Origin of the sequence: Brevundimonas sp. NIBR10 (assembly GCF_027912515.1) — a bacterium.
Taxonomy (GTDB): Bacteria; Pseudomonadota; Alphaproteobacteria; order Caulobacterales; family Caulobacteraceae; genus Brevundimonas.
The window spans coordinates 3,694,984-3,808,299 of the sequence record NZ_CP115464.1 but is presented as its reverse complement, the minus strand read 5'-3'; the positions used below and the strand labels follow the sequence as shown (position 1 = coordinate 3,808,299).

Here is a 113,316-nt window from a genome sequence, read left to right as displayed (position 1 = left end):
TGTCGGTGATGAGCGCCTTCAACGACCTGAACGGCGTGCCGACCTCGGGCAACCGGCGGATGCTGACCGACGTCCTGCGCGGCGAATGGGACTTCAAGGGGTTCGTCGTGTCCGACTACACCTCAGAGCGCGAACTGATCGCCCACGGTTTCGCCGAGGACGGCCGCGACGCCGCCCGCATCGCCCTGCTGGCCGGGGTCGACATGAGCATGGTGTCGGGCCTGTACCTGGAACACATCCCGGGGCTGGTCGCATCGGGCGACGTGCCGATGGCCCGCGTCGACGAGGCCGTGCGGCGGGTGCTCGCCACCAAGGCGGCGCTCGGCCTGTTCGACGACCCCTATCGCGGCATGGACCCGGAGCGCGAGCGCGTCGTGCGGGGCGCGGCCGCACACTACGCCCTGGCGCGCGAGGCGGGGGCCAAGTCGATCGTCCTGCTGAAGAACGAGGGCCGCGTCCTGCCACTGCGCCGCGAGGGCCAGAAGATCGCCCTGATCGGACCGTTCGCCAGCGACGTGGATAACGTCTTCGGCCCCTGGACCATCTGGGGCGACGAGGGCCACCGCGTTTCTCTGGAAGCCGGGTTCCGCGCGGCCATGCGCCGTCCTGAGGACCTGGTCGTGGCCCAGGGTTGCGAGGTCGAGGCTGCCCTGTCCGGTGGCATATCGGCGGCCGTGGTGGCGGCGGCCCAGTCCGATGTCGTGGTGCTCGCGCTCGGCGAAAGCGCCCGGTTTTCTGGCGAGGCCCAGTCCCGGGTCGAGATCACCCTTCCGCCCGCGCAACAGGCCCTGGCTCAAGCTGTCGCCGAGATCGGCAAGCCCATGGTCGTCCTGCTGCGCAACGGCCGGGCGCTGGAACTGTCGGGGGCGGTGAAGGACGCGGCCGGGATCGTCGTCACCTGGTTCCTGGGGTCCGAGATGGGCAACAGCGTCGCCGACGTCGTCTTCGGCACCCATTCGCCGTCCGGTCGCCTGCCGGTCAGCTTCCCGCACCGCTCGGGCCAGCAGCCTTTCTCCTACGACCACAAGACCACGGGCCGCCCTGCCAACCCGGCCCTGGCGTCCGAGGAATATACCGCCCGCTATCGCGAGACGACCAACACGGCCCTGTACCCGTTCGGCCACGGACTGACCTATGGCGAGGTCCGCTATTCGGCCGCCGTCCTGTCGTCGGACACCCTGACCTGGAACGGCGAGATCGAGGCGTCGGTGGCCATCCAGAACGCCGGGACCGTGCCGGTCGTGGAAACGGTGCAGCTCTATATCCACGATCGCGTCGCCAGTCTGACACAGCCGGGCCAGCGCCTGCGCAACTATCGCAAGGTCGCGATCGCGCCCGGTGCCACGACCACCGTCACCTTCCGCCTGCGCCGCGCCGTGCTGGAGTTTGTCGGCGAGACTGGCGCGATGACCGTCGAGCCCGGCACCTTCGACCTGTGGCTGGCACCGTCGGCCCAGGTCGGGACCCCGACGCGTTTCACCCTGGTCCGTTGATCCCGGCCCGGTTCAGCGTCCTTCCAGTCGGCGGGCCCAGGCCTGAAGGCGGGGGCGGAGCCGCAGGAACCGCAGATAGACGCGCTCGAACAGGGCAAGGATACCACGATGCCGCGCCAGCAGGCCGAACGGACGCAGCAGGGGGATGGCCCTCCACATCGCCGCAAAGGCCGCCGCGCCCGACAGAATCCGGCCGTCCTCGCGAGCGTGAAATCGGGCCAGAAGCTCTGCCCGGTCAATCGGACAGACGCCGGTTCCATCCGCCACATCGACGAACCGGATGGCACCCCGCCGGTCCAGCCGGCGCATCAGGGACATCTCGCGCCGACACAGGGGGCAGTCGCCGTCGAACCAGACGATCAGGTCTTTCATCGGGGCATCATAGCGTGAAGCGAGGCTGGACAAGGCTGACGAAAGGTCGCGATCGGGCCTTGCTTCCGTCGTCTTCCCCGTGCCGACTGAGCCGATGAGCTCGGCCCTGCTTCGCGACGTCTACATCACCGGCTGCGGCACCTTCCTGCCGGGCGGGCGGGTCGGGGTGGAGGCGATGGAGGACCATATCGGCCGTATCGGCGGGCGGTCCTCGGCGGTCGGCCGTCGCGCCCTGCGCTGGAACGGGGTCGAGACGCGCCACTATGCGATGGCGCCGGACGGAACGGTGCTGCAATCTAATGCCTCGATGGCGGCCGAGGCCGCGCGGGCGGCGCTGGACAACGCGGGTCTGTCGGTCGGCGACCTGAACCACCTGGCCACCGCGACGACCCAGGGCGACTATCTCGTCCCCGGTCACGCCAGCGCGGTCCACGCCGAGCTCGCCGCCCTCTGTCCCGGAATGGGCCCCATCGAAATCGCCAGCTACCAGTCCGTCTGCGCCTCCGCCCTGATGGCCATGAAGGGTGCCTGGCTCCAGGTCCGGGCCGGAGAAGCCGAGGTCGCCGTCACCACGGGCAGCGAGTTCTCGTCGCGCTGGTTCCGGCCCGAGTTCTATGAGGGCACCGCCCTGGTTGATGGCAAGGGGCGGGCGCGGATGGAGGCGGACTTCCTGCGCTTCACCCTGTCGGACGGTGCTGGTGCCGTGGTGCTGGAGCCCCGGCCAAAGCCCGACGGGTTGTCGCTGAAGGTCGAGTGGATCGACCTGACGTCGCTGGCCCATGCCTTCGATCCCTGCATGTGGGCCGGCTCGACCTTCGCAGACCGTGCCGACATGAAATCCGCCTGGAGCCACGTCGGGCCGACGGCCTCCCACGTCTCCGGGTCTGTCGCCCTGCTTCAGGACTTCGACCTGCTCAAGATCGTCATCCGTGCCTGGATCGGGGTCTGGATGAAGAAGGTCGACGACGGCCGGATCGTGCCGGACGATGTCGATCACCTGCTGTGCCACTATTCGGCGAAGTCGTTGCGCGATGAGATCGTCTCCATCCTGAGATCGACCAGGGCCATGATCCCGGAGGAGAAATGGTTCTCCAACCTGGCGACGGTGGGCAATGTCGGCTCAGCGTCGATCTGGGTCATGCTGGACGAGTTCATGAAGAGCGGGCGGGTGAAACGCGGTGAGAAAGTGCTGCTGATCGTGCCCGAAAGCGGGCGCGCCATGGTGGGGTTCATGATGCTGGAGGTGGTGTGATGGCCGATGGACCGATCCATGACGACGCGGTCGCCGACACCCTGCGCAAGCTCGCCGTGGTCTTCGCCGAGTTCGAGCAGCGGCTGGAAGCCACCCCCCTGATCCGCAAGCTGACGCGCGGCCGGTTCGAGATCGCCGACTATCACGCCTTCCTCATCAACCTGCGCCAGCAGGTGAAGGACGGGGCGTTGTGGATGAGCCGGGCCGCCTCCAACGTCGGCGAGTCCCATCTGGAACTGCGCTCGACCCTGATGCGCCACGCCGTGACCGAACACCGCGACTTCCGTCTGCTGGAAGCCGATTTCGTGGCCTCGGGCGGCGTGCTGGAGACCATTCGCGGCGCGCCCAAGAACGTCGGCTCCGAAGCCATCTCGGCCTGGATGTTCCACGAGGCGTCCAGGCCCGACCCGTTCGGCCTGCTGGGGGCCATGTTCGTCATCGAGGGCCTGGGCTCGATCAAGGCCCGGCCCTGGGGACTGAAGGTGCAGGAGCGGCTGGGCCTGCCCGACGAGGCGGTGCGGTTCCTGCTGTATCACGGCGAAAACGACGTCGGGCACATGCAGGAGTTCGAGGCGATGCTGCGGATGGTCCTGCCCGACGCCGCTGTCGCCGAACGCATCGTCACCTGCGCCCGTGTCACCGCCCGCCTCTATGCCCTCCAGATCGAGGAGATCATGGCATGAGCCTGTCGGACGGTGGCGCTCACGGCGATTCAGGCCCACGCGAGCGGGCCGATCCGTTCGACGCCCGCGCCTATGATCCCGCCGATCCCGATCCCTGGCTAGCGCTCTATCTCGATCACAGTCTGCCGATCGATCCCCAGGCCAAGCGAGCCCTGCTGCTGGGCGCCCGGTCGTGGTCGCGGCGCTGGCTGTTCCCGGTCAGCCGCCCGCTGGTCTTCCTGTTCTTCTGCGTGGTGAAGGTGCTGCGCGCGATCTCGCCGCGTCATCCGAACCTGAACGGCCTGCTGCACAAGTCCATCCGCTGGGGATTGCAGATCTTCGGTTCGCCCGAGGCCAACACCCTGATCCTGCGCCACTTCCACATCGGCACCGAACTGCTGGCCTTCATGAAGGCCAACTGCGGCGTCGATCCCGGCTCGATCAAGACCATCCCGCTCAAACCCCTGGCGCTGAAGGATCTGGAGGACAACGTCTTCCTCCAGCACGACCTGAACATCTTCAACTTCATCATCGAGATGAACATCGGATTGCAGGCGCAAGGCAGAGAACTGACCCCGCCGGCGGTGGTCGATTTCTCCATGATCTCCGACGTCGAACCGGCGTTCCAGACCTTCCCGACCGGCCCCCTGAACCGGATCGACATCCAGACGGCGGTAGAGTTTTACACGCCTCTGTACGCCCTGATGCTGCCCCGCGCCGACTTCATGCGGGCCTCCCACAGCCTGCAGCTGGACGAGACAGTTGCCATCTACATCGCCCGAATCCTGGGCACCGACTACCACATGAATTTCGTCAAGAACGGCCACCCTCTGGTGACCCTGTCGACCTTGCAGGCGGGCTACCGGCTGATGATGCACGGCCTGGACTGCGAGGGCATGCACGGCTGGCTGCGGGTTCTGAAGGCGCGTCAGGCGGCGGGTTTGTCGCTGGATCCCAGAAACCCGACCGGGGGTGAAACGGCGCTGGCCTGATCCTTCTCCCCTTGCGGGAGAAGGTGGCCCGCAGGGCCGGATGAGGGGTCACACCAATCGCTACGCATCGCGTTGGGAAACCCTCACAGACAAACCGAATGACCCTCATCCGTCAGCCTTCGGCTGCCACCTTCTCCCGCAAGGGGAGAAGGACGATCACGCCGCCGTCCCCTCCGCCAGCTTCTTCCTGTTCCGCCCGCGACCCAGCCGATAGACTCCGAACGCGATCAATCCACCGACCGCCAGGATGGCGATCGAGAGCAGGGGCCGGAACGCGAACCAGGCCAGGGCGATGGTCACCGTGCCGATGCTAAAGCCCAGGACGAAGGCCACAAGACCCGTCCCCATCCGCACGATCGTCCCCACCAGCGGCAGGACGTCGGCCAGCACCCCCAGCGGCGCCAGGATCAGGCCGAACCCGACGATCAGCAGCACCATGCCCAGCACCCGCAAGATCCAGGTGATGACCTTGTTCGCATCCTGGGCCCCCTGGAACATGTCGGCGGCCGGAACCGCGCCGTCCGAAACCAGCAGGAACTCCTCGCCGTTCCTGGCGCGATAGTTGGTGAACCCGTCTCCGTTCTGTTTGCCGACGATCGAGATCACGCCGGCAGGGGTCAGGTCGTAGGAAATCCGGATGTCGCCGATCGTCGGACTGCCCTGAATCACGGAGGTCTCGGACACGGGCGCGGCGTCGTCGGCGTCGTCCACATCGCTGCTGCGCGGCCGGTTGGCCGACAGCAGGATCTTGCCCTGTGAGATCGACACATACTGATCGACGTCGCCGACAGCCGCCTGGACCGCTTCGAGGTTGTCCTGGGTCAGGCGGAGAGGGGCCTCGCCGCCGATCTGGCCGACCACGGCATCGTCGAGCCGGAAGTCGCCGAGCGTCGCATCCTGGGCCAGGATGTCGGTCCCCTCGACGGCGAACTCGGGATTCTCGTGGCCGTTCGGTTCGGCGAAGGCGCTGGAGTCCTCGGCCGAGCCGGACCAGACCTTGGCATAGGTATAGGTGGTCACCGTCTCCTCGCCGCCGCCCAGCTTGGTGCGGGTCTCGGACTTGGAGCTTTCGCGCCATTGGTACATCTCGACCTGGCGCGACAGATGCACGCCCGTCGCGGTCACGCCGAAATCGGGGTCTTCCAGCGGTGCCGTCACGGCGACCGGGCCGGAGACGTGGACCAGCTTCTGGTCATTGGCGGCGTCGATCGGGCTGGCCTGAATGTCGACGACGAGGGACGCGCCTTCCTTCAGGCCGCGCTCGGTCTTGACCGCCCGACCCTCGTTCCAGGCCAGGCCGGCGATGCAGACGAAGATCAGCACGACGCCGACGAGGACCCCGGCGAAGGCCGAGCCGACGCGCGAAAACCATGAGGTGTTCGTCGTCCTGGTGACGCTGTCAGGCATTGTGATTTCCCCCCGGAAACTCTGATCGCCCCGTCCGACCCCCTGTCGGATAAGGAAGCTTTGCCGTGGACACTATGCCGGTGCGGCGCGGCTCGCAACACCGGCGCCATGCGGGTGGGGTCGCGGGACTTGTCTCTGAGGGCGAGGGCCGGTCTAACGGGGCATGACGACACGCCCGGATACCCCCGCCGAACCGAGCGCGCCCGGCTGGCGCTTCTGGATCGACCGGGGCGGCACCTTCACCGACGTGGTCGGCCGGGCACCCGACGGCACCGTCCGCACCGCCAAGCTGCTAAGCGAGAACCCCGAACACTATGCCGATGCGGCGGTCGAAGGGATGCGGCGGATGCTGGGGATCGGGCCCGGCCCCCTTCCACTGGGCCGGGTCGAGACCGTGCGGATGGGCACGACCGTGGCCACCAACGCCCTGCTGGAACGCAAAGGTGCCTCGACGGTCCTGGCCATCACGCGCGGCTTCGGCGACGCCCTGACCATCGGCTGGCAGAGCCGTCCCGACATCTTCGCGCGCCATATCGTCCTCAACCCGCCCCTGCATGACCGGCTGGTGGAGGTCGACGAACGGGTCGGGGTCGACGGCCGGGTGCTGATCCCGCTGGACGAAGACCGCGCCCGGACCGATCTGGCGGCAGCGCGGGCGCAGGGCGCGGAGGCGGTCGCGATCGTCCTGGTCCACGGCTGGCGCTGGACGGCGCATGAGGCCCGGCTGGCCGAGATCGCCACCGAGGTCGGGTTCACCCAGATTTCGGTCAGCCATGAGGTCGGTGCCCTGATCAAGCTGATCGGACGCGGCGATACGACGGTCGCGGACGCCTATCTGTCGCCCGTTCTGCGCCGCTATGTGGATCGGGTGCGCGGCGAACTGGGCCCGGCGACACCCCTGATGTTCATGCAGTCGAACGGCGGCCTGACCGACGCCGACGCCTTTCGGGGCAAGGACGCCATCCTGTCCGGCCCGGCGGGCGGCGTGGTCGGGATGGCGGCGACGGCGCGGGAGGCCGGCTTCGACCACGTCATCGGCTTCGACATGGGCGGCACCTCCACCGACGTCAGCCACTATGCCGGTGAGTACGAGCGGACTAGCGACAGCGTCGTCGCCGGCGTGCGTCTGCGGGCCCCCATGCTGTCGATCGAGACCGTGGCGGCGGGCGGCGGTTCGATATGCCGCTTCGACGGCGCGCGCCTGAGGGTCGGGCCCGAAAGCGCCGGCGCCGTGCCGGGCCCGGCCGCCTATCGCCGTGGCGGCCCTCTGACCATCACCGACTGCAACGTCCTGCTCGGCAAGCTCCAGCCCGAGCATTTTCCCGCAGTGTTCGGTCACGGCGGTGACGAACCGCTCGATGCCGAGGTAGTACACGCGAAGTTCGAGGCCCTGTCCGCAGAGGTCTCTGCCGCGACCGGCCGCCCCGCCCCGCCGACCGACCTGGCCGAGGGCTTCATCGCCATCGCCGTCGACCACATGGCCCGAGCCATCAAGACCATCTCGATCCAGCGCGGCCACGACGTCTCGCGCCACGTCCTGAACTGCTTCGGCGGAGCAGGGGGGCAGCATGCCTGTCTGGTCGCTGACGCCCTGGGGATGACGACGGTGATGCTGCATCCCCATGCCGGCGTATTGTCCGCCTACGGAATGGGGTTGGCCGAGGTCCGGACGATCCGTCAGGAGACGGTGGCGGAGGCGCTCGATGGGTCGCGCGACGGCGTGCTGGCCGGTCGTGTCGCGGCCCTCGCCGAGACCGCGCGGGCGGGACTGTCGGGGGGAGCCGTCGGGGATGTCATCACGATCCTTTCCCGCGCCGAGGTCAAATACGCCGGCACCGACACCCCCCTTACCGTGCCGTTCGGTTTGGCCGAGACGATGCTCGAGGCCTTCGACGCGGCGCACCGCCAGCGGTTCGGCTTCGTCGCGGAACGGGGCCTGATCGTCGAAACCCTGCAGGTCGAGGCGGTGTCGTCTCCCTCCCCCTCGGGGGAGGGCAGGTCGCGAAGCGACCGGGTGGGGGCGGCAAGGCAAAGCAGCGCCGTATCGCCTCGCCCTTCCCACCCGGTCTACGCTACGCTTCGACCACCCTCCCCCGGGGGGGAGGGAGAATTTGTCGCTGCTCTCCACCACCGCGACGACCTCCCCCCCGGCGCGACCATCCCCGGCCCCGCCATCATCCTGGAATCCACCGGCACAACCGTCGTCGAGCCCGGCTGGTCCGCGACCGTCGATGCCCGGCTCAACCTGATCCTGACCCGCACCGAACCCCTCGCACCCCGCGCGGCCGTCGGAACGGACGTCGATCCGATCCTGCTGGAGTTGTTCAACTCCCGCTTCATGGCCTGTGCCGAACAGATGGGCGAGGCGCTGCGGGCCACAGCCTATTCGGTCAACATCAAGGAGCGGCTCGACTTCTCCTGCGCCCTGTTCGACGGGGCCGGGGCCCTGATCGCCAATGCGCCGCACATCCCGGTCCACCTGGGTTCGATGGGCGAGAGCATCGCGGCCGTGATCCGGGCGCGGGGGGATGCGCGAGACGGGCGCGGCCTGAAACGCGGCGACGTCTATATGCTGAACGCGCCCTACAACGGCGGGACGCATCTGCCCGACATCACCGTCATCCTGCCCGTCTTCCTCGACGACGATGACGCCCCCGCCTTCTTCGTCGCCGCCCGAGGCCACCATTCGGACGTCGGCGGCATCACCCCCGGCTCCATGCCGCCCAACAGCCGCTCGGTCGAGGAGGAGGGCGTCCTGATCGACGACGTCCTGCTGGTCGACCAAGGCGTGCTGAGAGAGGCCGAGACCCGCGCCCTGTTCGCCTCGGGCTCCTACCCGTCGCGCAACGTCGACATGAACCTGGCCGACCTGAAATCCCAGGTCGCGGCCTGCGCGCGCGGGGCCGACGAACTGATCCGCATGGTCGCCGAGTTCGGCCGCGCCACCGTCGAAGCCTACATGACCCACGTTCAGGCCAATGCCGAGGAGGCCGTGCGTCGCATCCTCTCGGTGCTCAAGCCGGGATCGTTCGCGCTGGAGATGGACGACGGTGCCGTCATCCGCGTCGCCATTTCGATCGACCCGGAGGCCCGCCGCGCCACCGTCGACTTCACCGGCACCAGCGACCAGCGCCCGACCAATTTCAACGCCCCCCTGTCGATCGCGCGGGCGGCGACCCTGTACGTCTTCCGCACCCTGGTCGACGACGCCATCCCGCTGAACGAAGGCTGTCTGAAGCCCATCGACCTGATCGTGCCGGAGGGGTCCATGCTCAACCCCCGCTATCCGGCGGCGGTGGTGGCCGGCAATGTCGAGACCAGCCAGGCGGTGGTGGACGCCCTCTACGGTGCGCTCGGCGTCCTGGCCGCCAGTCAGGGCACGATGAACAACTTCACCTTCGGCGACGACACGCGCCAGTATTACGAGACCATCGCCGGAGGGTCGGGCGCCGGGCCCGGATTCGACGGGGCTTCTGCGGTGCAGACCCACATGACCAACTCCCGCCTGACCGATCCCGAGGTGCTGGAGACGCGGTTTCCGGTGCTGTTGGAGCGCTTCTCGATCCGGAGTGGTTCGGGCGGGGAGGGGGCGAACCGGGGCGGCGACGGCGTGGTCCGGCGGGTCCGTTTCCTCGAACCCATGACGGCCGCCATCCTGTCCAACCGTCGGCGCGTGCCCCCGTTCGGCGCTGCGGGCGGCGAGGCGGGCGTGGTCGGGATCAACAGCGTCGAGCGCGTGGACGGTACGGTCGAGGTTCTGGGCTCCACCGCCGAGGTGGCGATGGCCGTCGGGGACGTCTTCGTTGTCGAGACTCCGGGCGGGGGTGGTTATGGGAATGCATTGCCAGAACCCGGCAAGACGCTAGCGTAGCTCCATGCTCGTCCTTCTCGGCATTGCCGTTCTCGTCGCCGGCTTCCTGCTGCGGTTCAACCCGTTGCCGGTGATCCTGACGGCCGCCCTGGTCACAGGCATTGCGGGCGGCCTGACCCTGACCGAGACGCTGGCCGCCTTCGGCAAGGCGTTCAACGACAACCGCTATATCTCCATCGTCTGGCTGGTCCTGCCGGTCATCGGCCTGCTGGAAAGGTCGGGCCTTCAGGAACAGGCGCGGGCCCTGATCGCGAAGATGGCGCGGGTCACGGCCGGTCGCCTGCTGCTGGCCTATTTCGTGGCGCGTCAGGTCACCGCCGCCCTGGGTCAGACCAAGCTGGGCGGCCACCCCCAGATGGTCCGGCCCCTGGTCGCCCCCATGGCCGAGGCGGCGGCCGAGACCCACCACGGCGACCTTCCCGACGCCACCCGCTTCCGCATCCGCGCCCATGCAGCGGCGGCGGACAACATCGCCCTCTTTTTCGGCGAGGACATCTTCATCGCCATCGCCTCGATCCTGCTCATCAAGGGCTTCCTCGAACAGAACGGCATCATTCTCCAGCCGCTGGAGCTGTCCGTCTGGGCCATTCCGACGGCGGTGGTGGCTCTGCTGGTGCACGGGACTCGCCTCCTGCTGCTTGACCGCCGCATCGCGCGCGAGGTCCGGATCGACGAAGGGCCCGGCGGCATCGTCGAGGTGACGGAGCCCTGGTCATGATCACCCTGACCTGGGTCTATATCCTGGCGGGCCTGATCTTCATGGCCTTCGCCTGGATGAGCGTGACCGATCGTGAAAATCCGACACGCCTGCGCAACGCCGCCTTCTGGGGCCTGATGGCCGTCAGCTTCCTGTTCGGCAGTTATCTCGGCGATCTCGGTAACGGGGTGCTGCTGGTCGGGCTGGTGCTGATCGGCGGCATCGGCGGGCTGGGCCAGGGGCGGCCCGCCACCACCTCGCCCGAGGAGCGCCGGACCCTCGCCGCCCGGTTCGGCAACAGGCTGTTCATTCCCGCCCTGATCATCCCGGCGACGGCCCTGCTGGGCACGCTGGTGCTCGCCAAGATCGACATCGGCGGCCGCCCCCTGTTCGACGCCAAGGACCCTACCCTGATCGCGCTCGGCCTCGGCGTCCTGCTGGCCCTGGTCGTCGGGGTCGCGATGTTCCGGCCGCCCGCCACCGCCCCGCTCCAGGAAGGTCGTCGCCTGATGGATGCGGTCGGCTGGGCCGCCATCCTGCCCCAGATGCTGGCCGCGCTCGGCGCGGTCTTCGCCCTGGCGGGCGTGGGCCAGGTGGTCGGAGGCCTGGTCGCCGACGTCATCCCCATGAACGGGCCGCTGATCGCGGTGATCGCCTATTGTCTGGGGATGGCCCTGTTCACCTTCATCATGGGCAATGCGTTCGCGGCCTTTCCGGTCATGACGGCGGCGATCGGCCTGCCGTTCGTGATCCTGCAGTTCGACGGCGACCCGGCCATCGTCTGCGCCATCGGGATGCTGTCGGGCTTCTGCGGCACATTACTGACTCCGATGGCGGCCAACTTCAACGTGGTGCCGGCCAATCTACTGGAGCTGCCCGACCGCAACGCCGCCTTCAACGGCGTGATCCGGGCCCAGGCCCCGACCGCCCTCGCTATGCTGGGGGCCAATATCATCCTGATGTACGCCCTGGCGTTCCGCTTCTGATGACCGCCCTGACACCCGAGATCGCCGCCCTGTATGCCGCCACGGCGCTGGGCCACGTCACCCGCGAGTACCCGAACAAGCTGGATCACGTTATCGCCGGGCCGGAGGACGCTCAGGGCCCGCGCGCCCTGCATCCGGTCTTCTTCGGCAGTTTCGACTGGCACAGTTGCGTCCACGGCTGGTGGACCCTGTTCACCCTCTATCGCCTGCATCCCGACATGGCCGAGGCCCCGCGCATCGCCGCCCTGGCCGACGCGCTGTTCACCCCCGCCAACATTGCCGCCGAGGTCGCCTATCTGGCCCGCCCTGAAAGCCGGGGGTTCGAGCGGCCCTACGGCTGGGCCTGGCTGTTGATGCTCCAGGCTGAGCTCGACCGCCACTCGACGGCCGAGGGCCGCCGCTGGGCCGGGACGCTGAAGCCCCTGGCCGATGCGTTTGCGCGCAGACTTAAAGCCTACCTTCTGGTCGCCACCTATCCGGTGCGGGTCGGCACCCACTACAACTCGGGCTTCGCGCTCCGGCTCGCCATCGAATACGCCGATGCGATCGGGGATCGCCCGCTCGCCGCCCAGTGCCGGCGAAAGGCCGTCGAATGGCATTCGGCCGACCGCGACTGCCAGGCCTGGGAGCCGTCGCAGGACGAGTTCCTGTCGCCCGCCCTGATGGAGGCCGAGCTGATGCGGGTCGTGCTGGGCGACGGGTTCGCCGCATGGTTCGAGGCCTTCCTGCCCCGCGTCGCGTCGCGAGACCCCGCCACCCTGTTCCGTCCGGCCTCGGTCAGCGACCGGTCGGACGGCAAGATCGCCCATCTGGACGGGCTGAACCTGAGCCGGGCATGGTGCTGGCGCGGGATCGCGGGGGCCTTGCCCGCCGGCCATGCCGCGCGCGCCGTCGCGCTGGACGCCGCCGACACCCACCTGACCGCCGCCCTGCCTCAGGTCACCGGCGACTATATGGGCGAGCACTGGCTGGCCAGTTTCGCCCTGCTGGCCCTGCTGGCCTAACATGACGAAACCGTAACCTCGCCAATCCGGCGAACTTGCCGCTAGATGCCGCCCTGTCCGGATTTCGAGGGTTCCTGCGATGAAGCGCGTGTTGTTGACGACGGTGGCGGTGCTGGCCATGGCGGCCCAGGTGCCGATGGGAGCCCTGGCCCAGACGCAGAATCCTCCGGCTCCTACGCCCGCTCCGGCTCCCGATCCCGCCCCCCCGTCCCCGACGCCCGAGAACCCCACGCCTGCCCCGGTGCTGGAAACCGGCGAGACCGCCGGCACCCCGCCGCTGCCCAAGCCTGACGACAAGCCCAAATGGGACGTCAACAATCCCCCCGGGCCGACCCGCACCGTCAACCTGGACGTCACCGAGGGCACCTGGATGTCGCTGGACGTCAGCCCGGACGGCCAGACCATCGTCTTCGACATGCTGGGCGACCTCTATGTCATGCCGATCACGGGCGGAGAGGCGCGGGCCATCTCGTCCGGCGTCGCCTGGGACATGCAGCCGAAATGGTCGCCGGACGGCCGCCAGATCGCCTTCACCTCCGACCGCGCGGGCGGCGACAATATCTGGGTCATGGACGCCGACGGATCCAACGCGACCCAGGTGTCCAAGGAGAGCTTCCGCCTGGTCAACCAGCCCGACTGGAGCCCCGACGGCCAGTTCATCGTCGGCCGCAAACATTTCACCTCGTCGCGCTCGCTGGGGGCCGGCGAGATGTGGATGTGGCACCGGTCGGGCGGTGGCGGCGTGCAGCTGACCACCCGCCGCACCCAGCAGAAGGACACCGGCGAACCCGCCTTCTCACCCGACGGCCGCTATCTGTATTTCTCCGACGACGCGACGCCGGGGGCGACCTTCGAATACTCCAAGGACGTCAACACCCAGATCTATGTGATCAACCGACTGGACCGCGAGACCGGCGAGACCGAGGAGTTCCTGTCCGGCCCCGGCGGTTCGATCCGCCCCACGCCTTCGCCGGACGGCAAGTCGCTCGCCTTCATCCGGCGCGTTCGCTACCAGTCGACCCTCTATGTGATGGACATCGAGAGCGGCCGCGAGACGCCGATCTATTCCGGGCTCGACCGCGACCTTCAGGAAACCTGGGCCATCCACGGCGTCTATCCGGCGATCAGCTGGACGCCGGACAACTCGGCCATCGTCTTCTGGGCCGGGGGCAAGATTCGCCGCATCGACGTGGCCTCCAAGGAGGTCGCCGACATCCCCTTCCGCATCACCGACACCCGTCGTGTCGAGCCCGCCGTGCGCCACACGGTCGACGTCGCGCCGGACCAGTTCGACGTGAAGATGCTGCGTTGGGTCCATCCCTCGCCGGACGGCACCAAGGTGGTGTTCGAGGCGCTCGGGAATCTCTGGATCCGCGACCTGCCCACAGGCACGGCGCGGCGCCTGACCAGCCAGTCGGATCATTTCGAGCTCTATCCCAACTGGTCGCGGGACGGCCGGTCGATCGTCTACACCACCTGGTCGGACACCGATTTCGGCACGGTGCGAGTGATCCCGGCCTCGGGCGGGACCGGCCGCGTGGTCACACAGAACCCCGGCCACTTTATCGAGCCGGCCTTCTCCCCGGACGGCAAGACCATCGTCTACCGCGCCGTCACCGACGGCTTCCTGAGCAGCGGCCTGTGGAGCCGCAATCCCGGTATCTATCGCGTGCCGACGGCGGGTGGTGCCCCGACCTTCATCACCGACGACGGCGGCGCGCCCCAGTTCGGCGCCTCCAACGACCGCATCTTCTTCGCCGGGCGGGTGGAGACCTCGAGCGCGCTCAAGTCCGTCGACCTGAACGGCAATGAACCGCGTACCCATTTGACGTCGGAATGGGCCTCGGATTTCGAGGTGTCGCCGGATGAGCGTTGGGTCGCCTGGACCGAGCGGTTCAACGCCTATGTCGCGCCCTTCGTGGCGACCGGCCGCCCGGTCGTGGTCGGGGCCAAGGGCGAGGCCCTGCCGCAATCGCGGTTCACCCGCGACGCCGGCGACTGGCTGCAATGGTCGGGGGATTCTTCGCGACTGACCTGGGCGCTGGGGCCTGAGTATTTCTCGCGCAGCGTCGCGGACGCCTTCAAGTTCGTGGAGGGCGCGCCCGAGACCCTGCCCAAGCCGCCCGAGACCGGCATCCAGATCGGCTTCATCGCCATGGCTGACAAGCCGACCGGCCGTCTGGCCCTGACCGGGGCCCGGATCATCACCATGAACGGGGAGCAGGTGATCGAGGACGGCGTCATCGTCGTCAACGAGAACCGCATCGAGGCGATCGGACCCCGCGGCTCGGTCACCGTGCCCGCGGACGCCCTGGTCATGGACATGGCGGGCAAGACCATCATGCCGGGCCTGGTCGATGCCCACTGGCACGGCTCCATGGCCAATGATGAGATCATCCCGCAGCAGAGCCGCGTGGACTATGCGTCCCTGGCCTTCGGGGTGACGACGATTCACGATCCGTCCAACGATACGTCGGAGATCTTCGCCCACTCCGAACTGGCCCGGACCGGCCGGATCGTGGCTCCGCGCATCTTCTCGACCGGGACCATCCTGTACGGGGCCGCGACACCGTTCACGGCCCAGGTCGAGAGCCTGGACGACGCCCTGTCCACCCTGCGGCGGATGAAGGCGGTCGGGGCATGGAGCGTCAAGAGCTACAACCAGCCGCGCCGCGACCAGCGCCAGCAGATCATCGAGGCGGCGCGCCAGCTGAACATGAGTGTCGTGCCGGAGGGGGGCTCTCTCTACCAGCACAACATGACCATGGTCGTCGACGGCCACACCACGATCGAGCATTCGATCCCGTTGGCCCATCTGTATGACGACGTCCGTCAACTGTGGAGCCAGACCGACGTGGCCTACAACCCGACGCTGGTGGTGGCCTATGGCGGGTCCTACGGCGAGAACTACTGGTACCAGGAGAGCGAGGTCTGGAACGATCCGATCCTGACTCAGTATGTGCCGCGCCGCATCCTCGACGCCCGCGCCCGGCGGCCGGTGACCCTGCCCGATAACGAGTGGAACCACATCGCCATCGCCAGCCAGGCCAAGGCTCTGGGGGACCTCGGGGTCATGGTTGCGATCGGGGCCCATGGCCAGCGCGAGGGCCTGGGGTCCCACTGGGAGCTGTGGAACCTGTCGCAGGGCGGCATGACCCCGCTCCAGGCGATCCGCGCGGGCACGATCGGCGGGGCCAGGGCCCTGGGCCTCGACAAGGACGTCGGCTCGCTCGAGGTCGGCAAGCTGGCCGACATGGTGGTGCTGAACGCCAACCCCCTGGAGAACATCAGGAACACCACATCGATCGCGTACACCGTCGCCAACGGCCGGGTCTACGACAGCCGCATGGATGAGGTCGGCCGTCGCAACCGCCCCCGTCAGCCCTTCTGGTTCGCCGATGCAGCGGGCGAGGCGGTTCCGGCGGCGGCGGATGCGGACGCCGCCGGTCACGGGCACGGCGGGGACTGAGCCCATCTTCCTTCTCCCGCAAGGGGAGGAGGGATGCAGGCTTAGACTACCCGAAAAGAATGGGCCGCCCGGCTTGCGTCGGGCGGCCCTGACTCCGTCCGGCCCGAGCCCCGCGGGGGTCGGCGGCGGGTCGCGGGGACCAGCCGGGCGGAGTGTCTCTGTGGCTCCCCGACAAACGCGAGGAACGCTGCCTTAGCCCTCCAGGTCCTGGCCTTCGTCCGGCTCAGGAACACCCAGCAGTTCATCGGCGATCTTGTTCTGGGACTTCCTGACCTTGTCCTCGATGGCGTCGGCCATGTCGGGGTTGGCCTTCAGGAAGGCGCGGACGTTCTCGCGGCCCTGGCCGATGCGGGTGGAGTCGTAAGAGAACCAGCTGCCCGACTTCTCAATGATCCCTGCCTTGACGCCCAGGTCGATGATCTCGCCCAGCTTGGAGATGCCTTCGCCGTACATGATGTCGAAGATGACCTCGCGGAACGGCGGGGCGACCTTGTTCTTGACCACCTTGACGCGGGTGGTGTTGCCCACGACCTCGTCGCGGTCCTTGATCGCGCCGGTGCGGCGGATGTCGAGACGGACCGAGGCATAGAATTTCAGCGCATTGCCACCGGTCGTCGTTTCCGGCGAGCCGTACATGACGCCGATCTTGTGCCGGATCTGGTTGATGAACAGCACGATGCACTGCGACTTGTTGATCGAAGCGGTCAGCTTGCGCAGGGCCTGCGACATCAGACGCGCCTGAAGACCCGGCAGGCTGTCGCCCATCTCGCCCTCGATCTCGGCGCGGGGCGTCAGGGCGGCGACCGAGTCGACCACCACGATATCCACGGCACCGGAACGCACCAGGGTGTCGACGATCTCCAGCGCCTGTTCGCCCGTGTCGGGTTGGGACACCAGCAGGTCGTCCAGATTGACGCCCAGCTTCTGGGCATAGCCGGGGTCCAGCGCGTGTTCGGCGTCGACGAAGGCCGCCACACCGCCCGCCTTCTGGATCTCCGCCACGGTGTGCAGAGCCAGGGTCGTCTTGCCCGAGCTTTCCGGCCCGAACACCTCGATCACCCGCCCGCGCGGCAGTCCGCCGATGCCCAGGGCAATGTCGAGCCCCAGCGACCCGGTCGAGACCGAGGGGATCGCCTGGGTCACGCCGTTCTTGCCCAGCTTCATGACCGAGCCCTTGCCGAAGGCGCGATCGATCTGTGCGATCGCGGCCTCCAGGGCGCGCTGCTTGTCGCCGTCTTCCTTGCCAACCAATTTCAATGCCGCCTGCGAAGCCATCTTACCCGTCTCCCTTGCCATGATTCCCATCGATGCTTGGGAGAGACCCGCCACGGACCCGCTCCCTGTGAACAGATGTAGAACACGGCTCGCGGAAGTTGCCAAGACGTTCTGGAGAATAAAAGCGGAACATTTGGTTCGGTACGACCGATTTTGACGTGGGTGGTCCACGCCGTCAGGTTCTGTAACTCCCGGCTCGGTGGTGTTTGCGCAACGGTGTGTGGCGAGATCCATGGAGCCGATCATGACCCTGACCCGCCGTCATCTGGGACTCGGTGCGCTGGCCCTGAGCGCCGCCGCCGCCCTGCCGCCCGCCGCCCAGGCCGAAGCCTTCGCCATCCGGATGGCGGGACAGCATCGCGGCGTCCTGCGCGGCGCGGGTTTCGCCATCCCGACCTATCACGTCAATTTCGTCACCTCCCAGCAGGCGACATCGGTGGCCAGCATTTCGGCGCGGACGCGGCTGGCCGTGGTCATGGTCGGGCCGGATCAGGCGCTGATGCGGCGGCTGACCAACGAGGCCTATGCCGACCTGCGCAGCCAGATGACGGCGGCGAACCTGGCTCTGGTCTCGATCGAGGAGACCCGCGCCATGACCCGCGCCTCGGGGCTGGCCGAACTGCCCGGAAATGTCGAGATCGCCGGCATCGGCCCGGGCATCACGATCGGCTCCAGTCTGAGGAAGGGCTGGGCCACCTTTGGGCCGGATGCGGCGCCGGCCTTGAGCCCGTTGTTGAGCATGCGTGGCGCGGGCCAGACCGGTTTCGCGGCCATGGGCGCCATTGCCGCGATGAACGCCCTGGGGCCAGTCGCGCGCCAGCCCCAGATGGTCGACAAGGTGGCCTTCGCCCCTTCGCTGGTGCTGGATTTCGCGCGACTGGAGGCGCGACGTCCCGGCCTGTTCGGCGGAGTGGCCTCGGCGGGTGGAAACATCGCCTTCGGGGTGCTGGCGGCGTCGAAGGTGACTGCGCACAAGCCCGCGCCGCGCGGCCCGGGTACGCCGGGCGGTTTCGCCCCGCGCGAGGACGTCTTTTCCCCGACCCCCTTCGCCGAGGTGGTCGAGGGCGGGGCGGCGGTGCGCGGCGGGCCCAGCTTTTCCGACACGGTCGATGAGAACTATCAGGCGATCCAGCGCGCGCGCGGCGATGCCGTCGTAATCAACATCCCGATCTGGGAAGGTCTCGTTCGCGACGCCTTCCGCAGCTACAACGCCGCCATCGTCGAGGCCATCCGGTCGATGCAGGCCTGACCTCAGCCCTGGGCGGCTGGCGGCTCGGGCTCCATCGGCTCGGCGAACCGGGCCGTCAGCGAGACCCCGCAGGCCAGGATCACACAGGCCGCCGCCGCTCCCGCCAGTCTGCGCGCCCCCTCCTGGGGGGCCAGGGGCCGGGCGAACATCAGCACCAGCAGGGTCAGGGGTGCCAGTACGCCCGGCAGGTCCATGCCGATGCCGAGGAAGACCGGGTGGGCCAGATAGACGATCCATGCCCCGCCCAGGGCCGTGACGACGGCCGGGGCAACCAGCGAAGCCATGCTCTTCAACCGCGCTCCGACCAGCGCCGACACCGCGGCGGCGCAGGCGGCCAGCAGGCCGGGCCAGATCAGCAGGAAGGCAGCGGTCGGGGCCACGATCTGCACCACGACGCCCAGAACCAGCACCAGGGCGATCAGCCCCAGCCACCCGCCCCAGGGCGACCTGGTCGTGCCCGGCCCCCACAGGCTGAGCCCGATGGCGACCACCGCCGCGCCCAGCACCACGGGATTGACCCCGCCCAGCAGGGTCGCGGCGAAGGCGGCCAATAGCACGGCACCTGCGAGCACCCGTCGCCCGACCCGGTCGCGCCCCGCGAGCACGCTCAGGCCCATCGCCAGCACCGTCAGCCCGATCCCGGCCTCGATCCACGGCAGCCGGGCCAGCAAGACGTAGTAGGCGTCTGCCGACCCCGCCCGGCTCGACATCGGCCCGGCCAGCAGCCGCACCGCATGGGTCAGGACCAGCCCGGTCGCGATCACCCAGACCCCGCCCAGCATCCCGCGCCCGACCTCCACGACCGTCACCCCCGTCGCGTGCCGGCCGCCCCAGAAGGCGAACAGGCCGAGCGCACTTGCCAGCGCCAGCAGCACCCATCCGGTCGCGGGCGCATGGGCGACGATCGTGTGCCCCAGAATGTCGGCATAGACGCGGGGCTCGGTCGCACGGGGCAGGGCGGACGACCTCAGGAAGGCGTCGGTGGCCTCCAGAGCCTGGGACCCGATATGCTGGACGCTGCCCTGGTCCAGGGCAGCGGGCGTCGAGGTCGGCGAATGGTACTGGGCCGGCCGGCCGATGAAGGCCAGGTTGATCCCGGCGATGCCGCGCTCCCTCGACACGGTAAAGTCCGTGCCGTTGGGCATCAGCTCATAGACCAGCACCGCCAGGGAGTTCGAGGTCGCGCCGCCGTCGGCACGGGCGGAGGTGCGCGCGAACAGGTCGATGGTCTGGCGATTGCCGGGCCCGGTCTCGAACATCATCGCCCGCCCGCCGCCGCCGCGCGCCTCCAGATTGACCACGACGCCGACATGGGCCGGCAGGGAAGAGGCCTTGAAGAAGCTGACCGCCCCGTCCAGCCCCAGTTCCTCGGCGTCGGTCAGCAGCACGATCAGGTCGCGCTCGGCCGGCCCACGGGCCTTGATTGCCCGCACGCTTTCCAGGATGGCGGCGACACCCGACGCATCGTCGGCGGCCCCGGGCGAGTCGGCGACACTGTCGTAGTGGGCCATGACCAGCACGGCGGGGGCGTCCGGATTGCGGCCGGGCAGGATGCCGACGATGTTGACGGGCAGGGCGGTGGGATCGAGGCCCCAGCGGGTCAGCCGCCGCTGGCCCTGAGCCGACATCTCCCCGACCTGCAACGCGGGCGTCAGGCCCAGAGCGGTCATCCTCTGCACCAGATACGCCTGGACCCGCGCATGATCCGGCGACGACACCGGATGCGGCCTCTGCGCCATCTCGCGCACATCGACCATGGCCCGTGCGGCGGAGAAGGTCGTCGGCGATGCGGTCGCCGGCCGTGGCTCGGGCGTCTGCAGACTGACGACGCCCAGGATCAGCGCCAGGACCAGTGAACCGATAAGCAGGCCAAGCCGCATGATGAATCCCCCCGATCCGGCGATGCTAGGCGAGAGAGGTGATCGCGTCGATCCGGGTTTATCGCGGAACTGGATCGATCGGCATACCGTCTGACGCTTCGCGTGGGCTTGCGGGATCAGGCCGCGACGCGATGGTGTTCGGGGGCGTAGTCGGGGTCCTGTCCGGCGACCTGGATCCGCTCTCCGGCATACAGGCGATCGATGTCCTCGGCGGGCACAGGCCGGCTGGCGAGATAGCCCTGGAACTCGTTGCAGCCGACGGCAGCCAGGCGCAGCCACTGATCGGAGGTTTCGACCCCCTCGGCAATGACCCGCATGTTCAATGACCGGCCCAGCTGGACGATGGACTTGACCAGGACGTCGGCGGACCGGGACTGACCCATGTCGATGACGAAAGAGCGATCGATCTTGATCTTCCCGATCGGGAAACGGCTCAGGTAGGACAGGCTGGAATAACCGGTGCCGAAGTCGTCGATGGCGATCGAGAATCCCGCCTCGCGCAGGGCGTCCAGCCGCGCCGAAGCCCCCTGACCGCGGTCCACGAGAACCCCTTCGGTCAGTTCCAGTTCGATGCCCGTGGGGCTGACTCCGGTCTCGCCGGCCAAAGTGAGAAGCCGGTCGGCGAACGCGGGGTCCTTCAGTTGCAGGGCGGAGATGTTCACCGCCATCTTCAGGCCGGGCCAGCGCAGACTGTCCTTGAAAGATTGGCTCAGGGTGAAGGCGCTCAGGCTTTCGATCAGGCCGGACTCCTCGGCCAGGGGCACGAAGACAGCGGGAGAAACCGGGCCGAACTCCGTCGAGGTCCAGCGGACCAGTGCCTCGACCCCGATCATTGAGCGGTTCCGGTCGACCTGGGGCTGATAGACCATGCTGAGGGCACCCGCCTGAATGTCGCGGCGCAGCGCCTCGACCAGTCCCCGGCGCCGGCGCAGGTCCTCGTCCATGGCCGGCTCGTACAGGGCGAATCGGCCACGGCCGTCGCGCTTGGCCGCAAACAGTGCAAGATCGGCCTTGCGCAGCGCCTCTCCGGAGTCGGTATCCGCAGCGTGAGCGAAAGCGACGCCGATGGTCGCAGTCAACTGGAACCGACCGATGCTGAGGGCGTAGGGTCGGGCAAGTATCTTCAGGGTTCGTTCGGCCCTGTGGCCGATCTGGTTCGGGTCCGTTTCGAACTGAATCAGGGCGAACTCGTCACCGGCCATGCGGTAACACAGGCCCTGCTGACCGGCGACGCGCCGCAACCGGCGCGCCACGTTCTTGAGCAATTCGTCGCCGACCGCGTGGCCGCTGATGTCGTTGAGTTCCTTGAAGTTGTCCAGATCGATCGAATACAGCGCATAGCCCGGTCCACCGGTCGCCACAGCCGTGAACGCCTCGGACAGTCGCCCATCCATCGCGCGGCGATTACCCAGGCCGGTGAGAGCGTCATGGTAGGCGATATGCAGGGCTCGTGCCTCGCTGGCGACCACCGCCTTGGTCGCCGCGTGGTTCTTGCGGTAGGCGACCAGGGCCACCGCCAGAAGGCCGGCCATGATGGCCAGCACGATCGGCAGGAACTTGCCCAGAAGGCGGCTGCCCGGCTGCTGCGGCGTCCAGTCCAGGGTAGCGACGGTGCGGTCGGCGGAGTTTGTAATGCCTGCGTGGGCCTGGTCGGGCTCCAGGCGGGTGTCATCGTGGTGCAGATGCGCGTCGGCCAGCATATACCGCTGGCCAAAGGACTCCACGAAAGCGGGATCGACGACCCGTCCTGTCAGGATGATGGGCGCACGCCCTGCCTTGATCCTCGCTGATCCGAAATCCGGCTGCACAAGTGTGGCGGACAGGATGACAAGGTCGTTGCCGATGAGGTCGTAGGTATTGGCGACGATCGCGGCCTCGGGTTCGGCACCCGGATTGGCGCGGTGTGCTGACCGGTCTGCCTCCTTGCGACGGACCTCGGAGACGATCCGCGCTGCGGGTCCGGCCAGTCGGTCGTAATCCCCCAGGGCGGCGTCCGCGCCGTCTGACATGCCGTAGATGGGCATGTCGCGGGCATCGAGCACCCAGGAGAATGCAAAGCCGTTGGTGACGTGCAGATAGGTCCCCACATTGTCGTGGGCCCAGGCACGGTCGAACCGGTTGTCCAGATTGACGACGGCGTCGTCCCAGACGGCCTGGGGAACGACCTGTTGTCCGACCTCGGCCGCGCGAGACTGCATGCCGTTGTTGACGACGGTCTGTTCGCGATCGAGAGCCAGCCGGTCGTAATCCGCCGCCATCAGGTGCAGCGTTGCGGTCAGGGCAGCGATCGCGGCTCCGCCCCCTGCGGCCACGGCCCAGAACTGATTTCTCGCTTTCGCGCGCTGCGGCACGGCGTGTCCCCACTTCGAGGACATACTGTAGAGCTCACAGCCTAACCGAGTTCTTCCAGGAATGGTTACCAGGAGAACTGGCCGAGTCGCCCGGAGCGATCACTGCGCGCCTGGCGTTCGACGACAGCATCCTGAACCCTGGCTGGGAGGTCGTGGACGCCCCCAACTGGTCGGCCCTCTGGCCATATTGGGCGGCGAGTGTCGTGTTGCGGTCGAGCGTCCCTGACGCCTGACGGTCAGGCCTGGACGAAATCCGCGGGCGTCAGGGTCCGCCGCCCGCCAGCCGGCAGGTGGATCGCCAGCACCCGGTCGCCGAGACGGATCACGCAGGGTTCGCTCAGGTCGCTGGTCAGTTCGGCCTCGACCAGCGCGCCATTGTCCCAGCGCAGCGACAGCCCGAACCCGCCCCGGCAGCGCAGGCCCGTGATCGACCCGGACGGCCAGGCGGCGGGCAGGGCGGGCAGCAGGGCGATCTCGCCGGAATGGTCCTGCATCAGCATCTCGGTCATGCCGGACACGCCGCCGAAATTGCCGTCGATCTGGAACGGCGGATGGGCGTCGAACAGGTTCGGATAGGTCCGGTCGGGGCTCAGCAGATGCGTCAGGATACGGTGTGCCCGGTCCCCGTCACCCAGCCGGGCCCACAGGTTCAGCCGCCAGGCGATGGCCCAGCCGGTCGAGATGTCGCCCCGCACCGCCAGGCTGGCCTTGGACGCCTCGGCCAGGGCCGGCGTGCCGCGTGTCGTGATCTGGTCTGACGGATAGACGCCGTACAGGTGGCTGACGTGACGATGGTTTTGTTCCGGTGCCGTGGCGTCCCAGTCCTCGCGCCATTCCTTGAGCAGGCCGGTCGGTCCGACCTCGTTGGGTGCCAGCCGAGCCTGGGCCGCCGCGATCTCGGCGCGCAGGCCGGGGTCGAGCTCCAGCCGCTCGGCCGCCCTGATCGTATTGCCGAACAGATCGCGCAGGATCTGCTGGTCCATGGTCGGCCCGGCGCACAGGGAGGTGCCGCCGGGATGAATGTTCTCGGGCGAGATCGACGGCGAGACGATCAGAAAGTTGGTGCCCCTTTCGACCTGCAACGTGTCGAGGAAGAACAGACACGCCCCCTTCAGCACCGGATAGACAGCGGCCAGATAGGCGTCGTCGCGGCCATAGTCCCACCGGTCCCAAAGGTGTTTGCACAGCCAGGCCCCGCCCGTCGGCCAGACGCCATACTGCGACCCGTCGATCGGCGCTGTCGCACGCCACAGGTCGGTGTTGTGATGACAGACCCAGCCCCGCGCGCCGTACATCACCTGCGCGGTCCGGGCGCCTGTGATGGCCAGGTCCTTGACCATGGCCACGAGCGGCTCGACGCATTCGCTCAATCCCGTCGGCTCGGCGGGCCAGTAGTTCATCTCGGTGTTGATGTTGATGGTGTATTTCCCGCCCCACGGCGGAGAGTTGTTCTCGTTCCAGACGCCTTGCAGATTGGCGGGCTGGGTGCCGACGCGCGAACTCGAGATCAGCAGGTAGCGACCATACTGGAAATAGAGCGAGGCCAGCGCTGGGTCGTCCGAGGTCTGGGACGTGGCGACGCGCTCGTCGGTCGGACGGTCGGCGGCGGGGGTAGTTCCGACGTCGAAGGCGACCTTGCGGAACAGCCGCCGGTGCTCGCGCTGATGGTCGGCCAACAGGGCGTCCCAACCCTTGGCGGCAGCATCGACGACGGCCTTGCGTGTTCGGGCCGCCGGATCGCCCGAGACGTCGCGGAAGCTGCGATAGCTGGTCGCCGCGGCGATCAGCAGGACCACACTGTCGGCCCCGCTGACCGTCAATCGCCCATCCTGCACCGCCGTCCGTCCGCCGGTCGGTATGATCTTCAGGCGTGTCTCGTAACGCAGGGCACCCGCCACGCCGTGCTGCGAGATGTTGCGGCCGGCGAAGACCAGGGTGTCCGCGCCCTCGGTGCGCGCAACCGCCGTGGCTCCCGGCGGGTTCTCGAAGCCTGCGGAAAAGGATACGCCGCCTGTGCCCGCCGTCAGCCGCACCGCGATGACCTGGTCGATGGCCGAGACGAAGGCCTGGCGACCGTGGGTCGCGCCCCCGGCCTCGAACCGCACCGACGACAACGCGCCGTCGAGGTCCAGTTTGCGCCGATAGGCTGACGCGCCGTCGGTCCCCTCGAAGTCCAGATAGAGGTCGCCGAGGGCGTTGTACGACATCTGGCGGATCGGCGTGGCCATGATGGACGCGGTGGAAAAGTCCCTCGCCTCGACCCAGCGCTCTTCCTCGATCAGGGCGCGGACGCGAGGAATGCCCTCGCGCGCCTTCGGGTTGGCCGGGTCGTAGGGACCGCCGCCCCACAGGGTGTCCTCGTTGAGTTGCAAGCGCTCGCGCGCCACGCCGCCGAAGACCATGGCTGCCAGCCGGCCGTTGCCGATGGGCAGGGCCTCGGTCCACGCCGCCGCAGGCTGTCGGTACCAGAGGGTCAGAGGATTTGCCGAGGTCGCGGCCGACGCGGGAATCGGCTCCAGCCCCGTCAGGCCCGCCGCCGCGCCGACCGCCATGGCTCCACGCCGTGTGAACATGTTGGGCCTGCCAATCCAGTCGCTGCTGAATTGTCGTACTAATCTGGCCCTGGCCGTCCGCCTAGCGCGAAATGCGAGCGATCAGGCCGCGCGGCTGAGCGCCGAGGGGGCCTTCACGAACAGGCCACGACGCCCCGACACCGGCCGGAACGCTACCGTTTCACCGTCCAGCCGCTCGTCGACGCCCAGGAACAGGCAGCCGTCGTCGACCAGTTTACGCTCCAGCGCCTCGATCACCCCGCCGCGCCGGGCCGGCTCCATGTCGCTGAGGACATGGCGGCAGAAGATGACGTCGAAACGCGGCCCCGCCGCGGGTTCGTCCAGCAGGTTGGCGCGGCTGAAAGCCACCCGGTCGCGCAGCTCCGGCTTGACCGCCCATTGCTCGTCGGCCGGTTCGAACCAGCGCAGCATGGTGTGGGCCGACAGGCCGCGCTGGATCTCGAAGGTGGTGTAGGCCCCGGCCTGGGCCCGCTCGATCGCGCGCTGCGACAGGTCGGTGGCGCAAATTTCGACGTTGGCCCCGGCGTCACCGGCGGCCATAGCCAGGGACCAGGCCTCCTGGCCCGAACCGCAACCGGCCGACCAGACCCGCACACGCCCACCCTCACGCACCCGGCCGATGGCGGGCAACAATTCACGCGCAAAGGTATCGAACGGTGCCCGGTCGCGCCGGAACCAGGTCTCGGGGTTCAACAGGGTCTCGATGATCGCCCAGCCCAGCGAAGCGACCGGCCGGGCCCACAGCGAGGCCAGCATGGCGTCCACACTGTCGAACCCCTCGCGCCGGGCGACGGGGCCGAGGCGGTGGGTCGCCAGATGAATCCGGTCGCGGGTCAGCCGAAAGCCGGCCCGGGAGGCCATGAGCTGCTGAAGGCGGTCGAAATCCTCTTCGGTCATGCGGATGTTTGGCGGCTCAGACGGCCCCCACCTCCGCCAGTTTGGAATGAAGGATCTCGCCGTCGAACGGCTTCATCACATAGTCGTCGGCGCCGGCGGCCAGCCCTTCGGCGATCCGCTCGGGCCGGGTCTCGATGGTGCAGAACAGGACCTTGGGCGTGTCGCCGCCCGCCTGCGAACGCAGCCGCCGCAGAAACGTCAGCCCGTCCATGACCGGCATGTTCCAGTCCAGCAGGATGACGTCGGGCATGACCGAGGCGCAATAGGCCAGGGCCTCTGCGCCGTCCGCCGCCTCGTCGACCTCGAACCCGAGGCCTTCCACGATGCGGCGCGCGACCTTCCGGATGATCCGGCTGTCGTCGACGATGAGGCAGGTCCTGGCGTCCAAAACGGTCTCCGGCACGGCGAATCCAGCGCGCGCGTGGCCCCATCATCGCGTCCGCGCGGTTAACGAGGGGTTGGGAAAGGGAAAATTCCCAACCTCAGATCGGCATTCGCGCCTCGATGGCCACACGGCCCTCTTCGGTGGCGACGGCCAGCCTCCCGCCCGCCTCCTGTACGGTCAGCCACAGCCAGTAGGGCTGGATCCACTGGCCCGTCAGCCCCTCGCTGAGCCGTTGTCCCGCCAGCCCCGTCGCCGCCTCGGGCTTCAGCCGCGCGCGGGCCCCCTCGGCCAGGCCGGTCAGGATCAGCCGATCGCCCTCGCGTCGGCTCGCCACCACAGCCTGACCCCCGGTCGGCAGGGCGGCGGTGGTCAGATAGGCCAGGTTGACCAGGGCCCGCGCCGCCGGCTTGTCGAAGGTCGTCTCGGTGATCCGCCAGTCCAGGGTCGCCCGGCCGCCCTTGATCATGCCGTCGACCAGCCCCTGCAACTCCTCGCCGGTGAACCGCTCGCTGGTCGTCGCCGCCCCGAAGGCCACGCGACAGAACTGCACCAGGGCCACCAGCTTGGTCGCGCTGTCGGTGATCAGGCCCAGCGCATCGTCGCGCATGTCCTGGGCCGCCGGGTCGTTCAGCAGGTCCAGCCCCGACATGATCGCCCCGGCCGGGCTGATGAAGTCGTGGCACAGCTTGGCCGCCAGATAGGTCGCCAGCTCGGCGCTGCTCGCCTCTGCGGGCACCGGGGCGGTCGGGGACATGTCGGTCATCGGGTCTCTTGGGGATCGTTGGGGCGCGGTCTGCACGCTGGGCTGATTTGTCGGTTCGCGAAACCGCGCGGATCGTCTATCCACCGCCGGATGCCTCCCCGTACCTCAAAAGACCCCGTCGCCCGCGACCTCGCCTCCGGTGCCCTGCATGACGCCATCGCCGAGATCGCCGAGGACGCCGCCCGTCTGATCCTGCCCTACTGGCGTTCCGGCGCGGCCGTCCAGGTCAAGTCCGACGACAGCCCCGTCACCCTGGCGGACCAGCAGGCCGAGGCCCTGATCCTGTCGCGTCTGGCGGACCTCTATCCCGGCGTCCAGACGGTGGCCGAGGAACAGGCGGCGGCCGATGGCGTGCCCGATGCGGCCGAGGGTCGTTTCTGGCTGATCGACCCCCTGGACGGCACCAAGGGCTTCATCGCCGGCAAGGAAAGCTTCACCGTCAACATCGCCCTGATCCAGGACGGCGTCGGCGTCGCCGCCGTCGTCTCGGCCCCTGCGACCGAGACCACCTGGTCCACCGGCCCCGACGGCGCGAGGAAGCGCCGCTTCGGCGAGCCTTGGCGCCCCATCAAGGTCCGCGACCGCCCCGACCGGCCCGCAGCCCTGCTCAGCTACACGATGACCGACGACGAGGCCGAACGCCTGTCGGCCCGCCACGGCTGCACGGCCTGGCAGGGCATGGATTCCTCGATCAAATTCTGCCTGATCGCCGAGGGCTCCTTCGACGTCTACCCCCGCACCGGCCAGACCTCCGAATGGGACACGGCAGCGGGCCAGACGGTGCTTGAGGCCGCCGGCGGCCGCGTCGTCGTCGATGACGGCTCACCCCTGATGTACGGCAAGCCCGGCTTCAAGAACGGGGCCTTCGTGGCGATGGGGGGTAGGGGTTCAGGGTCGCAGCGTCAGGACCGAAGGCACGTCACAACGCCATGTCGACAGCATCATCGTAATGGCGAACGCCTCGAGCTGAGACAGGACGCCGATGGCCAGAACCGTCCAGATCGCCGACCGCATGACGTCGAGATTTTCTCCGTGAAGAAACGCCAGACTGCACAGACACCAAAGAGCCAGGCCGAACAGCTTGGAAAGATAATGATGCGGGGACGCTTCACGGCGGAACTTGGCGAAGCTGACCAGATGGTTGCCGACCTCCATCGCGACGATGACGAGCGCCGGTAGCCAGAGGAGATCGAAAAGGCTCGGTCTCGCCAAAATGACGGCACCCAAGACGCAGACCCAGAAAATGACATCCGCACGGCTGTCCCAGACCCTTAGTTTGGCGGTGGCGACGTTCAGGCGTCGTGCGATGATCCCGTCGAAGATGTCTGACAGCACACCGAGCGCCAGCAGGATGGCGCAAAAGCTGCGTCGCTCGGCGATCGCCAGCGTGACAACCACTGGCCCGGCGGCCAGTCGGAACAGGACGAGGCTCCATGGCAACTGATTGAGGTTCAGGCTCGGCATCGAGCCGTCAGCTTCCTTTCGCCGTCTTCGTCGATCCATTCAGTGCCACCGCAGCCCGGATCAGCGCCTTGAACGCCTCGGCGTCAACGGTCCCACCCTCGGGCACATCGATGGCGCGGCGCGTGCCGCCGTCCAGGCCGGCGTTGAACAGGCCGGTTGGGTCGGGCAGGGACGCGCCCTTGGCGAAGGTGAACTTGACGGCGGTCTTGTAGGTCTCGCCGGTACACAGGATGCCGGCGTGTTCCCAAACCGGGACCCCGCGCCATTTCCAGGTCTCGACCACCTCGGGGTCGGCATCATGGATCAGGGCGCGAACGCGGGCCAGGGTCTCGCCGCGCCAGTCGCCCAGCGCCCGGATGCGTTCGTCGATCCGTTCGGAGGCGGTCGCGTCCGCACCGGCCTCGACCTCTCCCGCGGGAATCTTGATCATCGTCGGCTCCCTCCGCTGGTACGAAAGGTCGCCGACATCGGGTCGCCCGGCAAGGGTTTCCGGCAGAGTTCTCCTGGGTTCAGGCCCGGACCGACCGCGCCTTCATCATCGCATCGGCCCGTACCGCCAGGGCGGGCAGTCCCCGCTCACGCGCCACCTCGGCGGCCTCGACAAGGGCCAGGCCCGTCAGGCTGGCGTCGCCGCCGGTCAGCAGGGCGCGGGCCTGGGCGATTCGGGCCATGGCGATCTGGTCGACCGCCCAGTCCAGATCGGACGCAGGCGTATCCGACAGGCGACGCCGTACCGCGCCCTCGGCGGTTGTCAGGCGCGGCAGGTCGCCGATCGAGCTGGCCGCCGCGACCTCGCCCTCGATCAGCATGTCGCGGGCCATGGCACCGAGCACCAACCCCTGACCGGCGGTCAGGGCATCGGCCTGACGCAGGGCGGCCAGCGACACGGCGCCGGTCTGCCCGCCGCGCACGATCTGGATCGTGGCCCAGTCGAGCGGGCTGTGGTCGGGGGTGAACTGGTCGGCGGCGGCCTCGAACATGATCCGGCCCTGTTCGCGCGCAGCCTCGTTCCCCGCCATGGCCGCCAGTGCCGACAGGCCTGCACCACACAGGGTCAGGGCGCGGGCCCGGGTCAGGGGCCGGTAATCGGGCGAGGCACCCTCCACCAGCCGCAGCAGTTCTCGCCCCGCCTGGTCCAGCAGATGCGGGTCGCGCCGCGTCACCCCGGCCTCGAGCGCCAGGGCGGCCCGGTCCATGCGGATGTCGTCGGTAGCACCGGCGCGAGTCCGCTCCATCTGGTGGATGGCGGCGTCCAGCAGGGCGGCGGCCTGCATCAAGGCACCCGCGTCGCTGTCGAACCGGGCCAGTCGTGACCGAATCCGCGCGTGGACGGCCGAGATCAGCGCCGCCGTCGCCGGCTTGACCGCAGAGGCTCCGGGCACGGCCTCGGCCGCCTGGTCCAGCACGTCGCGCCCGCCCGACAGGTCGAAACGCAGCAACAGGATACTGGCCCGCTCCACCCCGGCGCGGGCGATCTCGTCGATCGATTTGGCGGCCCGGGCCGCGTCGATCGCGGCACCCATGGCGCGCGTGACGCTGTCCGCCGCGCCGCTGCGTCTTGCATGTTCGCGCCATAGGGCCGACGCCCGCAGCCAGGCCAGATGCGGTTTGGCGCAGGATACCCGGCCGGCATCGGTCGACTGCCCGCGTGCCTCGGACGCCAGCAGATCGACGCCGATCAGCTCCAGCCAGCTCAGGTCCTCGCTCTCGCGCGCCTGGGCGAACAGTTTTCTCAAGTCGCGGCTGAATTCGAACATGCGTCTCGCCAAGCTCGTCCCGGTTCGGGACCGCGATCGCGATCCCGAACCCTTCCACGCAAACGCAGGGCCGGAAGAAAGGTTGAAGGCAGACGTTATCCCCGCGCCTCGCCGTCCGGCGGGCCGCGAGGTATCGGGCGATGTCGGCTCAGCCGAGATCGGGGGTCCTCGCGCGGCAGCGTTCCAGCTCGGCCCGTGCCTGGGCGTTCGCGGCGTTCAGCTGCTGGACCGCCAGAATACGGGCCCGGGTCTGGTCGGCGTCGGCCGCCTGAGCCGGCTTTCCGGCCGCCGAGGCTGCCTGGGTGGCGGCCAGCGACCAGTACAGGGCCGCATCGAACAGGGCCTTGCCGTCCGTGCTCTCGCCGCCTTCGAGTTCCGACGCAGCCTGGGCCAGACCGGCGCAACGCACCGTCTCCTCATAGGAAATCAGCGCCGGACGGGGCGCGTCCTGGCCGGCGAAGGCGACGGTGGTGGCCAACAGTATGGCGAACATTCAGCCTCCACGACGCCCTCTGCGTCGCAAGTCGTCAGACAATCACGTCGCGGCGGCGGAAGGAAGACACGCCGTCGCGAGCTGTGCGATCAGGTCCGGGGCGTGAACCGGGCCGTCGATGGCACGGTCTCGGGCCGGCAGAAATGCCAGACGTCGGACTCGGTGCTACCGTCGATGTCCAGCACCGTGTCCCGCTTGAGGGTGTCGGTCCCGACGATCTCGTAGGTGACCGTATAGGACCCGGCGTCATTGCCGAGCTCGGTCAGGCATTTCTGCTCCTCGCGCCAGATATTGGGGCCCGTCAGCTGGAACTCCCCCGGCTCGCAGCCGCCGAAATCGAGGGTGAAGGCCGTCGGGGTGAACCAGGCGATCTGTCCCTGACCGGCGACCACCTGACCGCAGTCCAGGTCGCCCTTCACATAATAGCCCAGGGACATGGAGATCGGCGGCGGCGCGGTCTCGCCGGGGGCCAGGGTCACACCGTTTTCGGCGGCCAGGATTTCGGGTTCGGAGGCCGCAGGCCGCCGGCTCGGGCTCGCCGTTGCGGGTCGGGTGTTCGCATTCGCTCGCGTCTGCGCTGTCGTGCCGGCGGACGAAGACGCAGCAGGCGCGCGCGGCGGGGTCGCCGCCGGAGCCTGCGCCCGGGCCTGCGGCGGTGCGGGGCGGGCCGGGGTCGGGGTCTGGGCCGCCGGCGTGCGCGGCGAGGCCGCTGTCGAGGCCGGCGGCGTGCGCACCGTCGCCTGGCTCATCGGCGGCGTAACCGGACGCACCGGCCGGGGCAGTTCCTGGTCCGACAGCGGCGGCTGGGCATTGACGCGCGGCCTCAAGGTACTCTCCGCCGGCCCCCCGTTCAGCGCCGACGTCGCCGCGCGAGCCCGGATCTGGGCCTCGGTCTGGGGTGTCGTCTGGGCCAGGGCCGAGGACACGCCGGCCAGGCTCGTCGTCAGCACCAGGGCCGCGATCCACGCGCGGGAAGACGGCATGATCATGTCGTTGGGCAGGGTCATGAGGGCCAGCGAAACAGGGTTATGGGTCAGAAGAATGTCAGGATGTGCATGTGCGTTCCCGGCATACACGCCTTCAGCCCCAATTTCTGTTGCACCGCAGCAAGGTTGCCGCCTTCTCTGCTACGCTTCAGTCCCGGACATACCGGCGCAGGCGCGACTGGGCGCTATAGACCCGCTGGTCCGTGGGATCCGCCGCCAGCGCCCGGGCGATGAAGTCGCGCGCCAGGTCCCATTGCCGCGTCTGCTCTGCATCATCGATCGCGTCGGCTCCACGCTCAGTGGTCAGGTCCGCCATTAGCACGAGGGCCTCGACGTTGTCGGACTGGAGATCCAGTGCGCGGGTCAGGACCGCTTCGGCGGCGGTCGCGTCTCCCCAGCGCCTTTCCGCCCGGCCCAGGGCGACCAGGGCCAGAGGATCGTCGGGGAATCGGGCGGCTGCCGTCCGCAGAGTTGCCAGCAGCGCGGGGCCATCGACCCCGGCCGGATTGCGCGACCGGGCGTTGATTGCCGGCAGAATAACCGCATCGGCCGCGGGCGACAGGGTCGTCACCGTGATGACCGGGCGGATCGGGGGAATGTCGAGCTTGGCGTAGGTCAGGCGACCCCGCACATGGGTGCGAAGCTCGGCAGTCAGTTGATCGATCGTCATGCCGAAAACCGCCTGCCAGGCCTCGACAGGATCCTGGCCACCGTTAGCCGCCCTGACGTAGGCCGACAGGTTCCGTATCCGGGCAGCGTCGGCCAGCAGCCAGTGGGTCAGGGCCCAGGATTGGGCATAATACATCCCACGCCCCGTCTGGCTGTCGATCCCCAGCGACCCGTCGGACCGCAGCACGACATCCATGGGCAGCCAGCGCTCCGTCTGCAGCGCGCGCAGACGGCCCGGGTTCGGCAGGCCGAACGACGCCGAGCCTCCTTCGGTCACCGTCGCCGTAGCGAAATACTCGGCGAAGCCTTCTCTGAACCACCCGGGATATCGCATGTCCCCGGCCCGGGCCATGACGTGGTGGCTGTACTCGTGGAGCAGCAGGTCGTCGCTTTCGCCCCGCACCAGGACGGCAAAGACGTCCAGATCGCTGCTGGAATAGAAGCCCGCGATTCCAGGGGGAAGGCCAGGCACGGCCACCCGCAACGCCCGCCCGTCCGCCACCAGATAGACCGGCAGCCTTCGAGCCTCCGTGCGCGCGCCACCGAAGCGGGAGGTCAACAGCGCGTCAAAGCGTTCCAGCTTGGCCGTATAGTCGCGCAGCGACCGCTCCGAACCGTCGCTATAGACGACGAAATGCTCGCTCTGGGCGCGTCGCCATTCGGCGAGAGCGGATGCTGGCGTCAGCGCGATCAGCGCCAAGCCGATCAGAAGACGTTGGACAGCTGAAGACAAGATGACCTCCCCGAGAGGCCTCATTCTAGATCGGTTTTGCTGCGAGCGGTCCACTCTTCGTTGTCGGACCTGGACCGTTCGCGTGCGCTATCCCCGTTCCTTCGTCTTGGTGAAGGCCACCTTGGGGAACCGCTCCATGACGTATCCGGTCTCCCAGCTCGACTTGGCCAGAAACACCGGGGCCTGATCCAGGTCGCGGGCGATCTGGGGGCGGTATTTGGACATGAAGTCCTCGACGTCTGCGGTCGCTCCGTCGATCCAGCGCGCCTCCGCATAGGGGCTGTGCTCGAAGATGACCTCCAGCCCGTATTCCTCGCCCAGCCGGTCGGCCATGACCTCGAACTGCAGCTGGCCCACCGCTCCCACGATGAAGTCCGCGCCCAGTTCCGGCCGGAACAGCTGGGTCACGCCTTCCTCGGCCAGACCGTCCAGCGCCTTCTTCAGATGCTTGGCCTTGAGCGGATCCTTGACCCGGACGCGCTGCAGGATTTCCGGCGCGAAGTTCGGCAGGCCCGCGAAACGGATCATGCCGCTCTCCGACAGGCTGTCGCCGACCCTCAGGACACCGTGGTTGGGAATGCCGATCACGTCCCCGGCGAACGCGTCCTCGGCCAGTTCGCGGTCCGAGGCGAAGAACATGATCGGCGCATTGACCGAAAGCGACTTGCCCGTGTTCTGGACCTTCAGCTTCATGCCCCGCTTGAACGACCCGCTCGCCATGCGGAACATGGCGATCCGGTCGCGGTGGTTGGGGTCCATGTTGGCCTGGACCTTGAAGACAAAGCCGGTGACCTCGGCCGCGCCCGGCTCGACGGTCAATTCGACCGGTTCGGGGGCGTTGCGGGTCTCGGGCGGGGCGGCCTTCATGGCCTTCATGGTCTTGGGCGGCGGGGCCCAGTCGCCGATCGCCTTGAGCAGTTCGTCGATGCCGAAGTGGCGCAGCGCCGATCCCCACAGCACCGGCGTCATATGGCCTTCCAGGAACGACTGCCGGTCGAACGCCGGATACCCCCCCTCGACCAGTTCGGCGGCGTCGCGCATCTCCTGCAGTTCGCCCGCCTCGAAATACTGCGACGCGGCGTCCAGATGCAGCGCCTGCGGATGCCCCGCGTCCTCGACCGCGCCCGGAACCTTGCGCGCATAGGGCTGGAAGGTACCGGTCCCGACCTCGACCATGCCGCGCAACCGGTTGCCGCTCTGGGCGGGCCACCAGATCGGGGCGGGATCGAGCTGAAGCTGGGACGCGATCTGGTCCAGCAGCTCCATCGCGTCCAGCGCCTCGCGGTCCAGCTTGTTGATGAAGGTGATGATCGGGATGTCCCGCAGGCGGCAGACCTCGAACAGCTTCAGCGTCTGCGGCTCGATCCCCTTGGCGGCGTCCAGCACCATGATGGCGCAGTCGGCGGCCGTCAGGGTGCGATAGGTGTCTTCGGAAAAGTCCTCGTGCCCCGGCGTGTCGAGCAGGTTGAACATCTTGCCGTCGTGCTCGAACGTCATCACCGAGGCGGAGACGGAGATGCCCCGTTCCTTCTCGATCTTCATCCAGTCGGATTGGGTCCGCCGGTTCTCGCCCCGCGCCCGCACGGCACCCGCCGCCCGGATCGCCCCGCCGGACAGCAGGATATGCTCGGTCAAGGTCGTCTTGCCGGCGTCGGGGTGCGCGATGATGGCGAAGGTCCTGCGGCGCAGGGCCTCCTGTTCGAGAGTGAGTTTCGACATGGGGCTGCCGGTTAGCCCGCATCGGGCTCCGGGGCAACGGGCGCGGCCCCGTCCTCGCCCGTCTCGGTCGGGACGACCTCGGGTTCGTCCGGCGCTTCCGCGTCGGGACGCAGGGCCTGGATGGTCGCCCGCGCCCGGGCCGCCATGGCCCCGCCGTGCGGGTCGTTGGCCAGGGGCAGCAACAGGGCGATCGCCGTGTCGATCTGGCCGGCCCGGGCGAAGACGTCCGAAGCCTCGCCCCGGATGGTCGACACCTGGGGGGCCAGTTCGATGGCCCTGGCCCAGATGTTGAGGTCGTTCCCGGTCGGATAGTCGGGCGCGGTTCGCCGGCTGCGGCCCAGCGCCAGATACAGCCGGAAATCATCCGGATCGGCCGTCAGGGCCCGGCTCAGGAAGGCGCGGGCCTGACGGTTCAGCGTATCCGCCTGCTCGCGGCCGCCCCCCTCGGTCCTCACAGCCTGGGCCGCCGTCATCCGCAGTCGTGCCATCCAGCGCAGGGCCTCGACATCGGCGGGATCGGCGGCCAGCACCGCGTTGAGCGCCGCCTCTGCCGCCTCGGTCGTACCCCAGGCCACCTCGGCCTTGGCCAGGGTCATGCGGGCCAGCCGGTCGTCGGGCCACCGCTCGGCGGCCGCCCGCACCCGCGCCAGGACCGGCGGCCCATCCGTGCCGCGCTGCGCATAGTTCAGCCGGATCGACAGCGCAAACAGGGCATCGGCCGAGGGCGGCAGGGTCTCGATCCGGATATCGACCGCATCCGTCGCCGGCGTGGGATAGACCGCATAGGGCATGGTGCCGGACCGGTAGCGACGCAGGGCCTGTTCCAGCTCGACCGGCGTCATGCCGAACGCCGGCTGCACCGCCTCCATCGGCGGCACTCCTTCCGACACCGCCTTCAGATAGGCGACCAACCCCTGACGCCGCACGGGGTCGCTCAACAGATAGTGGGTCAGCAGCCAGGACTGGCCATAGAAGGCCGCGATCTGTTGCTGCGTGCCGCTCAGTGCCCGCCGGCTAAGCAGCCGATCCATCGGAATCCACGGCAGATAGGCCAGGACCGCCGCCCGCCCTTCGTCGCGATAACCGACCCGCGTCTCCCGATCGTCGATCCGGGCGGTCGCATAGAACATGGCCACCCCTTCGGTGAACCAGGCCGGGGTCGCGGCCGGAAAGTTCTGGAGCGTCAGGTGGTGGACGTATTCATGCAGCAGGGAGTTGCCCTGGGACCTTCGGTTCAGGGCCGCATAGACCCCGTGCTGGGTCGCCGAATACCAGCCCCCGATATTCTCCGGCACGTCCGGATAGATCGCCTCCATCCCGTCCCGGCCGGACAGCATGAAGACCGTCAGGGGCCGCACCGGGGGCGCGTCGCTGAGCCCGAACGGTGCGCGCACCAGCCGGTCGAACCGGTGCAGCAGGATGACCCGCTCACGCAGATCCGCCTCCGAACCCTCGCTGTAGACGATGAATCGATCGGTCTGGGCCCGCCGCCATTCGGCCTGGGCGGGCAGGGCGATCGCGACCAGGGCCAGGACCAGAACGAGGCGAAGGCGGCGGATCAGGAACAGCATGAAGACCTTGAAAACGCTGAGGTACGAACGACGCGGCACCGACGCCGGTCCCACCGTTAGCGGCACAATCGGACATTGTCATGAAGGCGCTCGGGAGCCGCCCGGGTTCCACACTCGAAGGACCGTCGGGAAAGCCTGAAATAACCGCTCGCCAAACAGGGCTTTTGGAGTCATCGTCTGCCTTGCGAGATGTCCCGGCCACGCAGCCAGGCACCGCAAGGGGAGACAAGGAGACGCCCATGGCCATGCTTCATCCGAACGACCGTAACCCGACCGAGCACCGGTCCGACCATCACGAGCGCACCACCAAGCCGCGCCTGTGCCTCCTGGCCGGCCTCACCTTCCTGGTCGCCACGGCATTCGCGTTCCACTTCGCCTTCAACGCCCTGTTCTAGGCGTCAGTCGCCCTGGGGTTCGGCCTCGCCCTCGCTGGCGTCGTCCTGTTCGGTGGTGATGCCCTTGACCTCGTTGATCATGGCGCGCGCCGCCGAGGCACCGCCGCCGCCGTGCGGGCTGTTGGCCAGGGGCTCCAGCAACCCCACCGCCCGATCCTGCTGGCCCGTCTCGATCAGGGCCGAGGCCAGGTTCAGCACCGTATCCGGCAACTGCGGAGCCAGAGCATGGGCGAACTCCAGCGTCGCCAGATCGTTATCGTTCGGATAGCCGGACTGACCTGATCTCAGCCGCGCCAGCAGCATGAAGGTCAGATAGTTCTCGCCGTCGACCTGAAACGCGCGACCGAGATGGCGCTGGGCCCGCACCATCAGCCGGGTGCGCTCGTCGTTGTCGTCACTGGCATAGGCGGCCTCGATGTCGTGTTCCGCCAGAAGCTGCATCGCCTCGACATTGTCGGGGTCGCGCTCCAGCACGGCGTTCGCCGCCTGCTCACCGGCCGCCGCATCGCCGACCGTCAGCTCCGCCCGCGCCAGGATCAGTCCGGCCAGGGCGTCGCCGGGGAACCGCGCCGCCTGACGCTGCACCTCGGCCAGGACGGTCGCCGCATCCTCGTCGTCCTTGTCCAGCAGCTTGACCCGCTGGCCCAGCAGCAACATCGCGTCGGCCGAGGGCGGCAGGACGGTCACCGTCATCGGCACCTCGGGGATGTCCATGATCACCGCCTGATAGGGGATGCTCCCGTTCATGTAGCGCCGCAGCTCGCGGCGCAGCCGGGTGATGTCCATTCCGGTAACCCGCTGCATGGCTTCGACCGGATCGCCGCCCGCGCCCACGTCGCGCAGATAGGCGTCCAGCTGTCGCTGTCGCTCGACATTGCCCCAGAACCAGTGGGTCAGCAGCCAGGCCAGCGGATAATAGGTGTTGCTGCCCCGCGCCCGCTTGCCCGGCCGGGTCGACAGCAGGGCCCGCATGTCCAACCAGCCCGACCCCGCGAGCCACGACGTCCGGGCGGCGTTCGGCTTTCCGAGCAACACCCGGTCGGACTTGAACTCGGCCGTCATGTAATATTCGGCGAACCCCTCCACGAACCAGGACGGATAGGGATAGGCCGAGTTCTGGAACATGAAATGGTGGGCGTATTCATGCAGCAGGGTCTCGTCCCCGGCCTCGCGGATGCCCAGGGCGAAGATATCCTCGCGGCTGGTCATGTAATAGCCGGCGACGTTGTCGCCGACGTCCGGCCGCACCCTGACCAGCCCCGCCCGCGACCCGACCAGATAGATCGGCAGCTTGCGCCCCGGCGCCTCGCCCATCGAGTTGGTCAGTTTGACGTTCAGCACCCGGTCGAAAATTTCCAGCCGCCGCATATAGCTGCGCAGGGTGCTCTCGGACCCCTCGCTATAGACCACGAACCGCTCGCTCTCGGCCCTGCGCCACTCCGCCGACGCGGGCAGGGCGGCCATCAGACCCAGTGTCAGGGCGGCCGCCCCGGCCAGCAGGCGCGACCCGAACCGGCTCATTCGCCGGCTCCTTCGTCCTCGGCCTCGTCTTCCGAAGGCGGCGCGGCGACGTTCGTGGGGGCGAGGCCTGCCTTCTGGCGCGCCTCGGCCAGAAGGTCGCGGGCCGCCTTCATGCCGTCGCCGCCGTGCGGATTGCTGGCGACCGGGGCCAGCAGTTCCACAGCCTGGAGGTAGACGCCCCGGTTGACCAGAGCCTGGGCGGCCAGATAGCGCACGGTATCGACCTGGGGCGCATACTCCTCGGCGGCCAGCAGGATGTTCAGGTCGTTGTCGGTCGGATAACCGGGCGCGCCTTCACGCGTCTCGTTCAGGCCGAGGTAGATGCGATAATCGGTGGGATCGGCCGCCACGGCCTGGGTCAACAACCGCTGGGCGTCGCGATAGAGGACCGCCCGCTGCCCCGCATCGACCCCCTCGGCGTCGCCGCGATGCATCTTGGCGATGGCCGTCAGCCGCAACGCCTCGGTGTTCGGGGTCTCCGCGGCCACGAGGGACGCTACGGCCGCTTCGGCCGCCTCCCATTTCTCGTCCTGGATCTCCGCCTTGGCCAGGACGATGGCGGCGAAGGCGTCATCGGGATAGCGAGCCGCCAGTTCGCGCACCTGGGCGATGGCCTCGGCCTTGCCGTCCGGACCCAGCCGATCCATTCGCAGGTCCAGCCAGACCAGATCGCGCGCGCTGCGCGACATCCGGCTGATGCTGACCTCGGCCGGCTCGAACGTCTGCTGAAGGGTGAAGTAGTTGATCGCGCCCGCGACATAGCGTGCGATGGTGTCATGCAGTTGGTCCGGCGTCATGCCCACCTCGGTCTGCAACGAGACGACCGGATCGCCGCCGGTCATCAGGGCCCGCAGATACCGGCTCATCATCTGCTGGCGCTCAGGCGTGCTCATGAACCAGTGGGTCAGGGCCCAGGCCTGGGCATAGTAGCTGTGGCCCTGGGTGCGAGGCACCTCGCTGCGCCCGCCCAGCACCGCATCCATCGGCAGCCAGCTGTTCCGGCCCTGGGTCAGGGAGTTCATCCGCCCCGGACTGTGCAGTCCCACCCGCATACGGCCCGGCGTCAGCTCGGCGGTCGAATAGTATTCCGCAAACCCCTCGGTGAACCATCCGGGATAGGCCGCCGGCATGTTGGCCCGCATGAAGTGGTGGCCGTATTCATGGTACAGGGTCTTGTCGCCTTCACTGCGCGACAGATCGACCACCGCGAAGATGCGGTCCACGTCCCCGGTGTAGAAGCCGGCGATCCCGGACGACAGCCCGGGCGAGATTTTCCTCAGGTCGTCGATGCCGTGCGCGAGGAAGATTTCCAGCTTGCCGCTGTCACGCGTGTTCGCGACCGGATAGTAGAGCCGCAGCAGGGAATCGAACCGCTCGACCTTGCGGACATAGTTGCGCAGATCGCTCTCGCCGACGTCGCCATAGACGATGAAATGCGGGCTCTCGGCCTTCAGCCATTCGGCACGCGCCGGGCCCGCCGCAACGGCGACACAGGCTGCGGCCAGGGCCAGCAGCGGACGCATCCGCCCCATGATCTTCAACATCTCGGCGATCCCTGGCCCCACAACCCTAAGAGAGGCTACTTTGGCCAGGGCCCCGTCGGCGTCAAGCGCGACCGTGGGGTGAACGCCGGATCAGGCGGCCATGCGGTTCCACACCGCCCGGTCGGCGGCGACGGCGTCCAGCCTGCCCTTTCGGTCATGCCGGCCCAGCTGGCGGATCACGGTGTCGGGCAGGGCACAGAAGCGCGGCTCGACCAGATCGGGATTGCAGTTCGCCTCGGGCGCCGCGAACAGGGCCGCATTGACCTCGGGCGACCGGTCGGCGATCAGCCAGGCCAGACGCCGCGCCCGCCCCGGATCGGTCCGGTGCATCATCGGGTCCTCGGCGAACAGCTCGCACCCCAGTTCCAGCACATAGTCGAACCCCAGCCGCTCGAACCGGCGCGCGTCCGCAGGCGTGACCGGGGTGGCCTCGTCCAGATCGAACACGACGTCGTTGAGCAGGAACAGCATGAGGGCATTACTCGCCAGACCGCCGACGTTTCTCGCCGACGCCCAACCCTTACGCCCCCTCGCTTGCAGTCCCGTTCACGAACGCAGTTAAGGATTTACCACCGGGCCCGGGACGCCGGGCGGCGGGAACCTCGCGTGCGGATCGTCGTCGGCGTGTTGCTACAGATACCAGTCCTGGCCGTGGAACCCGCGCGCGCCTTCGAGGTCCAGCATCCACCGCCCGGTCATCGGCGACAGTTCGAACGACATCTCTCCGTCGAACAGATCGCCACCATCCCCGGCCGGCAGCACCTCTGGCCCGGCCGCCTTGACCCCCGGCTCTTCGCCGATCGCGCCCGTGTTCCACAGGATGTCGGACGCCACCAGCGTCGTCCCGGCCAGCCCGATGACCAGATCGCTGGTTCCGTTGCCGCCCAGGTCCACGAACAGATATGACCCGCCGCTCAGGTATGCGATGCCGAACGTATCCGCCGCCCCCGTCCGCACCGCCCTCAGGTCCAGCCTGTCCGTCCCGGACACGAACCCGAAGATGCCGTCGGACAAGCCCTGAAACGAGTCGGATGCACTCAGATAGACGAAGGTGTCCGCGCCGGCATCGCCGAAAAGAGCATCGGCCCCGCCGCCGCCGGTAATCGTGTCGTCGCCGGCCCCACCCGAGATCGGATCGTTTAGAATGGTCCCTACCAGCGTATCTGCCTGACCCGATCCAACCATATAGATGCCGAAATTCCCGACACCATTCACATTGCCGCCAAAGGTGATGTCCGTCGCCTGCACCGTCCGGTTCGCGGCGGTGGTCAAGAACACGCCCTGCGCCGTCTCCGCATAGATGAAGCTTGACCCGTTATCGGTCCTCAGGATGCTGATGGACCGCGCCCCGATTCCCGTCAGATCGATCCGGTCCTCGCCCGAGGTGAAGTCGTACAGATTGTCAAACCCGGTCTGCTGGTTCGAATCCCCGCGCGACACATACCGGAACACATCCCGCCCGGCCCCGCCCGCGATCGCATCCGCCCCGGCACCGCCAGTAATCACATCGTCCCCGCCGTTGCCGACGAGGGGTTCCGCAACAGACGTTCCCTGGATCAGGTCGGACCCCTCCGAGCCGATCACGAACACCCCGAACCCGCCGTTGAAAATGATATCCCCGCCGTTCAACGACGTCCCCGCCGCAAACGTCTGAAACGCCCCCCCTGGTGTCTGGGCAAAGACCACCGTTCCCCCGCCCGCCAGCCGTGCGATCGATACGGACGTCGGATTCAAGGCCGTCAGATCGATCCGGTCGGCGCCAGTGACGAAATCGGTGATGATGTCGGAGGCGGCCGCCGTCGAATCCGAAGTCAACAGGTACCGGAACACGTCTGTCCCGGCTCCACCGCTCAGGGTGTCTGCTCCCCCGCCACCGGTGATCAGGTCGCGGTTCGACCCTCCGGCAAGGGTTTCAGCAGACGGAGTACCATTGATGACGTTGGTTGGATCCAGAATGAACTGCACGGTTCTGTCGGTGAAAACCAGAAGCTCAATGTCCGTCAGCGTGTCGGTTCCATCCGTCCCGCCGGTTACAGTCGTGGTCGCACCGCTTGTCGTGATCGAATAGCTGGTCGACGTACCGCTGAAAATCGCAGTATTCGTGCCGCCGCCGCCGCTGAGTGTGTCGTTGCCTGCTCCGCCCTCGAGGACATCATTTCCGGCCCCGGCGACGATCTGGTCGTTTCCGGCACCTCCATTGATTCTCAAATCCCCTATGGTGCCCGCTCCCTCGAAGCGGTCGGCACCCTGTCCCAGTGCCACCAGTCCGGAGATGAGGCCGGTGTTGACAAATACGTCGGCGCCCGAGCTCAGCGCCACGCCGCCTCTGAGGTCACCGCTGTTGTTGAACGAAATGCCTTGGCCGAAGAAATAGGTACCGACCTGGACGGCCATATCGGCCTGGATCAGGCCGCTGTTCGAGAAGATCAGGTTGTCAGACAGGATTTCCATGCCGACGCTGATGCCGGTCCGATTGACGACGACGATGGATCCAGAGTTGGTCGCTGATGTGGTTCCGATACCATACATCCCGACGGCGAGGCCCGAACCCTCGACCCGGATTGTGCCGGTGTTTGTGAAACTCCCGTACTGGCCGAGGCGCACACCATAGGCCGATGACTGGGCAACAACGTCGAGGAGCCCGCTGTTGCTGACCGTCAGGCCCGGCCTAGCCCCTTCAGCGCCGTACGCTTCATGAGAGGAGCGAACAAAGATCGAGCCACGATTGTCGAACACACTATTCTGGCTGTTGAAATAGCCACCGACGGCGCGACCAGAGGTGCTGTTTGTCAGGTAGGCATCCAGCCTTCCCCCGGTACCATTGGTGAATCCTGCACCCGATATGGCTCCATCGGTTGAAACGCCGATGGTGCCTGAACTTGTCGAGGTTGAAACAATTTGTCCGTTGTTGGTCAGGTAGCCTGATGCCCCGGTTGTCCATCGGCTGACGACGATGCCACCTGTCGCGTTGTTGAATGCAAGGCTTTCGCCCGCATAGACCTGCTCGCTCGCGGTAACTTGCCAGGGTTCGGTACCCAGCATCGCCGGAACAGGTCCAAAAACGGCATAGCTAGGGCGCGTTGCGAGCGAAAAGTTCAGGTCCGCTGCGGAAACGTTAGCCGCGCTGATTCCTTGCAGAAGAATAGTGTCGGTGTCGGACAGGACAATCAGTGCACCGTCCGATGTCTGACGCAGTTCGCGATACCCGGCGTAACCAAATATCGACAGCGTGTCGCGTTCGCCGCCAAGCCTGAAATCCGTAATCACATCGGTGCCATCGCCCGCCCCGAAAACGAATGTATCACGTCCGATCCCGCCGGTCAGAACGTCAGCACCTGTTCCGCCGACGAGGACATCATCACCGTCTCGGCCGATCAGAACGTCAGCACCGTCGGCCCCGAACAACAGGTTCGCAGCAGTGTCACCCCGCAGGGTATCGTTCCAGCGGCTGCCATAGACGTTCTCGATACTGATGAGCGTATCTTGTCCTGCTGAAACAGATCTACCACCGACAAGATCGAGATCGACCGCAATGGTCAGATCCGAGTAAACTGCTGTATCGGTTCCGGCCCCGCCGTCGAGGACATCTGATCCTCTGCCGCCACCGAGAAAGTCATCGCCGGACGCCCCCGAAAGAATGTCTTCGCCGCTTTCGCCATAGAGGATGTCCGATCCAGTTCCTGCAAGCAGGCGGTCATCGCCGAACCCTCCATACACCCCTCCTGATTGCGTACCCCGTTCGCCTTGATAGAGGTCGTCTCCTGCGCCAAGTGTGATCGAACCCACGATCGACCCGACGTTGACGATCTGATCCGCTCCCCGGGCGAGATAGATTTGACCGCGAATCTGGCCGAAATTAGTGACGACCTGAATGGCATCTTGGGGTGGACTGTAGGTCTCGCTGGCGTCGAAAATCGCGTAATTCGCTTCGATCAGGCCGGTATTGGTGATCGTGCTGGACTCTGAAGCCAGATGCGCGACACGAATTCCTACGGCTGTGCCGGTCGGGTTTGTTACCCGTATTGTGCCGGTGTTTTCGAGCGTCGACGTCCGTCCGAGGTCAAAGCCCACCGCAGTCTGTCCACCACTCACTTCTACGAGTCCGGAATTCCTGAATATGCCGCCGTTCTGGGACTTGGCACCCCAGCTAATCAGCGATTCCGAAGTAACCCGAAACGTCCCGCTATTCTCAAAACTGAAGGCCAGATCCGCAGTGAATACACCCAACGCAACTGCCGTCGCCCTTACGGTGAAGCTTCCGCGGTTTACGAGGTCGCTGTTCGCACCCTCTCCAAAAAGCCCATAGGTCGGGTTGTCTCCGGTCTTGATGAGTTCGACGACGCCGGATTCAGTAATGGTGATCACACTGTCTGTGAACGCGGTCCCGCGCGTGAACTCGAACAGCGCCATGATGTACGGCTGACTCGAGGTCATGCTTATCCGGCCTGCGACAACCAGATTTGGACCAGGCAACTGTGGTGTCGAGCGGAGCTCGTAGCCGCTCAATTCCTGAGAAATGCTGACGATCTCACTGGTCCCTATCGTGGTGTCCGCCGTGATGATCCTGGGCATTTCTACATCTCGCTACGCAATGATTGGCCGAACCGCATCCACGCTACCCTGGATTGGATTCGTGGGAAAGATTCACCCCACATCCTCGGTGATGAAATGCCGCCCCTGCCGGTCCTCGACCTCGACGACCCACAGGTCCGGGTCGTACCCGACCTGGCGCTGAACATAGGCGTCCAGCTCGCTCTCGAACTCGCTCTCGACCGGCTGGATCCACAGCCGTTCGCCGTCTGCGCCAAACGCCTCGGAATACAACCGGGCCCGGCGGGTGGAGGTGTCCCAGGCCTTGACGATGACGGTGCCGGCGCGGGTGTCGCCGCGGCGCACGACGGTGGCGTTGGCACCCGCGATCTCTGCGCGGCGGATGAGGGCCGAGACCCACAGGTCGGAGTTCAGAAGCAATTCGCTAACCCTGCTCGGAAACGGGACCGGAACCCGGAGCGGGTAGGGTCGCCGCATGAGGATAGGCCCTAATCAACGTCTTGCCAGCACCCGCGTCGTCCGCGTCGGCATGATCGCCGCTCTGCTGGTGGGCCAGCCGCTGGCCGCCCTGGCCCAGGCGACGGCGCTGACGGCCGCACCCACCGGCCCCTATTACGACCGCGCCTTCATGCTGGCGGCGGACCAGAAATGCCGGCTGTTCCAGCCCATGGTGGCCAGGGCCCTCACCTCGGCGACGCTTCAGGCGCGGGGCGCGGCGGTGCGCCACGGGGCGAGCGCCGACGATCTGGCCGCCACCGCCGGACGGGCCTCGGCCAAGGCCAATGCCACGGCCTGCGACAACCCCGACCTGGTCCGGGTGCGGGGCCGGGTGGCCACGGCCTTCGCCGGCTGGGCCCAGACGCCGCGCATGACCTTTCCGGGGGCGAAGGCCGACTGGATGGCCGACCGCTATGGCCTGGTCCAGGCGGGCTGGCGGCTGAAGCAGTCGGTGACGACCGGCCAGGCGCCCGTGACCTTCGGCCTGGTCGGCGATGCGGGCCAGGGCGAGACCCTGGCCGCCGTGGTCAGCTTCGTGGGGCGCAGCCGCCCCTATGCGGCGCGGATCGTGCTGCGCGACGCCGACCGGTCGGCGCGGCCCTGGCTGCCCGGCCGCGCGGGTGACCTGCCGCCCGAAAGCCTGCGGCTGGCGGTCTTCTCGGCCGGCAGCAGCGAGGCCGCGCCCGGCCTGCTGGAGCCGACCCGCAAGGACGGCCAGGCCTGGCGGTTCCCGGACGCCGCCGCCGACCTGATCGCGGCGCTGGACCCGCGCGAGGTCTTCGCCGTGGAGTTCCTGTTCCGCGACGACAGTATCGCCCGCGCCACCTTCGAGGCCGGCGACTTCGCCGCGGGAAGGGCGTTCGTGGACATGGGGTCGCTTTAGGCCCCTATCCTTTCAGTCTGGCGCATGTCCCCAGCAACTCCGCTTCTTGCGCGAGCGGCACCCGGTTGGGTGCGGGTTCCAGGACCAGCGTCTCGACGGTGTAGGTCGCGTTCGTAAGGCCGCGTCCATGGCGCCGGACCAGGGTGGCGAAGCCGGTCCGCTCCGGACCCACGGACCCACAGACCAGCTCGAGCGAGTTGCGGAACCCCTCCGTGCCCTCGACCATGTAACGTCCCGCGATCTGGATCTCGCCCGCATCGGCGCCGACCTCGCTTTCCAGGGCCCGCGCTGTCGCGATGGCCGGGGTCGAGGCCACGTAACCCTGCTTGAGCCACAGCAGGCCGAAAAAGACCACCATCCCGGCTGCAAAGAGCCAGAGACGAAGGGGCGTGAACAAGCCCAGGTTCGGATTTTGTAATGACATATCGGCCCTCAGATCCGAGTTGGGTCGGGATTAGAGGGGTCTGCGACGGCTTTCCACTTCTCGTTGACATTCCATGGTGCGCTCAAGACAAAGATGGTCGAGGCTGAAGCTTAGTTCCCCGCCGGCCTCAGTTCGATGATCTCGGCCCCGCCTTCCGGCACCGCCGGCTTGGCCAGGGTCACGACCGGCAACCGCACCGTGACCGCCGCGCCCTCGCCCAGGGTCGAGTCGATATTCATCCGGCCGCCATGCAACTCGGCCAGCGACCGCACCAGCGACAGGCCCAGACCCGTCCCTTGCGCCTTCTGCTCAGCCGCGCCTGCCTGCTCGAACGGGCGGCCCAGGCGGCGCAGGTCCTCGGGCGCGATGCCGACGCCGGTGTCGGACACCACCAGCTCCAGATAGGGGCCGATCGCCTCCAGCGTCACCGTCACCGACCCCTCGGCCGGGGTGAACTTGATGGCGTTGGACAGCAGGTTCAGCGCGATCTGCTTCAGCGCCCGCTTGTCGGCATCGACCGTCAGGGCCTCGGTCGGCAGGACGCTGCGCAGGTCCACGCCCTTGTCGGTCGCCGCCACCCGGATCAGGGCGATGGCGGCCGAGACAGTCTCGCGCGCATCGAACCGCTCGATCGCCAGCTCATAGCGCTCGGCCTCGATCTTGGACACGTCCAGCACGTCATTGATCAGGTCCAGCAGATGCCCGCCCGCCTCGTGGATGCTGTCGGCATAGCCCGCGTAACGGTCGGGCAGGGGGCCGAAGATGCGCTGGCGCATGATGTCGGAAAAGCCGATCACGGCGTTCAGCGGGGTACGCAGCTCGTGGCTCATATTGGCCAGGAAGCGGCTCTTGCCGGCGTTCTGGGCCTCGGCCTCGGCGCGGGCGGTCTCCAGGCCGGATTCGCGCGCGAACTGGGGCGTGCCGTCGAAGGCCTGACCGACCAGGCGCACCGTCTCGCCATCCCCGTCCAAGCGGCGCAGCACCAGGGTCACGCGCCTGTCCAGCGCCTGACGCGGGGCGAACGACACCTGCGCCTCCTGCCCGGCTTCGGCGCGGGCGAGGGCGGCGAGCAGTTCGCCACGATCCGGCGCATGGACGGCGGCAATCAGCCCCTGGTCGAACAGGGCCTCCACATCGATCGCAGGCGGCGCGGTGCCATAGGCGGCCAGCACCCCGCCCGAGGGGCTCAGGACCAGCATCAGCCCTGGCTGGCCCGCCAGCAGGGTCTCGACGCGGTTCAAACTGTCGCCGACGACGCCGAGCGCCCGTTCACGCGGCCCCCAGGTCAGGGTGATCGCCGTCGCGAGGGCCAGGGCCGACAGCAGGGCCACCGCCGCCGCCAGAACCCAGTCCGCCTGGGCCGGCCCACCCAGCCAGACCGAGACCAGTCCGACCAGAACCGCCAGCGCCGTTCCCACCGCCCCGGCCTGGGCCAGCCGCAACTCGCCCAGCATGATCCCGGCGGCGAACGGCATGATCGCCAGCCCGGCCAGGGACCCTGTCATCCCGCCTGACAGGGCCGCGACCGCCACGGCCGCCAGGCTCCATCCGCCCAGCACCAGCGCCCGCTCGGCCCAGCCGTCGCGCGCCATCAGCCACAGGCCCCCGACGCCCGGCAGGACGGCGATCAGGGCCGCGATCACGACCCCGGCGTCCAGGGCGGGGCGCAGCATCACGACCGCCGTGGCCAGCACCGCCATGGCAATGGCCCAGCCCATGTGCCACGCCACGACCGGACGCACGCGGTCGGTCTCCCTGGGGGCTGAAGGTGGGGCGGCGGGCGTCAATGGATATCCAGGCGGAAGGTGCGGGAGGCGCAGCCGCCGAGCCTAGCCCTCCACACGAGTCGGCGCGAGGCGGCTCCCGCATCAGGCGAACCGGCGACGGGGAGAAGCCGCAGTGGTCTGGGGGCCTTCGCCGCAGTTGTCGTTAACGGCGGCTCGGCCTATCTGGCGGCTGTGACCGAACCTGCATCGACGATCGACGAGACCCTGGGCGAGCTGATCGCGGATTTCGACCTGCTCGAGGACTGGGAACAGCGGATCGAATACGTCATCGACCTGGGCAAGGGGCTGGCTCCCTTGCCCGACGCCGACCGCATCGAGGCCAACAAGGTGCCCGGCTGTGCGGCCCAGGTCTGGCTGGCCGATGATCGGGACGGAGACCGTCTGACGTTTCGCGCGGATAGCGACAGCGCGATCTCCAAGGGCAATGTGGCGCTTCTGCTGTCCCTCTATTCCGGCCGCCCGGCTTCCGAAATCCTCGCCTTCGACGCCAAGGCGGCGCTGGACCGGCTGGGCCTGCCTCAGGCCCTGACGCGGCAGAGGGCCAACGGCCTCAACGCCATGGTCGGCCGCATCCGCCAGGCGGCGATGGCGGCCGATCAGAACGCTTTGGGCAGTCCCGCGTCCTGAAGCGTGCCGTTGGCGGTGTGGCGGGACTTGATGTCGCCATCGACGGTAAAAGGCTTGCCGCTGAGGGGGCTGATCCAGATTTCGTGATCGCCACGGCCCTGACGATGGAACCGACAACCGGCGTCAGTCAGGATGCGTTTCACATCCCGTGTGTAACTCTCGCCGCGAGGCCGAGCGTTACCCGTGTGCTGGCGTGGGCGATGACTTCGATTGGAACATCGCGGATTTCGCCCTCTACGCCCAGCAAATCCTGGATCGCCACGGGAACACGGGCAATCAGGGCTTCCAGGGTCGGCGCCTCGATCCGGAGGCCGTGGACATCGCTGGACTCGGTGAACCAGACCCCCGCCTCGGCGTCATGCGCGGCTTTGACGATGATGACCTGGCTCATGTCGTGAAGTCTAGGCGGGGGCGGCTGACTGTCAACGCCGATCGCCTGCCGGGTTGCAGGCCGGGATGGCGCGGCGGTGAACCGCCGCGCCTGTCGGACGTCAGGCCTTTTCGATCGCGGCGGCGATCTGGTCGGTGGAGTGGCCGGTCAGGTCCTTGGCGATCTCGCCGACCAGCTTGGCTTGCGTCTCCTTGTGCCAGCCCTTGCGCAGTTGCCCCAGGGTCTTGGGCGCGGCGATGACCAGCAGGTGATCGACCTTGTTGGTCAGCACCCATTTGTTCAGCACCTCGGCGACGCCCATCGCAAAGCCGTCCTCGGCCTGGGTGTCGTTATCGGGGTTGGCCTCGCTGGAGATGCGACCGGCGGCACCGGATGCGCGATCGGCGATGGTCGGGGTGGGTCGGGCGCTCAGCTGCACCTCCTGCTGCCCGGTGTTCTCGAACAGGGCCAGCTTTTCGCCGTCGACGACGGCGACGAGGGCGCCTTTTGGAAGTTTCATGGGACAGAGCTCCGGTAGTTAGCGGGGCCCTCTGAACGGGTCGGCGCTGCGGCGGTTGCGTCGTCGGCCGATCCCGTGGCCCCCGGCCGGACCCGAGACGCCCCGTTCGTCGCGCGAGGGGCCGTCTTCGTCGCGTCGGGGTTGCGTCGCGCCGGAGGTCCATCCGTGATGACCTCACCGATCAGCGGTTAGCGAGAACGATCATGCGCAGACTCATTCAATCGGCAGGTCTCGCCTGTGGTCTGGTCATCGCGGCGATGGCGGGCCAGGCTTCGGCCCAGGAGACCCCGGCCGGGCTCTGGCGATGCAGTGCCCAGGGCAATATCCCGATCGGTCTTCTGACCATCACCGGTGCCAACTATCGCTTTCAGGCCGTGAGCAACTCGCTCTGGGCGCTCAAGCCACAGGACTCGATGAACGGGTCGGGCGGCATGCGGGTGGCGGGAACCCGCCTGACGCCCTCCGGTGGCCCCCTGGCCGCGCGTCTCCAGGTCAGAAGCGGCGTCTTCGGCCATACGGGTCGCTATTCCCATATCGACTTCTTCAACGACCCCGCCTCCGCCTATGTGCTGAGGTGCCATCGTCCCTGACGGCCGGGCCGGATCACCCGATGCAATAGTGCTCGGCCAGGGCCTGAAGTCCCTGTTTCAGCACCGTCTTGCCCTGACGCCTGCGCAGGCCCAGTTCCTGTTCGGCCAGTTGCAGGCTGGAACTCTCCAGACAGATGCGCACCACCATCGGCCTCAGTCTCGGCCCGACCGCACGCAGGGCCGCCTCAACCCTGGCCCCGGCCGAGATGGCCCGGTCGCCGGGCTCGATCCGCGCCGCCGACCCGCCGCCCGAACGGGGCAGGGCGTCCCAGAGCATCGTCACCGACGGGCCCGAGGTTGCCGCCTCCGCATCGCGCCGCAACCGCTCGCCGGCCACGATCTCGGCCGGCGTCAGCCAGGGCCGCCCCGACGGATCGCGCCGCCGGGCCAGCCAGGCGATCGGGCTCTCGCCCAGATTGGCGCGCCGGGTCGTCATCCGACCGTCGGTCTCCATCACCGCCACCTCGCCCTCGATCACGCCGGGCCGACCGGGCTCGGGGCCATCGGCGCTCGCGGGCGGTCGCGGGATCCAGCCGCCGCCGGGCCGGGCCTTCAGGCCGGGATCGGCGACCAGGGCGCTGAACACCGTCTCGTCCAGGGTCATGGCCACCCACGCCCGCCGATCCGCACCCAGACGCAGCGCATAGGGCGCGGCCCGGCCCTCGATCCAGGCCCCCGGCCGGCGCAGATGGGTGCGCACCCGTTCCGTCAGCGTCCTCATCGCGCCACCGCCACGGCGTCGAGGCGGGTCATCTCCAGCTGGGGCGTCTCGCAGACCTGTCGCACAGCCAGTTCCAGCCGCTCCATCAGACCATCCACCGCCGGATCGTCGCGGGCATCCTCGACCCAGCGACAGCCGGCGCTGACCGTCGCCCGGTTGAAGCCGAAGGCGTGCCCGACCCGCTCCACCGTCCAGCCCAGACCGACATGGGCCAGATACATGGCCAGCCGTCGCGCCTGGACCTGGCGCGGTCCCTGCCGGACGCCGGCGACCATGGCCTCGGGCGCGATCCCGGTGGGCACGGCGACCAGCTGCATCGCCAGCCCCGCGCGGATCCGATCCCCTTCCTTGACCGGAACCCGGTACGTGTCTTCCATGATTGTCCCTCCTGCTGATCCGACGGCCGACCATAAATGGCTCGTCGCCTTGCGCTAGGAAGATCATCCTACCGTACGTCAGAAGCGGTCGCATCGCCTTGGCGGGCAAGGGGTTGGATGCCGGGGAGTTGGAAAGTTCGTCCGGATTTCAGCGCCACGCGAAGAAAATTAGAATCGTTGACTCACGGCGCTCGACGCCGATTCGCAAATCAGCCTACGATTCGCCTCAATGGGGTGGCGTTAACCGTTCTTAAGGTTTTCGCCGGTTAACTCTCGAACAAGGTTACCCGGAACTCACGACCGGGACATATGGTCTAGCTTTGCCTGGAGGGGCTTGAATGCGCGTTCTGCTTATCGAAGACGATCACGCGACCGCGCAAAGCATCGAGCTGATGCTGAAGTCGGAAGGCTTCAATGTCTACACGACCGACCTGGGCGAGGAAGGCATCGATCTGGGCAAGATCTATGACTACGACCTCATCCTCCTGGACCTCAACCTTCCCGACATGAGCGGCCTGGAAGTCCTGCGCCAGCTGCGCGTGGGCAAGGTCAACACCCCCGTCATGATCCTGTCGGGCTCGACGGAAATCGAAACCAAGGTCAAGACCTTCGGCGGCGGCGCCGACGACTACATGACCAAGCCTTTCCACAAGGACGAACTGATCGCGCGCACCCACGCCGTGGTCCGCCGCTCCAAGGGTCACGCTCAGGCCATCATCCACACCGGCGAGATCGCCGTGAACCTTGATGGCAAGACGGTCGAGGTGCACGGCCACCGCGTCCACCTGACGGGCAAGGAATACCAGATGCTGGAGCTGCTCTCGCTCCGCAAGGGCACCACCCTGACCAAGGAAATGTTCCTGAACCACCTGTACGGCGGCATGGACGAGCCCGAGCTGAAGATCATCGACGTCTTCATCTGCAAGCTGCGCAAGAAGCTGGCGACCGCTGCGGGCGGCAAACACTATATCGAAACCGTCTGGGGCCGTGGCTATGTCCTGCGCGACCCGTCGGAAAACACCGCCGTCGCCCCGGTCAGCGCCGCCGCCTGATACGGCGTTCGCACCAGGAAAATACGCCCGCCGGATCGCTCCGGCGGGCGTTTTTCGTTCCGACATGGACGGCGAAGGTCCAGGAAGGTGCGGACGCCGACCGGCCGGGTGTCGGCCGGCATCCGGCCCTCAGAAGCTTGCGCTCAGCCGCACGCCATAGGTCCGCGGCGCACGAAGCGCGGTCACCGGCAGGCCGACCACGGGCTGAACGAACGAGCTCTGCATCACGGCCTCGTCCTCGATGTTCTGGACGAAGGCGGTGACGCTCCAGCCCAGGCCGGCCGGCCGATAGGTCAGGTCGGCGTTGGACACCATCGCGGCGTCCTGCAACTGACCGGGCAGATATTCCTCACCCGTATAGTAGGACGACTCCACGCGCGTTGAGAGGCCCGCGACCACTTCCGCGCCGTCGTCCAGAGCGAAGGTGTGGTTGTAGCTGAAGTTGGCCACCCATTGCGGCGCCAGGGCCAGCTGCCGTCCGCTGCAATCGACGCTGAAGATGCTGGATCCGACGGGATCGACGCCGGTGGGCCGGAATGCGCAACCGGTGGCCGGAGGACGTCCGGAAGGCGAGGTCAGGCTGTAGATGAAGCTGTCGTAGTTGCTTTCCTGGACCTGCACCTGCGCCGAGAACAGGTCGTTCGGCGTGGCCAGCCAGGTCGCCTCTACGTCCAGGCCATAGATCACGGCCTTGCCGGCGTTTTCCGTGATCAGATTGTAGCCCGACGGCCGCACGGGCCCCAGGTGGGTGACCTGCTTGTCCTCATAGTTCCAGTAGAAGGCCTCCGCGTTCAGCCGCAGGGTGTTGTCCAGGAAGCGGTTCTTGGACCCGATCGTAAACGCCGTCAGCAGTTCGGGCTCGAAGGTGTTGGGCGCGAGCGAGGGATAGAATCCGCCCGCCTTGAAGCCGGTTCCGACGGTCGCATACAGCAGCGAGCGGTCGGTCAGGTCCAACTCCGCGCCGATCTTCCAGGTGGTCTTCTCGAACGTCACCGCGCCCGTGACGGGCGAGGTGCATTGCAGGGCCGCCAGGTTAACCGTGGACGGGCTGGGGCATGCGATCGCATAGAAGACGGGGGCCGGCGCCGGGAATCCGGCCGGCACGGCGGGCAGGGGCCCGGTGACGGACCCGTTGACGCTCTTGTCCTCGCTCGTATAGCGCAGCCCGCCGGTCAGACGGAACGTGTCCGTGACCGACCATGTCAGTTGCCCGAAGACGGCCTTGCTGGTGGTCTGGATGTCGGGAATGGCGCTGCGATTATAGGTGACGCCCTGGTTCGGAAAAATCCGGGTGTTGGTCTGCTCGTCGAAATAATACAGCCCGATGAGCCATTTCAGAGGGCCGTCCGACGAGGACGCCAGGCGGGTTTCGACGGATGTCTGTTCCGGGGTTTGCGATTCCGTCAGGGGATAGCCGGCGCCGTAGTGCAGGTAGGACAGGTCCATCGAGCGATAGGCGGGCACGACCGTCAGAGTGGCCCAGTCCATCTGATAGTCGACCTAGGCCGACACACCCCAGCTGGTCTGATCGACGAAACCGTCGTCCCTCAGCGGCGGCAGGGGCAGGCCCGTCCGCGACAGGATCAGGTTGGACGCCGGCGAACTGGGGCCCAGATACGGATTGCTCGGATCGACGAACGGCGTGAAAACGCCTGCCGAACCCATGCCCCCCGCACGTGAATAGTCGGCCGAAAGCAGGATCGACAGGTCTTCGCTGGGGTCCAGTTTCAGCAGGGCGCGGACGGCGTCGTTGTCTTCGTCGTTATAGCCGTCGGACAGATATCCGTCCCTGCGGGCGGTCTGGCCGGAGATCCTCAGAGCGGCCCAGTCGGACAGCGGAAGATTGACGGCGCCATAGGCACGGATCCGGTCGTAGTTGCCGATCTCCACCCCGGCCTCGCCGCCGAACTCGGCACCCGGCTTGCGCGTGACAAGGTTGACGGCCCCGGCCGTGGCGTTGCGACCGTACAGAGTGCCTTGCGGCCCCTTGACGACCTCCACCCGCTCCAGGTCGAAGAACAGGCCGTTGGTACCGGCCGAGCGCGCCAGGTATACGCCGTCATAGTTGAGCGCCACGCCCGGTTCGGCAAAGGCGTTGCCGCTGAAGCTGCCGACGCCGCGAATGGTCACCTGGGTGCCGCCACCCGCCGCGCCCGTGATCTTCAGGGCCGGCACCAGCTTGGTCAGGTCCTGGGCCTCCGAAACGCCCCTCTGCTGAAGGGTTTCAGCATTGACGGCGCTGACGGCGATGGCCGCGCGCTGCAGGTTTTAGCTGCGTCGCTGGGCGGTGACGACGACCTCGCCCAGTTCGTCCGACGGTGCAGTCGCGTCCTGCGCAAGGGCCTGGCCTGACATGGCCATCGCCATCAGGGCCGCTCCGCACAATAGAGTGTTCCTCATCTTCTTCCCCATGTCTGCGAGCCGGTTGATCCGGTCTGGTCTGTGATTTGAAAGCCGCGTCCTGCTCGGCAAGGCTGGCCGCCAGGCCTGCTTCCAGGCGCGGCGTGACAGGGCGTCCATTGGTGACGCGCGACCTTCCCGGCGCGGTGACGCTAGGCGCGGCCTCTATTGAAGGATAATAGAAAGAGACAAGGGGGGCATAGAGGATGGCTATAGAGAAGCCGCTGTCGCTTCGGTCCGTGAACCTGAACCTGATCCCGATCCTTCAGGCCCTGCTGAGGGAGGGGGGCGTCTCGAAAGCCGCCCGCGTCCTCGGTCTGTCCCAGCCTACAGTAAGTGTCGCCCTGGCGAAACTGCGCGCGGTCCTGCGGGATCCGCTGCTGGTGCAGGTCGAGGGCAAGTGGGAACTGACGACCCGGGCCCAGGCCCTCGTCGAGCCGGTCGAGACCGTGTGCCAGTCGCTTGAAGTCATCTGCAATCCTGCGCCCTACGACCCGCGAACCGCCCAGGGCATCATCACCATCGCCCTGCCCGATGCCGCAGCGACCGTCATCGCACCACCGCTCGTCGAGGCTTTGCGTGAGCACGCGCCGGGGCTTCAGTTGCATTTCGTCGATGTGTGGCGCGAGTTCCGCGTCGGTCAGCGCAGCGACGAGATCCAGTTCCTGGTGTCGCTGCCGTCGGTCCTGGCTCACGCTCGCTATGGCGCCCTGCGATCCGCCCGCCTCTGGAGCGACCGGATGGTGACGGTCGTCGGTTCCGGGTCCTCGCGGGCTTCGACCGGGGACGACTCCGGCGACACCTACTCCGTCTTCTTTCCCGGCCTTGATCCGATCTTCGGCGAGGGTGCCGAGTTCGTCGAAAGCTATACGACCGGCCTGCCGATCACAGGTCGATTTCAGAACTGCAGCGTCCTGGCCATACTCGCCGCCGAGTCCGGCGTGCGGATCAAGGTGCCCTACACCTTCGCCCGCAAGATGCAGCGCTACATGCCCCTCACGATCGTGGAACATGACCTGGGGGATGCGGAGATGGATGTGCACCTGGCGTGGAGTTCGATCTAAGATTCCGATCCTGCCCACCGCTGGATTCGCAACCTGATGATCAAATCGCTCCGGACCCTGTCGATCGAGGGAGAGCCCATCGGTCAGATCTGACGGGCCTCAGTCGACCAGCCCCAGGTCCCGCGACCGGTCCTTGTCGCGGCCGTAGCATTCGCAGACGATGTGTTCGAGCCGGGCACGTTGCAGGACGTGGACGCGGCGGCGGCCCAGCCGGACGGCGCCCGAAGCCTTGATCTCGTGCAGGACGTCGCTGACGGTCGAGCGACGCACCCCCAGGGCGACGCCCAGATCGGCCTGGGTCACCGGCACCTCGTCCGATCCCGCCCGGTCGATGGCCAGCAGCAGCCACCGCGACAGCCTCTGGGTCGCCGAATGCAGGATGTTGCAGGCCGCCGTCTGGGCCGCCTGGGCCTGGTAGTCGTGTGACAGCAGGATCAGCCGCTTCATCAGTCCGTCGTCGGCCTCGGCCAACGCGCGCAGCGGGGTCACCGGGATCCGGACCATCTGACCCGGAATCTGCACCGATACCTGCCAGGCACACGGCGCGTCGGCCAGGAAGGCCGCCAGACCGGACAGGCCCTCGGACCCGATACAGGCCGTCTCGGCCGCGCGTCCGTCGGAGAACAGCACCAGATTGGACAGGGTGCCCGACAGGGGGAAATGCAGTTCGGTGATGGGCGCCCCCTGATCGATCAGGATGTCCCCCGCCGCCATGTGAACCGGCGTCATCCATTGCGACAAGGCTGCCCGAGACGATGGCGTCAGGCTCGCAAGCAGGCTGTTACGGGTCGGCATGATTCGCAGCGTCACTCCACTAGGCCAAGCGGAGCTTTAACGGACGTGTCTGCTTTCGGATGCACGGTGGTGGACATTTGCCGACACTATTCGGTCGGCACGCGGACCAAATCTCCTGTCACTGAGCGGTACCGTACCGTTCTACCTCTGAGATTGCGGCTCAATACTGGGTATGGGTTTCGGGGACTGGCCAATGGTGACCTTGCAGAACGTCCCGCGGGGCGCGGATCAGGTCCGCGTCCTGACCGCGATCCACGCGGTGTGGACAAGCGCACCGATGAATACCGCCAGGCCCAGCAGGCTGAAGCCATAGCCGAAGGTCGTGATGGTGCTGAGGGTGCGGTACAGGGCGATCATCTCGGGCCCTGCCGTGGGAACAGGGATGGTGTTCAGGACGAAATACGGACCTGTGATGAGCACCGTGCCCAGGGTCATGAGACCGAAATGGACCCAGGCGCCGACCCGACTGAATCGCAGTCGGGCACGTTCCAGGATGAAATAGACGACCGCGAAGGTTGCGAACAAGCCCGCAACACTGAGGCCGTAGTGGGCCAGGGCAGAGGCGGGCGCGATGATCCAGCTGATCGGCCCGATCGTGACGGCGCTGACGAGCCAGAGAAGTGCCATGGACAGTGAGGAGGGCCCGCGATCGCGTCTGCTGTGCATCCTCGCGACCGTGATCCGCTGCGTCTGGCGGCAGGCTACGCCCGTTTCGTAAACCCGGCCACCATCGCGTCGAACATCGGGTTGGGTCGGCCACCCGCGTCGAAGGGCAGGGGCTGGTCCTGTCCGTCGTCGCGCTCGCCCTGCCTCAGCCAGCTGTCGGTATCCCGCAGGCCCCAGACGGTGAAGGCGAACCTCTGGCTGGCGGGCAGGGCCATGAAGGCCTCGACCAGTTCGCCGACCCGGCCCGTCTGTTGCGCCAGCCGCTGTTCCCGCGAGCGCAGGTCCACCCGACGGTCGCTGCGCAGCGAGGCATCCAGCTCCGAGATATGGATCGGCAGGCCCAGCGACGCCGCGTTCCGGATGAAGGTCCGGATCTGGCCCGCCGGGATTTCGATATCCAGGTGTGCCTGCGACCCGATGCCCCCGATCGGGGCCCCTGCCTTCATCAACCGCTCGACCAGTTTCAGGAAGGTCGCGCCCTTCCTCGGCGTGTTCTCCAGATTGTAGTCGTTGAGGAACAGCACCGCGTCGGGATCCGCCGCCCGCGCCCGCTCGAAGGCGCGGATGATGTATCCGTCCTGGCCCAGGGCCCGGCTCCAGTGACAGTCGCGCAGGCCGTCGCCCGCGTCGGTGATCGGTTCGTTGACCACGTCCCAACTGACCACCTTGCCGCGATACCGACCGGCGACCGTGGCGATGTAGGCGTCGAAGGCGGCGGTGAAGCGGGCGCGGTCCAGATGAGCAAAGGCCTCTTCCCCTTGCGCGTACCAGATCAGCGTATGGCCATGCAGCCGCATCCCCCGCTCGGCCGCAAAGGCGGCGATCCGGTCGGGCCCGTCGAACCTCGGACGGTCCAGGCCGTCGGCCAGGATGTACTCCATCTTCATCTCCCACTCGGGCGTGAGCTGGGAGACGTGCTTGCCGGCCAGATCGACCCAGGCCGGGTCATCGATCTGGTTGGACTTGATGCAGGTCCCGACGGGGAAGGGGGTTATGGATTTCAGGCCGGGGACCGCGCGGGCCGGCGTCTGCGCCTCGGCGAACCGCTCGCAGGCGGCCAGGGCGAGGGGAGCGGCGAGGAGGGCGCGGCGGTCGATCATTACCCGGCGCGGCGGCGCAGCCCCATCTCGTCGAACGCCGCCGTCTCGCGCTTGTTGGCGGCGACGATGGCGTTCAGGCGGGTCAGTTCGGCGACGTGTTCGAATTTCTTCAGCTCGCCGAAGGCGCCGGTCAGGGCATCACGGGCGCCTTCTTCCTCGGCGTCCAGCGTGTCCAGATCGGCCTCGGCTGCGCCCTTGCGCGCCTTCCAGCCGGCCAGATAGGCCTGCAGCATCATGCCCGCCTGAGCGTCGGCGCGGGCGCGCTCGCGCTCGATCTCGACCTCGGCGTCCAGCACCGCCAGCCGCATCTCGGCCGAAGCCTTGCGGTTGGAAATCTCGGCCAGGCGTTTCTGCAGCGTCTCGACCTCGTAGTTCGAGATCCGGATCAGCGAATGGGCCCAGGCGGTCATGCAGACTTACTCCAGCAGGTACGGGTAGGGATCACTGAACCATGCCCTGGTTCAGGATTGCCTCCAGGCGGGTAAAGGAATCGGAAAGACGGGTGACGTCCTCCTTGTCCTGACCCAGGAAGGCCTCCAGCGCGGGGTTCAGGGCGATGGCCCGGTCGGTGATCGGATCGGCGCCGGTCCGGTAGGCGCCGATCTTGATCAGCTCCTCCATCGAGGCATAGGCCGACAGGCATTGCCGGGCCCGGCGGTTCAACTCGCGCTCGGGTGGCGTCTGGTTCTCGGGCATGGTCCGGCTGACGGACTTCAGCACGTCGATGGCCGGAAACCGCCCGCGCTCGGCGATCTTGCGATCCATGACGATATGGCCGTCCAGGATCCCTCGCACGGCGTCCGCGATCGGCTCGTCATGGTCGCCGCCGTCCACCAGCACGGTGAACAGGGCGGTGATCGGCCCTGCCGTGGTGCCGTCCGGCCGGATCGGCCCCGGCCCGGCCCGCTCCAGCAGCTTGGGCAGTTCGGTGAAGACGGTGGGGGTATAGCCCTTGGTGGTCGGCGGCTCGCCCGCCGCCAGCCCGATCTCGCGCTGGGCCATCGCAAAGCGGGTGACGCTATCCATCAGGCACAGCACCTCCAGGTCCTGGTCCCGGAAATATTCGGCGATGGCCAGCGTCATATAGGCCGACTGACGCCGCTTCAGAGCCGGCTCGTCCGACGTCGCCACCACCACGACGGCGCGGCGCAGGCCTTCTTCGCCCAGGGTCTCCTCGATGAACTCGCGCACCTCCCGGCCCCGTTCGCCGATCAGGCCGACCACGACGACATCACACGTCGCCTGTTTGGCCAGCATCGACAGCAGCACCGACTTGCCGACGCCCGACCCGGCGAAGATGCCGAGCCTCTGGCCCCGGCAGGTGGTGGTGAAGACATCCATGGACCGCACCCCCAGGTCCAGCCGTTCCCCCACCCGCCCGCGCGAATGGGCCGGCGGCGGCGAGGCGCGCAGGGGATAGGGCGCAGGCCCGGTCGGCAGCGGCCCCTTGCCGTCGATGGGCTGGCCGAAGGCGTCGATGATGCGGCCCAGCCAGGCCTTGGTCGGCCGCACGCTGGCCTGCTGGCCGATGATCTTGATGTCGGCACCGGGGGCCACCCCCTCGACGGGGCCGAACGGCATCAGCAGGGCCTTGGAATCCCGGAACCCCACGACCTCGGCGGGCAGGGCCGTCGTGCCCCGGCGCGTGATCTCGGCCCGCGCCCCGACCGCCAGCCGCGACAAGCCGCCCTTCGCCTCGATCAGCAAGCCGGACACCCCCGCGACCTTGCCGGTCACGACCAGGGGATCGATGGCTTGAACGGCTGAGACGAGGTTGTGCATCGCGTTAACGCATGCGGGATCGTGGTTAACGGGGGGTGAAGGTCGGGGCCGGTCGGGGCCGGTCGGGACCGCGAAGCGCGGGGATCCGGCATCACGTCTGAGGCGGACGGACGCGAACAATCGCCCGACCTCTACTTTTCGAGGTATGGCCGCGTCACTGCCGCCGTCTATACTGAGCCCAGTCCCTTCAGGAGTTCAGTATGTCTCGGGCCGTGTTGATGAACGGGGCGGATCGCCCTGAGGTGATGGTGGTCCAGGACACGACGGGCGATCGGGCGTGGGCGGCGATCGCGGACGACGCCCTGTCCGGCACGGATGGGGACGACAGAACCTTCTTCACCTCGCCAGCCCTGGACGGCGGGGCCGGGTTCGACACCATCGATTTCTCCAACCGCATCGTCTTTGACGGCGAGTACTACGGATACCTCACGCTTCGACCGGGCGAAACGCCAGGCTCGGTCGCGGTCTGGACGTCCAACTTCGTTCGGGGCGGCTCTGCCCCTGACTCGCTGGTCGGGTCCTTCACGAATTTCGAGCAGATCCTGCTGGGATACAGGATGAGTGTGGCCTTGCAGGACACGACCCAGGACTGGTCGGTCACCGGCTTCGATATCAGCTTCACATACATCGCGACGGGATCGGGGAACGACACGATCACGGGTGGTTCGACCGACGACAGCCTCAGTCCGGGCGCGGGGTCAAACACCGTCCACGGCGGACGCGGTGACGACACAGTGACCCTGACCGTCGCCTATGCTGACTCAGTGGTAACCCAGTCGGGCGGCGTCTTGCGGATCCAGACCGGCACCGCCGTGAACCTGCTGACCGGGGTCGAGCATGTGGTGTTCACCGACCGCTTTCTGGGCCTGTCGCAGGACGGGGTGATCGCCCCTGCCGTGCGACGCGTGTCTATCCGCGAGGGTGCAGCGCCGCTTACCGCGACGGCCGGCGCGGACATCATGATCGGCTATGTATCCACCGACATCCTTGACGGCCTGGCCGGTGATGACTGGCTGTACGGGGCCAGCGGCGTGGATACGCTCAAGGGCGGTCTGGGCAACGACTACATCGATGGAGGGGTCGAGTCGCGCTACGATATCGCCGTCGACACCGCCGTCTTCGAGGGCAATTTCGCCGACTACAGCTTCAGCCTGTCGAACGGCATCTGGACCGTGTCCGGCGCGGCCAGCGGCACGGACCGCGTCACCAATATCGAGACCTTCCGGTTCGCCGACCGCAGCATCACCGTCGGCCCCAGTGGTCTGGTCCAGACCGGCACCGAGGGCGCCGATACCCTGACCGGCACGACTGGCCCGGACGAACTGTCGGGCCTCGGCGGCGACGATCGGCTCGACGCCGGGTCGCGGGCTCTGGAAAACACCGCGCCGATCACCACCGTCATCAACTCCAGCGACATTCTCAGGGGCGGAGCCGGGAACGACACCCTGACGTCGCAGGGGATTTCCAACGGCTCGATCCTGGACGGCGGCGATGGCGACGACACGATCACGGCAGGGTGGTCGGGAACTTGGCAAAGGCAAGCTCTTGGCCTGAACAATTCCCGAGAGGTCTACACCAGCGTGGCCGGAGACGTCGTCACCATCCTCGGCGGAGCAGGATCAGATCGGATTCGGGCCTACTCCAACGCCGTGATCGACGGCGGCGCGGGCGATGATGTCATCACGGTCGGCGTACCGTCTGCGAACTCTCAATTCTACCCTCTGTATACCGCTGGGGCGGCCAACGGCGGTGTCCGCGTCACCGGCGGCAGCGGTGCCGATACCTTCGTGTTGTTCAATCCGCTGTCAGAGGCGGTGATCACGGATTTCCAGGTCGGAATCGACAGGATCGACGCCTCCGACAGCTTCGACTCTGCGACGGTTCTGAGGGAATATCGCCTGATCCTGGGACAGCAGGGTGCCGATGCCGTGATCATGTCCTTCGACGGTTCCCGGGTTCTCGCGCGCCTGGTCGGGGTCGACGCCGCGTCGCTGGGCGCTTCGACATTCCTCGACAATGCCTATGGCGATCCGATCTTCGTTGGACTCTATGCGCCGATCCGGGCACCCTACATCGACCCGGCCAGGATCTACAGCGCGGGAACGGAAGGAGCCGACACACTGTCGGGCCTGACACTGGCCATGGGTATGGGCGGCGACGACGTCATCAGCGCAGGGGCCACGTCCAGCGTTCTGGGCGGCGGTATCGGCAATGACCGCCTGACGGGATCAGCGCGCGACGACATCTTGCGCGGGAACGATGGGGCGGACCTGCTGGTTGGCGGAGCGGGCAGCGACCAACTGTTCGGCGGCCTGGGCACCGATCGTATCCAGGGCGGTCTGGGCGCCGACACTCTCTGGGGCGGCGTGGGCAGCTCCGCGCCGGTAACCGATCCCTATGCCATCCCTCGCGACGAGGCGGACGTCTTCGTGTTCACCTCGGCGGCCGACTCGAACGCCGACGGTTACGACATCATTTCAGACTTCCAGGAAGGGCTGGATACGATCGATCTGACGGCCCTGACGACAAGCCAGATCACCATCATTCGCACGGGCTCCACGTCTTCCTTCCTGTTCGCCACGACGGCGAGTGGCACCTTGCAGGTCGGAAGCACCAGCGCCTTCAACGGACGCGATCTGGTCTATGCTGGTACCCAGGGTGTCACGATGCTGGCTCTCGGCAGTACGCGTGCCGAGCTTTATGGCTCCGAGCGCGGAGATACCATCACAGGCGGTCTCGGCGACGATCTGATATGGGGTCAAGGTGGAGCCGATGTTCTGACCGGGGGCGAGGGAAGAGACGCCTTCAACTTCGCTCTGTCGGATTCGACAGCAGGGTCGTCCGATATCATCACCGACTTTCGAACGGGCGTCGACAGGATATCCTTGGGTCAGAACGGCTGGAACCTGGTCACCGTGACCATCGTCCGTTCGAACGGATCTAGCTTCCTTTTCGCCGACGGAAGCCTCGGAGGGGCGCTGCAAGTCGGCCTCGCCGGCGCCGAGCTGAACGGCCGTGATGTACTGACCAACTGGATCAGGGGCTCCCTGGGCGTCACCCTATTGGGATCCGCCTCGGGAGAGACCCTGATCGGCTCGGCGGAGAGTGACGTCATTGTGGGCGGGGACGGCGCCGACCTGATCACGGGAGGCGGTGGTGCGGACATCATCCGCTATGCAGCGACATCGGATTCCACGGCGGCCGCCTATGACGTCATCACCGATTTCGCGACCGGGTCAGACCGCTTCGATCTGACGCCTCTGAACACCACCTCGATCTCGGTGATCCGGTCGGGCGGGTCCAGCTTTGTCTATGCGGAGACCCCGGCGGGCGGATTCCAGCTGATCGCGCTGAACCAGGCGGTGAACGGCAACGACTTCGTCTATGGCGGGTCGCACGGCGTCTATCTGATCGGCTCGGCCGATGCAGATATCCTGAGGGGCACGTCCCTGGCCGATCCCATCGCGGGCGGGGCGGGCAATGACACCATCACCGGCGGAGGCGGGGCCGACGCCCTGTTCGGGGACGCCGGGGCGGACACCTTCGTCTATGTCGCGGCCTCGGATTCGACCGTCGCGGCGGCCGACGGCATCTTCGGCTTCGTCTCGGGCCAGGACCGGATCGACCTGACCGGGGTGCGGACCGGGGCGTCGGACACATTCGGCATCGCCTATCTGGGGACCGGGTCATTCGTCTTCGTCGATCTGGGCGGCAACGGGACCAACGACATGCTGATCCAGTTGGCCGACACCCGGCTGCTGGCCTCCGACATCCGCTGGAGCGCCTCGGGCACCGAGCCCGAGCCCGCACTCAAGGACGCCGGCCCCGACGTCCTGCCCGTCGAATGGGTCGACGACGGCAATCTGACCGGGCCGATAACGTGGACCGGCCGTTACATGCTGGACCTCGACACGGTCACGACCGGCGGCCTGCATCATACCCCGGACTGGTATCTGTAGGGCGCAGGGTCGCCGGACGGGTCCGGTTTCGCAACTTCGGCGTCCCGATCCCTTGCCGCACAAGGGATTGAGCGATTCTCGAGGCCTTCGACCAAGCGCGCCCTGAGAGCGTGGTAGACTGTCGGTCCGCGTCTGTCTTTGAGACCCTAAAGCATCCTCCCGGGGACCCGATCAGAGTCCGGACTCAACGGACTCAACGGACTCTTCGGACTCTGTTTTTGAGTCCGGACTCCTCAAAAAAGTAATGCATACCTTACATTCCAGACCATTCGGACCTTTCAGACCCTGCTTTTCCGACCGTCCCCCGCCCCCGGTTCCGCGACGCCGCCGATATGAAATCTCGCAAGGCCGTCACCGATAAATCGCCGGGCCGCCCCCTTGCGGTCGCCCCGATCGGCCTATCTGTTATGCGACCCCGACACACCGGGAACGACGGAGCTTCCATGTCCGACTACGACGCCTCAAATCGCGCCACCCAGGGCCGTGGCAAGGTCTATGAGTCCATCATCGACACCATCGGCGACACCCCTCTGGTCAAGCTGCCCCGCCTGTCGGCAGAGTATGGGTCAAAGGCCACGGTGCTGGCCAAGCTGGAGTTCTTCAACCCCATCGCCTCGGTCAAGGACCGCATCGGCGTGGCCATGGTCGAGGCGCTGGAAGCGGCCGGAAAGATCAAGCCCGACACCGTCCTGATCGAGCCCACCAGCGGCAACACCGGCATCGCCCTGGCCTTCGTCGCCGCCGCCAAGGGCTACAAGCTGATCCTGGTCATGCCGGAATCGATGTCGATCGAGCGGCGCAAGATGCTGGCCCTGCTGGGTGCGACCCTGGAACTGACCCCCGCCGAGAAGGGCATGAAGGGTGCCATCGCCCGGGCCCAGGAACTGCTGGAAACCACGCCCAATGCCGTCAGCCCGTCGCAGTTCGACAACCTGGCCAACCCTGCCATCCACCGGGCGACGACGGCCGAGGAGATCTGGAACGACACGGCGGGTGCCGTGGACATCGTCGTCTCGGGCGTCGGCACCGGCGGCACCATCACCGGCGTCGGCCAGGCCCTGAAGGCCAAGAAGCCCTCGGTGCGGATGGTGGCGGTCGAGCCGACGGCCTCGCCCGTCCTGTCCGGCGGCGCGCCCGGCCCGCACAAGATCCAGGGCATCGGCGCGGGCTTCATCCCCTCGATCGTGGACCGCGACGTGATCGACGCGGTCGAACAGGTCTCCAACGAGGACAGTTTCGACATGGCCCGCAAGGTCGCCCGCACCGAGGGCATTCCCGTGGGGATCAGCTCCGGCGCCGCCCTGACCGCCGCCTTCCGACTGGCCGCCCTGGACGAGAACGCAGGCAAGACCATCGTGGTCATCATCCCCAGCTTCGCCGAACGCTATCTGTCGACCGCCCTGTTCGACGGGCTGTAGCGTCGGCCTTGCTTCAGGACTACGGTTTGGGAACTGAGATCGTTCCGGCCCTCGCGGCCCGCTGAAGGACAGGTTTCGATGATGTTCCTCCGCACGATACTGGGCGCGGCCGCAGTGCTCGCCTCCGCGCCTGCACTGGCCGAGACCCCCGCGGTCGCCGGGTCGCTGGACCTCAGCCGGCGGATCGTGGCGAGCTCCGGGACTGTCGGCGAGGCTTCGGCGGGCTATGTTCGTGTCGTCAATGCGTCGTCGGCACGGGACCAGCTGGTGGGCGTCACCTGCACCTGCGCCAGCCGGGTTGAGTTTCATCATATCCGACGCAGTGCAACCGGGGTCAGCATGGATTCGGAGCCCGTCTGGGACGTACCGGCCCAGGGCGCACTGGATATCCGCCCCGGCAGCGACCTGCACCTGATGCTGATCGACTTCGACCCGGCCAAGGCCGTGGAGGGACAGGTTGTCCTGACCCTGGCCTTTCGGGACGCCGGTGTGGTCGAGGCCGGGTTCGCTCTGACCGGCGACAGCCGCGCGGCCTGGGCGGCGTACGACTGACCGTCACGGCCGGTTAACCGCTGAGGCCTAGTCTGTGGAGGACATGTCCGAAGCCGCTGCCGCCCCGATCGAGGATGCGCCGACCCCGGCGCTGCGCGCGCGCCACGCGCTGCTCAAGCGGCTGGCCGACGTGGTGTCCCTGCCGGCCAGCCGGATCAACGCCTTCGAACGGTCGGTGACCGGCGACCTCCTGGTCGAGATGCTGCGTCTGGCCGCCCCCCAGGAGCGCAAGCGCGTCGCGGCCCGGCTGGCCCCCCTGTCGGAACTGCCCAACAGCCTGGCGCGGATGCTGCTACGGGATGAGCCGGAGATCGCCGGCCTGCTGATCGAGCAGTGCGCCTCCCTGACCGACGCCGACCTGGTGGCCTGTGCCCGGGACGCCTCGGTGGAGCACCGCGTCCTGATCGCCAATCGACGGGGTCTGGCCGAGGTGGTCACCGACGCCCTGATCGGCTTTGCCGAGCCCCGGGTCGTCGAGGCGGTGATGCGCAATACCACGGCCCGCCTGTCCCAGGTCGGGGTCGAGCAGATCGTCGACCAGAGCCGCCAGACGCCGAGCTATTGCGCCCAACTGCTGCGCCGCGCCGAGCTGCGGCCGTCGGGGGCCTATGTGATGTTCTGGTGGTGCGGACAGGAGGACCGCCGGACCATCCTGCAACGCTTCGCCGTGTCCCGCGAGGTCATGCAGGAGGTGGTCGAGGACGTCTTCGCCATGGCCGCCGCCGAGGGCTGGCAGGACCCTGTCTCGCGCAAGGCCTTGCAGTTCATCGAGCGCCGCCAGCGCAACCGCGCCGCCGTCGCCAAGAGCCCCTACGACAACCTGGAACAGGCGGTCGCCGTGGCGGCGCAATCGGGCCTGAGCCGCGAGCTGGCGTCGGAAATATCCTACCTGGCGGGGATCAAGCCGCTGACGGGGGCCAAGATCCTGGGCGACCCGGGCGGTGAGCCCCTGGCCATCCTGTGCAAGGCCACGGGCATGACCCGCGTCGATCTCCAGAACCTGTGGCGGTCCATGCGGCGGCCCGAGGTGGGTCCGGATGGCCAGATCCATCCGGCCTGGGAAAGGGTCGCGATCTGCTTCGAGATGCTGGCCGTCGATCGGGCCCAGACGGTGCTGCGTTACTGGAACTGGTCGCTGTCCTCGGCCCTGTCGCCCCAGTTGCTCAAGGCCATTCGCGACGGAGACGGCGAAGGCCTGGACGAATACTCGGCTCCCGAGCGGGCCGCCATGATGGCCCTGGCCGAGAACTTTGGACGCTGATCAGTCGCGTCAAAGCTGTCTGACTTCGTCTGCTGTAAATCGTGCCGATCGATGACCTTGCATTGCTTTCGTCGGCGAAGATCACTACTGACCTTGCCAATCAGCCGTAAGAGCGGCGAGTAAAGGCAGAATCAGCAAGTGGAAGCTCTGAACATGGACGAGAAGACCGGTCTTCTGGAGATGACGGCGGACATCGTGTCGGCCTATGTCGGCAACAACAGTGTCTCGGCCAACGACCTGCCGTCGCTGATCTCGAACATCCATGCCGCCCTGTCGCAGGTCTCGACCGGCGTTGTCGAGGTCGAGCCTGAAATCAAGGAGCCGGCTGTGCCGGTGCGCAAGTCGATCAGCCCCGACTTCCTGATCTGCCTGGAGGACGGCCGCAAGTTCAAGTCGCTGAAGCGTCACCTGCGCACCAAGTACGACATGAGCCCCGAAGACTATCGGGCCAAGTGGAACCTGGCCAAGGACTATCCGATGGTCGCCCCCAACTATGCCAAGGCCCGTTCGGAACTGGCCAAGCAGATGGGCTTGGGCCAGGGCGGCCGCAAACCCGCCCGCACCACGACCCGCGCCAAGAAGTAGTCTGTCCGCGAGGCAGTTTGAGACGCCCGCTTTCGGAAGGAGGCGGGCGTTTTACGTTCGAGGGGAGAGGGGCCAGGTTCGAGGAGCCAAGGGTTCTCGAGGGGGTCTCCTGCGGGTCCGTTCGTCTGAACCCTCGAACCTCGTCTCTCGAACCTCGAACCTCAGGCCGCCTGAACGCCCCGCCGCATGCGCCAGAAGCGGACCGTGCGCAGGGCCTGGTCGCGGGTCAGGTCGGCGTAGAGGCGGCCATAGCCGTGGGCCTTGCCCATGGCGTCGGCGTCCTTGTTCAGGATGACCACGGTGAAGGTCAGGAACAGGGCGCGGTCCAGGTCGGCGGCCTTGCAGATGACGGCCAGGGCGTCGATCTCGCCCCGCTCGACGATCTGGCGGGCGGTATGGAAATCGACGTCCGCCAGCTGGGCCAGGGCGATCAGGAAAGGCGTGCGCGAGCCGGAGCGCAGGAACCGGGCCAGCATGGTCGGTGACAGCTGACCGGCGGCGCGCAGTTCGTCGACATAGTCGTGGGCGGCGGCATAGTCGGCGGGCAGGGCCCCGTCATCTGTGGCGATGCGGGTCCGTCCGGCGGCCAGGGCGTTCTCGAGCAGCACCGGGTCCATGGCGGCGTTCTGTTCGAGGATGTGCTGACGCAGGCGGGCCTCGACCACGAAATACATCTCGTTGAGCAGGTCGGGCGGAAGGCTGGAGCGTTCGACGGTGGCGGCGTGAAGGTCGGGATTGGCCTTGGCCCGCTCGACCGCCGCTTCCGTCGCCGAGCGCGACAGGCGGGCGCCGTCGTTGCGCAGCAGGGTGCCCAGGGTCTCGTCGTCGCCGCGCTGGACGATGACGTCGGATAGGGCCTCGGAGACATCGGCCCGGCCGGAGACGGCGCGCAGGTGGTCCTGTCCCTTGGCGCGGACGACGCCCAGCAGGTCTTCCTCGGTCAGGACGGTGGAGACGCGAAGCACCTCGCCCGCGATATCGGCCTCGTCATTGGCCAGGCGGCGGATCAGGGCGCGGGGGGCGTCGGAACGGACGGCGAAACGGGCCGACAGCTCGCGCCGGACGGCGACCTCCATGTCGGCGGCCAGGTCGGACAGGACCGAGCCGTAGAGGGCGTCCTCATTGGTCGTGCGGGCCGTTGAGCCGAAGAAATGGTCGGTCAGTTCGCGCAGCAGGGCCCGGCGGCTTTCGCTGGACGGTTCCTGGGCCAGGGCGATCAGGGCCGGCAGGCGGGACCCGGCGACGGCGGCCTCGGGTGCGACGTCGGTCATGGCAGGACCGGTTCCTGATTGACCATCACCTGGGCGCGGCCGTTGACGGTGCGCGGCATGATCGGCACGGGCGGCGGCTCGGCCAGGTCGGGGGTGGTGCCGCCGCCGATGAAGACGGACTCAGGCAGGGTCATGGCGTCGGGCTCGTGGCCCGCCTCGCGGTGGACCGAATAGTAGCGGGCGCTTTCGCGGGGCGGCTGTCCGGACTGGGTCGGAGCGGCCTGGGCCAGCTGGCGCGGGGCATTGGGATCAGTGGGTGCCGGAGCATGCTGCGGGGCGTACTGGGGCTGTTGGGCCTGGGCCTGCGGTTGGCCCGAAGCGGCACCGCCCTGGTTCATGCTGAAGATCAGGGCATCCCGGCGCGGGGCGTTGGGGTCGTAGGGCGCGGAGGATTGCGCCTGCTGCTGCGCCTGCATAGCCGGGTCGATCGCAGTCGGGATCGGGGCGGGCGGCGGCATATAGGTCGGCTGGGGCGAAGGCTGCATCGCCGCCTGCACCTGGGGCGGGGCGGCGAAATAGGGGTCCTGGCGGCGGAAGGCGCGCGAGGGATCATAGGCGGGTGCCGAGGCCATCATCTGCGCCTCGGACGGTGCCGGAGCACTCATCTGGCCTTGCTGGACTTGCGGTTGGCCATAGCCCGGGCTGTGGACGGCCGTCTGGGCCTGGATGTCGTAGGGCTGGGGCTGTGGCTGGGCCTGAGGCTGCGAGGGTGCCTGGGGCATGGCCAGGGGACGCGGCGGGCCGGAGATCCAGGCGGAGGCCGGGGTCGGGGCGTTGACGCCCGGCGTCGGGGAGCCGTAGCGGCTGTTGCGACCCATCATCGGGGCCGGCGTGGCCGAGGCCGTCTGGCGCGGGATGACGCCGGGCCGGCGCAGGTCGTCGGCCGCGGCCGAGGCGGGCTTTCCGGCCCAGGACAGGTAACGCAGGCCGGCCTGCTCGCCGGGACGCGACTGGGCGGACGCCGCACCGGCGATCAGCACGGTCGCGGCGCTGACGGCGACCGAGGTTACAAGTCGGGCAAAGAGGGTACGATCAGACACAGAGCGGCTCCCGTTCACGCGGAACGTCGGGCCAAGGTAGTCGTCGGCCTGTTAACCCCGGGCTAACGCCCCGACTGGCGACGCACGACCCAGCCGCTGATCGCGGCGACGGCGGCGTTGAGCACAAGCCCCAGGGCCGCCAGCCAGACCAGGGCGGCCAGAAGCTCGGCGGTACGCAGGCGGTTGCCGGCCTCCAGAAGTCGCCAGGCCAGGCCCTGGGCGGCCCCGGAGCCGGAGACAAACTCGGCGACCACGGCCCCGATGACGGCCAGACCCGCCGCGACCCGAAGACCCTCCAGCGCGAAGGGCAGGGCGGTGGGCAGGCGCAGCCGGAGCAGCCGCTGGACGCGATTGGCGCGGTACAGGTCGAACAGCCGCTCCAGGTCCGGATCTGCCGACTTCAGCCCGGTCAGGACGCCGGAGAAGACCGGGAAGAAGGCGACGGCGGCGGCGAGGGCCACGACCGCCTGCTCGGCATTGTCCAGCCCCGCCCAGATCAGGACCAAGGGGGCGATGGCGACGATGGGGGTGACCTGAAGCGCGATGGCCAGGGGCCGGACGGCGCGCTCGGCGGCGTCCGACAGGGAGACTCCGATGGCCAGGCCTCCACCCAGGACGGTGGCGACGATCAGGGCATGGATCGCCATCCAGAAGGTCTGGAGCGCCGAACCGGCCAGGACCGGAGCCCGCTCGACCAGGGCGACGGCGACGGCGCTGGGGGGCGGCAGGAAATAGGTCGGGACGGCCAGCAGGCGGCAGGACGCCTCCCAGACCGCCAGCAGGCTAGCGATCAGGAGCAGCGGGGGCAGGGCGCGCCAGAGGCGGGTCATGCGGGGACCGCCGGGGCCAGGTTCGGCATGGCGTCGGACAGGGCGCGGGCGACGGTCTCCGCCGCCTGTCGGTAGGCGGGTTCGAGCCGCCAGTCGGCCGGCCGGGGCAGGGGGCCGGGGATGTCGAGGCTCTGAACCGTGCGGCCGTCGGTGGCGCTGAGGACCACAACGCGTGAGGCCAGATAGACGGCCTCGTCCACGTCATGGGTGACGAAGACGATGGCCATGGGGGCGGTGGCGAGACGGGCCTCCCACAGCCGGTGCAGGTCCTCGATCAGGCCGCGGCGGGTGATGGAGTCGAGCGCGGCGAAGGGCTCGTCCAGCAGCAGGAGTTCGGGCTCGGTGACCAGGGCGCGGGCCAGCGAGACGCGCATGGCCATGCCGCCCGAGAGCTGGGCCGGGCGGGCGGTCAGGCGGTCGCCGAGGCCCACGGCGGCGAGGGCCTCGGCGGCCCGACGGTGGGCCTCGGGGCGGGCGATGCCGGTAAGTTCCAGCGGCAGGGCGACATTGGTCACGGCGTCGGCCCAGGGCATCAGGGTCGGGCTCTGGAAGACGAAGGCGGTTCGGCCCGGGGCGGCGTCGAGGGCGACCTGCCCCGACGACGCCTGTTCCAGCCCGGCCAGCAGACGCAGGGTGGTGGACTTGCCGGCCCCGGAGGCGCCGACCAAAGCCACGATCTCTCCGGGATGGAGGGTCAGGTCGACAGGGCCGATCGAGGGGCCGCGCGCATAGCGGACGACGGCCTGGCTCAGCCGGGCGATGGGGCCGACCGAGGTCTCAGCCACGGCCCGGCAGATAGTTGTCGGTGAAGGCGTCGCGCCAGTTCAGGCCGGCCGGATAGACGCCGGCACCGGACGTGGTGTCGAAGAAGGCCTGCCAGCGTTCGGCGGTCATAGTGCCCAGGCCATAGAGGGCCGCGTCGCCGCCCGCGACGATGGAGTTCTCGTTCAGGGCCTGACGGGCCTGGTCCAGGCTCTTGTCGGTCATGTCGGGATTGTCGCGCTTGATCAGGGCGTTGGCGGCGGCCGGGTCGCCGTTCATATAGTCGCGCCAGCCCTCGGCCGAGGCGGCGATGAAGCTGCGCAGGGCCTTGGCGTTGTCGCGCGCGAAGCCGTCGGGCGACAGGACCATGGCGGCATAGGAGGGATAGCCTTCGTCGGCCAGCAGGAAGACCCTGGGCTCGAAGCCGCCGACCTCTTCGATCGTGAAGGGCTCGGAGGTCAGATAGCCCTGCTGGACGGCCCGCTCGTCGGCGAGGAAGGGGGCCGGGTTGAAGGTGTATTTGCGGACCTGATCGTCGGTGAAACCATATTTGGCCTTCAGCCAGACCCAGAAAGCCGTGATCGAGGCGTCGGCGAGCAGGAAGGGCCGGCCGGCCAGGTCGGCGATGGTCTCCAGCGCCGGATCGGGATGGGCGATCAGGACCTGGGGGTCCTTCTGGAAGAAGGCGGCGACGGCCTTCACCGGGGCGTCCTCGGCGACCAGGTTAAAGGGGATGAAGCTGTTCGAGCCCATGCCCAGCTCGACGGCACCGGCGGCCAGCAGCTGGGGTACGTTCACGCCTGGCCCGCCCTGAACGATCTGGACGTTCAGGCCGCGTCGCTCATAGGCCCCGGAGGCCAGGGCCTGATAGAAGCCGCCATGCTCGGCCTGGGCGCGCCAGTCGGTGGCGAAGCGGATGCGGACCCGGCCCTGGTCATCGACGGGTGCCTCCGAACGGAAGCAGGAGGCGAGGCCCGCCACGGTCGTCGCGACGCCCCCCGCCAGGATCAGGCGACGGCTGGCGATGAGAGGGCGATTCTGGTCTCGCGACATGGCGGGAAACTAGAGCGCCTTGGCGTTGAAAGGAAGGCGGGGCGTCGAGGTTCGAGAACGCCGTCGGGTGGGCAGATCACGTCAGCGAAAACACGGTGCGGATCGTGCGGATCGTGCGGAATTTATCGACCCACGGTTTCCTCAGCGAGTCTCGGCCGGAATGGCGAAGCGGAAGCTTGGCGTAGGGGGCGGCCCGACATCGCCCCACTCGCCCGCGACCTCGTCGGCCGAGACGATGACCGTCGCAGGGGTGGTGCCCGGCCGGATATGGATGTTGACCGCAAAGGCCCAGGACTCGTTCTCGTCGTCGCCGAACGTGTGCGGGGCGTGGGCCAGGAAGCCGCCGATGTTTTGGCCGCTGTCGTCTTCCAGGCCGACCGGGATCTGGTTTTCGGAGAACCAGATGCCGGGAGCCGTGCCCGTGACGCGGACGACGTTGCGCCGCCGGTCGACCTCGATCGAGACGATGACGGGCTTTGGTGCGGTGGCGTAGGCAGCGGCCAGATCGCGGTAGTCGGCGGCGTAGATCGCCGTCTCTTCAGGCGTCTGGGTCGACTGCGGGGTGACGGAGATGGCGAGGGCGATGGCGGCCAGAACACTCGAGAACATTGGCCGACCCTTACGCGCCGCCGGACAGTTCGGCTTGCGGGATCACGGTGGGGGAGGGTGCCGACCGCGTCAAGGCGGGGTTCACGCAGCGGCCCGGCCAGATGCCGGAGCCAGAATTGAGCGAGGGGACGACAGCCCGGGCGAACCCTTGCTCTCGTCCCCTCACCAAGTCCGGGTTGGGACTTGGCCATTGAGGTTCAGGGCCCTGGCGTTCTGCCTGCGGAGCGGACCCCGGAAGCATTCGGCTGTATCCTGTCGGCTCCTGTTCGATGCCGGTCCGTCGGAGATTGCGCCCCGCCGTCGTTCATCGATCCTGGCCCGGTTCCCCTCGATCCTTCCCGCCGAAGCGTTCCGCATCAGGAGCCTTGGCCCTGTCCTGACTTCCCCGCGTCGCCCGAAAGCGCCTTTGGCAAAGTGCCGGATCAGAGAGCCGGACCGACCCGCTTGAGCCCTAGGTCTCCCTGGTTTTCCGCGCCGCCGTGTCCCTCGGCCTGATCAAGCTCGCTCCAAACGCGGGATCCAGCAAGTGGTCCGAACACGGTAAATGGGGATCAAACTGGGGACGAATATGGCCTTGACCGGTGGATAACGGATCGGCGACGCACGGAAGTTGCGGTTGTCATTGACCTGTCATCTTTCGGCGGGGCGTCTGGCAGCCGGTGGATAAGGGCAGAAAAAGACGAACTATCCCGCCAAGGCCTCGCGTTTCGCCTCCAGCTCCAGCCATTCCTCCTCGGCCGCAGCGAGCCTGTGCTGGGCGGCTTCGAGGGCCTTCATGGTGGAGGCGAAGCCGGCAGGGTCGCGGCTGTAGAAGTTGACGTCGTCGAGGCGGGTCTGGTGGGTCTTGATGGTGTCGGGGAGCTCATGGATCAGGGTGTCGAGCTCCTTGAGGCGGTGGGTGTCCTTGAAGGACATCTTGCCCTTGGCGACCGGGGCGGCCTTCGCCGGAGTCGGCGCCAGCGCCGGGGCGACGGCGGCGGGCGTCGCAGAGCGGCCCTCCGCGATCTGTTTGAGGAAGTCCGGGTTCTGGCGGATGAAGTCGGTCCAGCCACCGGGGGTTTCGACGATGTCGCCGCGGCCGTTCATGCCGATGGTCGAGGTGGCGAGACGGTCGACGAAGTCGCGGTCGTGGCTGACCAGGATCAGGGTGCCGTCGTACTGCTCCAGCAGTTCCTCGAGCTTGTCGAGGGTGTCCATGTCGAGGTCGTTGGTCGGTTCGTCGAGGACCAGCATGTTGGCGGGTTTGGCGAGCGCCAGCGCCAGCAGCAGGCGGTTGCGCTCGCCGCCCGACAGGGTCGAGATCGGCTGGCGCAGCTGGGCCTCGGTGAAGAGGAAGTCCTTGGCGTAGGCGGCGACGTGCTTGGAGATGCCGCGCACGATGATCGAGTCGCCGCCGCCCGGCGTCAGGGCGTCCCACAGGGTCATGTCAGAGCGCAGGCCGTCGCGGGACTGGTCCAGATAGACGGTCTCCAGGCTGGCGCCCAGTTTGACCGTGCCCTCGGTCGGGGCCAGTTCGCCGAGCATGATCTTGACCAGGGTGGTCTTGCCCGCGCCGTTGGGGCCGACGATGGCGAGGCGGTCGCCGCGGATGATGCGGCTGGTGAAGGGCTTGATGACGACGCGGTCGCCGAAGGATTTGGTGACGCCCTTGAGGTCGGCGACCAGCTTGCCCGAGGTGTTGCCGGAATCGACGCCGAGATAGAGTTCGCGGGGCCGGTCCCTGGCCTGTTCGGCGCGTTCGGCGCGCAGGGCGTCGAGGCTGCGAGCGCGGCCCTCGTTGCGGCTGCGGCGGGCGGTGATTGAGGAGTAGAAGGTCGCGGTCTCGCGCTCGATCGTCTTGGTCAGCTTCTGGAAGGCGAGGGCCTCTTCTTCCTGGGTCTTGGTGGCCCATTCGTCGAAGGCGTCGAAGCCCTTGTTCAGGGTGCGGACCTGGCGGTTGTCGAGCCAGTGGCAGGACTGGGTCACGCGGTTCAGGAAGGCCCGGTCGTGGGAGACGATCAGGGCGGCGCAGCGGGCGGCGATGATTTCCTTTTCCAGCAGTTCGATCGCCAGGATGTCCATGTGGTTGGTCGGCTCGTCCAGCAACAGCAGGTCGGGCTCCTCGGCGAAGGCCTTGGCCAGGGCGGCGCGGCGGATCTCGCCACCGGACAGGCCCTTGGTGGACTTGTGCGGGTCCATGCCAAAGGTCTCGAGCCAGGCCTCGGCGGTCCAGTGTTCGGCGTCGTTGGAGGTGGCGTAGTCGAGCAGGGTCTCGCCGGCGATGAGGGGTTCCTGCGGGACGTAGGCGAACTTGACCGCACCCTGGATCGAGCGAGTGCCCGAGTCCGGCTCGATCAGGCCCATCACGACCTTCATCAGGGTGGACTTGCCGGCCCCGTTGCGGCCGACGAGGCAGGAGCGGGTGCGGGGTTCAATCGCGAGGTCAACGCCGTCGAACAGGGGGCGCTGGCCGTCCTGAAGACGCACGTCCTTGAGCGAGACGAGAGGAGGGCGGGGGGAGGAGCGGGGAGCCATGGCGGGGCGTATAGAGGAGCGCAGTTGGTTTAGCCACTGCCCCGCGCTTGCGAAATGTGCTTGCGAAATTCGGGTCGCGTGATTACGATGTTGCTTGCATGAACAGCAAGCAAGCGAAGACATTGAGGGCGGTGTTCGCAGATCCGGTCTCCCGGACGATCGAATGGGCGGCGATCGAGAGCCTGCTGGTCGCGGTCGGATCCAGAACGATCGAAGGCAAGGGATCGGCGGTCAAGTTCGAGCTTGATGATCTGGTGGTTCGTTTCCACCGTCCTCACCCCGGCAAGGAAGCCAAACCCTATCAGGTGAAGGACGCCCGTCTGTTTCTCACGAAAATTGGAGTAACGCCATGAATCAGATGACTTATAAGGGATACTCCGCGGCCGTGGAGTTCGACGCTGATGACGAGCTTTTCTTCGGCCACCTTGCGGGGATCAACGATATCATCGGTTTTCACGCCGACACGGCGAGCGAACTGAAGGCGGCATTTCGGGAGGCCGTAGACGACTATATCGAGACCTGCGCCAAGATCGGGAAGTCGCCGGACAAACCCTATTCCGGCAAGGTGATGTTCCGGGTCGATCCCCTGGTTCATGCGCGTGTGGCCAAGGCGGCGGAACTGTCGGGTCAGAGTTTGAACAGCTGGGCCGAGGAGGCCCTGAGACGCGCTGCCGACGCCGACATGGCCAAGGCTGTCTCGGTCTGACGTCCCGGACGGTCGCGGCCGACAAGCCCTTCTGGCAGACCAAGCGTCTGGAGCAGATGACCCGCGAGGAGTGGGAGAGCCTGTGCGACGGGTGTGGGCTGTGCTGTTTGATCCGGTTCGAGGACGAGGATACGGGCACGGTGTTCGCCACCAAGGTGCATTGCCGGCTGTTCGACAGCAACGCCTGCACCTGTACCGACTATGCGAACCGCAAGGACCATGTGCCGGACTGCATCAAGCTGACGCCGTGGAATATCGAAGAGCTGAAGTGGATGCCCAAGTCGTGTGCCTATCGCCGGATCGACGAGGGGCGGGGGCTGGCGAACTGGCATCCGCTGGTGTCGGGCGATCCCGAGAGCGTTCACGCGGCGGGGGTGTCGGTGCGCGGCCAGACGATTTCAGAGCTGGACCTGGAAAATCCCGAAGACGCGGTGGCCTATGAAGCCCCCGAATGGGACGTCGAGCGCGGCTGACGGCTTGTCCGAAGGCCCCAGGTTGCGAACTTCGAGCGACCAATCCCTTGCAGAATAAGGGATTGGACGATTCTCGAGGCCATTTACGCGCCCAGGGGCGCTGGTCCGCTATAGTTCGTTCATGGCCGGAATGAAAGACGAGGCGGGGCGGGCGATGCAGGGACGTTCTTTGGCTGTGGACCATCTGGCCGGGCTTCAGGCCATGGTCGACGAGGAAATGGGCCAGCTTCGCGAGAGCCCCTCGACCAAGGGTGAAATCCTGACGATCGAACGCCGTGTGCGGACCATCGGCGCGATGGCGCGCACCATCAAGCTGGTCGATGGGCTGCTAACCAAGCCCGCGAAATCCCACGCCAACGACAACGAGGACGACATGAGCGAGGACGCCATCGACGATGGAGACGACGACATGGACCCCGCCGAAGTCGCGACGATACGCGCCGAACTGGAATCCCGTCTTGATAGGATCCGAGCCGCGATCGAAACAAAGCGAATGGCTGGACGGTCTCAAAGGTCGGCAGATGCAGGCGCTGCTTTCGCGGACGCCGCGCCTGCATGACCACCAGATCGCGAATGCGGACCCGTGGCGAACCTGGCTGCTGCTCGGAGGACGTGGGTCCGGAAAGACCTATGCCGGAGCCTATTGGCTGAATGATCTGGCGCGCTCCAAGGGCCTGAACCTGGCCCTGGTCGGACCCGCGTTTCACGACGTCCGAGAAGTGATGATCGAGGGGCCGTCAGGGCTGATCGCACTGGCTGATCCGGAGAACACGCCGCACTGGGAGGCCAGCCGCAAACGGCTGGTCTGGCCCAGCGAGACGGTGGCCTATGCCTTCTCGGCCGAAGATCCGGACGGTCTGAGGGGGCCGCAGTTTCACGCCGCCTGGGCCGATGAGGTCTGTGCGTGGCGCAGGCCAGAGCGTGTGCTGGCCAATCTGAGGATGGGGCTGCGGCTGGGGGATGATCCCCGGCTGATGGTGACCACAACACCCAGGCCGACGCCGATGTTGAGAAAACTGATGGCCGAGCCGGGGGTCTGGCTGGACCGGGGCCCGACGGCCGAGAATTCAGAGAATCTCTCGCCGGGGTTTCTGGCGCATCTGAACGATCTGTATGGCGGCACAAGCCTGGCGGCGCAGGAGCTGGAAGGGCTGGTGGTCGAGACCGACGGGGCGCTGTTCACCGCGGCCGATCTGGCGCGGGCGCGCGGGAACCGGCCGGCCCAGATGGAGCGGATCGTGGTGGGGGTGGACCCGCCGATCACAACGCACGGCGATGCCTGTGGCATCGTGGTCGTGGGGCGGGCCGGACGCAGGGCCTATGTGCTGGCCGACCGGTCGCGGCGGGGGTTGTCGCCGAACGGCTGGGCAAAGGCGGTGGTCGAGGCGGCCGGAATGTTCGGCGCGCATTCCATCGTCGCCGAGTCCAACCAGGGCGGGGAGATGGTGCGGACCATCCTGTCACAGGCCGGGTGCGAGAGGCGCCTGAAGAGCTGTGGTCATTGCGGCCCGATCGGGTGACGACCGTGCCGGGGCGGCAGGGCTGGCCCGCCGCCTATGAATACACGGTGGATGGGCGGTCGGTGCGGATCGCGCGCGGGGCGGACGGCTGGATTGCACGCACAAGGACGGGCGGCGACGTCTGGGAGGGCGAGCCGGTCGCGAGCGATCCCCTGATTTTCCGGGTCAGGGTGTTCGACGGCGCGAGTGTCGTCCGCGCTTTCGATGTCGATGGGAGCGAGGCGGTCTATGCGGCGGCCGAGATCGCAGCGGACTTCCCGGGCGGTGTCGGGACCTCCGCGCGGGTCGGAGTGGCGCAGTCGAACGGCCGGATGGGGTGGGGCGGCGAGGCCACGGTGGCCTTCACAGGCTGAAAGCCCATTGCTTTGACGCGCTCATGGCTTAACTGACGCTCACGGTCAGGCGGATGACGCCGTGATGACGGCCGGGCTTGAAGGAGCAGATCAGACGTGGCGGGCGATCCCTATAAGGAACTTGGCGTTTCCAGGGGCGCGAGCGCGGACGAGATCAAGAAGGCGTTCCGAAAGCTGGCCAAGGAACTGCATCCCGACACCAATCCCGGCGACAAGGCCAAGCTGGAGCGGTTCCAGCGGGTGACCGGCGCGTTCGACGTGCTGGGCGACAAGGAAAAGCGCGCCAAATACGATTCGGGCCAGATCGACGCCGATGGGCGTGAGCAGTACGCAGGCCCGACCGGCGGACGCGGCAGTCCGTTCGGGGCAGGCGGCACGGGCGGTTTCGCGGGCGGCTTTGGCGGTGGGCCTCGTCACGAGGGCGGTCCCGGCGGACGGGCCAGTTTCGACAACATCGACCTGGAAGAACTGTTCGGTCGGTTCGGCGGCGGTGCAGGGGCCGGCGGCGGTGGAGGGCGTGCGGCATTCGGGCGCGGCCAGGATGTACGGGCCTCGCTCGAGATCAGCCTGGAGGACTCGATCGCCGGGGCGACACGCCGGATCCAGTTTTCGGACGGCCGGACACTGGATGTCACCATCCCCAAGGGCGCGACGGATGGTCAGACGATCCGTCTGCGGGGGCAGGGAACGCCGGGACGGACCGAGCCGGGCGACGCTCTGATCGAGTTGAAGATCGCAGCCCATCCCGTGTTCAGGGTGGACGGTGCCGATCTGACCATGGATTTGCCGGTGTCGGTGCCGGACGCGGTGCTGGGCGGCAAGGTGCAGGCTCAGACTCCGGAGGGCGTGGTGTCGGTGACGATCCCCGCGGGGTCCAACTCGGGCCAGACACTGAGGCTGAAGGGGCGCGGTGCCATGGTCGGCGGGCGCCGAGGCGACCTGAAGGCACGGATCGTGGTGATGCTGCCTGATACGCCCGATGAGGCGCTGAAGGCCTTTGCCCAGGAGTGGCGCGACAAGCGCCCCTACAAGCCGGGACGCTGACGATGACGATCAAGCCGAGTGTGAGGCCGGCGAGGCCCTGGTTCAGTGCGGGTCCGACGGCGAAACGGCCGGGCTATTCGCTGGCGGGATTGCCGCAGAATCTGCTGGGCAGGGGCATCCGTGCGCCCGAAGTCGTCGCACGGTTCGCCGAGGCGCTGACCCTGACGCGGCGGTTGCTGGAAGTCCCCGAGGATTTCCAGATGCTGTACGTGCCGGGCTCCCAGACCGGGGCGATCGAGGCGGCACTGTGGGGCATGCTGGGCGAGCACCCGGTGCAGGTCGTGGCGTTCGAGAATTTCGGGAAACAGTGGGAAACGGCGGTCAAGGACCGGCTGAAGCTGGAGCCTGAGGTGCTGTCGGCGGGGTGGGGCGACCTGCCCGACCTGACCCGGGTCGATCCGAAGAAGGATCTGGTGTTTCCCTGGAACGGGACGACGGCGGGGGTTCGGGTGCCGAACGCCGACTTCATCTCGGCGGATCGCGAGGGCATCGTGATCTGCGATGCGACCTCTGCGGCATTCGGCATGCCGCTGGACTGGGCCAAGGTGGATGTGGTCGGGTTCTCGTTCCAGAAGGCTCTGGGCGGGGAAGCGGGGATCGGCGTCCTGTGCCTGTCGCCGCGAGCCGTCGATCGGCTGGATAGCTACACCCCGGATCGGCCCCTGCCCAAGGTGCTCAAGCTGACCGACGACAAGGGCCGGTTCGACCGAGCCCTGGCCACGGGCGTGGTCGTCAACACCATGTCGGTTCTGACGATCGAGGACTGGATCGATGCGGTGGAATGGGGGCTGTCGGTAGGCGGCCTTGCCGAACTGCATCGCCGGACGGACGCCAACTTCGCCGTGCTGGAAGCCTGGGTCGAGCGGACGCCCTGGATCGAGTTTCTGGCCAACCGGCCGGAGACGCGTTCAACGACGTCGGTCTGTCTGAAGATCGTCGATCCGCGTGTGGCCGGTCTGGACGAGGCGGGGCGGTACGCCTTCGTCATGCGAATGAAGGCTCTGCTGGAGGCCGAGGGCGCGGCGTTCGACGTCGAATCCTATCGCAAGGCGCCGGCCGGATTGCGACTGTGGTGCGGGCCGACAGTGGAGGCGGCGGACGTTGAGGCCGTGACGCCATGGCTGGATTGGGCGTTCGAGACGGCGGTGGCGGAACTCGACGCTTAAAAAGCGTGGTTCAGGACGACACCGGACGATTCCCCGTCTATAGGCTGCGCCCGCATCAGGCGGAGACGAATCCTTTGGCGAACGTGGCGGTAGTCGGAGCCCAGTGGGGCGACGAGGGCAAGGGCAAGATCGTCGATTGGCTGTCGAACCGGGCAGACATGGTCGTGCGGTTCCAGGGCGGCCATAACGCCGGCCATACGCTGGTCGTGGACGGCAAGGTCTACAAGCTGGCGCTGCTGCCCTCGGGCGTGGTTCAGGGCAAGCCGTCGATCATCGGCAACGGCGTCGTCGTCGATCCCTGGCATCTGGTCGGAGAGATCGAGAAGATCGAGGCGCAAGGGGTGGCGATCAGCCCTGATGTGCTGATCCTCGCCGACAATGCCTGCCTGATTCTGCCCATCCACCCAGCCTTGGACGTGGCGCGTGAGGCGGCGGCGAGCGCGCCGGGTGCCAGGATCGGCACGACGGGACGGGGCATCGGCCCGGCCTATGAAGACAAGGTCGGGCGGCGCGCGATCCGGGTCTGTGACCTGGCCAATGCCGAAGACCTGAAGGTCAAGATCGACCGGTTGCGGGCGCACCACGATCCGCTGCGGCAAGGGCTGGGACTCGATCCGATCGATCCGGAAGCACTGCTGGCGCAATTGCTGGAGATCGCGCCGAAGATCCTGCCCTATGTCCAGCCGGCGTGGCGGGTTCTGGACCAGGCGATCAAGGGCGGCAAGCGGGTTCTATTCGAGGGGGCGCAGGGCGCCTTCCTGGACGTGGACCACGGCACCTATCCCTATGTGACGTCGTCGAACACGGTGGCGGGGCAGGCGGCGGCGGGGTCCGGGATCGGGCCGCGCGGGGTCGGCTATGTGCTGGGGATCGTGAAGGCCTATACGACCCGCGTCGGCGAGGGTCCGTTCGCCTGCGAACTATTCGACGAGGTCGGCGAGCATCTGTCGACCGTGGGGCGCGAGGTCGGGGTCAACACCGGGCGCGCACGCCGTTGCGGCTGGTTCGACGCGGTGCTGGTGCGCCAGTCGGTGGCGATCAACGGCATCGACGGCATCGCCCTGACCAAGCTGGATGTGCTGGACGGGCTGAAGACGCTGAAAATCTGCATCGGCTATCGGATCGACGGCGAGATCGTCGACTATCTGCCGTCCAGTCTGAAGGCGCAGGCGGCGGCCGAGCCGGTGTTCGAGGAGATGGAGGGCTGGAGCGAAAGCACGGCCTCGGCGCGCAGCTTCCGGGACCTGAATGCGAACGCGGTCAAATATGTCCGGCGGATCGAGGAGTTGATCGGGGCCCCCGTGGCCCTGCTATCGACCAGCCCCGAACGTGACGACACCATCATGATGCGGGACCCGTTCCTGGGCTGACCGGCCGAAAAGGCGCGGTTCAACATGGTCTTAACTGACTTGGGTTAAGGGTAACGCTTCAGTCTGGAGTGGTCCCCTTGTTTACAGCCGACGCCCGCGTTCTGAGCCGTATCGCCCCGTCGATTCAGCGCGTCGTCATCGCCGATCCGAACCTGGCGTCTGCGCGACTGCTGGTCGACCTCATGAAGAGTCTGGGGGCGCGCGAGGTCGTCACCGAAACGGACGAGGCGCGGGTCATGGAGGCGATCCGCGAGATCGAGCCTGGCCTGATCTTTACGGAACGTACCGGACCGCGTCTGAACGGCGAGAACATCACGCGCAAGCTGCGGCGGTCGAACCTGCCCAGCCGGCGCGCGCCCGTCATCATGGTCACGGCGGACGCGACGGCCAGTACGATCAAGGGTGCCCGTGACTGCGGCGTCCATGAGTTCCTGAGGAAGCCCTTCACGTCAGGCGACCTGTTCCGCCGGGTCGAGAACGTGGCCCTCAAGACGCGCGACTGGGTCGAGGGTGTCGGCTATGTCGGACCCGACCGGCGGCGCTTCAACTCCGGAGAATATGCGGGGCCCCAGAAGCGCAAGGCTGACAAGCCGGCGTCCGCAGCCGATGCCGCGATCGCGGTCAAGGACCAGGCCATGCGAATTCTGGCCGCCGCCCTGGCCCAGTTCGACAACGATCCGCTGCAGGCGATCCGCGCGACGCGAACCCAGGCCGAGACGCTGAAAGCCCTGGCCATCAAGACATCCGACGCCAAGCTCGCTGTCGCTGCCGCCGGGCTGGAGGCCACGCTTCGTGCAGGGGCGTCGACCAAGGCCGCGCTGGTGGCCCCGATCAATGCACTGCTCCTGTTGGCCGACCCGGAGCCGCTGGCCCGGACCGGCTAGTCACAGAAGCGGTGCCGTCAGGCGTCGATGAGGTTTCGTTCCTCGGCTGCGGCGCGCATGGCCTTCTGCAGCTTCTCGAAGGCGCGGACCTCGATCTGCCGCACGCGCTCGCGGCTGACGCCATATTCTCCGGCCAGTTCCTCGAGCGTGACAGGATCGTCCTTCAGGCGGCGCTCGGTCAGGATATGCTTCTCCCGATCGGTCAGCTCGCCCATGGCTTCCTGAAGCAGGCCCATGCGCAGCGACTTTTCCTCGCTGTCGGCCAAGGCGGTTTCCTGTGACACGGCGGTGTCGTCCGCCAGCCAGTCCTGCCACTCGCTTTCGCCGTCCGAACGGATCGGGGCATTGAGAGATGAGTCGCCCGACAGGCGACGGTTCATGTTGGTGACCTCTTCCTCCGACACGCCCAGCTTGGTGGCGATGGCCGACAGGTGTTCGGGGTGGAGGTCGCCTTCTTCAAACGCCGAAATCTGGCTCTTGGCCTTGCGCAGGTTGAAGAACAGCTTCTTCTGGGCCGCCGTCGTGCCCATCTTCACCAGAGACCAGCTGCGCAGGATGTATTCCTGGATCGAGGCGCGGATCCACCACATGGCGTAGGTGGCCAGGCGGAAGCCCTTGTCGGGATCGAATTTCTTGACGGCCTGCATCAGGCCGACATTGCCCTCGGAAATGACCTCGCCGATCGGCAGGCCATAGCCGCGATAGCCCATGGCGATCTTGGCGACGAGGCGCAGATGGGACGTGACCAGACGGTGGGCGCTCTCGGAATCCTGATGCTCGGACCACCGTTTGGCGAGCATGAACTCCTCGTCCTTGGTCAGCATCGGAAATTTTCTGATTTCCGTCAGATAGCGCGACAGACCCTGTTCGGGCGACATCACCGCGAGTGATTTCAGTGCAGCCATAGTGTGGTCCCTCCGACCCGTGATGCGAGCGGGCTCTTCGGATGCGACCGCCGAATGCGCGCCGCGTCCTCACCCCTCAACCGGTCAAGTGGCTATCGGTTTCCGCACATTGTAGGGGCGGATCGTCACACGTAAGCGTGACCGTGTTCCCGGCGCCACTCACGCCGACAAGGACCTATAGCAAACAGTCCGTCCTTAATCAAGACTGACTTCGCGACTCCGGCCTCCGATCGGGCAGTCCTCGGCCGGTAGCTGCGTATCCCGGCTGTAGTTCGGCCGTCGATACAGGGTCCAGGTCATCGAGCATTGGGTGGCGCTGCGGGTTCCCGGCGGTGTGCAGGCGCGTCGGGCGGTCAGGACCGCCGGAGCATGGTCCGGACGAGAGATCCGCCATTGGCGATAGGCGGTCCGCTCCCGCAACAGGTTGCCGTAGTAGCCGTTTCGGTCGTCGCCCTCCTGAACCGCAGGAAACTCAACAGATGTCACAAGGTCGGTGGTCATCGCGCGCGCGGCAATCGCCGCCATCATCGCCGCGTCATCGTCTAGCCAGAGGTCGCCGACCGAAATCGTGACTGCCCTGATCTCCGTCGCGTCGCCGCAGACCGCCACCGAGCCGGTCTTGCCACCGACGGCCAGCCAGCCGGTCCGGCGTATCACGGGCCCGGGCGAGTCGGATGTGGGGCCGACCAGGTGCCAGTAGATATCGCGTCCGCCATGGACGCCGAATCCTGCCCATGTCGGTTGGCCGTATCGGGAATGCACCATGGCGTCGGCCAGGGCGCGCGCCACGGCCTGTTCCACAGTGCTCGCCAGTTCCCAGGGTTGTTGTGCCGAAACAGGGCCCGACAGGGCGGGCAATGCGGCTGCAAGAATGAGGATCAGCTTCATGCGCGCTTCCTTCGGCTTCGCATGATGTCAGTGTACGCGGCTCCACGCCCCTCCCGGAACCTGACGATCAGAGCGAGGAGAGCAGCGACTCCAGCGATCGCATATCGCACGGAAGGTCGGTCTCGAAGCGCAGTCGTTCCCCGGTGACCGGATGGACGAAGCCGAGGATAGAGGCGTGCAACGCCTGACGGGTCAGACCGGCTTCGGTGATGGCGGTGCGGACGGGGAGGGCGGCGCTGCCCGATCCGTAGATGGCGTCGCCGAGAATAGGCGAGCCCTTCGATGCCATATGCACCCGGATCTGATGGGTCCGGCCGGTGTGCAGGGTGCAGGCGACGCGGGCGGCGAGGGGGGCGGCACCGGCCTTGGCGGGGACGGCAAAGGCGCGCTGAACCACATAGTCGGTGATGGCCTCGCGCCCGCCGGCCTTGAGCACAGCCATCTTCTTGCGATCGGATGAGGACCGGCCGAGCCGGGTCTGGATGCGGCCGACGACCGGTGACGGAGCGCCCCGCACCAGGGCGATATAGGTGCGCTCGATGTCGTGTGTCGCGAACAGGGCCGAGAGGCCGGCGTGGGCGCGGTCGGTCTTGGCGGCGACCATGACGCCCGAAGTGTCCTTGTCCAGCCGATGCACGATGCCCGGCCGGGCGACGCCGCCGATCCCGGACAGGGACGCGCCGCAGTGGGCCAGCAGGGCGTTGACCAGAGTGCCGTCCGGCGTGCCCGGCGCCGGGTGGGCGGCCATGCCCGCGGCCTTGTCGATGACGATCAGTTCGGCGTCTTCGTAGAGGACGGTCAGCGGGATCGCCTGGGGCAGGGGCGTCGCCGAAATCAGGGCCGGAAGGATGATGTCGTAGTCGCCGGGCTCCGCCTTGGCCGATCCGTTGGACAGGACGCGTCCGTCGCGACTGACGGCCCCGGCATCGATCAGAGCCTGGATGCGGGCGCGGGACAGGTCGGGAGCGGCATCGGCCAGGGCCTTGTCGAGACGCAGGCCGCTGACCCCGGGGCCGATGCTGACGACCAGGTGGGCAGCGACCTCTTCGTCGTCGTGGTCAGCTGAATCCTGCATCAGGCGATACTAGGCGGTGCAGCCGCGTCGGGACAGCCCGCCCACCGATCGCGGTGGGCGGTTACAGTCAGGGCAATCAGGCGGCCTTGGCGGCGGCCTTGCCGAAGTGGGGGTTCAGCTCGCCCGAGGCATAGCGCTTGGCCATGGTCGCGGTCGACAGCGGTGTGATCTTCGACGCCATGCCCTCGCAGCCGAATTCCTGGAAGCGCTGTTTGCAGACCTTGCGCATGGCCTCCTTGGCGGGCTTCAGATAGGCGCGCGGATCGAACTCGCCGGGCTTCTCGGCGAAGACCTTCCGGATGGCACCGGTGATGGCCATGCGGTTGTCGGTGTCGATGTTGATCTTGCGCACGCCGTGCTTGATGCCGCGCTGGATTTCCTCGACCGGCACACCCCAGGTCTGGGGCATCTGGCCGCCGTACTGGTTGATGATGTCCTGCAGGTCCTGCGGCACCGACGACGATCCATGCATGACCAGATGGGTGTCGGGCAGGCGGCGGTGGATTTCCTCGATCACGTTCATGGCCAGCACTTCGCCATCAGGCTTGCGGCTGAACTTGTAGGCGCCGTGAGAGGTACCCATGGCGATGGCCAGGGCGTCGACCTGGGTCTCGCGCACGAAGTCCACAGCCTGGTCCGGGTCGGTCAGCAGGGCCGAATGATCGAGCTTGCCCTCGAAGCCGTGGCCGTCCTCGGCCTCGCCCATGCCGGTCTCCAGCGAGCCCAGAACGCCCAGCTCACCCTCGACCGAGACGCCGCAGCTGTGGGCCATCTGGGTCACGCGGCGCGTGACCTCGACATTGTATTCATAGCTGGCGGGGGTCTTGGCGTCCTCTTCCAGCGAACCGTCCATCATCACCGAGGTGAAGCCGTACTGGATGGCGGTGGCGCAGGTCGCCGGGCCGTTGCCGTGGTCCTGGTGCATACAGACCGGGATATGCGGATAGAGTTCGGCCAGGCCGTCGATCAGCTTGGCCAGGATGATGTCGTTGGCGTAGTTCCGGGCACCGCGCGAGGCCTGGATGATGACGGGGGCATTGACCTCCTCGGCCGCCTCCATGATCGCCAGACCCTGTTCCATGTTGTTGATGTTGTAGGCCGGCAGGCCGTACTCGAACTCGGCCGCGTGATCGAGAAGCTGTCGCAGCGTGATGCGCGCCATGATGTGAACCCCTGATGTCTGTTTTGTTTGGCGAAACCTCTAGCGAGGGTCGCGCGCGGAGTCACGCATTGTAACAGGATCGGGGCGTCAGAAACCGAAGGGCGCGACTTCTTCGCAACCGCGTCAGGCTGCGTTCGCGTGCGATCCAGCACGTTGGAGACGACGATGCGCCTGCTGCTGGCCTTTGGAGCAAGCCTCATCCTTACGGGCTGTTCGAGCGTCGATCCCTTCCCGAGCCTGGAGGAAGTTTGTCGTGACTCGTCACGGTGCACACCGCCGTGTGGATCCATGGCCACGGGATCGAACGGACAGTGTCCGGCGACTGAACACGGCGGTCATACGCGCGGATAGGGGAGGGCGATCATCCTCCCGGCGCTGTCGGCGGAACCGCGCTGCGATTCCGCCACGTCCGATCACGGTCTAGGGCCGGCGTTCGACCGTCAGGGCATAGGCGCCGGTCTGGCCCATGGCGAAGCTGCGGGCGCGGATGACATAGGTTCCCGCCTCCTCGACCGTCCACTCGACCTTGGCGTGGGTGTCCGACAGGCCGTCGTCGTCGGTCGCGACGCTGGTCCAGGTGCCGTCCTTGTCCTGGCCGATGTCGAGGAAGGCGTCGAAGTCGTTGGACACCAGGGTGACGTTCAGCTTGTCGCCCTCCGCGACCTGGACCGCATAGGCGTCGAAATAGGATCCGTCGTCGGCCAGGCCGTCGCTGTCGTCCAGGGTTCCGCGCGCCGTGGCGCCGATCAGGATGCTGCCCGGTTCGGGCTGGGGGCCACGGTCCGTCAGTTCGATCGAATAGAGGCCCTTCTCCTCGGAGCCGAGCGGCGAAGCGCGGATCACATAGTCGCCGGTCTCGGGCAGGATGAAGTTGAGGCGCGAATCGGTGCCTTCGCCCAGACCGTCGTCATCCGAGCCGAGAGGCTCGAACGCTCCCGCCTTGGAAATCTGCAGGTAGGCGTCGAAATCGCCCGAACGCATGACGACCTGGACCCGCGCGCCTGCGGCACCGGAGAAGACGTAGGTGTCATAGCCGCGCCCGTCGTCGTCCCGGGCACCGCCGGCTTCGATCTCGCCCTGGGTGACGGTGGCGAAGGGTAGGGCGGTCGGCTCAGGTTCCGGCGCGGCTTCGGCCAGGGCGACGGTGTAGGCACCTGTCGTGGTGTCGCCGGTCGAGCGGACCTGGAGCGTATAGGTTCCGGCCTCGGCCAGGGTGGCGATCAGGCGCGAGTTGGTGCCCTCTTCCCCGCCGTCGTCATCCTGATCGATGCTTTCGCCGGCGGCGTTGAACAGCTCCAGATAGGCGTCGAAGGCGTCGGCGTTCAGGGTGGCGTCGATTCGCTGACCGGCCGTCGCAGTGAAGGAATAGGCGTCGGCGCGGGCACCGCCGTCATTGACACCGTCATCGGCGGAAAGTTCGCCCTCGGCGCTGGATCCGATCGCCAGCGGCGTGGCGGCCAGCGGCGGGGGAGCGTTGTCGAGCTTGATCGTGTAGTCGCCGAGGCCATCGGATCCGAGCGCCATGGCGCGGATGACGTATTCGCCGGCCCGTGGTGCCGTGAAGATCAGGTAGGAGTTCAGCTCGATCCCGACGCCGTCATCGTTGTAGGCGCTCTCGACGAACGAGCCGCCGGTCATCTGACCCACGCGCACTACGGGATCGAAATCGTCGGCGTTCAGGCTGATGGCGAACCTCTGGCCCTCGGCGGCGCGGAAGGCATAGGCGTCATAACGGCCGGCGTCATCCTCGGCCTCCGGGTCGCGGGTCGAGAGGGAGCCCTGGACTTCAGAGCCAAGGCGGATGCCGGTCGGGCGCGGAGCGCGGGGTGCCGGGCGGCGCTGGGCCAGCGACAGGGTGTAGGCACCGCCTTCCAGTCCCGACAGGGTCCGGGCGCGCAGGGTGTAGGTTCCGTTGGCCGGAGCCACGAAGCGCAGCCGCGAATGGGTACCTTCGCCCAGTCCGTCGTCGTCCTCGGCCAGCGATTGGCCACCCAGGCCTTCCTGGCCAGCGGCAAAGACCTGGAGATAGGCGTCGAAGGCGTCGGAGCGCATCACGGCTTCCAGCCGCTGGCCGCGACGCGCATTCACCTTGTAGTCGTCATAGCGGTACTCAACATTTTCCGGGGTCCCGAAACTTGAGCCCATCGTGCCGTCCCCGTCGTCCAGAGTGCCCGACACATCGCCACCGACGCGGAGCTGGGGCGTCGACTGGGCGAACGCGCCCCCAGCCAGAAGGGCGGCCGCGCTAACGGTGGCGGCAAAGACGAAGCGACGCATGGAATCCCCCTGAATGTCGCCGCCACATAGACGCCGAACAGAGGCCACTGTAAATCGCCCGCACCTGAACGAAACCTGACGGACCCCTGAGAAATGACCGAAATCGACGGGCGCGCGACGATCATCGACGGCAAGGCCTTCGCCGGACGCCTGGTCGAACGCGTCACGGCGGCGGCGGCGCGGCTGTCGGCCGATCATGGGGTCCGTCCGGGTCTGGCCGTGGTCATCGTCGGCGAGGATCCCGCCAGCCAGATTTACGTCCGCAACAAGGGCGAGCGGACGCGCGAGGCGGGGATGCGGTCGGACACGCATCGGCTCGATGCAGCCACCAGTCAGGCCGATCTGCTGGCCATGATCGCGGCGCTGAACGCCGACACCGGCATTCACGGCATCCTGGTGCAACTGCCGCTGCCGGGTCACATCGACGCCCAGGCTGTGCTGTCGGCCATCGATCCGGACAAGGATGTCGACGGGTTTCACGTCGTCAATGCTGGGCGGCTGGCGGTCGGCCTGCCGGGGCTGGTTCCCTGCACGCCGCTGGGCTCGGTCATGCTGCTGAAGGACGCGCTCGGCGATCTGTCCGGCCTGAACGCGGTCATCGTCGGGCGGTCCAACATCGTCGGCAAGCCGATGGCGCAACTGCTGCTGAGCGAGAACTGCACCGTCACCATCGCCCATTCGCGCAGTCGCGATCTGGCCGCCATCTGTCGCGGCGCGGATATCCTGGTGGCGGCGGTGGGTCGGCCCGAGATGATCCGGGGCGACTGGATCAAGCCCGGTGCGGCCGTGATCGACGTGGGCATCAACCGGGTCCCCTCGCGCGATCCGGTCAAGGCGGCGGAGGGCAAGACCCGGGTCGTCGGCGACGTCGCCTTCGACGAGGCGGTTGCGGTCGCGGGCCGGATCACGCCTGTCCCGGGCGGTGTCGGGCCCATGACCATCGCCTGCCTTCTGGCCAACACCTATACGGCGGCCTGTCGATCGGCGGGTGTCGAGCCGGAACCCTTGGCCGCTTGAAGCGTCACGCTTATCCGCTGATAGTCGGCGGGCGAGCGGGTCAGGCCGTTCGGAATTCTTCGGGGGAGGCTTCCATGGCTCAGTTCAGACACCGGGTGACGGCACCGATCGCGGTCGCGGTCCTGGCGGGCGTGTCCCTGTCCGGGTGCGGCTACAACACCATCCCGACGAAGGAAGAGCGGGCGCAAGCCGCCTGGGCCGACCTTCAGAGCCAGTATCAGCGCCGCGCCGACCTGATTCCCAATCTGGTCGCTGTGGTCCAGGGCGCGGCCATCGCCGAACGCACGACCCTGACCCAGGTCATCGAGGCCCGGGCCCGTGCGACCTCGGTGACGGTGACGCCGGAGACCCTGACCAATCCCGCCGCCTTCCAGGCCTTCCAGGCGGCGCAGGGCCAGTTGTCGGGGGCCCTGTCGCGCCTGCTGGCCACGGTCGAGGCCTATCCGCAGATCCAGTCGAACCAGAATTTCGTGCAGTTGCAGTCCCAGCTCGAAGGGACCGAGAACCGCATCACCATCGCCCGGCGCGACTACAACGAGGCCGTGCGGGACTACAACACCACCCTGCGGACCTTTCCGAATGTGATCTGGGCCAAGACGCTACACTCCGGGTCGGAGCCCATGCAGTTGTTCGTGGCGGCGCCGGGCGCGGAGACTGCGCCGACCGTCAATTTCAATGTCGGGCCCACGGCAACCGCACCGACCGCCGCGCCCGCCCAGTGAGTTTCGCAGCCAGACCTCTGGCGGTCCTGGCGCTGCTGCTCGGCCTGCTGTTTGCGGTCGTCATGCCCGGTCGAGCCCTGGCCGATCCGACCTTCCCCGCGCTGAGCGGCCGTGTCGTCGATGAAGGCCGTCTCCTGTCGCCCGAGGCCGAAGCGGCGCTGACGACGAAGCTGGCATCGCTGGAAACGGACACCGGCGCGCAGCTGGTCGTGGTCACCCTGGCCGGGCTGCAAGGCTATGAGATCGATGACTACGGATACCGGCTTGGCCGGCACTGGGGCATCGGCGCTGCCGAGACCGACAAGGGTGTCCTGCTGATCGTGGCACCCGAAGAGCGCAAGGTGCGGATCGAGGTCGGCTATGGGCTGGAACCCGTCCTGACCGACGCCCTGTCCAGCCAGATCATCCAGAACGACATCCTGCCGGCGTTCAAGGTCGGCGGGTTCGAGCGCGGAATCAACGCCGGTGTCGATGCGATCGACGGCCAGCTGAGGCTCGATCCCGAGGCCGCCCAGGCGCGTGTGGCGGCGGTGGCTGACGAAGAGGCGGAGTTTCCGGTGGGGCCGATGATCGTGGTCGCACTGGTCTTCCTGTTCATTGTTATCGGCCTGGCGCGCGCGGCCAAGGCCGGGGGTCGGAGGCGGCGCGGTGGGGTCGGGCCGATCCTGGTCTGGACGGCGTTGGACGCCTTGAGCCGGAGTGGCGGCGGCCGATCGGGCGGTGGATTCAGCGGCGGAAGCTTCGGCGGTGGCGGCGGGTTCAGTGGCGGTGGCGGCAGTTTCGGCGGCGGGGGCGCATCGGGCGGATGGTGACCTCATTGACCCGCGACGACCACGCCAGGATCACCGCGGCGATCAACGCCGCCGAGACGAACACCTCGGGCGAGGTGTTCTGCGTGCTCGCCCACCGCGTCTCTTCCTATCGCGACGTCAGTCTGGGCTGGGCGGCGGCGGCGGCGCTGATCCTGCCGATGCTGCTGATCCCGCTGGGGTTCGATCCCGCCTGGGTTCCGGGGGTGGCCGACAGCTGGGAGTCGGCACATATGGCCGCGCGCGACCTCACGGTCGGCCGGGCCCTGGCCGCCTATGCGGTGGTTCAGGCTGCGGTCTTCACAGTAGTCTTCCTGCTGACCTGCATCCCCGCGATCAGGCGTGTGGTCACGCCCCGCATGGTGCGTCGCGCCCGAGTGCGGCGGGCGGCGATGCAGCAGGTTCTGGCCCACGGACTGCACAACACGCCGCTCAGAACCGGCGTGCTGATCTTCGCGGCGCTGGAGGATCGGCAGGTCGAGATCGTCGCTGACGCCGGCATCCATGAGCGCGTCGATGCCGCCGTCTGGGTTCAGGCTGTTGATGCCCTGACCATCGCCCTGCGCGCGGGTCGGCCGGCCGACGGTTTCGAGACCGCGATCGCTCAGGTCGGAGCCGTCCTGGCCGAGCATTTCCCGCCCGAGGTGCTGGAGGTTGATCATCTGTCGAACCGGCTGGTCGAAATCTGAACCCGACGGGCCGCTCGCCTTGTCCGGCGATATCCTCTAGACGACGCGCGTGCCGATCACAGGACCGATATGCCCCGCCTGTTGACCTACAATGTCCACCGGTGCGTCGGCACGGATAGGCGTCTGGACGTGAACCGCATCGTCGGCGTCATCGCAGAGTACGAACCCGACATCGTCTGTCTTCAGGAACTCGATGTCGGTCGTGCACGCACGGGCATGGTCGATCAGGCCCAGTCGATCGCAGACGGCCTGTCGATGAGCGTCCACTTCAACGCCGCCATGCGGGTCGAGGCCGAGGAATACGGCGACGCGCTGCTGACCCGCTGGCCCGAGACCCTGATCCGAAAGGGTGCCCTGCCGACCATTCGGGGCATACCGGGGCTGGAGCCGCGCGGTGCGATCTGGGCCGCGATCGAGATCGACGGCGCGACGTTGAACGTCATCAACACCCATCTGGGCCTGGTGCCTCGCGAGCAGCGGCTTCAGGCGATGGCGCTGGCCGGCAAGGACTGGCTGGGCGATCCGCGCTGCACGGGGCCGACGATATTGACCGGCGATTTCAACGCGACATCGCTGACCCGGCCGTACCAGACCCTGACGCGGCGGCTGGCCGACTGTCAGAGGCAACTCGGACTGCGCAACACGGTGAAGACCTTCCCGTCGGGCTTTCCGGCCATCCGCATCGACCACGCCTTCGTCAGCCCGGAAATCAGGGTCACAGCCGTCACGGCCCCGTTCTCGCCGCTGGCCCGGATCGCCTCTGACCACCTGCCGCTGGTGATCGATTTCGAGATCGTGCGCTAGCGTTTGCCCAGCCGATCCAGCTGACCACCCTGGCCGCGCTGCGACGGATTGCGCCGCTTCCAAGGTCGCCAGGCATTGCTCGACGACGACGGATCCCCCAGCTGCCATTCGGCGATGAAGCGCTCGACCGCTGACGGCGGCGACGCGCCCAGCACCTCCATCCGGCCCGTGTCGAAGTCGACGATCGCGCGCCCGACCGAGCCCATCACCGCCTCCGCCGCCGCGAAGACCTCGGGCGTGATGCCCAGGAAATGGCTGATGGAGCGATGGCGGAAATCGCGGATCGCGGCGCGGCCGGCAGCGTCGGTCGGGGCGGCGGCGATATCGCACTCGGTGTCCAGCCCCATCGAGCGGTTGTTCAGATTGGTGGAGCCGATCCGCAGGGCCTCGTCGTCGATGACCGTCACCTTGGCATGGACGATGATCCGCGCTCCGCGACGGGTGCGCGGCGCGAAGGCGAAGAAGCGGTGGTTGTGGTCGGCCGCCTCCAGCCGGAACAGGACCTCCGACCGCGCCGTGTCCATGGTCATCTTGTCGAACCAGCTCGGTGAGTTGCCGGTCGAGACCAGCACGATCTCGGGTCCGTCGTCCTCGCACAGCCGCGCCGCCAGGGCCTCGGCGATGGCCGGAGAGGTAAAATACTGGTTCTCCATATAGATCAGTCGCTTCGCCCGCTTGATCGCCGCCAGGTGCAGGGCCTCGTTCTCGCGCACCTCGCCGCGTCCGCCCCATTTCGGCTCGGTGCGGGCAATGCCGATCGGAACGTCGCGCATGACCGGCTCGACGCCGTCGGGCCAGGGGTCGTTGTCGGTGACATCGGGGACGGTGCGTTCCCAGGTCGCCCTGAACCATCGCTCGCGGGCCAGGTCACCGAGCGCCCGCGCCGCCGCCCCGTCCATGACGCACATGGTTTCGTGCCGGGGGGCGCTGAACAGGCCCGAGGGCTGGCAGCGGCGGGGATCCTCGTCCAGGTGCTGATCGGAATCCCAGCGGTCGGTCGAGACGTCGCCGCCGCCGCAGAAGGCGATCCGGTCGTCGATGACCACGACCTTCTGGTGATGACAGGCACCGATCGGGCCCGGGCTGTCGAGGCGGAACTCGACCATCCGCTTCCTGAACCAGCGCTGGGCCTTGTGCGGATAGAAGCCTTGCGAGGCTGCGATCAGCAGCGGCGATTTCCAGATCAGCAGTCGGATATCGAGGTCGGGCCGGGACCGCACCAGCTTCCTGAGCTGATGCCCGATCTCGGCCTGCCGGTCGCCGGCCCGGGTCAGCGGGTCCAGCCGGGTGCGCGGATCGAACTGCCAACCCAGCAGGACGATCGACCTCTGGGCCTTGGAAATCGCCGAGGCCAGGGCGTCGAAATAGACGCCGTTCTCCATCAGCACCGCGAACCGATCAGCCGTCTCAACGCGCCAGACGGTGTCGCCCGGCCGCAGCAGGCTGTCCTTTTCGTCGGGTCGGGTCGTCGGCATGGATCGTCTATGCATGATTTCCGTGACAAGTGCCCCCGGTATCGCCAGGTCTGCGATCCCATGGGCTTCCGGTTGCCGAGCGCGTCGCCAACAATCGGTGATTTGTCTCGCGGCGAATTTGGGCGCATAAGCGAGCCCGTCGAGGGGTTGGAACAAGAGGCGAAGGGCGATGCAGGCGTTGATCGAATTGCTTGCCGGCTTCATCGCCCTGCTGGCCGCGGCCGCCCTGTCGCAGTTCGGCGTGGACATGCATCCGCCCAAGGCACCGGACCGCGAGGTCCATCGCATCCAGGACTGTCCGCCGTCCTCGGCGAATCCGGACTCGCAAAAGTCATCCTCACGCTGCTGAATCGCGTCGCGCGCTTTGCGGACGGGCGATGAGTCGTTAGGGTTCATTCGCTCCCGCGGGACTCCCCGGCCGCGGACGACGTGATCCGAGACCGACGCTTCATGAAATCCCGCCACCGGCCGCCGCTGAATCTGTCCGACCCCGAACCCACGGCGGTCGAGCCGACGCACGCGGCCGAAGCGTTCGACATGAATCTGCCTGTTGCCGATGAAGCGGTGTCACCCGAGCCGATCCCCGATCCTTCGCCGCCACCGCCCCTGTCGGAGCGTCGTCGCCGACGCCTGCTGGAGGAGCAACGCCAGGCCGATCTGCGCGCTGCCCGATCCGAACCCGACCTGCCGCCCGCCCCGCCGATCGAAGACCTCTCGCCCTATCCTGATCTGTCCCCGGCCGTGACGCCACAGTTCGCCGAGAGCGCTGAGGCACCACCGGTCGCCTTCGCGGAGGCCCCGCCGCCGACCGCGCCGGCGCCGTCCACGACCCGTGTCGCCCTGGAGCCTGTCGTCGGGGGTCGCCACGCCTATCTGATGGCCGGTCTGGCCTCGGCTCTCTGGGTCGGCGGGGTCGCGTCCTGGGCCGCCTATGAGTTCGGTTCGGGGGCCGCCTCGCTCGATCCCCTGCGCGTCGCCCTCTATGTGATGATCGCCCTGCTGCCCGCCGGGCTCGCCCTGATGCTGGCCCAGTCCGTGCGTCAGGGTGCCGGCCTGGCCGCCGAGACGCGCCGTGCCCGTAGTCTGGCCGAGGCCCTGGTCGCGCCGACGGCGCTCGCCGCGCAACAGACCGGACAGGTGCTGCTGACCCTGCGCAACGACATCGACCAGGCGGCCCTGGCCGCCGAGCGGGCCCGCAACGACCTGAGCCTGCTGCGCGAAGTCCTGGTCCAGGAGACCGGGCGGCTGAACGAGGCCGCCGAGGCGGCCGGTCGTACCGCGCGTCGCCTGTCCGAGACCCTGGGCCGTGAACGCGACCAGATGCAGACCCTGGGCCTGCACCTCGACACCCAGTCCGCCGGGGTGATCGACGCGGTCGAGCGTCAGTCGCGCATGGTGGTCGATGCGTCGGACTTGGCCCAGACCCAGTTGCGCGAGGCCGAAACGGCCTTGGCCGCCCGCGCCGCCGACCTCGCCGCCGCCGCCGTCGAGGCGCAGGACGCGGCCCGTCTGGCCGCAGACGATCTGGCCCGCCAGACCCTGCGGCTCGAGAACGCCGGCACCGGCGTTTCCGAACAGATCCAGTCGGTCGAAGAAGGCCTGAGCCAGCAGCGCGCCGCCCTGGTCACCGCCGCCTATGCCCTGCGGACCGATCAGGAGGACTTCTCCGCCCAGGTCGAAAGCCAGCGTGCCCAGCTGACCGAGCAGATCGACGCCGCTCGTGCGGTGACCGGCGAACTGGGCGACACTTCGGCCCGGTCGGCCGACGCCCTCAAGGATCTGGTCGAGGCGGCGACGGACCAGTTCCGCGCCCTGGTCGACATGTCCCAGCGCGAGGCCGACGGCTTCGACGCCGCCACCAAGGTCTCGCTCGACCGCTTCGAGGCCCTGGCGGCCGAGGCGCGCGAGACCCTGATTGAGGAAACCCGTCGGGCGCTGGACGCCCTCAAGGCCACCGCCGAAGACAGCCGGGCCGCCGCGGCCGATGCCGCCGCCCAGGCCCAGCTTCGCGCAGATCGCCTCGGCGAGGCCCTGTTCGACGCCGCCCAGAAGGCGGATCAGGCGGCCGATTCGCGCATCGAGGGCGCACGCCGCATCGTCGGCGAGACGGCCGGACTGGTGGACGAAGCCGGCCAGCGCGCGATCCAGAAGCTGGACCAGACCATGGACCGCATGATCGCGGCATTGGGACAGGTCGATGCCGCCATCTCCGATCTCGACGAACGCTCGGCGCGTCTCCCGGAAGAAGCCCGTGCCCGCGCCGAGGCCGTTCGCGCGACGGTCGAGGACGGTCTGGCCGCCCTCGCCGCCGCCTCGCGCAAGGCCGCCGAGGACACCGAGGCCCTGGACGTCGGCTTCCAGGAACGGGTGCGCCGCAACTACGACATGCTGACCGAGGCGGTTCGACTGATGGGCGTCGTCTCCGGCGAAACGCCCGCGTCACGCCGCGCCGCATCGCCGCCGGCCCTCACCTCGGACGAGCCGCGCCAGCGACCCGCTCGCGTGGACGAGGATCGCGGCTTCGGCCTGCGCGGGCGCCTGCGGCTCGAACCGACCGAGGATCAGACGCGGCGCGCTCCACCGGCGGCGACCCCCGACCGTCTCGACTGGAGCGATCTGGTCAGTGGCGGGGCCGAGCCCGAGGTGCCGCTGGACCTGGACCAGCCCGTCATGCCGTCCGACGCCGACGCCATGGCCGACCGGATCACCGCCGCCATCCGCCGCATGGGGGTCGATCCCAACGCCCTTTTGCCCCGCTCCCGGGTCGAGGAGGCCGCCGTGGCCTTCGCCGAGCGCGATCCCGACCGGGCACGCCAGATCGTTCGCCGCGTGGCACCCGCCGCCGTGCGCAGCGTCTCGCGCCGGGTGATGAGCGATCCCGAACTGCGCTCCGACGCCGAACGCTATGTCCGCGCCTTTTCCCAGAAGCTGTCGGGTTCTGCACGGACCGGTGATGCCTCCGGCGTGCTGGGGGCATTGGCGACCGACGCGGGCCGGGCCTTCATGCTTCTGGACGCGGCGGTCGGCGACCTGGCCTGATCGACGACGCGTCTTCGGGGTCACGCCCGGCCGGGGAGCGGGGCTGCGCGACCGCGAGGGGTTGACGCGCGTGTCCCTTTGCCGACACCTGTCGCCGACCGTCACATCTCTGTCACGAACCGCGCAGGTCCATGTCCTTCAGCCCGCCCACCAGGACTGATCGCCGCCCGACGCTGGCCGTCTGCGCCTATGATGTCGATGACGCCGACTGGGACGAGGGCCGCCAGACCGAGTCTCTGGGCTTCGGAGGCGGGGGCGTCAGATCGCTTCTGGTCGAGCCCGATTCACCCGATGTTCTGGCGACCAGCTTGCGGGCGCGTCTGATCGCCGGCGAGTGTCGCGGCCTTCTGTTGATCGGTCGCAACGCCCAGGCCGATCGTTTCCGGGTCCAGATGCGCGCCTCGAACCGCAACCTCGAGGGGTCGGGAAAGCTTTCCGGCACCGGCCCTTCGATCGCCCGGACCACGGCCCCCGTCGCCGAGATGGTGCGAGAGCTGAAGGACGCGGGGCTGGCCGCCGAAGCCAGTTCCGAGGGTGAGCACGATGTGGGCAGTTACCTGCTCTACGCCATCCTGACCGGCATGCCCGACGACCTGCCGACGCCGGCGATCGGTCTGCTGAGGGTGCCGCCCAGGGCGTCGCGACGCGACATGGCGCGCGGCGTCAGGATCGCGGCCAATGCCATGGCTCACGGCTTCTCGCCGATGCGCCGGTCCGGCCCGAACGCCGGCTAACGCCCGGCGACCAGGGTCACCCGGATCTGTTCACCCGTCACCGCGCGGGCCGCCCAGCTGGTCCCGACACCGCCGCTGACGATGGGCGTGCAATAGGCACCCGGTACGGGGATTGGCCGCCTCTGGCTGAAGCAGACCTGACCGTCACGGATCCGCCAGGTCCCGCTGGATCGACCGCCGCGCCGCCCCCGCCCTTCGTATCGTCCGCCGGGCTGAAGCCAGGTCCGGGCCGTACGTCCGTCAGGATAGGTCGAGACCAGGGTGTTTCCAAAGGCGGGGGAAAGGTCGGCGACCGTCGGCACCGATGCCTGGCTGACCAGGGCTGCCGCAAAAAACGCAATGGAAAGCATGCTGTTATCCTGACCGAGGTCAGACACTCGCTCCGATCACGGAGGATATCAAGCGCTTGGCTTCACTCCGACCGGAACTGCAGCCTGGCCAGCCGGGCATAGAGACCGCCCTGGGCGACCAGCTGGGCGTGGGTGCCTTCCTCTACGGCTCGGCCGTCTTCCATGACGACGATACGGTCGGCGCGCAGGACGGTGGCCAGCCGGTGGGCGATGACCAGGGTGGTGCGGCTCTGCATCGCCTGATCGAGAGCGACCTGCACCAGCCGCTCGTTCTCGGCGTCGAGCGCGCTCGTGGCCTCGTCCAGCAGCAGGATCGGCGCGTCCCGGACCAGGGCGCGGGCGATGGCGAGGCGCTGGCGCTGGCCGCCCGACAGGCTCTTGCCGCGTTCGCCCAGCGGCGTGGCGAACCCTTCGGGCAGGGCGTCGATGAACTGGAGCGCCTGGGCCTCTTCGGCGACGGCCCGGGCCTCGTCCTCGGTCGCATCCTCACGGCCGAAGCGGATGTTCTCCAGCGCCGAACCCGAGAACAGCGGGGCCTCCTGCGAGACCCATGCGAAACGGTTCCGCACCTCGACCGGATCGGCATTGCGTACATCGACGCCGTCGACCGAGACCAGGCCGCTCTGGGGATCGTAGAAGCGCAGCAGCAGCCGGAACACGGTGGACTTGCCGGCCCCCGACGGCCCGACCAAAGCTACCGTCTCGCCCGGCCGCACCGTCAGCGAAAACCCCTTCAGCGCGGGCAGGTCGGGGCGGCCCGGATAGGCGAAATCGACGGCCGACATCGACACCTCGCCGCGCGGCGGGCTGGGCAGGGCGACCGGATGGGCCGGGGCGGCGATACCGGGCTCTGACCGCATCAGTTCGTCGATGCGCGCCATGGCCCCCGAGGCCTTCTGGACATCGCCCCAGCTCTCGCCGATCGCGCCCACCGCCGCCGCGACGAAGACCGACAGCAGCACGAACTGCAACAGTGCACCCGGGCTCATCGCGCCCCGCACCACGTCCTGGGCCCCCAGCCAGAGCACCAGAGTGACGCCACCGAACATGACCACAATGACCAGGGCGGTCATCAGGGCGCGGGCCTTCATCCGGGTCAGGGAGACGGAGAAGGCCGCCTCGACCGCCTCGCCGAAGCGGGCGATGGCGCTTTTGACACGGCCAAAGGCCTGCACCGTCTCGATGGCATCGACGCTCTCTCCGGCGAAGCCGACGGCATTGGCGAACCGGTCCTGGGATTTCACCGTCAGTTTGCGGACCTCGCGTCCGAACAGGAAGACCGGGCCCAGCAGCACGGGCGCGATCAGCAGGACCAGGCCGGTCAGCTTGGGGCTGACCACGAACAGCATCCCGACGCCGCCCAGCAGGGTCAGGAAGTTGCGCAGGGCGAACGACACAGACGTCGTCAGCAGGGTCTCCACCAGGGCGATGTCGGTCGTCAGGCGGCTGAGCACCTCGCCGGTCCGCATGGAGGCATAGAAGGAGGGATCCAGCGTCAGGATGCGGCCGAACAGCCCGGTGCGCATGTCGGCGATCATCCGCTCGCCGGTCTTGGTCACATAGAAATAGCGGCTCGCCGAGGCGACGCCCAGAAACAGGGCGTTGGCCCCCAGGAACAGGAACCAGCGGTTGATGTCGGCCCCGCCGTTCTGGAATCCGTGGTCGATCGCGCCCCGCGCCGTGGCGGTCAGGCCCAGCGACGCCGCCGTGGACATCAGCAACCAGAAGACCGCGATCAGGGCGTCCATCCGGTGCTGCATCAGATACGGCAGCAGACGGCCGAGGGGGCGCACATCGCGGCGCTTCTCGCGCTTGCCGCCGGCCTCGCCCATCTGCTCGATCAACAGGGCACCGGCACCGGGTCGCCCCGCGACGGTTTCCGGGCCGGGAGCCGTGGGGGTGGGCGTCGTGGCATGCGTCATGGGCCGCCTCTTGCCCCGGAACGCCCCCCGGTGTAAACGCCGCCCTCTTCCCGCCGGAGCCTTCGGCGGGTTTTCTCATTTTCGCGCACAGACGGTCGGCATCGTCACCGCGCAGAGACCGGACGACGACCATGAAAGCGGACACGCACCCCGACTACCACTTCATCACCGTTACGCTGACGGACGGCTCGACGTATCAAACGCGTTCGACCTACGGCAAGGCGGGCGACACGCTGAACCTGGACATCGATCCCTCGACCCACCCGGCCTGGACCGGCGGCAACCAGCAGATGCTGGACCGCGGTGGCCGCGTCTCGCGCTTCAACAACAAGTTCGGCGGCTTCATCAAGAAGTAGGGCCGTCTCGACACGCAAGTGTCACCGCGACATCACGAAAGGCGCCGGTCTCGCGACCGGCGCTTTTTGTTTGCGCGCGATCCCTCTAACATGGCGCGGTCAGGCGCAAGGCGGGATGAGTCCGTTCGAGACCGCCGACGAACGGGTTTGAGCAGGCGACGATGAATCGACGGCAATTGGGTTTCGGGATCGCGACCAGCGCGATGGTCGCAGGTGCGGCCAACAGCGCGCACGCCTCCCAGTTCGGCCGACGCCGTCCGGCGACGCCGACACCGGCCCCTCAGACCGTGTCGGTCGGAAACCGCGACGCTTATACCGCGCAAATCTCGCGCCTGCCCGCCGCCCAGCAGAACGACGTCCGGGTCTTCTACGACCTGCAGGGTTGGAAGGCCGTCTGGACACCGCAACAGGTCCAGGCCCTGCAACGCGCCTCGCGCGGGGCCGAGAAGAACGGCCTGTCGGCGTCCGACTATTTCGATTTCGTCGGACTGGCCGCCGATCCCGACAGCGCGGACGTCCGCACGACCTCGGCCGCCATGGCCTATGCCCGCACCCTGTCCAACGGCCGCGTCTCGCCCGAGACGGTCGAGGATCTGTGGGAGATGGAAAAGAACGTCGTCGACCTGCCCACCGGCCTGTCGAACGCCCTGTCCCAGAACCAGTTGGCCCAATGGTACGACGGCCTGGCCCCCCAGGACATCGGCTATACCAACCTGTCGGCGGGCTATCTGCGCTATCGCCGCCTGAGCCGGAACGGCGGCTGGCCCGCCTTCCGTCCGGGGCCGGGCATCGAGCCGGGCCAGAGCGACAACCGCATCCCCGCCCTGATCGACCGGATGGTGGCCGAGGGCGACCTGACCGCCGCCGACGGCGCGCGTCTGAAGGCCGAGGGCCTGGTCTATGGGCCCGAACTTCAAACCGCCGTTCGCGGCTTCCAGTCCCGCCACGGCCTGCTGGCCGACGCCCGTATCGGCACGGGCACCCAGCGTTCGCTGTCGGCCTCAGCCGACGATCGCGCGCGCCAGATCGCGCTGAACCTGGAACGCCGTCGCTGGCTGAAGCGGACCCCGAGCCCGGAGCGGATCGAGGTCAACACCGCCGCCGCCATCATGGTCTACTGGAAGGAGGGCCGGCCGGTTCACTCCAACCGCGTGGTGGTCGGCAGCGCCGAGAACCAGACGCCGAGCCTCGAGAAGCCCTTCGCCTCGGTGGTCGCCAATCCGCCCTGGTATGTGCCCGCCGGGATCGCGCGTCGCGAAATCCTGCCGAACGGCCCCGCCTATCTGGCTGCCAGGAACATGTACATCCAGAACGGCCAGGTCATCCAGCGCGCCGGCCCCCAGGCAGCGCTTGGCTATGTGAAGTTCGAACTGCGCGACTCCTATGCGATCTTCCTGCACGACACCCCGTCGAAGGAGGCGTTCAACCTGGCCACCCGCCAGCGCTCGCACGGCTGCGTGCGGGTTCAGGGGGCGATCGACTTCGCCCGCCTGCTGCTGTCGCCGGACCCGACCCTGCTCAATCAGTTCAACACGGCGCTCGACAACCGCAACACCCAGCGCATCCAGACGGGCCGCGAGATCACGGTGCGGCTGCTCTACTGGACCGCCTTCGTCGACGGCCAGCAGCGCGTGGCCTTCCGCGAGGACGTCTACAAGCGCGACCAGAAACTGGCCGAGGCCCTGGGCATCGCGGTCACCCTGCCGGTGCCGGTCGATGACGGCGCGGCGGTCGCCCAGGACATCGGGCCGTAGGTCACGATCCCTCCCCGGTGACGGGGAGGGCCGTCGACTATTCCACCGTGCTGCCGCGCGTCTCTCCGACCCGCTGGGCCAGGGCCGCGCCCATGAAGGCGTCCAGGTCGCCGTCCAGAACCCCTTGCGTATCCGAGGTCTCGACCTCGGTCCTCAGATCCTTGACCATCTGATAGGGCTGCAGGACGTAGGAGCGGATCTGGTGACCCCAGCCGATGTCGGTCTTGGCGTCGGCCATGGCCTGGGCCGCGGCCTCGCGTCGCTGAAGCTCGAGCTCGTACAGACGGCCACGCAGCATCTTCCACGCCTGTTCGCGGTTCTGGTGCTGGGACCGGCCGGCCTGGCAGGCGACGACGGTGTTGGTCGGGATGTGCGTCAGGCGCACGGCCGAATCCGTCTTGTTGATGTGCTGACCGCCCGAGCCGGAGGCCCGATAGGTGTCGGTGCGGACGTCGGACGGATTGATGTCGATCTCGATCGTGTCATCCACGACCGGCGAGACCCCGACCGAGGCGAACGAGGTGTGCCGCTTGGCCGCCGCGTCATAGGGGCTGATGCGCACCAGCCGGTGGACGCCCGATTCGGACTTCAGCCAGCCATAGGCGTTCGGCCCCGTGACCAGAATGGTCGCCGACTTGATCCCGGCCTGGTCGCCGTCTTCCGACGCCTCCATCTCGACCTCATAGCCGTGGGCCTTGGCCCAGCGGGAATACATCCGCAGCAGCATCCCGGCCCAGTCGCAGCTCTCGGTGCCGCCGGCGCCGGAGTTCACTTCCAGATAGGCGTCATTGCCGTCGGCCTCGCCCGACAGCAAGGCCTCCAGTTCGGCGCGGGCGGCGCGGTCCTTGATGGCCTTGAGCTGGGCGCGTGCTTCTTCCAGCGTCGCCTCGTCGTCCTCCTCGTCGGCCATGTCGGCCAGCATGACGCCGTCCTCGAGCTCGGACTCCATCGCCTTGACGGTATTGATCTGGGCTTCGAGGCGGGCGCGGTCGCGACTGACGGCCTGGGCCTCGTCGGGGCGGTCCCACAGCGTCGGGTCCTCGACCCGCGCGTTCAGCTCATCGAGCTTTCTTAGAGCGACATCCCAGTCAAAGACGCCTCCTGAGCAGAGCGACGCTCTGCTCGATGTCGGCCTTCATGGCCTCGACATCCGGTCTCATCGCAAACTCCTGCGAGGTGGATTGGACGGGCGGAACGCCGCGTCGGATCGGTGGACATAGAGTGCGGCGGGCCAAAGGGGAAGCGGAACCCGCCCTCGGCGGCAACGCTTGAGGACAAGGCCTGCGAACCGGTCTATGCCGGTCGTCGCCAAACCACCGCCGGGACCGATCACTCAGACATGGCTCGCCGTCCTCCGCCCCGTGCCGACACTCTGGAAGCTGCCCTCGCCCAGGTCTTCGCGGCGCGCGACACCAAGGCCAGCTGGTTCGCCCTGACCGGGGGCGAGCCCCTGTTCAATGCGGGCGACGAGGCCGACAGCCTGTATCTGCTGCGGTCGGGGCGGCTGGGGGTGTTCCGAAACGAAGAGGGCCAGCCACCGCAGTTCCTGGGCGTCATCCGGCCCGGCGAACCGGTCGGCGAAATGGCGCTGATCGCCGGCACCGCCCATTCGTCCGACGTCGTGGCCCTGCGTGATTCCGAGATTCTGGCCCTGCCGCGCGACGTCTTCTTCGACGCCATCCGCACCCATCCCGAGGTCATGATCGAGCTGTCGCGGCTGATGCTGAGCCGGGCCCGCGAGCGCACCTCGGCCGGCGCGGAGCCCAGCGTGTTCGGCTTCGTCTCCGCCCGCCCCGGCCCGATCCGCGCCTTCGTCGAACGCGTCGCCGCCTGTATCGAGGCGCAAGGCTACACCTGTCAGGTCATCGACCAGACGGCCCTGAGTTCGGTGTCGGAGTGGTTCTCCCGCGTTGAGGACAGTCACGACTTCGTCCTCTATGTCGCCGAACAGGACGAGCCGTCCTGGGCCGCCCTGTGCGCCCGTCAGGTCGACCGGCTGTTCGTGGTCGGCAGCGCCCTGATGGCCCCACCGGCCAGGCTCGCTGCGCCGGCGTCTCCGGCCTGGCGCGGGGCCCAGTTCACCGACCTGATCCTGTTGCGCGATCCCCGCATGGCCATGCCGGCCAATACGGCCGCCTGGCTGGACGCCCTGAACCCGGGTCGCTGGTACCATGCGCGCGAGGGTCATGCCGAGGACGCGGCCCGGATCGCCCGGACCATCACCGGATCGTCGATCGGCCTGGTGCTGTCGGGCGGCGGGGCGCGGGCCTATGCCCATATCGGAGTGGTGCGCGCCCTGCATGAGGCCGGGGTGGTGCTCGACAGTTTCGGCGGGTCGTCGATGGGGGCGGTGGTCGCCGCCGGTCCCGCCCTGGGCTGGAGCGACGACGACCTGGAGGCGCGGATCAGGAAGGCCTTCGTGGTGTCCGATCCCCTTTCGGACATCTCGATTCCGCTGGTCGCCATGACCCGGGCGGGCAAGGTCGCGCGCCTGCTGGAAGAGGCCTACGGCGACATCGACATCGCCGACCTGCCGCTGCCGTTCTTTGCCGTATCGTCGAACCTGACGACGGGCCGGATCGAGGTTCATCGGCGAGGCCTTCTGCGCCGGGCCATGCGGGCCTCGATCTCGATCCCCGGGGTCATGCCGCCGGTGGTCATCAACGGCCAGGTCCTCGTCGACGGGGCGGTGCTCAAGAATTTCCCGACCGACGTGATGCGCCAGCTGAACGCAGGGCCCGTGATCGGATCCGACATGTCCCAGGCCCGGGGCGTCGATCCCGGTGCGCTGGAGAACCCGCCGTCCTGGTGGCGCTGGCTCCTGTCCGGCAAGTGGAAGGCTGGCCCGCCCATCGTCTCCATCCTGATGCGGTCGGCGACGATCACCTCCGACGCGGAGCTGGAACGGTCACGCCGGGACACCGACGTCCTGATCCTGCCCAGGCCGTCGGGGGCTGATATCCGCGACTGGAAGGTCTATGACCCCGTCGTCGCCGAGGGCCATGCGGCGGCCGTGGCGGTTCTCGAAGGACTGGAGGAGCCGATCGGTGCGATGCGGCGACGGCGGCCAAGGGCTGCGGCAGCGGCGGCGACGCCCGCGACGGGCGACACCTAGAGACGCCGACGCCGTTGATCTTCCACGCCCGGCCCGGCAAGGTCCGCCGCGTTCGTTTGTGGAGGTTGCCTTGCGTATTCCCGGTCTGATCCTTGCCCTGTCGCTGGCCCCGGTCACGGCCCAAGCCCAGACCGCCGCCGCCCCGGAACAAGCCGCCCTCCATGCCGTCGCCGCACAGGTCCAGCCCGAGCGGATGCGCGCCGACGTCACCGCCCTGGTCGGCTTCGGCACCCGCCACACGATGTCCGAAACGACCTCGGAGACGCGCGGTATCGGCGCCGCCCGCCGCTGGACCGAGCGTCAGTTCCGCGCCATCGGCGCCGACTGCGGCAACTGCCTCGAGATCGCCCTGCCGGCCGATACCGTCACCGGCCGCCGCGTCCCGACCCCGACCGAGGTTGTCGACGTCCTGGCCATCCAGAAGGGCACCGGCGACCCCAACCGCGTCATCATCATCTCGGGCCATATCGACAGCCGCGTCACCGACGTGATGAACGCCACCGCCGATGCGCCGGGTGCCAACGACGATGCCTCCGGTGTCGCCGCCGTGCTGGAGGCCGCCCGGGTCCTGTCGAAATCGAAGTTCGAGGCCACTCTGGTCTATGCTGTTCTGTCGGGCGAAGAGCAGGGGCTTCTGGGCGGCAAGATCCTGGCCGACTATGCCAAGACCCAGGGCTGGGTCGTCGAGGCCAATCTGAACAACGACATCGTCGGCAATTCGCAAGGCCAGTCGGGCGTCCGCGACACCACGCGCGTCCGCGTCTTCTCCGAGGGCACCAAGACCGTCGAGACGCCCGAACAGGCCGCCACCCGGCGCTACAACGGGGGCGAGGCCGACTCATCGTCTCGCAACCTGGCCCGGTTCGTCGACGGCATCGCCGACCGTTACCTGACCAATTTCGACGTCGAGATGATCTATCGCACCGATCGCTTCGGACGCGGCGGCGACCAGGTCGAGATGCTGCGCGCGGGTTTCCCCGCCGTCCGCATCACCGAGGGTGCCGAACACTATCACCACCAGCACCAGGATCTGCGGACCGAGAACGGCATCGTCTATGGCGACACGATCGAGTTCATGGACTTCGACTACCTGGGTCAGGTGGCCCGGCTGAACATCGTCAGCATGGCGGCGCTCGCCTCGGCGCCGTCCGTCCCGACCGGGGTGACCATCGCCGGCAACGTCTCGCCCGACACGACGGTCAGCTGGGCCGCCGTTCCCGGTGCGGCCGGCTACCGGGTCTGGTGGCGCTCGACCACCGCGCCGCAATGGACTTACAGCCGCTGGGCCGGGGAGGCCGCGTCGCTGGTGCTCAAGAACATTCCGATCGACGACTGGTTCTTCGGGGTCTCGGCGGTGTCGGCCGACGGCTATGAGAGCCCGATCGTCTTCCCGGGACCGGCGGGGGCCTTCGTGTCCGAGGCTCCTGCACCCGCCCCCGCGACCTGAGCCCCATGAGACAGCCCGTCCGCGTCGCCGTCCTGATCTCGGGGGCCGGCTCCAACATGGCCGCCCTCATCGATGCGGCCAAGGCCGATGGAGAGAGGGCAGGGGGCGCATCCCATGAGGTCGTGCTCGTCGTTTCCAACCGCCCCGATGCGGGTGGTCTGGCGATTGCGGCGTCCAAGGGCGTCACCACCCTCACCATCGATCACCGCCCGTTCGGCAAGGACCGCGAGGCCCACGAACGCGCCGTCCATGACGCCCTGATCCTGGCCGACGTCCAGGTCATCGCTCTGGCCGGTTACATGCGCATCCTGACGCCGTTTCTGGTGCGATCCTGGGCCGGTCGGATGCTGAACATCCATCCGTCCCTGCTGCCCCTCTATCCGGGCCTCGACACTCACGCCCGCGCCATCGCGGCCGGCGACGATGAAGCTGGCTGCACCGTCCACCTGGTCACCGACGGCGTCGACGAAGGCCCGATCCTGGGTCAGGCGCGCGTGCCGATCCTGGCGGGCGACACCGCAGAGACGCTGAGCGAGCGGGTGCGCGTGGCGGAACACGGGCTTTATCCGGCGATGCTGGGAGAGTTTTGCAAAGGTCGTTGACGCCTTGCCTTCTTCTCCCGCGCAGCGGGGGAAGTGGGCCGGCGCTTGCGAAGCAAACCAGGCTCGATGGGGGTAGTCCTCCTTCTACGCTCTGCGTCACACGACCCCCATCGTCGCTGGATCGCTTCGCGATCGACGCGACACTTCCCCCGCTGCGCGGGAGAAGATGCTGAAGGATTAGACTTTCGTAATCTTGCGGATTTCCCGGCGACAAACGCCGTTGTCAGGACCAGTCTCCGCGCCGATCTTTCAACAGGCGCTCCATGACCCGCAATTCCCTGCTTCTCGCCGCCACGGCTGCTCTCGCCCTGGTCGCCGCCGTCCCCGCCCTGGCTGAAATGCCCGGCACCCAGTCGCCCACCGCGCGTCCGGCCCATGCTGTCATCGGCGCCTGGGGCTTCGATCCCTCGACCATGGACCGTTCGGTTTCGCCGGGCGCGGACTTCGGCCGCTACGCCTCGGGCGGCTGGATGGACGCGACCACCATCCCCGCCGACCGCCCGTCCTGGAGCGTCGCCCACGTCCTGTATGACGAGAGCCAGCAGCAACTGAAGTCGATCATCGAGGACAGCGCCGCCAACCCGTCTTCGTCCCCCGAAGCCCAGCGCGTCGGCGACTTCTACGCCAGCTACATGAACGAAGCCCGGGTCGAGACCCTGGGCGTTCAGCCGCTCCAGCCCCAGCTCGCCGCCATCCGGGGCCTGACGAGCCGCGCCGACGTCGCCCGCTACATGGGCACCACCTTTGGCCGGCCTGGTGCCAGCCTGTTCGCCCTGGCCGTGTTCGAGGACCTGAAGGATCCCGACACCTCCAGCGCCTATATCGGCCAGGCGGGCCTGGGTCTGCCCGACCGCGACTATTATCTCGAGGCCGCCTTCGCCGAGAAGAAGGCCGCCTATCAGGCCTATGTGGCCCAGATGCTGACCATGATCGGCTGGCCTGAACCGACCAAGGCCGCCGCCGACATCGTCGCCTTCGAGACCGCCGTCGCCGAGAAATCCTGGACCAATGTCCAGACGCGTCAGCTCGACAAGATCTACAATCCCATGACTTTGGGTGAGCTCGCGGCCGCTGCCCCCGATTTCGACTGGGCCGCCTGGGCCGGGGCCGCCGGCCTGCCGACTGCCGCGCACACCGTCGTCACCGAGAACACCGCCGTGCCCGAACTGGCGCGCATCTTCGCCGCCACCAGTCTCGACACCCTGCGCGCCTATCAGGCCTTCCACCTGGTCGATCAGGCCGCCCCGACCCTGTCCAAGGCCTTCGTCGATGCCCGTTTCGCCTTCCGCGGCACGGTGCTGAACGGCACGACGGCCCAGCGTCCGCGCTGGAACCGGGCGGTCGCCGCCGTCGACGGTTCGCTGGGCGAGGCCTTGGGTAAGGAATACGTCCGCCGCCACTTCCCCGCCTCGTCCAAGACCGCGATGGAAGCCCTGGTCGGCAATCTGCGCGCCGCCATGACCGAACGGATCAAGCGCCTGGAATGGATGAGCGACGATACCAAGACCCAGGCGCTCTACAAGATGTCCAGGTTCGGGGTTAAGGTCGGCTATCCCGACGAATGGCGCAGCTATGACGGCCTGACGATCCGCGCCGACGACCTGTACGGCAACGTCGAACGCGCCGGTGCCTTTGAATGGGCCTTCCAGCTGTCGAAACTGGGCAAGCCGGTGAACCCGCTGGAGTGGGGCATGACGCCCCAGACGATCAACGCCTACTACAACCCGCCCCGCAACGAGATCGTCTTCCCGGCCGCCATCCTCCAGGCCCCGTTCTTCCACCCGGCCGCCGATCCGGCGGTCAACTATGGCGGCATCGGTGCCGTGATTGGCCACGAGATCACCCACGGTTTCGACGATCAGGGGCGCAAGGTCGACGGCGACGGAACCCTGCGTGACTGGTGGACGCCCGCCGACGGCGCGGCGTTCGACGCCCGGGCGAAGGTGCTGGGGGCCCAGTATGACGCGACCTTCCCGCTGCCGGGCGTTCCCGTGAACGGCGACCTGACCATGGGCGAGAACATCGCCGACCTGGGCGGGCTGCTGATGGCGCTGGACGCCTATCACCTGTCGCTGAACGGCCGGCCCGCACCCGTGATCGACGGCTTCACCGGCGACCAGCGCGTCTTTCTCGGCTGGGCCCAGGTCTGGCGCGAGAAGGCCCGCGACGCCGCTCTGCAACAGCAACTGGCCAGCGACCCACACTCCCCCGCCAGCGTCCGCGCCACCGTGCCGGTCCGCAACATCGAGGCCTGGTACGCAGCCTTCGGCGTCAAGCCCGGCGACGAACAGTATGTCGCGCCCGCCGCCCGCGCGGTGATCTGGTAGGGCCAGCCCCAGGTCCCTGGGCTAGAGCAGGCCGACCGGCCGAGAACCCAAGAAGAAAGGCCCCGGGATCGCTCCCGGGGCCTTTTGTCTTTCTCGACGTGACCGCTGCTAGTTCGGGCGACGCGGAGTGGTTGCTGCGCCAACAGCCGCGCCGGCCACGCCGCCGACGACGGTCGACTTCGTGTCGCCACCGATCACCTGACCGGCGACGGCACCGCCGATCGCGCCGGTCGCGGCGCGCTGTTCCATGGTCGTGCCGCAGGCGGCCAGCAGGGCCACGGCGCCGACGAGCGGGGCCATCTTGAGGATCGTCTTCATGGTCGAATCTCCAGTTTCGCTCGGGGAGGAAAGCGTACAGACCCAACGAAACGGCCCGCCCCCGGTTCCGGGGACGGGCCGTGAATGTCGGCTATCGCACCGTCGCGGCGCGATCCGGAACGTGATCAGCCGACGATGTCGGCGTCCGTGAAGAACTGGGCGATCTCGATCGCGGCGTTCTCGTCGCTATCCGAACCATGGACCGAGTTCTCGCCGATCGACAGGGCGAACAGCTTGCGGATCGTGCCGTCGGCGGCGTCCTTGGGGTTCGTCGCGCCCATGACTTCGCGATACTTGGCGACCGCGCCTTCGGCTTCCAGCACCTGGACCACGACCGGCTCGGCGATCATCTGGCTGACCAACTCACCGTAGAAGGGGCGTTCGGCGTGGACTTCGTAGAATTTCTTGGCCTGGGCCTCGGTCAGCTTGATGCGGCGCTGGCCGACGATGCGCAGTCCGGCATGTTCGATCACGGCGTTGATCGCGCCGGTCAGGTTGCGACGGGTCGCATCGGGCTTGATGATCGAGAAGGTGCGTTCGGTCATGGGAAGACTTCTTGTTCTGGAATGGGAAGGTGCGGGCTTATAGACGCGGGCCCCGCGCTTTCCAACCCGCAGAGATCAGCACGCGATCGCGCGGACGTGGCCGAGCGCTGCGTAAGCCAGAATGTCGCGATCTCTGGTGATCAGGGTCGCCCCTATCGCTCGCGCCGTCGCCGTGAGCAGGCGATCTGCCGGATCGGCGTTCAAGCCATCCGGCAAGTAGGCGGCAGCAATGCCGATCTCGACCGTCAGGGGGGTTAGCCTGGCATCGAGCCCCGTCATTACGTCGCGAAACCAGATGGTCGCATCCGGCAGGAAGTCGATGCTTCGTCGCCGGTTGGACGGCCTGCTGATGTTGCCCACTTCCCACGCGGATACCGGTGAGACGAAAAGGCGTCGCTGATTGGCACTGCTGGCCAGGGCCTGCATCGCCTCATCTCGAAATGGCATGTCGTTCGCCAGATAGATCAGCGCATTGGTATCGAGCAGGACCGATACGTCGATATCAGTCAATGATCCCCTGCTCCGCATCGAGTGGCCCGATGTCCATCGGAGCGGTGAAGTCGAAGCCAGACGGCGCGATCATCCTGCCCTTCATCGACGCATGAAGCTTGCGAAGATCGAAGGCGGGCGAATATTCGGGCTGCCGGACGACGGCGGCGTCCTTGCCTCTTTTGGTGATCGTCACCTTGCGCAGAGCGCCGGATTGGACGCGATCGATCAGGTCAAGGCACTTGGCCTTGAACTCCGTGGCCGTTATGACGACCTCGCCCGTGATCTGGTCATGTGTCATGACCGGTCATATTGAACTGACCACTTCAGACGTCAAGTACCCCTCCCATGCTCCAGATCACCGACCTGACGTTCAACGCCTGGGGCCGCAAATTCCTTGTGGACGCCTCCGTCAGCCTGCCGCCGGGCTCCAAGGTCGGGCTGGTGGGCCGCAACGGCATCGGCAAGTCCACCCTGTTCAAACTGAT

At 67.7% G+C, this 113,316-nt stretch carries 103 protein-coding genes and 1 pseudogene (2 of these 104 cut by a window edge); 47 read left to right on the top strand and 57 right to left on the bottom strand.

Features of this window, described 5'->3' with window-relative positions:
- A protein-coding gene (locus tag O5K39_RS18605; protein WP_271145087.1) for a glycoside hydrolase family 3 N-terminal domain-containing protein crosses the window boundary here: on the top strand, positions 1 to 1,493 show its 3' portion. It extends 832 nt beyond the left edge of the window; only the last 1,493 of its 2,325 coding nucleotides appear in the window; the start codon falls outside the window, past its left edge; it ends in the stop codon at positions 1,491 to 1,493.
- 12 nt (positions 1,494 to 1,505) lie between these two features.
- Here the strand turns inward: O5K39_RS18605 and O5K39_RS18600 are convergent, their stop codons facing one another.
- Entirely contained in the window at positions 1,506 to 1,865 is a 360-nt protein-coding gene (locus tag O5K39_RS18600; protein WP_271145086.1) for a DUF393 domain-containing protein, read from the bottom strand.
- Between the two features lie 94 nt (positions 1,866 to 1,959).
- Between O5K39_RS18600 and O5K39_RS18595 the strand changes: the two genes are divergently transcribed.
- Genes O5K39_RS18595 through O5K39_RS18585 form a run of 3 tightly spaced genes read left to right on the top strand, consistent with a single transcriptional unit; the run spans position 1,960 to position 4,771 of the window.
- Positions 1,960 to 3,117: a beta-ketoacyl-ACP synthase III gene (locus O5K39_RS18595; protein WP_271145085.1), complete on the top strand. Its 1,158-nt coding sequence runs from the start codon at positions 1,960 to 1,962 to the stop codon at positions 3,115 to 3,117.
- Positions 3,117 to 3,800 (top strand): iron-containing redox enzyme family protein, encoded by a 684-nt coding sequence (locus O5K39_RS18590; RefSeq protein ID WP_271145084.1) that lies wholly within the window; start codon positions 3,117 to 3,119, stop codon positions 3,798 to 3,800. Before O5K39_RS18595 ends, O5K39_RS18590 begins: the two co-directional genes overlap by 1 nt.
- Positions 3,797 to 4,771 (top strand): hypothetical protein, encoded by a 975-nt coding sequence (locus O5K39_RS18585; protein ID WP_271145083.1) that lies wholly within the window; start codon positions 3,797 to 3,799, stop codon positions 4,769 to 4,771. The genes O5K39_RS18590 and O5K39_RS18585 overlap by 4 nt, the downstream gene beginning before the upstream one ends.
- Before the next feature lie 156 nt (positions 4,772 to 4,927).
- On the opposite strand, the gene O5K39_RS18580 is transcribed toward O5K39_RS18585, so the two are convergent.
- A complete protein-coding gene (locus O5K39_RS18580) occupies positions 4,928 to 6,178 on the bottom strand; it encodes a TMEM43 family protein (RefSeq protein ID WP_271145082.1) in 1,251 nt (416 codons plus the stop codon).
- A 163-nt stretch (positions 6,179 to 6,341) separates the two neighbouring features.
- On the opposite strand from O5K39_RS18580, the gene O5K39_RS18575 reads away from it, so the two are divergent.
- From O5K39_RS18575 to O5K39_RS18555, 5 genes are all read left to right on the top strand, one after another.
- The gene (locus tag O5K39_RS18575; protein WP_271145081.1) at positions 6,342 to 10,049 is read left to right on the top strand and encodes a hydantoinase B/oxoprolinase family protein; all 3,708 of its coding nucleotides are present in this window, start codon (positions 6,342 to 6,344) and stop codon (positions 10,047 to 10,049) included.
- A gap of 4 nt (positions 10,050 to 10,053) precedes the next feature.
- Complete coding sequence (locus O5K39_RS18570) at positions 10,054 to 10,767, top strand: DUF969 domain-containing protein (protein WP_271145080.1); 714 nt, start codon at positions 10,054 to 10,056, stop codon at positions 10,765 to 10,767.
- The gene (locus tag O5K39_RS18565) at positions 10,764 to 11,732 is read left to right on the top strand and encodes a DUF979 domain-containing protein (RefSeq protein WP_271145079.1); all 969 of its coding nucleotides are present in this window, start codon (positions 10,764 to 10,766) and stop codon (positions 11,730 to 11,732) included. Before O5K39_RS18570 ends, O5K39_RS18565 begins: the two co-directional genes overlap by 4 nt.
- A complete protein-coding gene (locus O5K39_RS18560) occupies positions 11,732 to 12,736 on the top strand; it encodes a DUF2891 domain-containing protein (protein ID WP_271145078.1) in 1,005 nt (334 codons plus the stop codon). Before O5K39_RS18565 ends, O5K39_RS18560 begins: the two co-directional genes overlap by 1 nt.
- A gap of 79 nt (positions 12,737 to 12,815) precedes the next feature.
- Positions 12,816 to 16,205 carry an amidohydrolase family protein gene (locus tag O5K39_RS18555; protein WP_271145077.1) on the top strand — a complete coding sequence of 1,130 codons (3,390 nt, stop codon included), beginning with the start codon at positions 12,816 to 12,818 and terminating at the stop codon, positions 16,203 to 16,205.
- 192 nt (positions 16,206 to 16,397) lie between these two features.
- Here O5K39_RS18555 and recA read toward each other — a convergent pair whose 3' ends face one another.
- Positions 16,398 to 17,480 (bottom strand): recombinase RecA, encoded by a 1,083-nt coding sequence (gene recA / locus O5K39_RS18550; protein ID WP_271145076.1) that lies wholly within the window; start codon positions 17,478 to 17,480, stop codon positions 16,398 to 16,400.
- A 244-nt stretch (positions 17,481 to 17,724) separates the two neighbouring features.
- On the opposite strand from recA, the gene O5K39_RS18545 reads away from it, so the two are divergent.
- Positions 17,725 to 18,729 carry a hypothetical protein gene (locus O5K39_RS18545; RefSeq protein ID WP_271145075.1) on the top strand — a complete coding sequence of 335 codons (1,005 nt, stop codon included), beginning with the start codon at positions 17,725 to 17,727 and terminating at the stop codon, positions 18,727 to 18,729.
- Positions 18,730 to 18,731: 2 nt separating this feature from the next.
- Here the strand turns inward: O5K39_RS18545 and O5K39_RS18540 are convergent, their stop codons facing one another.
- The 6 genes from O5K39_RS18540 to O5K39_RS18515 form a co-directional block, all read right to left on the bottom strand.
- On the bottom strand, positions 18,732 to 20,609 hold the full coding sequence (locus tag O5K39_RS18540) for a M20/M25/M40 family metallo-hydrolase (protein ID WP_271145074.1): 1,878 nt from the start codon (positions 20,607 to 20,609) through the stop codon (positions 18,732 to 18,734).
- A gap of 116 nt (positions 20,610 to 20,725) precedes the next feature.
- Positions 20,726 to 22,960 carry an EAL domain-containing protein gene (locus O5K39_RS18535; protein WP_271145073.1) on the bottom strand — a complete coding sequence of 745 codons (2,235 nt, stop codon included), beginning with the start codon at positions 22,958 to 22,960 and terminating at the stop codon, positions 20,726 to 20,728.
- A gap of 236 nt (positions 22,961 to 23,196) precedes the next feature.
- On the bottom strand, positions 23,197 to 25,533 hold the full coding sequence (locus tag O5K39_RS18530) for a glycoside hydrolase family 95 protein (RefSeq protein ID WP_271145072.1): 2,337 nt from the start codon (positions 25,531 to 25,533) through the stop codon (positions 23,197 to 23,199).
- Between the two features lie 81 nt (positions 25,534 to 25,614).
- Positions 25,615 to 26,430 carry a CheR family methyltransferase gene (locus tag O5K39_RS18525; RefSeq protein ID WP_271145071.1) on the bottom strand — a complete coding sequence of 272 codons (816 nt, stop codon included), beginning with the start codon at positions 26,428 to 26,430 and terminating at the stop codon, positions 25,615 to 25,617.
- Between the two features lie 16 nt (positions 26,431 to 26,446).
- The gene (locus tag O5K39_RS18520) at positions 26,447 to 26,818 is read right to left on the bottom strand and encodes a response regulator (RefSeq protein WP_271147192.1); all 372 of its coding nucleotides are present in this window, start codon (positions 26,816 to 26,818) and stop codon (positions 26,447 to 26,449) included.
- A gap of 94 nt (positions 26,819 to 26,912) precedes the next feature.
- Entirely contained in the window at positions 26,913 to 27,578 is a 666-nt protein-coding gene (locus O5K39_RS18515) for a histidine phosphotransferase family protein (RefSeq protein ID WP_271145070.1), read from the bottom strand.
- Between the two features lie 90 nt (positions 27,579 to 27,668).
- Here O5K39_RS18515 and cysQ point away from each other — a divergent pair.
- Positions 27,669 to 28,460 (top strand): annotated as a pseudogene (cysQ, locus tag O5K39_RS18510) (3'(2'),5'-bisphosphate nucleotidase CysQ); the annotation flags it as partial.
- A 6-nt stretch (positions 28,461 to 28,466) separates the two neighbouring features.
- Here cysQ and O5K39_RS18505 read toward each other — a convergent pair.
- From O5K39_RS18505 to O5K39_RS18470, 8 genes are all read right to left on the bottom strand, one after another.
- Entirely contained in the window at positions 28,467 to 29,042 is a 576-nt protein-coding gene (locus O5K39_RS18505; RefSeq protein ID WP_271145069.1) for a CDP-alcohol phosphatidyltransferase family protein, read from the bottom strand.
- A 7-nt stretch (positions 29,043 to 29,049) separates the two neighbouring features.
- Positions 29,050 to 29,472 carry a DUF1801 domain-containing protein gene (locus O5K39_RS18500; RefSeq protein ID WP_271145068.1) on the bottom strand — a complete coding sequence of 141 codons (423 nt, stop codon included), beginning with the start codon at positions 29,470 to 29,472 and terminating at the stop codon, positions 29,050 to 29,052.
- Positions 29,473 to 29,551: 79 nt separating this feature from the next.
- Positions 29,552 to 30,799, bottom strand: a complete 1,248-nt coding sequence (locus tag O5K39_RS18495; RefSeq protein WP_271145067.1) for a hypothetical protein — start codon at positions 30,797 to 30,799, stop codon at positions 29,552 to 29,554.
- A 148-nt stretch (positions 30,800 to 30,947) separates the two neighbouring features.
- Positions 30,948 to 31,292, bottom strand: a complete 345-nt coding sequence (locus O5K39_RS18490) for a hypothetical protein (protein ID WP_271145066.1) — start codon at positions 31,290 to 31,292, stop codon at positions 30,948 to 30,950.
- Positions 31,293 to 31,381: 89 nt separating this feature from the next.
- Complete coding sequence (locus O5K39_RS18485) at positions 31,382 to 32,275, bottom strand: hypothetical protein (protein WP_271145065.1); 894 nt, start codon at positions 32,273 to 32,275, stop codon at positions 31,382 to 31,384.
- A 151-nt stretch (positions 32,276 to 32,426) separates the two neighbouring features.
- Positions 32,427 to 33,680 (bottom strand): DUF1570 domain-containing protein, encoded by a 1,254-nt coding sequence (locus O5K39_RS18480; protein WP_271145064.1) that lies wholly within the window; start codon positions 33,678 to 33,680, stop codon positions 32,427 to 32,429.
- Between the two features lie 87 nt (positions 33,681 to 33,767).
- Positions 33,768 to 35,399 (bottom strand): peptide chain release factor 3, encoded by a 1,632-nt coding sequence (locus O5K39_RS18475; protein WP_271145063.1) that lies wholly within the window; start codon positions 35,397 to 35,399, stop codon positions 33,768 to 33,770.
- A gap of 11 nt (positions 35,400 to 35,410) precedes the next feature.
- A complete protein-coding gene (locus O5K39_RS18470; RefSeq protein WP_271145062.1) occupies positions 35,411 to 37,009 on the bottom strand; it encodes a DUF1570 domain-containing protein in 1,599 nt (532 codons plus the stop codon).
- Between the two features lie 200 nt (positions 37,010 to 37,209).
- Here O5K39_RS18470 and O5K39_RS18465 point away from each other — a divergent pair, with 200 nt between their 5' ends.
- Positions 37,210 to 37,365, top strand: coding sequence for a hypothetical protein (locus O5K39_RS18465; protein WP_271145061.1), 156 nt, complete (start codon positions 37,210 to 37,212; stop codon positions 37,363 to 37,365).
- 3 nt (positions 37,366 to 37,368) lie between these two features.
- Here the strand turns inward: O5K39_RS18465 and O5K39_RS18460 are convergent, their stop codons facing one another.
- The 5 genes from O5K39_RS18460 to O5K39_RS18440 all read right to left on the bottom strand — a co-directional run bounded on the left by O5K39_RS18460 (position 37,369) and on the right by O5K39_RS18440 (position 45,401).
- On the bottom strand, positions 37,369 to 38,886 hold the full coding sequence (locus tag O5K39_RS18460; RefSeq protein ID WP_271145060.1) for a hypothetical protein: 1,518 nt from the start codon (positions 38,884 to 38,886) through the stop codon (positions 37,369 to 37,371).
- A complete protein-coding gene (locus O5K39_RS18455) occupies positions 38,883 to 40,430 on the bottom strand; it encodes a DUF1570 domain-containing protein (protein ID WP_271145059.1) in 1,548 nt (515 codons plus the stop codon). The genes O5K39_RS18460 and O5K39_RS18455 overlap by 4 nt, the downstream gene beginning before the upstream one ends.
- 90 nt (positions 40,431 to 40,520) lie before the next feature.
- Positions 40,521 to 40,901, bottom strand: a complete 381-nt coding sequence (locus O5K39_RS18450; protein WP_271145058.1) for a hypothetical protein — start codon at positions 40,899 to 40,901, stop codon at positions 40,521 to 40,523.
- Positions 40,902 to 41,060: 159 nt separating this feature from the next.
- On the bottom strand, positions 41,061 to 45,002 hold the full coding sequence (locus tag O5K39_RS18445) for a M10 family metallopeptidase C-terminal domain-containing protein (protein WP_271145057.1): 3,942 nt from the start codon (positions 45,000 to 45,002) through the stop codon (positions 41,061 to 41,063).
- A 72-nt stretch (positions 45,003 to 45,074) separates the two neighbouring features.
- Entirely contained in the window at positions 45,075 to 45,401 is a 327-nt protein-coding gene (locus tag O5K39_RS18440; protein WP_271145056.1) for a DUF1491 family protein, read from the bottom strand.
- A 55-nt stretch (positions 45,402 to 45,456) separates the two neighbouring features.
- Here O5K39_RS18440 and O5K39_RS18435 point away from each other — a divergent pair, with 55 nt between their 5' ends.
- On the top strand, positions 45,457 to 46,362 hold the full coding sequence (locus O5K39_RS18435; RefSeq protein WP_271145055.1) for a hypothetical protein: 906 nt from the start codon (positions 45,457 to 45,459) through the stop codon (positions 46,360 to 46,362).
- 4 nt (positions 46,363 to 46,366) lie between these two features.
- Here O5K39_RS18435 and O5K39_RS18430 read toward each other — a convergent pair whose 3' ends face one another.
- Together O5K39_RS18430 and O5K39_RS18425 are read right to left on the bottom strand one after the other, a co-directional pair.
- Positions 46,367 to 46,759 carry a hypothetical protein gene (locus O5K39_RS18430; protein WP_271145054.1) on the bottom strand — a complete coding sequence of 131 codons (393 nt, stop codon included), beginning with the start codon at positions 46,757 to 46,759 and terminating at the stop codon, positions 46,367 to 46,369.
- Positions 46,760 to 46,896: 137 nt separating this feature from the next.
- Positions 46,897 to 48,528 carry a HAMP domain-containing sensor histidine kinase gene (locus O5K39_RS18425; protein ID WP_271145053.1) on the bottom strand — a complete coding sequence of 544 codons (1,632 nt, stop codon included), beginning with the start codon at positions 48,526 to 48,528 and terminating at the stop codon, positions 46,897 to 46,899.
- Positions 48,529 to 48,744: 216 nt separating this feature from the next.
- On the opposite strand from O5K39_RS18425, the gene O5K39_RS18420 reads away from it, so the two are divergent.
- The gene (locus O5K39_RS18420; RefSeq protein ID WP_271145052.1) at positions 48,745 to 49,200 is read left to right on the top strand and encodes a SufE family protein; all 456 of its coding nucleotides are present in this window, start codon (positions 48,745 to 48,747) and stop codon (positions 49,198 to 49,200) included.
- On the opposite strand, the gene O5K39_RS18415 is transcribed toward O5K39_RS18420, so the two are convergent.
- The 3 genes from O5K39_RS18415 to O5K39_RS18405 form a co-directional block, all read right to left on the bottom strand.
- Positions 49,170 to 49,343: a hypothetical protein gene (locus O5K39_RS18415; protein ID WP_271145051.1), complete on the bottom strand. Its 174-nt coding sequence runs from the start codon at positions 49,341 to 49,343 to the stop codon at positions 49,170 to 49,172. The genes O5K39_RS18420 and O5K39_RS18415 overlap by 31 nt on opposite strands.
- Positions 49,340 to 49,591 (bottom strand): DUF1902 domain-containing protein, encoded by a 252-nt coding sequence (locus O5K39_RS18410; RefSeq protein WP_271145050.1) that lies wholly within the window; start codon positions 49,589 to 49,591, stop codon positions 49,340 to 49,342. Before O5K39_RS18410 ends, O5K39_RS18415 begins: the two co-directional genes overlap by 4 nt.
- Positions 49,592 to 49,691: 100 nt before the next feature.
- Complete coding sequence (locus O5K39_RS18405; protein WP_271145049.1) at positions 49,692 to 50,090, bottom strand: host attachment protein; 399 nt, start codon at positions 50,088 to 50,090, stop codon at positions 49,692 to 49,694.
- Positions 50,091 to 50,293: 203 nt separating this feature from the next.
- Between O5K39_RS18405 and O5K39_RS18400 the strand changes: the two genes are divergently transcribed.
- A complete protein-coding gene (locus O5K39_RS18400) occupies positions 50,294 to 50,680 on the top strand; it encodes a hypothetical protein (RefSeq protein WP_271145048.1) in 387 nt (128 codons plus the stop codon).
- A gap of 13 nt (positions 50,681 to 50,693) precedes the next feature.
- On the opposite strand, the gene O5K39_RS18395 is transcribed toward O5K39_RS18400, so the two are convergent.
- Complete coding sequence (locus O5K39_RS18395; RefSeq protein ID WP_271145047.1) at positions 50,694 to 51,401, bottom strand: DUF6456 domain-containing protein; 708 nt, start codon at positions 51,399 to 51,401, stop codon at positions 50,694 to 50,696.
- Positions 51,398 to 51,778, bottom strand: a complete 381-nt coding sequence (locus tag O5K39_RS18390) for a chromosomal replication initiator DnaA (protein ID WP_271145046.1) — start codon at positions 51,776 to 51,778, stop codon at positions 51,398 to 51,400. Before O5K39_RS18390 ends, O5K39_RS18395 begins: the two co-directional genes overlap by 4 nt.
- A 338-nt stretch (positions 51,779 to 52,116) precedes the next feature.
- Here O5K39_RS18390 and O5K39_RS18385 point away from each other — a divergent pair, with 338 nt between their 5' ends.
- Entirely contained in the window at positions 52,117 to 52,830 is a 714-nt protein-coding gene (locus tag O5K39_RS18385; RefSeq protein ID WP_271145045.1) for a response regulator transcription factor CtrA, read from the top strand.
- Between the two features lie 129 nt (positions 52,831 to 52,959).
- Here O5K39_RS18385 and O5K39_RS18380 read toward each other — a convergent pair whose 3' ends face one another.
- Genes O5K39_RS18380 through O5K39_RS18370 form a run of 3 tightly spaced genes read right to left on the bottom strand, consistent with a single transcriptional unit; the run spans position 52,960 to position 55,230 of the window.
- Complete coding sequence (locus O5K39_RS18380; protein WP_271145044.1) at positions 52,960 to 54,318, bottom strand: TonB-dependent receptor; 1,359 nt, start codon at positions 54,316 to 54,318, stop codon at positions 52,960 to 52,962.
- 12 nt (positions 54,319 to 54,330) lie between these two features.
- A complete protein-coding gene (locus O5K39_RS18375) occupies positions 54,331 to 55,080 on the bottom strand; it encodes a TonB-dependent receptor plug domain-containing protein (protein ID WP_271147191.1) in 750 nt (249 codons plus the stop codon).
- An 18-nt stretch (positions 55,081 to 55,098) separates the two neighbouring features.
- On the bottom strand, positions 55,099 to 55,230 hold the full coding sequence (locus O5K39_RS18370; protein ID WP_271145043.1) for a hypothetical protein: 132 nt from the start codon (positions 55,228 to 55,230) through the stop codon (positions 55,099 to 55,101).
- Between the two features lie 206 nt (positions 55,231 to 55,436).
- On the opposite strand from O5K39_RS18370, the gene O5K39_RS18365 reads away from it, so the two are divergent.
- Positions 55,437 to 56,294 (top strand): LysR family transcriptional regulator, encoded by an 858-nt coding sequence (locus tag O5K39_RS18365; RefSeq protein ID WP_271145042.1) that lies wholly within the window; start codon positions 55,437 to 55,439, stop codon positions 56,292 to 56,294.
- Between the two features lie 99 nt (positions 56,295 to 56,393).
- Here the strand turns inward: O5K39_RS18365 and O5K39_RS18360 are convergent, their stop codons facing one another.
- The 5 genes from O5K39_RS18360 to fliI all read right to left on the bottom strand — a co-directional run bounded on the left by O5K39_RS18360 (position 56,394) and on the right by fliI (position 60,637).
- The gene (locus O5K39_RS18360) at positions 56,394 to 57,089 is read right to left on the bottom strand and encodes a Crp/Fnr family transcriptional regulator (protein ID WP_271145041.1); all 696 of its coding nucleotides are present in this window, start codon (positions 57,087 to 57,089) and stop codon (positions 56,394 to 56,396) included.
- A 228-nt stretch (positions 57,090 to 57,317) separates the two neighbouring features.
- Positions 57,318 to 57,716, bottom strand: coding sequence for a hypothetical protein (locus O5K39_RS18355; protein ID WP_271145040.1), 399 nt, complete (start codon positions 57,714 to 57,716; stop codon positions 57,318 to 57,320).
- Between the two features lie 74 nt (positions 57,717 to 57,790).
- Entirely contained in the window at positions 57,791 to 58,855 is a 1,065-nt protein-coding gene (locus O5K39_RS18350) for an endo-1,4-beta-xylanase (protein WP_271145039.1), read from the bottom strand.
- Positions 58,855 to 59,265 carry a flagellar FliJ family protein gene (locus O5K39_RS18345; RefSeq protein WP_271145038.1) on the bottom strand — a complete coding sequence of 137 codons (411 nt, stop codon included), beginning with the start codon at positions 59,263 to 59,265 and terminating at the stop codon, positions 58,855 to 58,857. Before O5K39_RS18345 ends, O5K39_RS18350 begins: the two co-directional genes overlap by 1 nt.
- A gap of 31 nt (positions 59,266 to 59,296) precedes the next feature.
- Positions 59,297 to 60,637, bottom strand: a complete 1,341-nt coding sequence (gene fliI / locus O5K39_RS18340) for a flagellar protein export ATPase FliI (protein ID WP_271145037.1) — start codon at positions 60,635 to 60,637, stop codon at positions 59,297 to 59,299.
- 200 nt (positions 60,638 to 60,837) lie between these two features.
- Between fliI and O5K39_RS18335 the strand changes: the two genes are divergently transcribed.
- From O5K39_RS18335 to O5K39_RS18315, 5 genes are all read left to right on the top strand, one after another.
- Positions 60,838 to 64,596, top strand: a complete 3,759-nt coding sequence (locus O5K39_RS18335) for a M10 family metallopeptidase C-terminal domain-containing protein (protein ID WP_271145036.1) — start codon at positions 60,838 to 60,840, stop codon at positions 64,594 to 64,596.
- A 443-nt stretch (positions 64,597 to 65,039) separates the two neighbouring features.
- Positions 65,040 to 66,014 (top strand): cysteine synthase A, encoded by a 975-nt coding sequence (gene cysK / locus O5K39_RS18330; protein ID WP_271145035.1) that lies wholly within the window; start codon positions 65,040 to 65,042, stop codon positions 66,012 to 66,014.
- 78 nt (positions 66,015 to 66,092) lie between these two features.
- Positions 66,093 to 66,566: a copper chaperone PCu(A)C gene (locus O5K39_RS18325; RefSeq protein WP_271145034.1), complete on the top strand. Its 474-nt coding sequence runs from the start codon at positions 66,093 to 66,095 to the stop codon at positions 66,564 to 66,566.
- 43 nt (positions 66,567 to 66,609) lie between these two features.
- On the top strand, positions 66,610 to 67,827 hold the full coding sequence (locus O5K39_RS18320; protein WP_271145033.1) for a DUF2336 domain-containing protein: 1,218 nt from the start codon (positions 66,610 to 66,612) through the stop codon (positions 67,825 to 67,827).
- Positions 67,828 to 67,980: 153 nt separating this feature from the next.
- Positions 67,981 to 68,412: a MucR family transcriptional regulator gene (locus tag O5K39_RS18315; protein WP_271147190.1), complete on the top strand. Its 432-nt coding sequence runs from the start codon at positions 67,981 to 67,983 to the stop codon at positions 68,410 to 68,412.
- 161 nt (positions 68,413 to 68,573) lie between these two features.
- Here the strand turns inward: O5K39_RS18315 and O5K39_RS18310 are convergent, their stop codons facing one another.
- The 7 genes from O5K39_RS18310 to O5K39_RS18280 all read right to left on the bottom strand — a co-directional run bounded on the left by O5K39_RS18310 (position 68,574) and on the right by O5K39_RS18280 (position 76,491).
- The gene (locus O5K39_RS18310; protein WP_271145032.1) at positions 68,574 to 69,683 is read right to left on the bottom strand and encodes a DUF2336 domain-containing protein; all 1,110 of its coding nucleotides are present in this window, start codon (positions 69,681 to 69,683) and stop codon (positions 68,574 to 68,576) included.
- A complete protein-coding gene (locus O5K39_RS18305) occupies positions 69,680 to 70,723 on the bottom strand; it encodes a hypothetical protein (RefSeq protein WP_271145031.1) in 1,044 nt (347 codons plus the stop codon). The genes O5K39_RS18310 and O5K39_RS18305 overlap by 4 nt, the downstream gene beginning before the upstream one ends.
- A 62-nt stretch (positions 70,724 to 70,785) precedes the next feature.
- Positions 70,786 to 71,553, bottom strand: a complete 768-nt coding sequence (locus O5K39_RS18300) for an ABC transporter permease subunit (protein WP_271145030.1) — start codon at positions 71,551 to 71,553, stop codon at positions 70,786 to 70,788.
- A complete protein-coding gene (locus tag O5K39_RS18295) occupies positions 71,550 to 72,338 on the bottom strand; it encodes an ABC transporter ATP-binding protein (RefSeq protein WP_271145029.1) in 789 nt (262 codons plus the stop codon). The genes O5K39_RS18300 and O5K39_RS18295 overlap by 4 nt, the downstream gene beginning before the upstream one ends.
- The gene (locus O5K39_RS18290; RefSeq protein ID WP_271145028.1) at positions 72,331 to 73,368 is read right to left on the bottom strand and encodes an ABC transporter substrate-binding protein; all 1,038 of its coding nucleotides are present in this window, start codon (positions 73,366 to 73,368) and stop codon (positions 72,331 to 72,333) included. Before O5K39_RS18290 ends, O5K39_RS18295 begins: the two co-directional genes overlap by 8 nt.
- Positions 73,369 to 73,509: 141 nt before the next feature.
- A complete protein-coding gene (locus O5K39_RS18285) occupies positions 73,510 to 73,977 on the bottom strand; it encodes a hypothetical protein (RefSeq protein WP_271145027.1) in 468 nt (155 codons plus the stop codon).
- Between the two features lie 684 nt (positions 73,978 to 74,661).
- Positions 74,662 to 76,491 carry an ABC-F family ATP-binding cassette domain-containing protein gene (locus tag O5K39_RS18280; protein WP_271145026.1) on the bottom strand — a complete coding sequence of 610 codons (1,830 nt, stop codon included), beginning with the start codon at positions 76,489 to 76,491 and terminating at the stop codon, positions 74,662 to 74,664.
- A 98-nt stretch (positions 76,492 to 76,589) separates the two neighbouring features.
- Between O5K39_RS18280 and O5K39_RS18275 the strand changes: the two genes are divergently transcribed.
- The 10 genes from O5K39_RS18275 to O5K39_RS18230 all read left to right on the top strand — a co-directional run bounded on the left by O5K39_RS18275 (position 76,590) and on the right by O5K39_RS18230 (position 84,007).
- Positions 76,590 to 76,844 carry a type II toxin-antitoxin system HicA family toxin gene (locus O5K39_RS18275; protein ID WP_271145025.1) on the top strand — a complete coding sequence of 85 codons (255 nt, stop codon included), beginning with the start codon at positions 76,590 to 76,592 and terminating at the stop codon, positions 76,842 to 76,844.
- Complete coding sequence (locus tag O5K39_RS18270) at positions 76,841 to 77,197, top strand: type II toxin-antitoxin system HicB family antitoxin (RefSeq protein WP_271145024.1); 357 nt, start codon at positions 76,841 to 76,843, stop codon at positions 77,195 to 77,197. The genes O5K39_RS18275 and O5K39_RS18270 overlap by 4 nt, the downstream gene beginning before the upstream one ends.
- Positions 77,194 to 77,670, top strand: coding sequence for a YcgN family cysteine cluster protein (locus tag O5K39_RS18265; RefSeq protein ID WP_271147189.1), 477 nt, complete (start codon positions 77,194 to 77,196; stop codon positions 77,668 to 77,670). Before O5K39_RS18270 ends, O5K39_RS18265 begins: the two co-directional genes overlap by 4 nt.
- A 121-nt stretch (positions 77,671 to 77,791) precedes the next feature.
- The gene (locus O5K39_RS18260) at positions 77,792 to 78,229 is read left to right on the top strand and encodes a hypothetical protein (protein WP_271145023.1); all 438 of its coding nucleotides are present in this window, start codon (positions 77,792 to 77,794) and stop codon (positions 78,227 to 78,229) included.
- A complete protein-coding gene (locus O5K39_RS18255; protein ID WP_271145022.1) occupies positions 78,192 to 79,190 on the top strand; it encodes a terminase family protein in 999 nt (332 codons plus the stop codon). The genes O5K39_RS18260 and O5K39_RS18255 overlap by 38 nt, the downstream gene beginning before the upstream one ends.
- The gene (locus tag O5K39_RS19570) at positions 79,172 to 79,543 is read left to right on the top strand and encodes a hypothetical protein (protein WP_348637119.1); all 372 of its coding nucleotides are present in this window, start codon (positions 79,172 to 79,174) and stop codon (positions 79,541 to 79,543) included. The genes O5K39_RS18255 and O5K39_RS19570 overlap by 19 nt, the downstream gene beginning before the upstream one ends.
- A gap of 96 nt (positions 79,544 to 79,639) precedes the next feature.
- The gene (locus O5K39_RS18245) at positions 79,640 to 80,587 is read left to right on the top strand and encodes a DnaJ C-terminal domain-containing protein (protein ID WP_271145021.1); all 948 of its coding nucleotides are present in this window, start codon (positions 79,640 to 79,642) and stop codon (positions 80,585 to 80,587) included.
- A gap of 2 nt (positions 80,588 to 80,589) precedes the next feature.
- On the top strand, positions 80,590 to 81,753 hold the full coding sequence (locus O5K39_RS18240) for a phosphoserine transaminase (RefSeq protein ID WP_271145020.1): 1,164 nt from the start codon (positions 80,590 to 80,592) through the stop codon (positions 81,751 to 81,753).
- 74 nt (positions 81,754 to 81,827) lie between these two features.
- Entirely contained in the window at positions 81,828 to 83,123 is a 1,296-nt protein-coding gene (locus O5K39_RS18235; protein ID WP_271145019.1) for an adenylosuccinate synthase, read from the top strand.
- Positions 83,124 to 83,200: 77 nt separating this feature from the next.
- Positions 83,201 to 84,007 (top strand): response regulator, encoded by an 807-nt coding sequence (locus O5K39_RS18230; protein WP_271145018.1) that lies wholly within the window; start codon positions 83,201 to 83,203, stop codon positions 84,005 to 84,007.
- 17 nt (positions 84,008 to 84,024) lie between these two features.
- Here the strand turns inward: O5K39_RS18230 and rpoH are convergent, their stop codons facing one another.
- The 5 genes from rpoH to O5K39_RS18205 form a co-directional block, all read right to left on the bottom strand.
- The gene (gene rpoH, locus O5K39_RS18225; RefSeq protein WP_271145017.1) at positions 84,025 to 84,912 is read right to left on the bottom strand and encodes an RNA polymerase sigma factor RpoH; all 888 of its coding nucleotides are present in this window, start codon (positions 84,910 to 84,912) and stop codon (positions 84,025 to 84,027) included.
- A gap of 195 nt (positions 84,913 to 85,107) precedes the next feature.
- Positions 85,108 to 85,800, bottom strand: a complete 693-nt coding sequence (locus O5K39_RS18220) for a hypothetical protein (RefSeq protein ID WP_271145016.1) — start codon at positions 85,798 to 85,800, stop codon at positions 85,108 to 85,110.
- A gap of 67 nt (positions 85,801 to 85,867) precedes the next feature.
- The gene (locus tag O5K39_RS18215) at positions 85,868 to 86,875 is read right to left on the bottom strand and encodes an RluA family pseudouridine synthase (protein ID WP_271145015.1); all 1,008 of its coding nucleotides are present in this window, start codon (positions 86,873 to 86,875) and stop codon (positions 85,868 to 85,870) included.
- A 76-nt stretch (positions 86,876 to 86,951) separates the two neighbouring features.
- Positions 86,952 to 88,037, bottom strand: a complete 1,086-nt coding sequence (fba, locus tag O5K39_RS18210) for a class II fructose-bisphosphate aldolase (protein ID WP_271145014.1) — start codon at positions 88,035 to 88,037, stop codon at positions 86,952 to 86,954.
- A 420-nt stretch (positions 88,038 to 88,457) separates the two neighbouring features.
- The gene (locus tag O5K39_RS18205; protein ID WP_271145013.1) at positions 88,458 to 90,314 is read right to left on the bottom strand and encodes a pre-peptidase C-terminal domain-containing protein; all 1,857 of its coding nucleotides are present in this window, start codon (positions 90,312 to 90,314) and stop codon (positions 88,458 to 88,460) included.
- Positions 90,315 to 90,407: 93 nt separating this feature from the next.
- Between O5K39_RS18205 and O5K39_RS18200 the strand changes: the two genes are divergently transcribed.
- The 5 genes from O5K39_RS18200 to O5K39_RS18180 all read left to right on the top strand — a co-directional run bounded on the left by O5K39_RS18200 (position 90,408) and on the right by O5K39_RS18180 (position 94,355).
- Positions 90,408 to 91,331 carry a bifunctional methylenetetrahydrofolate dehydrogenase/methenyltetrahydrofolate cyclohydrolase gene (locus O5K39_RS18200; RefSeq protein ID WP_271145012.1) on the top strand — a complete coding sequence of 308 codons (924 nt, stop codon included), beginning with the start codon at positions 90,408 to 90,410 and terminating at the stop codon, positions 91,329 to 91,331.
- A gap of 74 nt (positions 91,332 to 91,405) precedes the next feature.
- Positions 91,406 to 92,053, top strand: a complete 648-nt coding sequence (locus O5K39_RS18195) for a LemA family protein (protein ID WP_271145011.1) — start codon at positions 91,406 to 91,408, stop codon at positions 92,051 to 92,053.
- Between the two features lie 62 nt (positions 92,054 to 92,115).
- Positions 92,116 to 92,865: a TPM domain-containing protein gene (locus O5K39_RS18190; protein WP_271147188.1), complete on the top strand. Its 750-nt coding sequence runs from the start codon at positions 92,116 to 92,118 to the stop codon at positions 92,863 to 92,865.
- Positions 92,859 to 93,551, top strand: coding sequence for a TPM domain-containing protein (locus O5K39_RS18185; RefSeq protein ID WP_271145010.1), 693 nt, complete (start codon positions 92,859 to 92,861; stop codon positions 93,549 to 93,551). The genes O5K39_RS18190 and O5K39_RS18185 overlap by 7 nt, the downstream gene beginning before the upstream one ends.
- Positions 93,552 to 93,620: 69 nt before the next feature.
- Positions 93,621 to 94,355, top strand: a complete 735-nt coding sequence (locus O5K39_RS18180; protein ID WP_271145009.1) for an endonuclease/exonuclease/phosphatase family protein — start codon at positions 93,621 to 93,623, stop codon at positions 94,353 to 94,355.
- Here the strand turns inward: O5K39_RS18180 and O5K39_RS18175 are convergent.
- On the bottom strand, positions 94,352 to 95,830 hold the full coding sequence (locus O5K39_RS18175; protein ID WP_271145008.1) for a phospholipase D-like domain-containing protein: 1,479 nt from the start codon (positions 95,828 to 95,830) through the stop codon (positions 94,352 to 94,354). The genes O5K39_RS18180 and O5K39_RS18175 overlap by 4 nt on opposite strands.
- Before the next feature lie 169 nt (positions 95,831 to 95,999).
- Between O5K39_RS18175 and O5K39_RS18170 the strand changes: the two genes are divergently transcribed.
- The 3 genes from O5K39_RS18170 (at position 96,000) to O5K39_RS18160 (ending at position 99,603) form a co-directional block, all read left to right on the top strand.
- Positions 96,000 to 96,179 (top strand): hypothetical protein, encoded by a 180-nt coding sequence (locus O5K39_RS18170; RefSeq protein WP_271145007.1) that lies wholly within the window; start codon positions 96,000 to 96,002, stop codon positions 96,177 to 96,179.
- A gap of 101 nt (positions 96,180 to 96,280) precedes the next feature.
- The gene (locus tag O5K39_RS18165; protein ID WP_271145006.1) at positions 96,281 to 98,869 is read left to right on the top strand and encodes a tipN; all 2,589 of its coding nucleotides are present in this window, start codon (positions 96,281 to 96,283) and stop codon (positions 98,867 to 98,869) included.
- A 131-nt stretch (positions 98,870 to 99,000) separates the two neighbouring features.
- On the top strand, positions 99,001 to 99,603 hold the full coding sequence (locus O5K39_RS18160) for a hypothetical protein (protein ID WP_271145005.1): 603 nt from the start codon (positions 99,001 to 99,003) through the stop codon (positions 99,601 to 99,603).
- Here O5K39_RS18160 and O5K39_RS18155 read toward each other — a convergent pair.
- Both O5K39_RS18155 and O5K39_RS18150 read right to left on the bottom strand, forming a co-directional pair.
- The gene (locus tag O5K39_RS18155) at positions 99,600 to 99,953 is read right to left on the bottom strand and encodes a hypothetical protein (protein ID WP_271145004.1); all 354 of its coding nucleotides are present in this window, start codon (positions 99,951 to 99,953) and stop codon (positions 99,600 to 99,602) included. The genes O5K39_RS18160 and O5K39_RS18155 overlap by 4 nt on opposite strands.
- A gap of 62 nt (positions 99,954 to 100,015) precedes the next feature.
- Positions 100,016 to 101,875 (bottom strand): ABC transporter transmembrane domain-containing protein, encoded by a 1,860-nt coding sequence (locus O5K39_RS18150; protein ID WP_271145003.1) that lies wholly within the window; start codon positions 101,873 to 101,875, stop codon positions 100,016 to 100,018.
- Between the two features lie 131 nt (positions 101,876 to 102,006).
- On the opposite strand from O5K39_RS18150, the gene rpmE reads away from it, so the two are divergent.
- Together rpmE and O5K39_RS18140 are read left to right on the top strand one after the other, a co-directional pair.
- A complete protein-coding gene (gene rpmE / locus O5K39_RS18145; RefSeq protein WP_271145002.1) occupies positions 102,007 to 102,231 on the top strand; it encodes a 50S ribosomal protein L31 in 225 nt (74 codons plus the stop codon).
- A 161-nt stretch (positions 102,232 to 102,392) separates the two neighbouring features.
- On the top strand, positions 102,393 to 103,985 hold the full coding sequence (locus O5K39_RS18140) for a L,D-transpeptidase family protein (protein WP_271145001.1): 1,593 nt from the start codon (positions 102,393 to 102,395) through the stop codon (positions 103,983 to 103,985).
- Positions 103,986 to 104,022: 37 nt separating this feature from the next.
- On the opposite strand, the gene prfB is transcribed toward O5K39_RS18140, so the two are convergent.
- Positions 104,023 to 105,145, bottom strand: a protein-coding gene (gene prfB, locus O5K39_RS18135) for a peptide chain release factor 2 (protein ID WP_271145000.1) whose coding sequence is annotated in 2 segments (ribosomal slippage) — positions 104,023 to 105,075 and positions 105,077 to 105,145 — 1,122 coding nt in all. Because the reading frame shifts where the segments join, the coding sequence is not laid out codon by codon here.
- Between the two features lie 179 nt (positions 105,146 to 105,324).
- Between prfB and O5K39_RS18130 the strand changes: the two genes are divergently transcribed.
- The 4 genes from O5K39_RS18130 (at position 105,325) to O5K39_RS18115 (ending at position 111,476) form a co-directional block, all read left to right on the top strand.
- Positions 105,325 to 107,100, top strand: a complete 1,776-nt coding sequence (locus O5K39_RS18130; RefSeq protein ID WP_271144999.1) for a patatin-like phospholipase family protein — start codon at positions 105,325 to 105,327, stop codon at positions 107,098 to 107,100.
- Positions 107,101 to 107,170: 70 nt separating this feature from the next.
- Entirely contained in the window at positions 107,171 to 108,547 is a 1,377-nt protein-coding gene (locus O5K39_RS18125; RefSeq protein WP_271144998.1) for a M20/M25/M40 family metallo-hydrolase, read from the top strand.
- A 5-nt stretch (positions 108,548 to 108,552) separates the two neighbouring features.
- Positions 108,553 to 109,149 carry a phosphoribosylglycinamide formyltransferase gene (gene purN, locus O5K39_RS18120; protein WP_271144997.1) on the top strand — a complete coding sequence of 199 codons (597 nt, stop codon included), beginning with the start codon at positions 108,553 to 108,555 and terminating at the stop codon, positions 109,147 to 109,149.
- A 263-nt stretch (positions 109,150 to 109,412) separates the two neighbouring features.
- Positions 109,413 to 111,476 carry a M13-type metalloendopeptidase gene (locus O5K39_RS18115; RefSeq protein ID WP_271144996.1) on the top strand — a complete coding sequence of 688 codons (2,064 nt, stop codon included), beginning with the start codon at positions 109,413 to 109,415 and terminating at the stop codon, positions 111,474 to 111,476.
- A gap of 108 nt (positions 111,477 to 111,584) precedes the next feature.
- Here the strand turns inward: O5K39_RS18115 and O5K39_RS18110 are convergent, their stop codons facing one another.
- From O5K39_RS18110 to O5K39_RS18095, 4 genes are all read right to left on the bottom strand, one after another.
- Positions 111,585 to 111,794 (bottom strand): glycine zipper 2TM domain-containing protein, encoded by a 210-nt coding sequence (locus O5K39_RS18110; RefSeq protein WP_271144995.1) that lies wholly within the window; start codon positions 111,792 to 111,794, stop codon positions 111,585 to 111,587.
- Between the two features lie 125 nt (positions 111,795 to 111,919).
- A complete protein-coding gene (ndk, locus tag O5K39_RS18105; protein ID WP_271144994.1) occupies positions 111,920 to 112,339 on the bottom strand; it encodes a nucleoside-diphosphate kinase in 420 nt (139 codons plus the stop codon).
- A gap of 75 nt (positions 112,340 to 112,414) precedes the next feature.
- Positions 112,415 to 112,849: a type II toxin-antitoxin system VapC family toxin gene (locus O5K39_RS18100; RefSeq protein ID WP_271144993.1), complete on the bottom strand. Its 435-nt coding sequence runs from the start codon at positions 112,847 to 112,849 to the stop codon at positions 112,415 to 112,417.
- On the bottom strand, positions 112,842 to 113,129 hold the full coding sequence (locus O5K39_RS18095) for a type II toxin-antitoxin system prevent-host-death family antitoxin (protein WP_271144992.1): 288 nt from the start codon (positions 113,127 to 113,129) through the stop codon (positions 112,842 to 112,844). Before O5K39_RS18095 ends, O5K39_RS18100 begins: the two co-directional genes overlap by 8 nt.
- Before the next feature lie 47 nt (positions 113,130 to 113,176).
- Between O5K39_RS18095 and O5K39_RS18090 the strand changes: the two genes are divergently transcribed.
- Positions 113,177 to 113,316, top strand: the 5' portion of a protein-coding gene (locus tag O5K39_RS18090) for an ABC-F family ATP-binding cassette domain-containing protein (protein ID WP_271144991.1). It continues 1,762 nt past the right edge of the window; the window shows 140 of its 1,902 coding nt (coding positions 1-140); its start codon is at positions 113,177 to 113,179; its stop codon lies beyond the right edge, outside the window.

Excerpts from the sequence above, each read along its gene's own strand:
- O5K39_RS18370 (WP_271145043.1), bottom strand. The coding sequence starts at position 55,230 with ATGAGGAACACTCTATTGTGCGGAGCGGCCCTGATGGCGATGGCCATG.
- O5K39_RS18585 (WP_271145083.1), top strand. The coding sequence starts at position 3,797 with ATGAGCCTGTCGGACGGTGGCGCTCACGGCGATTCAGGCCCACGCGAG.
- O5K39_RS18360 (WP_271145041.1), bottom strand. The coding sequence starts at position 57,089 with ATGCCGACCCGTAACAGCCTGCTTGCGAGCCTGACGCCATCGTCTCGG.
- ndk (WP_271144994.1), bottom strand. The coding sequence starts at position 112,339 with ATGACCGAACGCACCTTCTCGATCATCAAGCCCGATGCGACCCGTCGC.
- rpoH (WP_271145017.1), bottom strand. The coding sequence starts at position 84,912 with ATGGCTGCACTGAAATCACTCGCGGTGATGTCGCCCGAACAGGGTCTG.
- O5K39_RS18180 (WP_271145009.1), top strand. The coding sequence starts at position 93,621 with ATGCCCCGCCTGTTGACCTACAATGTCCACCGGTGCGTCGGCACGGAT.
- O5K39_RS18255 (WP_271145022.1), top strand. The coding sequence starts at position 78,192 with ATGCAGGCGCTGCTTTCGCGGACGCCGCGCCTGCATGACCACCAGATC.
- O5K39_RS18485 (WP_271145065.1), bottom strand. The coding sequence starts at position 32,275 with ATGCCGTCTTCCCGCGCGTGGATCGCGGCCCTGGTGCTGACGACGAGC.
- O5K39_RS18530 (WP_271145072.1), bottom strand. The coding sequence starts at position 25,533 with ATGTTCACACGGCGTGGAGCCATGGCGGTCGGCGCGGCGGCGGGCCTG.
- O5K39_RS18220 (WP_271145016.1), bottom strand. The coding sequence starts at position 85,800 with ATGAAGCTGATCCTCATTCTTGCAGCCGCATTGCCCGCCCTGTCGGGC.
- O5K39_RS18450 (WP_271145058.1), bottom strand. The coding sequence starts at position 40,901 with ATGCTGTTCCTGCTCAACGACGTCGTGTTCGATCTGGACGAGGCCACC.
- O5K39_RS18155 (WP_271145004.1), bottom strand. The coding sequence starts at position 99,953 with ATGCTTTCCATTGCGTTTTTTGCGGCAGCCCTGGTCAGCCAGGCATCG.
- O5K39_RS18280 (WP_271145026.1), bottom strand. The coding sequence starts at position 76,491 with ATGGCTCCCCGCTCCTCCCCCCGCCCTCCTCTCGTCTCGCTCAAGGAC.
- O5K39_RS18490 (WP_271145066.1), bottom strand. The coding sequence starts at position 31,292 with ATGTTCGCCATACTGTTGGCCACCACCGTCGCCTTCGCCGGCCAGGAC.
- O5K39_RS18325 (WP_271145034.1), top strand. The coding sequence starts at position 66,093 with ATGATGTTCCTCCGCACGATACTGGGCGCGGCCGCAGTGCTCGCCTCC.
- O5K39_RS18545 (WP_271145075.1), top strand. The coding sequence starts at position 17,725 with ATGACCCTGACCCGCCGTCATCTGGGACTCGGTGCGCTGGCCCTGAGC.
- O5K39_RS18385 (WP_271145045.1), top strand. The coding sequence starts at position 52,117 with ATGCGCGTTCTGCTTATCGAAGACGATCACGCGACCGCGCAAAGCATC.
- O5K39_RS18475 (WP_271145063.1), bottom strand. The coding sequence starts at position 35,399 with ATGTCGAAACTCACTCTCGAACAGGAGGCCCTGCGCCGCAGGACCTTC.
- O5K39_RS18320 (WP_271145033.1), top strand. The coding sequence starts at position 66,610 with ATGTCCGAAGCCGCTGCCGCCCCGATCGAGGATGCGCCGACCCCGGCG.
- O5K39_RS18335 (WP_271145036.1), top strand. The coding sequence starts at position 60,838 with ATGTCTCGGGCCGTGTTGATGAACGGGGCGGATCGCCCTGAGGTGATG.
- O5K39_RS18380 (WP_271145044.1), bottom strand. The coding sequence starts at position 54,318 with ATGGACTGGGCCACTCTGACGGTCGTGCCCGCCTATCGCTCGATGGAC.
- O5K39_RS18350 (WP_271145039.1), bottom strand. The coding sequence starts at position 58,855 with ATGATCGACCGCCGCGCCCTCCTCGCCGCTCCCCTCGCCCTGGCCGCC.
- O5K39_RS18345 (WP_271145038.1), bottom strand. The coding sequence starts at position 59,265 with ATGACCGCCTGGGCCCATTCGCTGATCCGGATCTCGAACTACGAGGTC.
- fliI (WP_271145037.1), bottom strand. The coding sequence starts at position 60,637 with ATGCACAACCTCGTCTCAGCCGTTCAAGCCATCGATCCCCTGGTCGTG.
- purN (WP_271144997.1), top strand. The coding sequence starts at position 108,553 with ATGAGACAGCCCGTCCGCGTCGCCGTCCTGATCTCGGGGGCCGGCTCC.
- O5K39_RS18400 (WP_271145048.1), top strand. The coding sequence starts at position 50,294 with ATGCGCAGACTCATTCAATCGGCAGGTCTCGCCTGTGGTCTGGTCATC.
- O5K39_RS18140 (WP_271145001.1), top strand. The coding sequence starts at position 102,393 with ATGAATCGACGGCAATTGGGTTTCGGGATCGCGACCAGCGCGATGGTC.
- O5K39_RS18460 (WP_271145060.1), bottom strand. The coding sequence starts at position 38,886 with ATGAGCCGGTTCGGGTCGCGCCTGCTGGCCGGGGCGGCCGCCCTGACA.
- O5K39_RS18500 (WP_271145068.1), bottom strand. The coding sequence starts at position 29,472 with ATGATCAAGATTCCCGCGGGAGAGGTCGAGGCCGGTGCGGACGCGACC.
- O5K39_RS18275 (WP_271145025.1), top strand. The coding sequence starts at position 76,590 with ATGAACAGCAAGCAAGCGAAGACATTGAGGGCGGTGTTCGCAGATCCG.
- O5K39_RS18215 (WP_271145015.1), bottom strand. The coding sequence starts at position 86,875 with ATGCAGGATTCAGCTGACCACGACGACGAAGAGGTCGCTGCCCACCTG.
- O5K39_RS18110 (WP_271144995.1), bottom strand. The coding sequence starts at position 111,794 with ATGAAGACGATCCTCAAGATGGCCCCGCTCGTCGGCGCCGTGGCCCTG.
- O5K39_RS18200 (WP_271145012.1), top strand. The coding sequence starts at position 90,408 with ATGACCGAAATCGACGGGCGCGCGACGATCATCGACGGCAAGGCCTTC.
- O5K39_RS18165 (WP_271145006.1), top strand. The coding sequence starts at position 96,281 with ATGAAATCCCGCCACCGGCCGCCGCTGAATCTGTCCGACCCCGAACCC.
- O5K39_RS18525 (WP_271145071.1), bottom strand. The coding sequence starts at position 26,430 with ATGACCGAAGAGGATTTCGACCGCCTTCAGCAGCTCATGGCCTCCCGG.
- O5K39_RS18560 (WP_271145078.1), top strand. The coding sequence starts at position 11,732 with ATGACCGCCCTGACACCCGAGATCGCCGCCCTGTATGCCGCCACGGCG.
- O5K39_RS18300 (WP_271145030.1), bottom strand. The coding sequence starts at position 71,553 with ATGACCCGCCTCTGGCGCGCCCTGCCCCCGCTGCTCCTGATCGCTAGC.
- O5K39_RS18590 (WP_271145084.1), top strand. The coding sequence starts at position 3,117 with ATGGCCGATGGACCGATCCATGACGACGCGGTCGCCGACACCCTGCGC.
- O5K39_RS18570 (WP_271145080.1), top strand. The coding sequence starts at position 10,054 with ATGCTCGTCCTTCTCGGCATTGCCGTTCTCGTCGCCGGCTTCCTGCTG.
- O5K39_RS18465 (WP_271145061.1), top strand. The coding sequence starts at position 37,210 with ATGGCCATGCTTCATCCGAACGACCGTAACCCGACCGAGCACCGGTCC.
- O5K39_RS18445 (WP_271145057.1), bottom strand. The coding sequence starts at position 45,002 with ATGCCCAGGATCATCACGGCGGACACCACGATAGGGACCAGTGAGATC.
- O5K39_RS18515 (WP_271145070.1), bottom strand. The coding sequence starts at position 27,578 with ATGACCGACATGTCCCCGACCGCCCCGGTGCCCGCAGAGGCGAGCAGC.
- O5K39_RS18495 (WP_271145067.1), bottom strand. The coding sequence starts at position 30,799 with ATGTTCGAATTCAGCCGCGACTTGAGAAAACTGTTCGCCCAGGCGCGC.
- O5K39_RS18285 (WP_271145027.1), bottom strand. The coding sequence starts at position 73,977 with ATGTTCTCGAGTGTTCTGGCCGCCATCGCCCTCGCCATCTCCGTCACC.
- rpmE (WP_271145002.1), top strand. The coding sequence starts at position 102,007 with ATGAAAGCGGACACGCACCCCGACTACCACTTCATCACCGTTACGCTG.
- O5K39_RS18540 (WP_271145074.1), bottom strand. The coding sequence starts at position 20,609 with ATGCGGCTTGGCCTGCTTATCGGTTCACTGGTCCTGGCGCTGATCCTG.
- fba (WP_271145014.1), bottom strand. The coding sequence starts at position 88,037 with ATGGCGCGCATCACGCTGCGACAGCTTCTCGATCACGCGGCCGAGTTC.
- O5K39_RS18185 (WP_271145010.1), top strand. The coding sequence starts at position 92,859 with ATGGTGACCTCATTGACCCGCGACGACCACGCCAGGATCACCGCGGCG.
- O5K39_RS18600 (WP_271145086.1), bottom strand. The coding sequence starts at position 1,865 with ATGAAAGACCTGATCGTCTGGTTCGACGGCGACTGCCCCCTGTGTCGG.
- O5K39_RS18595 (WP_271145085.1), top strand. The coding sequence starts at position 1,960 with ATGAGCTCGGCCCTGCTTCGCGACGTCTACATCACCGGCTGCGGCACC.
- O5K39_RS18365 (WP_271145042.1), top strand. The coding sequence starts at position 55,437 with ATGGCTATAGAGAAGCCGCTGTCGCTTCGGTCCGTGAACCTGAACCTG.
- O5K39_RS18150 (WP_271145003.1), bottom strand. The coding sequence starts at position 101,875 with ATGACGCATGCCACGACGCCCACCCCCACGGCTCCCGGCCCGGAAACC.
- O5K39_RS18270 (WP_271145024.1), top strand. The coding sequence starts at position 76,841 with ATGAATCAGATGACTTATAAGGGATACTCCGCGGCCGTGGAGTTCGAC.
- O5K39_RS18240 (WP_271145020.1), top strand. The coding sequence starts at position 80,590 with ATGACGATCAAGCCGAGTGTGAGGCCGGCGAGGCCCTGGTTCAGTGCG.
- O5K39_RS18160 (WP_271145005.1), top strand. The coding sequence starts at position 99,001 with ATGTCCTTCAGCCCGCCCACCAGGACTGATCGCCGCCCGACGCTGGCC.
- O5K39_RS18575 (WP_271145081.1), top strand. The coding sequence starts at position 6,342 with ATGACGACACGCCCGGATACCCCCGCCGAACCGAGCGCGCCCGGCTGG.
- O5K39_RS18390 (WP_271145046.1), bottom strand. The coding sequence starts at position 51,778 with ATGGAAGACACGTACCGGGTTCCGGTCAAGGAAGGGGATCGGATCCGC.
- O5K39_RS18205 (WP_271145013.1), bottom strand. The coding sequence starts at position 90,314 with ATGCGTCGCTTCGTCTTTGCCGCCACCGTTAGCGCGGCCGCCCTTCTG.
- cysK (WP_271145035.1), top strand. The coding sequence starts at position 65,040 with ATGTCCGACTACGACGCCTCAAATCGCGCCACCCAGGGCCGTGGCAAG.
- O5K39_RS18395 (WP_271145047.1), bottom strand. The coding sequence starts at position 51,401 with ATGAGGACGCTGACGGAACGGGTGCGCACCCATCTGCGCCGGCCGGGG.
- O5K39_RS18505 (WP_271145069.1), bottom strand. The coding sequence starts at position 29,042 with ATGCCGAGCCTGAACCTCAATCAGTTGCCATGGAGCCTCGTCCTGTTC.
- O5K39_RS18405 (WP_271145049.1), bottom strand. The coding sequence starts at position 50,090 with ATGAAACTTCCAAAAGGCGCCCTCGTCGCCGTCGTCGACGGCGAAAAG.
- O5K39_RS18290 (WP_271145028.1), bottom strand. The coding sequence starts at position 73,368 with ATGTCGCGAGACCAGAATCGCCCTCTCATCGCCAGCCGTCGCCTGATC.
- O5K39_RS18310 (WP_271145032.1), bottom strand. The coding sequence starts at position 69,683 with ATGACCGACGTCGCACCCGAGGCCGCCGTCGCCGGGTCCCGCCTGCCG.
- O5K39_RS18190 (WP_271147188.1), top strand. The coding sequence starts at position 92,116 with ATGCCCGGTCGAGCCCTGGCCGATCCGACCTTCCCCGCGCTGAGCGGC.
- O5K39_RS18355 (WP_271145040.1), bottom strand. The coding sequence starts at position 57,716 with ATGGCACTTCTCTGGCTCGTCAGCGCCGTCACGATCGGGCCGATCAGC.
- O5K39_RS18175 (WP_271145008.1), bottom strand. The coding sequence starts at position 95,830 with ATGCCGACGACCCGACCCGACGAAAAGGACAGCCTGCTGCGGCCGGGC.
- O5K39_RS18315 (WP_271147190.1), top strand. The coding sequence starts at position 67,981 with ATGGACGAGAAGACCGGTCTTCTGGAGATGACGGCGGACATCGTGTCG.
- recA (WP_271145076.1), bottom strand. The coding sequence starts at position 17,480 with ATGGCTTCGCAGGCGGCATTGAAATTGGTTGGCAAGGAAGACGGCGAC.
- O5K39_RS18555 (WP_271145077.1), top strand. The coding sequence starts at position 12,816 with ATGAAGCGCGTGTTGTTGACGACGGTGGCGGTGCTGGCCATGGCGGCC.
- O5K39_RS18455 (WP_271145059.1), bottom strand. The coding sequence starts at position 40,430 with ATGTTGAAGATCATGGGGCGGATGCGTCCGCTGCTGGCCCTGGCCGCA.
- O5K39_RS18195 (WP_271145011.1), top strand. The coding sequence starts at position 91,406 with ATGGCTCAGTTCAGACACCGGGTGACGGCACCGATCGCGGTCGCGGTC.
- O5K39_RS18580 (WP_271145082.1), bottom strand. The coding sequence starts at position 6,178 with ATGCCTGACAGCGTCACCAGGACGACGAACACCTCATGGTTTTCGCGC.
- O5K39_RS18115 (WP_271144996.1), top strand. The coding sequence starts at position 109,413 with ATGACCCGCAATTCCCTGCTTCTCGCCGCCACGGCTGCTCTCGCCCTG.
- O5K39_RS18435 (WP_271145055.1), top strand. The coding sequence starts at position 45,457 with ATGAGGATAGGCCCTAATCAACGTCTTGCCAGCACCCGCGTCGTCCGC.
- O5K39_RS18565 (WP_271145079.1), top strand. The coding sequence starts at position 10,764 with ATGATCACCCTGACCTGGGTCTATATCCTGGCGGGCCTGATCTTCATG.
- O5K39_RS18095 (WP_271144992.1), bottom strand. The coding sequence starts at position 113,129 with ATGACACATGACCAGATCACGGGCGAGGTCGTCATAACGGCCACGGAG.
- O5K39_RS18130 (WP_271144999.1), top strand. The coding sequence starts at position 105,325 with ATGGCTCGCCGTCCTCCGCCCCGTGCCGACACTCTGGAAGCTGCCCTC.
- O5K39_RS18260 (WP_271145023.1), top strand. The coding sequence starts at position 77,792 with ATGGCCGGAATGAAAGACGAGGCGGGGCGGGCGATGCAGGGACGTTCT.
- O5K39_RS18170 (WP_271145007.1), top strand. The coding sequence starts at position 96,000 with ATGCAGGCGTTGATCGAATTGCTTGCCGGCTTCATCGCCCTGCTGGCC.
- O5K39_RS18410 (WP_271145050.1), bottom strand. The coding sequence starts at position 49,591 with ATGAGCCAGGTCATCATCGTCAAAGCCGCGCATGACGCCGAGGCGGGG.